The following is a 115343-nucleotide window of genomic DNA, read 5'->3' as shown; positions in this document are numbered from 1 at the left end:
CGACCGTCGTGCTCGTCGACGACGTGCTCTACTCCGGCCGCACCGTCCGCGCGGCGCTCGACGCGCTGACCGCGTTCGGGCGGCCCGCCGTCGTGCGCCTCGCCGTCCTGGTGGACCGCGGGCACCGCGAGCTGCCGATCCGCCCCGACGCCGTCGGCCGCAACCTGCCGTCCGCGAAGACCGAGCGGGTGCGCGTCACGCTCACCGAGGTCGACGGCGCCGACGCCGTCACGATCGAGGGGGAGCCCCGTTGAGCGACCACCTGCTGTCCACCCGCGGCTTCACCCGCGACCGCGCCGTCACGCTGCTCGACGTCGCCGAGGACATGGCCGACACGCAGCGTCGCCAGGTGAAGAAGCTGCCGACCCTGCGCGGGACCACGATCGTCAACCTGTTCTTCGAGGACTCGACGCGCACGCGCATCTCCTTCGAGGCCGCCGCGCAGCGCCTGTCCGCCGACGTCATCACCTTCAGCGCCAAGGGCTCCTCGGTGTCGAAGGGCGAGAGCCTCCAGGACACCGCCCAGACGCTGCAGGCGATGGGCGCGGACGGCATCGTCATCCGGCACCCCTCCTCCGGCGCCGCGCACACGCTCGCGACGAGCGGCTGGACCCGGGCGGGCGTCGTGAACGCCGGAGACGGCACGCACGAGCACCCCACGCAGGCCCTGCTCGACGCGTTCACGATCCGCAAGCGCCGCCACGGCGACGACTCCCGCGGCCGCGACCTCGCGGGGCTGCGCGTCGTGATCGTCGGCGACATCCTGCACAGCCGGGTGGCGCGCTCGAACATCTGGCTGCTCACCGCGCTCGGCGCCTCCGTGCACCTGGTGGCGCCGCCGACGCTGCTGCCGACGCACACCGAGGGGTGGCCCGTCACGACCGGCATCGACCTCGACGCGGCGATCGACGACGGCCCCGACGCGGTCATGATGCTGCGCGTGCAGCGCGAGCGGATGACGGAGGCGTTCTTCCCCACCGCGAAGGAGTACGCCTCCCTGTACGGGCTGTCGGTCGCCCGAGCCGACCGGTTGCCCGGGTCGAGCCTCGTGATGCACCCGGGGCCGATGAACCGCGGGCTGGAGATCGCCGGAGCGGTCGCGGACTCGCCGCGCTCCACGGTGCTCGAGCAGGTGCAGAACGGGATCGGGGTGCGCATGGCGGTCCTGTACGACGTGATGACGGGGGAGCGCGCGGCATGAGCACGGTCATCACGGGAGCGCAGCTCGCCGACGGCACCCGCTCCGACGTCCGCATCGACGGCGGCGTGATCACGGAGATCGGCTCGCTGCCGGCCGCGGCGGGCGAGCGCACGGTCGACGCGGACGGCCTGCTGCTGCTGCCCGGCTTCGTGGACCTGCACACCCACCTCCGCCAGCCCGGCGGCGAGGGCGCGGAGACGGTGCTCACCGGCTCCCGCGCCGCCGCGGCCGGCGGGTACACGACGATCCACGCGATGCCGAACACGACCCCGGTGGCCGACACCCCGGGCGTCGTCGAGCAGGTCGCCGCCCTCGGCGAGGAGGCCGGCTACGTCGACGTGCGCCCGATCGGCGCCGTGTCGAAGGGCCGGAAGGGCGAGGAGCTCGCCGAGCTCGTCGCCATGGCCCGGTCCCGCGCTCGCGTGCGCCTCTTCAGCGACGACGGCTCGTGCGTCGCGGACCCGCTGCTCATGCGGCGTGCGCTCGAGTACGCCCGCATCGTCGACGGCGTGGTGGCGCAGCATGCGGAGGAGCCGCGGCTCACCGCGGGCGCGCAGCTGCACGACGGCGCGGTCGCCGCGGACCTCGGCCTGAAGGGCTGGCCGGCGGTGGCGGAGGAGGCGATCATCGCCCGCGACGCCCTGCTCGCGGAGTCCACCGACTCCCGCCTCCACGTCTGCCACGTGTCGACCGCCGGCAGCGTCGAGGTGCTGCGCTGGGCGAAGCGCCGCGGCATCCGCATCACCGCGGAGGTCACGCCGCACCACCTGTGGCTCACCGACGAGTCCGCCCGCGACTACGACGCCCGCTTCAAGGTGAACCCGCCGCTGCGCACGGGCGAGGACGTGGAGGCGCTCCGGGCCGCGCTCGCCGACGGTACGATCGACGCGGTCGCCACCGACCACGCCCCGCACCCGGCGGAGGCGAAGCGCAGCGAGTGGTCCGCCGCCGCCATGGGCATGGTCGGGCTCGAGACCGCGGTGCTCGTGGTGCAGGCGGCCGTCGTCGAGACCGGTCTGCTCGGCTGGCCGGAGGTGGAGCGCGCGATGTCGAGGCGGCCTGCGGAGATCGCCGGCCTCGCCGACGCCGCGCGGCCGATCGCGGTCGGCCGCCCCGCCGACCTCGTGCTGCTCGATCCCTCGGCCCGCCGTCGGCTGAGCGTCGACGACCTCGCGGGGAAGAGCACGAACTCGCCCTACCTGGGGCAGGACCTGCCGGGCCGCGTCGTCGCCACGTTCTTCCGCGGTGCCGCCACCGTGCTCGACGGGCGTGTCCGCGACCAGGCGGAGGTCGCCGCGTGGTGAACCCGGTCTCCGTCGCGATCGTGATCGCGCTGCTCGTGCTGGCCCTCGTGGGCATGGCCGTCAGCTGGCGCCGACGCGGCCGCCGGCAGCGGGCGCTCGCCGTGCCGCCGGTGCCCGCCGACCTCGGCCCCGCGGACCTCACGGTCTCCGGGCTGCTCGTGGCGACGACCTTCGCCGGCCGCCCGCTGGACCGCGTCGTCACCGACGGGCTCGGCTTCCGCGCGCAGGCGACGCTCGCCGTCACCCCGGCCGGCGTGCTCGTCGAGCGCGACGGCGGCGCCCCGTTCCTCGTGCCCGCCGACGGCCTGCCCGGCTCGGGCACCGCCAGCTGGGCCCTCGACAAGGGCGTCGAGCGCGATGGCCTCACCGTGCTGCCGTGGGCGCTCACCGGCGCCGACGGCGAGCCCGTGCCCGTCGAGTCCGCGTTCCGCCTGCCGCCGCAGGCGCAGAGCGCGCTCCTCACCAAGATCCGCCCCGCCGACCAGGAGGTGCCCCGTGCCGACAGCGCGTGACCAGACCATCGAGCCGGCCGTGCTCGTGCTCGAGGACGGCCGCCGGTTCCCCGGCCGTGCCTGGGGCGCCCGCGGGCGCACCTTCGGCGAGGCCGTCTTCACCACCGGCATGACCGGGTACCAGGAGACGCTGACCGACCCGTCCTACGCGGGCCAGATCGTCGTGATGACCGCACCGCACGTCGGCAACACGGGCATGAACGACGAGGACCCGGAGTCGTCGCGGATCTGGGTCGCCGGCTACGCCGCGCACAGCCCCTCCCGCGTCGCGTCGAACCAGCGCTCGCAGCGCACGCTCGACAGCGACCTCGAGCGCGACGGCATCGTGTCGATCTCCGGCATCGACACCCGCGCCGTCACGCGCCACCTGCGCGACAAGGGCGCGATGCGCTCCGGCATCTTCTCCGGCGAGGACGCGCGCCTCGACGCGGAGGAGCAGCTGACGCTGGTGCGCGAGTCGCCCGAGATGAGCGGCCGCAACCTGTCCGCCGAGGTCTCCACCGCGGAGACGTACACGGTGCCCGCCCGCGGGGAGCGGATCGGCTCCGTCGCGATCGTCGACCTCGGCATCAAGGCCGCGACGATCAACAAGCTCGCCGACCGCGGCTTCGACGTGCACGTCGTGCCCGAGTCGGTGACGATCGACGCGCTCTACGCCCTCGACCCGTCCGCGGTCTTCTACTCGAACGGCCCCGGCGACCCGGAGGCGAACGGGCACCACATCGAGCTGCTGCGGGAGGTGCTCACGCGCCGCACGCCGTTCTTCGGCATCTGCTTCGGCAACCAGCTGCTCGGCCGCGCACTCGGCTTCGGCACCTACAAGCTCCCGTTCGGCCACCGCGGCATCAACCAGCCGGTCGTCGACCTGCGCTCGGGCCGCATCGGGATCACCGCGCACAACCACGGCTTCGCCGTCGACGCCCCGCGCGGCGGCCCCGTCGAGACGCCCGCCGGCTTCGGGCGCGCGGAGGTCACCCACGTCGACCTGAACGACGACGTCGTCGAGGGCATCGCCTGCCTCGACATCCCCGCCTTCTCGGTGCAGTACCACCCCGAGGCCGCCGCCGGTCCCCACGACGCCGACGCCCTCTTCGACCGCTTCCGCGACATGGTGCTCGCGGAGCAGCGCGGCGGCGACGCCGCGGCCATCGCGGTCGAGACCACCCCGACGGACGGAGCCTCCTGATGCCGAAGCGCGACGACATCCGCAGCGTCCTGGTGATCGGGTCCGGCCCGATCGTGATCGGCCAGGCCGCCGAGTTCGACTACTCCGGCACCCAGGCGTGCCGGGTGCTCCGCGAGGAGGGCGTCCGCGTCGTCCTCGTGAACTCGAACCCCGCGACGATCATGACCGACCCCGACTTCGCCGACGCGACCTACATCGAGCCGATCACGACGCCGGTGCTCGAGGCGATCATCGCGAAGGAGCGCCCCGACGCGGTGCTGCCGACGCTCGGCGGCCAGACCGCGCTGAACGCGGCGATCGCGCTGGACGAGGCGGGCATCCTCGCGAAGTACGGCGTCGAGCTGATCGGCGCGAAGGTCGACGCGATCCGCCGCGGCGAGGACCGCCAGATCTTCAAGGACCTCGTGATCGAGGCCGGCGCGGAGGTGGCGCGCAGCGCCATCGCGCGCAGCGTCGAGGAGGCCCTCGAGTACGCGGAGGACCTCGGCTACCCGATGGTCGTGCGGCCCTCCTTCACGATGGGCGGCCTCGGCTCCGGCTTCGCGCACACCCCCGAGGAGCTCGCGCGCTTCGTCGGCCAGGGCGTCGCCGCCTCCACGGTCGGCGAGGTGCTGCTGGAGGAGTCGATCCTCGGCTGGAAGGAGTACGAGCTCGAGCTGATGCGCGACACCGCCGACAACACGGTGGTCGTCTGCTCGATCGAGAACGTCGACCCCGTCGGCGTGCACACGGGCGACTCGATCACCGTCGCCCCGGCGATGACGCTGACCGACCGCGAGTACCAGCACCTGCGCGACATCGGCATCGACATCATCCGGCTGGTCGGCGTCGACACCGGCGGCTGCAACATCCAGTTCGCCGTCGAGCCGACCACGGGCCGCGTCATCGTCATCGAGATGAACCCGCGCGTCTCCCGCTCGAGCGCGCTCGCGTCGAAGGCGACCGGCTTCCCGATCGCGAAGATCGCCGCGAAGCTCGCGATCGGCTACCGCCTCGACGAGATCCCGAACGACATCACGAAGGTCACCCCGGCGAGCTTCGAGCCCACGCTCGACTACGTCGTCGTGAAGGTGCCGCGCTTCGCGTTCGAGAAGTTCCCGGCCGCCGACCCCGAGCTGACGACGACCATGAAGTCGGTCGGCGAGGCGATGGCGATCGGCCGCACCTACGGCGCCGCCCTGCAGAAGGCGCTGCGCTCCCTCGAGAAGCGCGGCAGCTCGTTCCACTGGGCGGGGGAGCCGGGCGTCAAGGCGGCGCTGCTCGAGGAGATCCGCATCCCCACCGACGGCCGCATCGTGCAGGTGCAGCAGGCGTTCCGCGCCGGCGCGACGGTGGAGGAGGTGTTCGCCTCCACCGCGATCGACCCGTGGTTCCTCGACGCGATCGTCGAGATCAACGAGCTGGCCGAGCAGATCCGCACGGCTGACGAGCTGGATCCGTCCCTCCTCCGCCTCGCCAAGGAGGAGGGCTTCTCCGACGCCCAGCTCGCGCAGCTGCGCGGCGTCGACGAGGTCGCGCTGCGCGAGGTCCGGCACGCCGCCGGCATCCGCCCGGTCTACAAGACGGTCGACACGTGCGCGGGGGAGTTCCCCGCGGTCACGCCGTACCACTACTCGACCTACGACAGCGAGACGGAGGTGGCGCCCTCCGACGCGAGGAAGGTGATCATCCTCGGCAGCGGCCCCAACCGCATCGGGCAGGGCATCGAGTTCGACTACTCCTGCGTGCACGCCGCGTTCGCGCTGAAGGACGCCGGGTTCGAGACCGTCATGGTCAACTGCAACCCGGAGACCGTGTCGACGGACTACGACACCTCCGACCGTCTGTACTTCGAGCCGCTGACGCTCGAGGACGTGCTGGAGGTCGTGCACGCCGAGTCCGCGACCGGCGAGATCGTCGGCGTCGTCGTGCAGCTCGGCGGCCAGACCGCGCTCGGCCTCGCGAAGGGGCTCGAGGCGGCGGGCGTGCCGATCCTCGGCACCTCGCCGGCCGCGATCGACCTCGCGGAGGAGCGGGGCCTGTTCGCCTCGATCCTCGAGGACGCCGGCCTCGTCGCGCCGAAGAACGGCACCGCGTTCGACGCGGACAGCGCGATCGCGGTCGCCCGCGGCATCGGCTTCCCCGTCCTCGTCCGCCCGTCCTTCGTGCTCGGCGGCCGCGGCATGGAGATCGTCTACGACGAGCCCAGCCTGGTGTCGTACTTCGACCGCATCGCCGGCCAGGCGATCGTCGGGCCGGACCACCCGCTGCTCGTCGACCGCTTCCTCGACGACGCGATCGAGATCGACGTCGACGCGATCTTCGACGGCGAGCGGATGTGGGTCGGCGGCGTGATGGAGCACATCGAGGAGGCCGGCATCCACTCCGGCGACTCCTCCTGCACCCTCCCGCCGGTGACCCTCGGCCGCCAGGTCGTGGACGAGGTGCGCGACGCGACGCTGGCGATCGCCCGGGGCATCGGCGTGCGCGGCCTGCTCAACGTGCAGTTCGCGGTCGCCGCGGGCGTGCTCTACGTGCTCGAGGCCAACCCCCGCGCCTCCCGCACCGTGCCGTTCGTCTCGAAGGCGCTCGGGGTGCAGGTGGCGAAGGCGGCGGCCCGCGTGATGGCGGGCGCCTCCGTGGCGCAGCTGATCGAGGAGGGCATGCTGCCCGAGCGCGACGGCAGCGACGTGCCCGCCGACGCCCCGGTGGCCGTCAAGGAGGCGGTGCTGCCGTTCAAGCGGTTCCGCACGAAGGACGGCCAGGTCGTCGACAGCCTCCTCGGGCCCGAGATGCGCTCGACCGGCGAGGTGATGGGGATCGACCGCGACTTCCCCCGCGCGTTCGCGAAGAGCCAGGACGCCGCGTACGGCGGGATGCCGCTCGGCGGCACCGCGTTCGTGTCCGTCGCGGACCGCGACAAGCGCTCGGTGGTCCTCTCGGCGCTGCGACTCAGCCAGCTCGGCTTCCACCTGGTGGCGACCGAGGGCACCGCCGAGATGCTGCGCCGCAACGGCATCCCGGCCGACGTGGTGCGCAAGGTGAGCGACGCGGAGCAGGTCGGCGACGACGTCGTCGAGCTGATCCGGCGCGGTGAGATCGACGTCGTGGTCAACACGCCGAGCGGCCGCAGCGCCCGCGCGGACGGCTACGAGATCCGCGCCGCGGCGGTCGCGGCCGACAAACCCCTGTTCACGACGGTGGCTCAGCTCTCCGCCGCGGTGGCGAGCGTCGACGCGATTCGGGCAGGATTCGATGTGACTCCGCTCCAGGAGTACGAACGACGCCGCAGCGGGGCTGCCGGCAGGAAGGCGGTGCGCTGATGGTCGACGGCTTCGGCGACCGGCTCGGGACCGCGTTCGCGGAGCACGGGCACCTCTGCGTCGGCATCGACCCGCACGAGTACCTGCTCGCCGAGTGGGGCCTCCCGGTCTCCGCCGTCGGCGCACACGAGTTCGGGCTCCGCGTCGTGGAGGCGTGCGCGGGCAAGGTCGGCATCGTGAAGCCGCAGGTCGCGTTCTACGAGCGCTTCGGCTCCATCGGGTACAAGGTGCTCGAGGACGTGCTGAAGGAGGCGCGCGACGCGGGCCTGATCGTGATCGGCGACGTGAAGCGCGGCGACCTCGGCTCGACCCTCGAGGCCTACGGCCAGGCCTGGCTCACGCCCGGCTCGCCCCTCGAGGTCGACGCGATGACCATCAGCGCCTACCAGGGCTTCGGCGCCCTGCGCAGCCCGCTGGACCTCGCCGCCCGGTACGGCAAGGGCCTGTTCGTGCTGTCCGCCACCTCGAACCCCGAGGCCCTCGCGGTGCAGACCGCGGAGATCAAGCGGGAGGCGCAGAGCGGCAAGACGCTCGCCGGCGCACTCGCCAGCCGGGCCGTGAACTGGAACCGGACGCACTCGGAGGGGAAGGCGATCGGCTCGATCGGCGTCGTGCTCGGCGCGACCGTGGACTTCCTCGACTACGGCATCGACCTCGCGGCGCTCGCCGAGGGGCCCGCGGTGCCGATCCTCGCGCCCGGCTTCGGCTACCAGGGCGCGCAGTTCGCGGACGTGAAGCGGCTGTTCGGCGTCGCGGCCGGGACGACCATCGTGACGGCGTCGCGCAGCATCCTCGCCACCGGCCCCGCGGGGCTCGGCGAGCAGATCGCGCGGCAGTCCGCCCTGCTCGGAGAGGCGATCGCGTGAGACGGAGGCAGGCGTGGTGAACCCGCCCGAGGTCGACCGGCTCGCGGGCTCGCGCGCGGCGGTCGCCGCGCGTCGCGCGCGCGCCGAGGTGAAGCGCCAGGTGTCGGAGGGGGAGCGCAGCGCCAGCGAGGTGCTCTCCTCCGCCGCCCGCGACGGCGCCCAGCCGGAGTCGACCCTGCGGGTGAGCGAGCTGATCGGGTCGATCCCGTGGCTCGGCCCGACCCGGACGGCGAAGATCATGCAGGAGCTGCGGATCTCGCCGTCGAAGCGGCTCGGCGGCCTGGGGGTGCACCAGTACCAGCGGCTGCACGAGTTCCTGGTCCGCCGGCAGGCGCCGCGCCGCGGCACCGAGCCCGAGCAGTCCGGCAGCCGCCTCGTCGTGCTCGCGGGCCCGACCGCCGTCGGCAAGGGCACCGTCGCGGGCTACATCCGCGAGCACTACCCCGATGTGCAGCTCTCCGTCAGCGCGACGACGCGCGCCCCGCGACCCGGCGAGATCGACGGCGTCACCTACTTCTTCCTCACGGACGACCAGTTCGACCGGATGGTCGAGGCCGGCCAGTTCCTCGAGTGGGCGACCGTGCACAACGCCTACCGCTACGGCACGCCGCGCGCGCCGATCGAGGACGCGCTCGCCTCCGGCCGGAACGTGCTGCTCGAGATCGACATCCAGGGCGCGAGGCAGGTGCGCCAGGCGTTCCCGGAGGCGCGGCTGGTCTTCCTCCTGCCCCCGACCTGGGACGAGCTCGTGCGCCGGCTGACCGGCCGCGGCACCGAGGGCGCCGAGGAGCAGGCCCGCCGCCTGGAGACCGCGAAGGTCGAGCTGGCGGCCCAGGAGGAGTTCGACGCGACGGTCGTGAACACCGAGGTCCCCGAAGCGGCGCGCGAGGTCGTAGACTTGATGACTGCTTGAACGGCGCCCGCCCGCCTGTTCGCATCCGATCTGCAGACCGACATCGTCTTCCGACCACGAGGAGCACCCATGGCTGACAACAAGGGCATCATCGACCCGCCCATCGACGAGCTGCTCACGAAGGTCGACTCCAAGTACGGCCTGGTCATCTTCGCGTCCAAGCGCGCCCGGCAGATCAACGACTACTACGCCGACCTGCACGAGGGGAGCCTGTTCGACAACGTCGGCCCGCTCGTCGAGTCGTCGATCGACGACAAGCCGCTCTCGGTCGCGCTGCGCGAGATCAACGAGGACAAGCTCCGCATCACCGCCGTGGACGAGCTCCCGGCCGCCGAGGACGCGGACGCCGAGTCCTCCGCCGACCTCGACGCCGCCGCAGCCGAGTAGCCCCCGCCGCATGAAGGTCGTCGTCGGGATCACCGGCGGCATCGCGGCCTACAAGGCCGTCGGGGTCGTGCGCGCCCTCGTGCTCGCGGGGCACGACGTCCACGTCGTGCCGACCGAGGCCGCCCTGCGCTTCGTCGGCACGCCGACGCTCGAGGCGATCAGCCGCAACCCGGTCACGTCCGACCTCTACGACGGCGTGGCCGAGGTGCGGCACGTCGCCCTCGGGCAGAGCGCCGACCTGATCGTCATCGCGCCGGCGACGGCCCACACGCTCGCGAAGCTCGCGGCAGGGCTGTCGGACGACCTGCTCGGCACGACCGTGCTGGCGTCGAAGGCGCCGCTGGTCGTCGCGCCCGCGATGCACACGGGCATGTGGGCGAACGCGGCGACGCAGGCGAACGTCCGCACGCTCGAGGACCGCGGCGTCGTGCTCGTCGGCCCGGAGAGCGGGCAGCTGACCGGCGCCGACTCCGGCCCCGGCCGCATGTCGGAGCCCGCGGACATCGTGGCGGCGGCGCTGGCCGCCGCCCTCGCGGCGAACCCCGACCTCGACCGCAGCGAGCCGCCCGTGGTGGACGACCGGCTGGCCGGCCGGAAGGTCGTCGTCTCCGCCGGAGGCACCCGGGAGCCGCTCGATCCGGTGCGGTTCCTCGGCAACGCCTCCACCGGCAGCCAGGGCGTCGCGCTCGCCGAGGCGGCCCGGGACCGCGGCGCCGACGTCGTGCTGCTCGCGGCGAACCTCGAGGTGCCGGTGCCCGTCGGCGTCCGCGTCGTGGCCGCCCCCACCGCGGAGGCGATGCTCGCCGCCGCGGTCGCGGAGGCCGCCGACGCGGACCTCGTGATCATGGCCGCAGCGGTCGCCGACTACCGCCCGGCCGAGGTCGCGCAGGCGAAGCTGAAGAAGGACGACCTCGGCGACGTGCTGACGGTCGAGCTCGTGCGGAACCCCGACGTGCTCGCGCGCCTCGCCGCCGACCGGCCCCGCCACGGCCAGGTCGTCGTCGGCTTCGCGGCGGAGACCGAGCCCGACCCCGACCGGCGCCTCGCGCTCGGCCGGCAGAAGATCGCCCGCAAGGGCGCCGACTACCTGGTGCTGAACGAGGTCGGGTTCGACCGCGGCTTCGGCCCCGGGGAGACCGCCGTCACCGTGATCGACCGCGACGGCCGGGTCGTCGGCGAGGCGAGCGGCGGGAAGCCGTCGGTGGCCGCTGCGATCCTCGACGTCGTCGCCCCCGCCTGACCCAGAACCGCCCGCCGACCGGCACCGTCCGGTCGAACTCCGAGGAGCCCCCATGCCGCTGCGCCTGTTTACGTCCGAGTCGGTGACGCCCGGGCACCCGGACAAGATCTGCGACCAGGTCTCCGACAGCATCCTCGACGCGCTCCTCGCGCAGGACCCGCACGCCCACGTCGCGGTGGAGACCCTGGTCACGACCGGGCTGGTGCAGGTCGCCGGCGAGGTGTCCACCACGGGCTACGTCGACATCCCCGGCATCGTGCGCGACCGCATCCGCCGCATCGGCTACGACTCCTCCGAGCAGAGCTTCGACGGCTCGACGTGCGGCGTCAGCGTCAGCGTGGGGGAGCAGTCGCGCGAGATCGCGGAGGGCGTGGGCGTCGCCGTCGAGGCGCGCGCCGGCTCCGTCGACCCGTACGACCTGCAGGGCGCGGGCGACCAGGGGATCATGTTCGGCTACGCGGTGCGCGAGACGCCCGAGCTGATGCCGATCCCGATCGCGCTGGCCCACCGCCTCGCCGAGCGGCTCACCCGCCTCCGTCAGGACGGCTCGCTGCCCTACCTCCGGCCCGACGGGAAGACGCAGGTCACCATCGGCTACGACGGGCAGAAGCCCGTCAGCGTGGAGGCGGTCGTCGTGTCGACCCAGCACGCGCCGTGGGTCGAGAGCGGCACGATCCGCGAGGACGTCCAGCGCTTCGTGATCGACCCGATCCTGCAGGAGTCGGGCCTCGAGGTGCGGAACCCGCGGGTGTACATCAACCCGTCCGGGCGCTTCGAGGTCGGCGGCCCGAAGGCCGACGCGGGGCTCACGGGCCGCAAGATCATCGTCGACACCTACGGCGGCGCGAGCCGGCACGGCGGCGGCGCGTTCAGCGGCAAGGACCCGTCGAAGGTCGACCGTTCGGCCGCGTACGCGATGCGCTGGGTCGCGAAGAACGCCGTCGCGGCGGGCCTCGCGGACCGGCTCGAGCTGCAGGTCGCCTACGCGATCGGCGCCGCCGAGCCCGTCGGCCTGTACGCCGAGACGTTCGGCACCGCGCACGTGCCGGAGGAGAGGATCGTCGCGGCGATCCGCGACGTGTTCGACCTGCGCCCCGCCGCGGTCATCGATGCGCTCGACCTGCGCCGCCCGATCTACGCCGACACGGCGGCGTTCGGCCACTTCGGTCGCGAGCTGCCGGCGTTCACGTGGGAGCGCACCGACCGCGCCGCCGACCTGGCCGCCGCCGCCGGGCTGTAGGCCGGCGATGACGCCGGGCGACGGCGCCGAGGAGCGCCCGTCGCCGGCGCCGGAGCGGGTGGCGAAGGTCGTGCTCGACTCGCCGCTGCCGCGCCTCGACCACCTGTTCGACTACCGCGTGCCCGCGCGGATGGCGGAGGAGTCGGTGCCCGGCGCGCGCGTGAAGGTGCCGCTGCGCGTCGCCGGCCGCGTCGCGGACGGCTGGATCGTCGGGCTCGCCGACACCAGCGAGGCGCCGGGGGAGCTGTCCGCGCTCGACCGCGTCGTGTCGCCCGCGGCCGTGCTCGCACCGGAGGTGTGGCGCCTGGCCAGGGCGGTGGCGGACCGCAGCGCCGGGGTCGCGAGCGACGTGCTCCGCATCGCGGTGCCGAAGCGGCAGGCGAAGGTGGAGCAGCGCTGGCTCGCCGCCGAGCGGATCCCGCCCGAGCCGGTGGCGGCGGAGCCCGACGAGATCGCCGAGGCGCTCGTCGCGGGCCGGCGCATCGCCACGCTGCCGACCTCGCACCTCGTCGAGGTCGGCGGGCAGTGGGTCGGCGGCTGGGCGGCCGACGTCGCGAGGACCGCCGCAGCCGTGGCCGCCGCGGGTCGCAGCGTCATCGTCGCCGTGCCCGACCGGCGGGACCTCGACCAGCTCGAGGCCGCGCTCTGCGCCGGACCGGCCGCAGGGCTCGTGCTGCGGGTCGACGCCTCCCGGCCCCCCTCCGCCCGGTACCGCGCCCACCTGACCGCGCTCGAGCCGGGGCCGCACGTGATCATCGGCAACCGCTCCGCCGTGTACGCCCCGGCCGCGGAGCTCGGCGCGATCGTGGTGTGGGAGGAGGCGGACGCGTTCCACCAGGAGCCGCTCGCGCCCTACGCGGAGACCCGGGACGTCGCCCTGATCCGCCAGGAGCAGTCCGGGGCCGGCCTGCTGCTGCTCTCGTCCACCCGCTCCTCGACGGTCCAGCGGCTCGTCGAGCTCGGCTGGTGCGAGGCGTGGACGGCGCCGCGCGGCCGGCCCGACGTGGTGCTCACGCCCGACGACGGCCGCGGCGGGCGCATCCCGTCCGCCGCGTACCAGGCGGTGCAGCGCGCGCTGCTCGCGGGGCCCGTGCTCGTGCAGGTCTCGCGTCCCGGCGACGCGGCGCTGCGGGCCCTCCGCGACGGCGAGGCGCCGATCCCGATCGACGCGGGCCGAACCGCCTACGAGCTCGGGCGCGCCTTCCCCGGCGTGCCCGTCGTGGTCGCGGACGGCGACCACGTGCACGACACCGTGGAGGCGGGACCCCGGCTCGTGGTGTCGACCCGCGGCGCCGAGCCGCGCGCGCCCGGCGGGTACCGGGCGGTCCTGCTGCTCGACGGCGCCCGCATGCTGCTGCGCGAGTCGCTCTGGGTGGCCGAGGACTGCCTCCGCTGGTGGGCGTCCGCCGCGATGCTCGCGGCGCCGGACGCGCCCGTGCACCTGGTCGGCGTGAGCGGCGACGTCGCGACCGCGCTCGCGACCTGGCGCTCCGAGGAGTTCGCCGCCCGGCAGCTCGTCGACCGCCGCGAGCTGCGCTTCCCGCCGACCGTGCGCCTCGCGTCGGCGACCGGCCCGGTGCGGGCCGTCGAGGAGCTGCTGCAGGCGTGGGCCGGCGCGGGCGCCGACCTGCTCACCCGGGCGCCGGAGGAGCGCGGCGAGCGCGCCGTCGTCCGGTTCCCCGCGCGTGCCGGCAAGGAGGTGGCGGCCGTCGCGAAGGCGGCGCTGCTGCGCCACGGCAGCGCCCGCCGGCCGAAGCCGCCCGCGCCGCCCCCTCCGGTGCTCCGCGTGCGCTTCGACCCGCACGACCCCCTGTGACCCGGCGTGGGAGACTCGGCGGGATGCGCCTGATCTTCGCGGGGACCCCCGATGCGGCGGTCCCGTCGCTCGACGCGCTCGCCGCCTCCGACCACGAGATCGTCCGCGTGGTGACCCGACCGCCCGCGCCGCTGGGCCGCAAGCGCGTGCTCACGCCGTCGCCGGTCGACGCCCGCGCGCAGGAGCTCGGGCTGCCGGTGCTGCGCGCGAACCGGCTCCGCGCGGACGAGACCGCGGAGCTCGCCGCCCTCGACGCGGACCTCGCGGTGATCGTCGCCTACGGCGCGCTCGTCGCCGAGCCGCTGCTGTCCGCGCCCCGGCTCGGCTGGATCAACCTCCACTTCTCCCTGCTGCCGCGCTGGCGCGGCGCCGCCCCCGTGCAGCGGGCGCTGATCGCGGGGGAGACGACGACGGGCGTCGACGTGTTCCAGCTGGAGGCGGGCCTCGACACGGGCCCGGTCCTCGCCAGCGAGGCGGTGCCGGTCGGCGCGTTCGAAACGGCGGGGAACCTGCTGGCCCGCCTCGCGACGCTCGGCGCCGGGGTGCTCGCCGGCACGGTCGACCGGCTCGCGGACGGCACGGCCGTCGCGGTGCCGCAGGAGGGGGAGCCGACCCTCGCGCCGAAGCTGACGCTCGCGGACGGGCGCCTCGACTGGACCGAGCCCGCCGACCGCGTCTTCGCGCGCCTCCGCGGCTGCACCCCCGAGCCGGGTGCGTGGACGACGACGGGGGAGAAGCGGCTCAAGGTGCTCGAGGCCGCCCCTGCTCGGGAGGCGCCGGCGCTCGACCCCGGCGCGGTCGTGCTCGCCGGCGGCCGGGTGCTCGCCGGGTGCGCCGGCGGCGCGCTCGAGCTGGTGCGGTGCAGCCGGAGGGGCGCGGCGCGATGCCCGCGGACGCCTGGCTGCGCGGCGCCGGCCCCGCGGTGGTGCTCGCGTGAGCGCGTCGAAGGGCGGTGCGCCCAAGGGCGGGGCCAGGACGGTCGCGATCAGCCCGGCGCGGGCGATCGCGCTCGAGGTGCTGACCGGGGTGCGGGAGCGGGACGCGTACGCGAACCTGCTGCTGCCCGTCCTGCTCGAGCGCCGCCGGCCGAGCCGCGAGGACGCGGCGTTCGCCACCGAGCTCGCCTACGGCACGCTGCGGATGGCCGGGCGCTACGACGCGATCGTCTCCCGCGCCTCCGGCCGGGCGATCGCGGACATCGACCCGCCCGTGCTCGACGTGCTGCGGCTCGGTGCCCACCAGCTGCTCGCGCTGCGCACCGCACGGCACGCGGCCGTGCACCAGGCCGTCGACCAGGCGCGGGCCGCCCGCGGCCGCGGCGCCGCGGGCTTCGTGAACGCGGTGCTGCGCCGGGTCGGCGAGCACGACGCGGACGGGTGGACGCGGCTGCTCACCGAGGGCGTGGAGGACCGCTTCGCGCGGGCCGCCCTCGCGACCGGGCATCCGGAGTGGGTGGTGCGGGAGCTCGACGCGGCCCTGGACGCGATGGGGGCCGGCGGCGGCGACCTCGACCCGCTGCTGGAGGTGGACGACGCGGCCCCGCCGGTCGGGCTCGCGGCGCTGCCCGGGCTCGCGGACCGGGACGCGCTCGTCGACGCGGAGGGGCTGCCGCTGCGGCCCCACCGGCTCTCGCCGATCGGCGTGGAGCTCGACGGCGGCGACCCGGGCCGCATCCCGACCGTGGCGGCCGGCGCCGCGCGCGTGCAGGACCCGGGCTCGCAGCTCGCGGCGCTGGCGCTCACGCGCGCCCGACCGGTGCGCGCCGGCGAGCGCTGGCTCGACCTCTGCGCGGGTCCCGGCGGCAAGGCGGCGGTCCTGGCGGCGGAGGCGCACCTCGGCGGCGCGGGCCTCGTCGCGAACGAGATCACGCCCGCGCGCGCCCGCCTCGTCGAGCGCGCGCTCGCCGCGGTGCCGGGCGAGCACCCCGTCGAGACCGGCGACGGCCGGCGGTTCCGCGACGGCGAGCGTCGCTTCGACCGCGTGCTGCTGGACGCGCCCTGCTCCGGGCTCGGCGCCCTGCGGCGACGGCCGGAGGCGCGCTGGCGCAAGCGGCCGGAGGACGTGCCGCCGCTCGCCGTGCTGCAGGGCGAGCTGCTCGACGCGGCGGTCGCGGCGCTCGCACCGGGCGGCCTGCTCGCGTACGTGACGTGCTCCCCGGTCACCGCGGAGACGACGGAGGTGGTCGCCGCAGCGCTCGATCGGCACCCGGACCTGACCGCCGTGCCGACCGCGCCGGTGCTCGACGCGATCAGCGGCCGCCGGCTGCAGGACGCCGAGCGCGGCACCGCCGCGCAGCTGTGGCCCCACCGCCACGGCACCGACGCGATGTTCGTGCAGCTGCTCACCCGCTCCTGACCCTGCTTCGCCGATCCGCACTTCGTGCGCGGATCCGCAGTTCCCGGGCGACACGCCGCCGGGGGAGGCGTGCAGCACGGCGCGTCGTCGGAGAACTGCGGATCCGCGGATGGACGCCGTTCGGAGCGCCGGGGCGCCGTTTGGGATGCTGAGGCCGTGCAGCAGCCCTTCGACTTCTTCGCGGCGGGCGAGCTGCCCGCGCCCGAGCTGCCCGTCGCCGAGGCGGCCGAGCTCGCCGCCCGGCTCGGCGTGCCCGGCGAGCTCAAGTCCCTCGGCAGCCAGCAGGACCAGAACCTGCTGATCCGGCGGCACGGCGAGCCCGTCGCGGTGCTGAAGATCGCGAACGCGGCCTTCCCTGCGCAGGAGACCGCGGCGCAGGACGCCGCCGCGGCCCTGGTGCAGACCGCCGAGCCGGACCTGCGCATCGGCACGGTCCTCGAGGTCGACGGACGCCCCGCCTCCGGTCGCTTCGCGACGAGCGCGGGTGAGCTGTGCGTGCGCGCGCTCCGCTTCCTGCCGGGCGGCACCCTCGTCGACCGCGGCTACCTCGCGCCCGCCGTCGTCGCGCGCATGGGTGCGGTGTCCGGCCGGGTCTCCGCGGCGCTCGCGGACTTCGCGCACCCGGGGCTCGACCGGGTGCTGCAGTGGGACCTGCGGGAGGCGGCGCGCGTCGTCGACCTGCTCGCCCCCGCCCACCCCGACCCCGCCGCGCGCGACGCCGTGCGGCGGATGACGGACGCGGCGCACGCGACCGTCGCGGGCCTCGCGGCCGCGCTGCCGGTGCAGGCGGGGCACTTCGACCTGACGGACGACAACCTCGTCTCGGCCGTCGGCGGCCGGCTGCCCGACGGCGTCATCGACTTCGGCGACGTCTCCCGCGGCTGGCGGGTCGCCGAGCTCGCCGTCACCCTCTCCTGCCTGCTGCACCACCCGGGCGGCGAGCCGTGGACCGTGCTGCCGGCGGTGCGGGCGTTCGACGCGGTGCGGCGGCTCCAGGAGGAGGAGCTCGACGCCCTCTGGCCGCTCGTCCAGCTGCGCGGCGCCGTGCTCGTCGTCAGCGGGGCGCAGCAGGTCGCGATCGACGCGGCGAACGACTACGCCTCCTCCGCCCTCGACCGCGAGTGGCGCATGTTCGCGGAGGCGGCCGCCGTGCCGTCCGCGGTGATGACCGGCCTGGTCCGCGACGCGCTCGGCCGCGACCGGTCGGTCCGGGTGCCCGTCGGCGCCGCGCCCCTGGCCGATGGGCTCTCCGTGCTGGACCTCGGCATCACGGCGCCCGCGGCGGACGACGGCGCCTGGCTGGCGCCGGGCCTGGAGGAGCGCGCCGCGGCGGCCGCAGGCGGACCGACCGCCGCGCCCTTCGGCGTCGCGCGCATCGCCGCCGCCCGGGTGCTGCAGGCGGCCTCGGCGCCGAGCGTGCCGACCGCCGCGACGCTCTTCGCGGGCGCGCACGAGCTCGCGCTCCGCGCGCCCTGGACCGGGGAGGCGGCGGTGGGGGAGGCGCTGGAGCTGCCGGGCGAGGGCGTCCGCCTCCGCCTGCTGGGCGTGCAGGGGCGCGGCGGTGCCGTGACGGCGGGGGACCCGCTCGCCGTGGTCCCGCCGGGCGGCCGCGCGGAGGTGCAGGTGCTCGCCGCCGACGCGCCCGACGTGCCCGTGCTCGTCCGGCCGGAGTACGCGCCCGGCTGGCTCGCGCTCGCCGCCGATCCCGCACCGCTGCTCGGCCTGCCGCCCGCGCCCGTGGACGACGCGCTGCTCGCCCGCCGCGACGCCGCCCTCGCCGGGGTGCAGGAGCACTACTACGGCGACCCGCCGCGCATCGAGCGCGGCTGGCGGGTGCACCTCGTCGACGCGGGCGGCCGCGCGCTGCTCGACATGGTGAACAACGTGACGGCGATCGGGCACGCGCACCCCGCGCTCACGGCCGCCGCGTCGCGGCAGCTCGCGCTGCTGAACACGAACTCGCGCTTCCACTACGCGGCGATCGCCGACTTCGCGGCCCGGCTGACGGCGCTGCTGCCGGCGCCGCTCGAGAAGGTGCTGCTCGTGAACTCCGGGTCGGAGGCCGTCGACCTCGCGATCCGCGTCGCGCAGGCCGCGACCGGTCGGCGCGGCGTCGTGGCGGTGGGGGAGGCGTACCACGGCTGGACGCTGGCGAGCGATGCCGTGTCCACCTCCATCGCCGACAACCCGAACGCCGTCGGCACGAGGCCGGACTGGGTGCACGTCGTCGACGCCCCGAACGCCTACCGGGGTCGCCACCGCGGCGAGGACGCGCGGCGCTACGGCCCCGAGGCCGCAGCCGCGATCCGCGCGCTCGCCGCCGACGGGCGCCCGCCCGCGGCGTTCCTCGCGGAGCCGTTCTTCGGCAACGCCGGCGGCGTCGCCCTGCCCGACGGCTACCTCGCCGAGGTCTACGCCGCGGTGCGCGAGTCGGGCGGCCTCGCGATCGCGGACGAGGTGCAGGTCGGGCTCGGCCGGCTCGGCCGCTGGTTCTGGGGCTTCGAGCAGCAGGGCGTGGTGCCCGACGTGGTCACCGTCGCGAAGTCGCTCGGCAACGGCTTCCCGCTCGGCGCCGTGATCACGACGGCTGAGGTGGCCGCCGGGTTCGAGGCGGAGGGCTCGTTCTTCTCCTCCTCCGGCGGCAGCCCCGTCTCGTCCGTCGTCGGCTCGACGGTGCTCGAGGTGATCGCCTCGGAGGGGCTGCAGGAGCGCGCCCGCGTCGTCGGCGACCGGCTGAAGGCGGGCCTGCTCGCCCTCGCGGAGCGGCACGCGATCATCGGCGCGGTGCACGGCGAGGGCCTGTACCTCGGGCTCGAGCTGGTGCGCGACCGGGCGACGCGGGAGCCCGCCACGGCGGAGACGGCGGCGATCTGCGACCGCCTCCTGCTGCTCGGGGTCGTCATGCAGCCGACCGGCGACCACAAGAACGTGCTGAAGATCAAGCCGCCGCTCGTGCTGCCCGAGGACGCCGCCGACGTCTTCGTCGCCCGCCTGGACGAGGTCCTCACCACCGGCTGGTGACCTCGCCGATCCGGAGCACCGTCGCGGGTGGGGACGGGTGAGGTGACACGCGGCCCGGTCTTCCGGATCCGCGAGATGTCAGCGGAGGAGGCGGGCGGCGACCGAGCGCGCGGTGGACGCGTGCCCCGACGCCGCCTCGCCCGCCCACGTGAGCGACAGCCCGCACCACGCCGCGACCCAGGAGGCGAGCAGCCCGCGGTCGAGCCGCGCGAGGTCGGCGACCAGGTCGAGCCGCGCGTCGAGCCGGGGCACCGCGACCTCCGGCACCGGGTTGCAGAACAGGTTGGCGAGGTCAAACGCCGGGTGCCCGAGCAGGCCCTTCGGGTCGATCGCGGCCCACCGGTCGCCGGCGTCGAGCACGTTGCCGTGGTGCACGTCGCCGTGCAGCACGACGGCGGGCCTGGGATCCGTGAGCAGGTCGCGCGCCAGCGACGCCGCCCGGTCGACAAGCGGGTCCGGCTGCGGCGCGTCGACGAGGTCGAGGAACCAGGTCCGCAGCGGCACGAGCCCGACCGAGGCGGGCGGCGCGGGCATCGCGCGCAGCGCGAGCACGGCGTCGACGAGCACGCGGGTCGCCTCGTCGTCGCGGCCCGTCGTCGCCCACGTCGCGAGGTCCCGTCCGCCCGTCGCACGGCGCAGCAGCACCGCGTCCCCGTCGTGCTCGAGCACGGGCAGCCCGCCGTGGCGGCTCCACCACGCCATCAGGCGTCCGCCGCGGCGCTCCTCCTCGACGCGGGCGACCTTCGCGATCACCGGCTCGCCGTCGCGCGCCCCCGCCGCCAGCGTCGACGACGGCGTGTCCCACGTCTCGAGCGTCGGCACGGCGGCCCAGGCGCGCAGCCGGGCCGTCGCGGCGGACCCCGGGATCGGCATCCGGGCAGTGTCGCACCGCTCGGGGGCCGGGAGGAGGTCCGGCGGGGACCGATCGGGCATGCTGGGGCCATGCCCGTCGAGACCCGCACCGTCCCCTTCCGCGACCTCGAGACGTGGGTGCAGGTGACGACGCCGGAGACGCCCGTCGACGGCGCGCTGCCGCTCGTCGTGGTGCACGGCGGGCCCGGCATGGCGCACGACTACCTGCGCAACCTCGCGGCGCTGGCGGACGAGACCGGGCGCACGGTGATCCACTACGACCAGGTCGGGTGCGGCCGCAGCAGCCACCGCCCCGACGCTCCGGTCGACTTCTGGACGCCGGAGCTGTTCGTCGACGAGTTCCGGAACCTCGTCGCCGCGCTCGGCCTCGAGCGGTACCACCTGCTCGGCCAGTCCTGGGGCGGCATGCTCGGCGCCGAGATCGCGGTGACGCGGCCGGAGGGCCTCGCCTCCCTCGCGATCTGCAACTCGCCCGCCTCCATGCGGCTCTGGGTCGAGGGCGCGAACGCGCTGCGCGCGCAGCTGCCGGAGGACGTGCAGGCGGCGCTCGACCGGCACGAGGCCGACGGCACGATCGACGACCCCGAGTACCTCGCGGCGACGCAGGCGTTCTACGAGCGCCACGTCTGCCGGCTGGTGCCCGTGCCGCAGGACTTCGTCGACAGCGAGGCGCAGATGGAGGCGGAGCCCACCGTCTACCACACGATGAACGGGGTCAACGAGTTCTTCATGACCGGCACCCTCCGCGACTGGACCGTGATCGACCGCCTCCCGCAGGTGACCGCGCCGACGCTCGTGGTCGCTGGGGAGTTCGACGAGGCCACGCCGGCGACCTGGGCGCCGTTCGTCGAGGGCATCCCCGGCGCGGCCTCCCACGTGTTCCCCGGCGCGAGCCACTGCAGCCACCTCGAGCAGCCGGAGGCCTTCCGCGCGGTCGTCGGGGTCTTCCTCCGGGAGCACGACCGGGACGGCGTCGAGGCGGACCCGGACGTGGCGGTGCCCAGCCCCTCCTGAGCGCGGTCGGGCCGCCGCCGCTCGGCGACGGCCTCCTGTTTCGCCCGCGTGAAATCTGCGGCCGGGCCTGCATCCGGAGGCGCTCCTGCGCCATGCTCGGGAACCGCCGCGCTCCTGCCCGAGCGCGGCGCCTCCTCCCGCGCACCACGTCCTGAAAGCGAGCCCGATGTCCGCGACCGCGGAGAACCAGCGCACCCTCGAGTCCTTCGGCTACAAGCAGGAGCTGAAGCGGTCGGTGTCGACCGTGGACCTGCTGATCTACGGCCTGATCTTCATGGTGCCGATCGCGCCCTGGGCGATCTTCGGCACCGTCTACAACAGCGCGGCGGGCATGGTCCCGCTCGTCTACCTGATCGGGCTCGTGGCGATGATCTTCACCGCCCTCGCCTACGCGCAGATGGCGAAGTCGTTCCCGCTCGCCGGCTCCGTGTTCTCCTACGTGGGCCGCGGGATCCACCCCACCCTCGGCTTCTTCGCCGGCTGGGCGATCCTGCTCGACTACCTGCTCATCCCGACGCTGCTCTACGTCTTCGCGGCCGAGTCGATGGTCGGCATCTTCCCCGGGTCCGCCCGCTGGGTGTGGGCGCTCGTGTTCGTCGCGATCAACACGGCGGTGAACCTGCTCGGCATCAGCTCGATCAAGCTCGCGAACCGCGTCTTCCTGGTCATCGAGCTGGTGTTCGTCGTGGTGTTCGTCGTCATCGCGGCGATCGCGATCAACGGCGGCACGATCCCGGGCGCGGAGTGGAGCACCGACCCGATCTGGACGCCCGGCGAGGTGAACGGGCCGCTGATCGCCTCCGCGCTGTCGATCGCGGTGCTGTCCTTCCTCGGCTTCGACGGCATCTCCACGCTCGCCGAGGAGTCGACGGGCCGCAAGAACGCCGCCGGCCGGGCGATGATCATCGCCCTGTTCATCGTCGCCGCGCTCTTCATCACGCAGACCTGGCTCGCGAGCCTGCTCGCCGGCGGTCGCGACGCCTTCAGCGCCGACCAGGTCGGCAACGCCTTCTTCACGCTGGTCCAGGCCGCGGCGGGCACCGGGTGGGAGAACGCGTTCTTCGTGGTGAACGTGCTCGCGGTCGGGATCGCCAACGCGATGGCCGCGCAGGCCGCCACGAGCCGCCTGCTCTACTCGATGAGCCGGGACCGCCAGCTGCCGAGGATCCTGTCCCGCATCAGCTCGCGGCAGGTCCCGCTGTACGCGGTGCTGCTCGTCACGGTGCTGACCGTCGTGCTCGTGCTGTTCTTCGTCGGGCAGCTGGCGCTGATCTCGTCGCTCGTGAACTTCGGCGCGCTGTTCGGGTTCTGCCTGCTGCACATCGCCGTCTTCTGGCACCACATCGTCAAGCAGCGGTCGCGGAACTGGCTGCTGCACGGCGTCGTGCCGGTCCTCGGCCTGCTGATCATCGGCTACGTGCTGATCAACGCGGATCTGCCGGCGAAGATCGGCGGGCTGATCTGGCTGGCGATCGGCGCGATCGTCTTCGGCATCAACGTCGCCCGCGGCAACCGGCCGACGCTCACGATCCGCGAGGACGTCCCGGTCGAGGGCGAGGGCGCCGTCCGCTGACTCCGTCCGCGGATCCGGAGATCCTTCGCCGATCCGGAGATCTGGGCCGACACGCCGCGCCGCGCACCCTGCGGCACGGCGTGTCGACCGGTTTCTCCGGATCCGCGAACCTCCACCGGGGCGAATAGGGTCGGATCCGTGGTCGTCCGCATCGAGCCGAGCATCCTGTCCGCCGACTTCACCGCGTTCGCCGCGGAGATCCGGCGGATCCCCTCCGCCGACCTCGTCCACTGCGACGTGATGGACAACCATTTCGTGCCGAACCTGACCTTCGGGCTGCCGATGGTCCAGCGCCTCGCGGAGGTCAGCGCGCTGCCGCTCGACGTGCACCTGATGATCGACGACCCCGACCGGTGGGCGCCGGGCTACGCGGAGGCGGGCGCGCACACGGTGACCTTCCACGCGGAGGCGGCGCACGACCCGATCGCGACGGCGCGGGCGATCCGGAAGGCGGGCGCCCGTGCGGGCATCGGCCTCAAGCCGGGCACCGACGCGCAGCCCTACCTCGACGCGATCGACGAGTTCGACCAGGTGCTCGTGATGACCGTCGAGCCCGGGTTCGGCGGCCAGTCGTTCATGACCGACCTGATGGCGAAGGTGCGGGAGGTGCGCGCCGCGATCGGCGACCGCGACGTCTGGCTGCAGGTCGACGGCGGCATCGCCGGCGACACGATCGCCACGGCGGCGGAGGCGGGCGCCGACACCTTCGTCGCCGGCTCGGCGGTCTTCGGCCAGCTCGACCCCGACGCCGCCGTCGAGCATCTCCGGCGGCTCGCCGAGGCCTGATCGCAGGTCGCCGCTCGCAGCTCGCCGCTCGCAGCTCGCCCTTCGATCGTGCTCGGATCCGTGCCGCTCCCCGGTACGGGAAGCGGCACGGATCCGGAGCAGGCCGGGGGAGGGCCACGACGCCTGGGTGGGCGCGACGCGGGGGACCGATAGCCTGGGCGGGTGAAGACGTTCGAGGGGCTGTTCGCCGAGCTGTCGGCGAAGGCGGTCGAGCGTCCGGCCGGCTCGCGCACGGTCGCGGAGCTGGACTCCGGCCCGCACGGCATCGGCAAGAAGATCGTCGAGGAGGCCGCCGAGGTGTGGATGGCCGCCGAGTACGAGACCGCCGACCGCCTCGCGGAGGAGACCTCGCAGCTGCTGTACCACCTGCAGGTCATGCTCATCGCGAAGGGCCTGACGCTCGAGGACGTCCAGCGACATCTCTGACGAGACCTCGCCCGACCCCTCGACCTCAGGAACGCACATGCTCAGGATCGCCGTGCCCAACAAGGGCGCGCTCGCCGAGACCGCCGCGCAGATGCTCGGCGAGGCCGGCTACCGGCTTCGCCGCGACCCCAAGGAGCTCACGGTCTCCGACCCGCGCAACGACGCGGAGTTCTTCTACCTCCGGCCGCGCGACATCGCGACCTACGTCGGCTCGGGCGCGCTCGACGTCGGCATCACCGGCCGCGACCTGCTGCTCGACTCCGGCTCGAGCGCCGTGGAGATCGCCGCGCTCGACTTCGCGTCCTCCACGTTCCGCTTCGCCGGTCCGGCGGGCCGCTTCACGGGCCTCGAGGACCTGCGCGGCCTGCGCGTCGCCACCAGCTACACCGGCCTCGTCGGCGCGTTCCTCGAGCGCCAGGGCGTCGAGGTCGGGCTCGTGCACCTCGACGGCGCGGTGGAGACCGCGGTGCGCCTCGGCGTCGCCGACGCGGTCGCCGACGTCGTCGAGACGGGCACCACGCTCCGCGCGCAGGGGCTCGAGATCTTCGGCCCGGTGATCCTGCAGTCGACCGCGGTGCTGATCTCGGGCGCCGCCCGCGCGGAGGGCCTCGACGTGCTCGAGCGCCGGCTGAACGGCGTGCTCGTCGCCCGGCGCTACGTGATGGTCGACTACGACCTGCCGCGCCGGCTGCTCGACGAGGCCGCCGCGGTCGCACCCGGCATCGAGTCGCCGACCGTCTCGCCCCTCCACGACCCGGAGTGGGCCGCGGTGCGCGTGATGGTGCCGCGCTCCGAGATGAACCTCGTGATGGACCGGCTGTACGCCCTCGGCGCCCGGGCCATCTTCGTGACGCCGATCCACGCCGCCCGGCTCTGATGCTCGCCACCCGGGTCATCCCGTGCCTCGACGTGGCCGCCGGCCGCGTCGTGAAGGGCGTGCGCTTCCAGGGCCTCGAGGACGCGGGCGACCCCGTCGAGCTGGCCGCGCGGTACGCCGACGGCGGCGCGGACGAGGTCACGTTCCTCGATGTGACGGCGACCGTGGAGGCGCGGGGCACGCTGCTCGACACCGTGCGCCGCACCGCGGAGCAGGTGTTCGTGCCGCTCACGGTCGGCGGCGGCGTGCGGAGCGTCGAGGACGTCGACCGCCTCCTGCAGTCCGGCGCCGACAAGATCGGCGTGAACTCCGCGGCGATCGCCCGGCCCGAGCTGATCGCGGAGATCGCGGAGCGGTTCGGCTCGCAGGTCTGCGTGCTGTCGCTCGACGTGCTGCACGACCCGCGCAGCCCCTCCGGCTGGTCGGTGACGACGCACGGCGGCCGCACGAACACGGGCATCGACGCGCTCGACTGGACGCGGCGGGCGATCGGGCTGGGCGCCGGCGAGCTGCTGCTGAACTCGATCGACGCGGACGGCACGAAGGCCGGGTACGACCTGCGGCTGATCGAAGCGGTGCGCGCGGTGAGCCCCGTGCCGCTGATCGCCTCCGGCGGCGCGGGCTCGCTCGAGCACTTCGCGCCTGCGGTGCAGGCCGGCGCCGACGCCGTGCTCGCTGCGAGCGTGTTCCACCGCGGCGTGCTGACGATCGGGCAGGTGAAGGCCGCGCTCGCGGACGCCGGCGTGACGGTGCGGCAGGCGGCGGCCCGGTGACCGAGGGAGGAACGGCGATGCTCGATGCCCAGGAGGCCCTCGCGCTGGCCCGCTTCGCGGAGGACGGGCTGCTGCCCGCGGTGATCCAGGAGCAGTCGACGCAGCAGGTGCTGATGGTCGGCTACATGGACCGGGAGGCGCTGCACCGCACGCTGACGGAGGGCCGCGTCGTCTTCTGGTCCCGCTCCCGCAAGGAGTACTGGCGCAAGGGCGACACCTCGGGCCACGTGCAGCACGTGCGCGGCGCCGCGCTCGACTGCGACGCCGACGCGCTGCTCGTCACGGTCGAGCAGGTCGGACCCGCCTGCCACACGGGCGCCCACGCGTGCTTCGACACGCACCCCGTCGACGCCGAGGTCGGAGCGAGCGCATGAGCGGGATGCCCGGCACCACGACCCGCGACGAGTTCGCGCAGCTGCTGCCCGACCGCCGGGTCGTCCCCGTCGCGCGGGTGCTCTTCGCCGACAGCGAGACGCCGCTCGGCATCTTCCGCAAGCTCGCGATGCGCGCCGGCGGCCGCATGCGCCCGGGGTCGTTCCTGCTCGAGTCCGCGGAGCAGGGCGGCATCTGGTCGCGCTACTCGTTCATCGGCGTCGCGGCGTTCGGGGCCCTCACCGAGCAGCGCGGCCACCCGGTCTGGCAGGACTGGGGCCTGCCCGCCTCCCGCGCCTTCGGCAGCGGCGGCATCACGGGCGACTACCTCGAGGCGCTCGACGACCTGCACTCGCACTGGGCCTCGCCCCGCGTGCCCGGTCTGCCGCCCCTGACCGGCGGCCTCGTCGGCTACATCGGCTGGGACGCCGTGCGCCTGCTCGAGCACCTGCCCGAGGCGCCGCCGTCCGACTACGCGGTGCCCGAGATCGGCATGGTGTTCGCCTCCGAGGTCGTCGCGATCGACCACCTCAAGGGCACGGTCTCGCTGATCGCCACCGTCCTGCACGACGACGACACCGACGAGGAGGCGGCGTGGGCCGACGCCCAGCGCCGCCTCGACGCGCTGGAGCGCCGGCTGGGGGCCCCGACCGAGGCGTCGCTCGCCGAGGTCGACTTCGACGTCGTGCCGCAGCCGACCTCCCGCACGGTCCGCGACGACTACCTCGCCTCCGTCGTCACCGCCAAGGAGCACATCCGCGAGGGCGACGTGTTCCAGGTCGTCATCGCGCAGCGCTTCGACCTGCCGACCGCGGCCAGCCCGCTCGACGTCTACCGGGTGCTGCGCCAGCTGAACCCGTCGCCGTACATGTACCTGATCGCGCACGAGCGCCCGGACGGGACGCCGGTCGCGGTCGTCGGCTCGTCGCCCGAGGCGCTGGTCAAGGTCGAGGACGGGCGCGTGTTCAGCCACCCGATCGCCGGCTCCCGCCCCCGCGGCGCGACGCCGGAGGCGGACGAGGCGTTCGCGGCCGAGCTGCGCGTCGACGAGAAGGAGCGCGCCGAGCACCTGATGCTCGTCGACCTCGCCCGGAACGACCTCGCCAAGGTCTGCCTGCCGGGCAGCGTCGAGGTCACCGAGTTCATGCGCATCGAGCGCTTCAGCCACATCATGCACATCACCTCCAGCGTGGAGGGGGAGGCGGGTCCCGGCGTCGGACCGGTCGACGTGCTGCGGGCGACGTTCCCGGCCGGCACGCTGTCCGGCGCGCCGAAGCCGCGCGCGCTGCAGATCATCGACGCCCTCGAGCCCGCTCGTCGCGGGGTCTACGGCGGCGTGGTCGGCTACTTCGACTTCGCGGGCGACCTCGACCTCGCCATCGCGATCCGCACGGCGGTCATCACCGAGGGCGTCGCGCGGGTGCAGGCGGGCGGCGGGCTCGTCGCCGACTCGGTGCCCGAGCTGGAGTGGGCGGAGAGCTGGAACAAGGCCACCGCGCCGCTGAAGGCCGTGGCCGTCGCGAACGCGATGCGGCAGGTCGGGTCGGCGTGACGCCCGCGCGCGAGCGGTCCCTCGTGGTGCTCGGCGTGCTCCTCGCCGGCGCCGCCGCGGTGCTCGCCTCCACCCAGCCGTTCGCCTCCGCGGTGATCACCGGCACGCGGGCGCCGGTCGTCGTCGCGGGTCAGGCCGCCGCGCCGTCGCTCGCCCCGCTCGGCATCGTGGCGCTCGCCCTCGGCATCGCGCTCACCATCGCGGGCCGCGTCGCGCGGGTCGTGCTCGGCGTGCTGCTCGTGCTGCTCGGCGCGGGCATCGTCGCCGCGGCCTTCCCGAACGTCGTCGACGACTCCGTCGGCACGCGCGGCGCCATCACGGCCGTCACCGGCGTGACCGACGTCGCCGGGCTCGTCGTCTCACGCTCCGGCACCGCCTGGCCGGTCGTCGCCGTCGCCGCGGGCGTGCTCGCGGTGCTGCTCGGTCTCGCGGTCCTCGTGCGCAGCCGACGGTGGACGACCGGCGGCCGCCGGTTCCGCGCAGAGACGCCGGCCGTGCAGCGCACGGACCCCATCTCCGAGTGGGACGCCCTGAGCCGCGGGTCCGACCCGACCGACGCCCCCGAGGGGCGCGACCGGTAGGATTCCGGGCATGTCGAACATCAGTGATGAGCCCGGCCACGGATCCTCGCCGGCGGCGTGGACGGCCGTCGTCATCATGCTGGTCGGTCTCGCGATCGCGACCGCGGCGCTCTTCCTCGACGCCTACGCCCTCTGCTACGCGGGAGGCGCGCTCGTCGTCGTCGGCCTCATCGTGGGCGGGGTCCTGAAGGCGCTCGGGTTCGGGGTCGGCGGCAGCCGGGTCCGGGGCTCGCACTGAGCGGCACCGCCGGCGGCACCACGCTCCGCGGGCTGCTCACCGAGCTCACCGCGGGCTCCGCGGAGGACGCCCGCGCCCGTGAGGCCGAGCGGCCCCTGATCGACGTCGAGCGCGCAGCGCTGTCCGCGCCGCCGCCCCTCGACGCCCTCGCTGCGCTCGCGCCCGACCCCGCGGTCGTCAAGGTGATCGCGGAGGTGAAGCGCGCCAGCCCGTCGCGCGGGAACCTCGCCGCCATCCCCGACCCCGCCGCGCTCGCGCGCTCCTACGCGGACTCCGGCGCGAGCGCGATCAGCGTCCTCACCGAGCAGCGCCGCTTCCTCGGGTCGCTCGCCGACCTCGAGGCCGTGCGCGCCGCGGTCGAGGTGCCGGTGCTGCGCAAGGACTTCGTGTCCAGCGCCTACCAGGTGCTCGAAGCGCGCGCCGCGGGCGCCGACCTCGTCCTGCTGATCGTCGCCGCGCTGCCGGACGCCGCGCTGCGCGAGCTGCTCGCCCTCATCCACGACCTGCGCATGACCGCGCTCGTCGAGGCGCACGACGAGGGGGAGGTCGACCGCGCGCTCGCCGCCGGCGCCCGCCTGCTCGGCGTGAACGCCCGCGACCTCGACACGTTCGAGCTCGACCGCGACCTCTTCGGCCGCGTCGCCCACCGCATCCCCGACGGGGTCGTCAAGGTGGCCGAGTCCGCGGTGCGCACCGCGGACGACGTCGCCGCCTACCGCGCCGCGGGCGCCGACGTGGTCCTCGTCGGCGAGGCGCTCGTCACGGGCGACCCCGCGGCACTGCTCCGAGCCTTCCGGGAGGCCACCGCATGACCGACACGACCATCGCGGCCCAGGCCTCCGGCCCCGGCCCGTACTTCGGCGCCTACGGCGGGCGCTGGGTGCCCGAGCCCCTCGTCGCCGCGCTCGACGAGCTCTCGCAGGCGTGGGACGACCTCCGCGTCGACCCCTCTTTCCAGCAGGAGCTCGCCGCGCTGCACCGCGACTCGACGGGCCGCCCGTCGCCGCTGACGGAGGTGCCGCGGTTCGCCGCGCATGCCGGCGGCGCCCGCATCTTCCTCAAGCGCGAGGACCTGAACCACACCGGCTCGCACAAGATCAACAACGTGCTCGGCCAGGCCCTGCTGACCCGCAAGATCGGCAAGCAGCGGGTGATCGCGGAGACGGGCGCCGGCCAGCACGGCGTCGCGACCGCGACCGCCGCGGCCCTGTTCGGCCTCGACTGCACCATCTACATGGGCGAGGTCGACACCGAGCGGCAGGCGCTGAACGTGGCGCGCATGCGCCTCCTCGGCGCGGAGGTGGTCCCGGTCGTGTCGGGCTCCCGCACGCTGAAGGACGCGATCAACGAGGCGATGCGCGACTGGGTGACCAACGTCGCGACCACGACCTACATCTTCGGCACCGCCGCGGGCCCGCACCCGTTCCCGGCGATGGTGCGCGACCTGCAGCGGATCATCGGCGACGAGGCCCGCGCGCAGCTGCTCGAGCGCACGGGCGCGCTGCCCGACGCCGTGCTCGCGTGCGTCGGCGGCGGCTCGAACGCGATCGGCATCTTCACCGCGTTCATCGAGGACCCGACCGTGCAGCTCTGGGGCTTCGAGGCCGGAGGCGACGGCGCGGACACGCCCCGCACCGCGGCCACGATCTCCGTCGGCAGCCCCGGCGTGCTCCACGGCGCCCGCACCTACGTCCTGCAGGACGAGGACGGGCAGACCGTCGAGTCGCACTCCGTCTCCGCCGGGCTCGACTACCCGGGCGTCGGGCCGGAGCACGCCTTCCTCGCCGACTCGGGCCGCGCGACGTACCGCGCGGTGACCGACGCCGCCGCGATGGACGCGCTGCGCCTCCTGAGCCGCACGGAGGGGATCATCCCCGCCATCGAGTCCGCCCACGCCCTGGCCGGCGCGCTCGAGGTCGGCCGCGAGCTCGGTCCCGACGCGACGCTGCTGATCAACCTCTCCGGTCGCGGCGACAAGGACACCACCACGGTGGCGCGCTGGTTCGACCTCGTCGACCGCGGCGCGGTGCAGGAGTGACCGGGTCGCGCGTCGAGGCGCGCATCCGCTCGGAGAACGAGACCGGCGCCGGCGCGCTCGTCGGCTACCTGCCCGTCGGCTACCCGGACCTCGCCGGCAGCATCGAGGCGGCGATCACGCTGACGCAGCACGGCGTCGACGTGCTCGAGCTGGGCCTGCCGTACTCCGACCCGGTGATGGACGGCCCGACCATCCAGGCCGCGACGACGAAGGCGCTGGAGAACGGCTTCCGCCTGCGGCACGCCTTCGAGGCGGTGCGGGAGATCTCGCGCGCCTCCGACGTGCCCGTGCTCTGCATGACCTACTACAACCCGGTCGTCGCCTACGGGGTCGAGCGGTTCGCCGCGGACCTCGCGGAGGCGGGCGGCGCCGGCCTCATCACCCCGGACCTCGTGCCCGAGGAGGCGGGGGAGTGGCTCGCCGCGAGCGAGGCGAACGGCCTCGACCGCGTCTTCCTGGCCGCGCCCACCTCCTCCGACCTGCGCCTCGTGCGCGCCGCGGAGCAGTCGCGAGGCTTCACGTACGTCGTCTCGACGATGGGCATCACCGGCGCCCGCACCGACGTCGACGACGCGGCCCGCACGCTCGTCGACCGCCTGCGCGGCGTCACCGACCGGCCGCTCGCGGTCGGGCTCGGCATCTCGACCGGCGACCAGGTGGCGGAGGTGCTGACCTACGCGGACGGCGCCATCGTCGGCAGCCGGCTCGTGTCGGCGCTGGGCGAGGGCCTCGAGGCGCTCGCCGACGCGTCCGACGGCCTCGCGGCGGGCACCCGCCGCCCCTAGGGCACCGCTTCCCGCTCTGCTCCGTGCGCCGCGGCGCACGGAGCAGAGCGGCCGGAGTCTGCGGCGCCCGGTATCTTCGACGCCGTGATCCCGGCGTCCATCCCGAGCCCTCCCGCGTCGTGGGCGTCGTTCTCGATCGGCATCTTCACGATCCACAGCTACGCGCTGTGCATCCTGGCGGGCATCATCGTCGCCGTCGCGATCACCTCGCGCCGGCTCACGAAGCGGGGCGGGCAGCCGGGCGTCGTGGTCGACTTCGCGATCGTCATCGTGCCGCTGGCGCTCATCGGCGCCCGCGCCTGGCACGTGCTGACCCACGTCGGCGACTACTTCGGGCCCGAGCACCCGCTCACGGACCCGGCGACCTGGCTGAACGCCGTCGCCATCTGGAACGGCGGCAACGCGATCTTCGGCTCGATCGTCGGCGGGGCCCTGGGCGTCTGGCTCGCGAGCCGCTGGACCGGGGTGCGCTTCCTCTCCTTCGCCGACGCGCTCGCGCCGGCGATGCTGATCGCCCAGGCGATCGGGCGCATCGGCAACTGGTTCAACACCGAGCTCTACGGCATGCCGACGACGCTGCCCTGGGGCCTCGAGGTGCCGAGCTCGAACGCCGCCTTCCCGGCCGGTCTCGCGCCGGGCACCCTCTTCCACCCCACGTTCCTGTACGAGCTCGTCTGGAACACGGCGGGCGCCGTGCTGATCCTGCTCATCGAGCGCCGGGTGGCGCTGCGCTGGGGCCGCGCGCTCGGGATCTACCTGATCTGGTACGGCATCGGCCGCAGCGTCTTCGAGTCGATCCGCGTCGACCCGACGACGGTCTACGCCGGTCTCCGCGTCAACGTCTGGGCCGCGTTCCTCTCGATCCTGCTCGGCATCGCGATCATCGCCTGGTCGCGCCGCCGCCACCCCGGCGTCGAGGTGAGCGTGTACCGCCCGGGGCGCCAGTGGGTGTCCGATGCGCCGGTAGTATCCCGATACACCGCAGCGGATCTCGAGGGCGACACCGATGCGGAACCGGTCGCGGTGGCCGCCACAAGCGGAGCCAGAACCCCCCGATGACTCGAGCGGCGAGCGCCTGCTCGCCGGATCGACAGTCGCACCCACGCACCAGGGCCGAAGGCGTCCCGCTCGGAACCCGTCTCCGTTTGCACCCGGGCCCCCTGGAGGACGCCATGGTCGACACCGCACCCCGCTCCGGCACCGCCGCGCTGCCCTTCAGCACCGTGCCCGCCGCCACCGGTCTCTACGACCCCGCCCATGAGAAGGACGCCTGCGGGCTCGCGATGGTCGCGACCCTCCGCGGCACGCCCGGGCACGACATCATCGACCACGCGCTCGACGCGCTGCGGCACCTCGAGCACCGCGGCGCCGTCGGCTCCGACGCCGGCACGGGCGACGGCGCGGGCATCGTCACGCAGGTGCCGCACGAGTTCCTCGCCGCGGTCGCGCCCTTCGCGCTGCCGGAGGAGGGGGAGTACGCGGTCGGCCTCGGCTTCCTGCCGACCGACGCGCGCGAGCGCATCGCGCTGAAGGCCGCCGTCGCTGACATCGCTGCGGAGGAGGGCCTCGAGGTCCTCGGCTGGCGGCAGGTGCCGACGCGCCCCGACACCATCGGCTCCCTCGCCCGGGCCGCGATGCCGGTCATCGAGCAGCTCTTCGTGGGCTCGACGCGCCGCATCGACGGCGCCCGCCCCGCGGGCATCGTGCTCGACCGCCAGGCCATGCGCCTCCGCAAGCGCGCCGAGCGCGAGCAGAACGCCTACTTCGCGTCGCTGTCGAGCCGGACCGTGGTCTACAAGGGCATGGTCACGACGCTGCAGCTCGAGCCGTTCTACCCGGACCTGTCCGACGAGCGCTTCACCTCGACGCTCGCGCTCGTGCACTCCCGGTACTCCACGAACACGTTCCCGTCGTGGCCGCTCGCTCAGCCGTTCCGGATGATCGCCCACAACGGCGAGATCAACACGGTGCAGGGCAACCGCAACTGGATGCGGGCCCGCCAGTCGCAGCTCTCCAGCGACCTGATCGGCGACGTCACGCCGCTGCTGCCGATCTGCACGCCCGGCGTCAGCGACTCCGCCTCGTTCGACGAGGTGGTCGAGCTGCTCAGCCTCGGCGGCCGCAGCCTGCCGCACGCGGTGATGATGATGGTGCCGGAGGCGTGGGAGAACCAGCCCGACCTCGACCCCGACCTGCGCGCGTTCTACGAGTACCACTCGGGCCTCATGGAGCCGTGGGACGGCCCCGCCGCGATCGTGTTCAGCGACGGCGCGCTCGTCGGCGCGACGCTCGACCGCAACGGCCTCCGCCCGGGCCGCTGGCTGGAGACGACGGACGGCCTGATCGTGCTCGCCTCGGAGACCGGCGTGCTCGACATCGCGCCCGGCCGGGTCGCCCGCCGCGGCCGCCTCAGCCCCGGCAAGATGTTCCTCGTCGACACGGTCGCCGGCCGGATCATCGCCGACGAGGAGATCAAGTCGCAGCTCGCGACGAGCAAGCCGTGGGCCGAGTACATCGAGCAGGGCCGCATCCGCCTGGCGGACCTGCCCGAGCGCGAGCACATCGTGCACACGCCCGCCTCCGTGCAGCGCCGTCAGCGCACCTTCGGCTACACCGACGAGGAGGTGCGGATCCTGCTCGCCCCGATGGGGGAGAAGGGCGCCGAGCCCCTCGGCGCGATGGGCTCCGACACCCCGATCGCGATCCTGTCGAAGCGGCCCCGCCTGCTGTTCGACTACTTCGTGCAGCAGTTCGCGCAGGTCACGAACCCGCCGCTCGACTCGATCCGGGAGGAGGTCGTCACCTCCCTGAAGCTCGGCCTCGGCCCGGAGCGCAACCTGCTCTCCTCCACGCCGGAGCACGCCCGCCAGGTCGTCCTCGACTTCCCGGTGATCGACAACGACGAGCTCGCGAAGCTGCAGCACATCGACGCGGCGCCGGGCTCCGCGATGACGACCGTCGTGCGCGGCCTGTACCGGGTCGAGGACGGCGAGCGGGCCCTCGAGGACCGCATCGCCGCCATGCGCGCGGAGGTCGACGCCGCGATCGAGCACGGCGCGGAGTTCATCGTGCTGTCCGACCGCGACTCGAGCCGCGAGCTCGCGCCGGTGCCGAGCCTCCTGATGATCTCGGCGATCCACCACCACCTCATCCGCAAGCAGAACCGGATGAAGGTCGGCCTGATCGTCGAGGCCGGCGACGTGCGCGAGGTCCACCACGTCGCGCTGCTCATCGGCTACGGCGCCTCCGCGGTGAACCCGTACCTGGCGATGGAGTCGGTCGAGCAGCTCGTCCGCTCCGGCGAGCTGACGGGCATCACGCCGGAGAAGGCCGTCCGCAACCTGATCAAGGCGCTCGGCAAGGGCGTGCTGAAGATCATGTCGAAGATGGGCATCTCGACCGTCTCGTCCTACGCGGCGGCGCAGGCGTTCGAGGCCGTCGGCCTGTCCGCCGAGTTCGTGCAGGAGTACTTCACCGGCACCACCACGAAGCTCGGCGGCATCGGCATGCCCGAGATCGCGGCGGAGTCCGCCGCTCGGCACGCGGCGGCGTTCCCCGAGGAGGACGCGGCGCTGGCCCACGTCGGTCTGGCGACCGGCGGCGAGTACCAGTGGCGCCGCGGCGGCCCGAAGCACCTGTTCAACCCGGACACCGTCTTCCGGCTGCAGCACTCGACCCGGTCGCGCCGCTACGACATCTTCAAGGAGTACACGAAGCTCGTCGACGACCAGTCGACGGACCTCATGACCCTCCGCGGCCTGTTCCGCTTCGCGTCGGCGCACCGGGAGCCGGTGCCGCTCGACGAGGTCGAGTCGATCGAGTCGATCGTCACCCGCTTCCAGACGGGCGCGATGTCGTACGGCTCCATCTCCAAGGAGGCGCACGAGACCCTCGCGATCGCGATGAACCGCCTCGGCGGCCGCTCGAACACGGGCGAGGGCGGCGAGGACGTGGAGCGCCTGCTCGACCCCGAGCGCCGGTCGAAGATCAAGCAGGTCGCCTCCGGCCGCTTCGGCGTCACGAGCATGTACCTGACGCACGCCGACGACATCCAGATCAAGATGGCGCAGGGCGCGAAGCCCGGCGAGGGCGGGCAGCTGCCCCCGGCGAAGATGTACCCCTGGATCGCGCGGACGCGGCACTCGACCGCGGGCGTCGGCCTCATCTCGCCGCCGCCGCACCACGACATCTACTCGATCGAGGACCTGAAGCAGCTGATCTTCGACCTCAAGCGGGCGAACCCCGTGGCGCGGATCCACGTCAAGCTCGTCAGCCAGTCGGGCATCGGCGCGGTGGCAGCGGGCGTGACGAAGGCGAAGGCCGACGTCGTGCTCGTCTCCGGCCACGACGGCGGCACGGGCGCCTCGCCCCTCAACTCGCTGAAGCACGCGGGCACCCCGTGGGAGCTCGGCCTCGCGGAGGCGCAGCAGACGCTGATGCTGAACGGGCTGCGCGACCGGGTGACCGTGCAGGTGGACGGGCAGATGAAGACCGGCCGCGACGTGCTCGTCGCCGCCCTGCTGGGCGCCGAGGAGTTCGGCTTCGCGACGGCCCCGCTCATCGTCGAGGGCTGCGTCATGATGCGCGTCTGCCACCTCGACACCTGCCCGGTCGGCGTCGCGACGCAGAACCCCGAGCTGCGGGCGCGCTTCAACGGCAAGCCCGAGTTCGTCGTGAACTTCTTCGAGTTCATCGCGCAGGAGGTGCGCGAGCTGCTCGCCGAGCTCGGGTACCGCACCCTCGAGGAGGTCATCGGCCGCAAGGAGCTGCTCGACGTCAACGGGGCGATCGAGCACTGGAAGGCCGACGGCCTCGACCTCGAGCCGATCCTCGTCGGCCCGACGTTCTCCGACGACGAGCCGCGGACCAAGCGCACGGGCCAGGACCACGAGCTGGAGGCGCACTTCGACAACGTGCTGATCCAGCGCGCGGCGGACGTGCTCGCCTCCGGCGGCACGACCCGCATCGAGCTGCCGATCCGCAACACCGAGCGCGCCGTCGGCACGATGCTCGGCCACGAGCTGACGAAGCGGCACGGCGAGCACGGGCTGCCGTCCGGCTCCATCGACGTGACCCTCACCGGCTCGGCCGGTCAGTCGTTCGGCGCCTTCCTGCCGGCGGGCATCACCCTCCGGCTCGTCGGCGACAGCAACGACTACGTCGGCAAGGGATTGTCCGGCGGCGAGATCGTGCTGCGCCCGCACCCCGACGCGTCCTTCGCGGCGGAGGAGAACGTCATCGCCGGCAACGTCATCGGCTACGGCGCGACCCAGGGCACCATGTTCATCTCCGGCACGGTCGGCGAGCGCTTCCTGGTGCGCAACTCGGGCGCCACGGCGGTCGTGGAGGGCGTCGGCGACCACGCCCTCGAGTACATGACCGGCGGGCTCGCGGTGATCCTCGGGCGCACCGGACGCAACCTCGGCGCGGGCATGTCGGGCGGCACCGCCTACGTGCACGGCCTCACCGAGGAGCAGGTGAACACCGAGGCCCGCAGCGGCGAGCTGGACCTGCTGCCGATGGACAGCGCGGACGCGGAGATCCTCCGCGACCTGCTGCAGCAGCACGTCGGGACGACCGGCTCCGCGCTCGCTGAGCGGATGCTCGCCGACTTCGACACCGTGGTGGAGGAGTTCGTGAAGGTGCTGCCGCACAACTACGCCGCCGTGCTCGCGACGCGGGCGCAGGCGGAGGACGAGGGGCTGGACCCGGACGGCGACGTCGTCTGGAAGCGCATCCTGGAGGCGACGAATGGCTGACCCGAAGGGCTTTCTGAAGACGCGGGAGCGCGAGCTGCCGCCCCGCCGCCCGGTGTCCCTCCGGCTCATGGACTGGAAGGAGGTCTACGAGCAGCAGGAGTCCGGCGAGCTGCGCCGTCAGGCCGGCCGCTGCATGCAGTGCGGCATCCCCTTCTGCCACCAGGGCTGCCCGCTCGGCAACCTCATCCCCGAGTGGAACGACCTGATGCACCGCGGCGAGGGCCGCGCCGCCATCGAGCGCCTCCACGCCACGAACAACTTCCCGGAGTTCACGGGCACGCTGTGCCCGGCGCCGTGCGAGTCGTCCTGCGTGCTGGGGATCAACCAGCCCGCGGTCACGATCAAGCAGGTCGAGGTCTCGATCATCGACCAGGCCTTCGAGAACGGCTGGGTGCAGCCGCACCCGCCGCAGCGCCTCACCGGCAAGACCGTGGCGGTCGTCGGCTCCGGTCCCGCAGGCCTCGCCGCCGCGCAGCAGCTGACCCGCGCCGGCCACACCGTCGCCGTGTACGAGCGGGACGACCGCATCGGCGGCCTGATCCGCTACGGCATCCCCGAGTTCAAGATGGAGAAGTCGCGGCTCGACCAGCGGCTGAACCAGATGATCGCCGAGGGCACCCGGTTCCGCGCGGGCGTCGAGATCGGCAAGGACATCGCCTGGGACGAGCTGCGGCGCCGCTACGACGCCGTCGTCATCGCGACCGGTGCGCTCGTGCCCCGCGACCTGCCGATCCCCGGTCGCGACCTCGACGGCATCCACCACGCCATGGAGTACCTGACGCAGGCGAACAAGGCCGTCGCGGGCGACGACGTGCCCGGCCAGATCACCGCGGAGGACCGCCACGTCGTGGTGCTCGGCGGCGGCGACACCGGCGCGGACTGCGTCGGCACCGCGCACCGCCAGGGCGCGGCGAGCGTCACGAACCTCGCGATCGGCCGCCAGCCGGGCGCGACCCGCAGCGACTCGCAGCCGTGGCCCATGTCCCCGACGGTGTTCGAGGTCTCCACGTCCCACGAGGAGGGCGGCAAGCGCGAGTTCCTCGCCTCCACCGTCGAGTTCGTCGACGACGGCAGCGGCCGCGTGCAGGCGCTGCGCGTCGCCGAGACCGAGTACCTCGACGGCAAGCGGGTGCCGAAGGCCGGCACCGAGCGCCTGATCCCCGCGGACCTCGTGCTGCTGGCCCTGGGCTTCACCGGTCCGGAGCAGGAGCAGCTCGACGAGCAGCTGTCGCTGCCGTTCGACCAGCGCGGCAACGTGGCGCGCGACGGGCGCTTCCAGACGGCGGAGCCCGGCGTCTTCGTCGCCGGCGACGCGGGCCGGGGCCAGTCGCTGATCGTGTGGGCGATCGCCGAGGGGCGCAGCGTCGCCGCCGAGGTGGACGCCTATCTCGAGGGCCGCACGGAGCTGCCCGCGCCGGTGCGCCCCACCGACCGCGCCATCTCCCTCTGACGACCGCCGTTTCGTGGCGGCGCGCCCCGAACGGCTAGCCTCGACCCGCACCGACCGCTGATACGCGAAAGCTGGAACCGCACCGCATGAGACGCGCCAAGATCGTCGCCACGTTGGGTCCCGCCACGTCGAGCCTGGAGAACATCCGGGCGATCATCGACGCCGGCGTGGACGTCTGCCGGATGAACCTGAGCCACGGCAGCTACGAGGTGCACGAGGGCGTCTACCGCAACGTGCGGGAGGCGTCCGACGCCTCCGGCCGCGCGGTCGGCGTGCTCGTCGACCTGCAGGGCCCGAAGATCCGCCTCGGCCGCTTCGCCGACGGCCCCCACGAGCTCGCCGAGGGCGACGTCTTCACGATCACGACCGAGGACGTGCTCGGCACCAAGGAGCTCGTCGGCACGACCTTCAAGGGCCTGCCGCAGGACGTGAAGGTCGGCGACTTCCTGCTGATCGACGACGGCAAGGTCCGGGTCCAGGTCATCGAGGTCGACGGCGTGCAGGTCAAGACGCGCGTCGTGGTGGCCGGCATGGTCTCCAACAACAAGGGCATCAACCTGCCCGGCGTCGCGGTGAACGTGCCCGCGCTGTCCGAGAAGGACGAGGCCGACCTGCGCTGGGGCCTCGAGCTCGGTGCCGACCTGATCGCGCTGTCCTTCGTGCGCAGCCCCGACGACCTCGTCCGGGTGCACGAGATCATGGACGAGGTCGGCCGCCGCGTGCCGGTCATCGCGAAGATCGAGAAGCCGCAGGCCGTCGAGCACCTCGAGGCCATCATCGACAGCTTCGACGGCGTCATGGTCGCCCGCGGCGACCTCGGCGTCGAGCTGCCGCTCGAGCAGGTGCCGATCGTGCAGAAGCAGGCGTGCGAGATCGCCCGCCGCCTCGCGAAGCCGGTCATCGTCGCGACGCAGATGCTCGAGTCGATGATCTCCTCCCCGGTGCCCACCCGCGCCGAGACGTCCGACGTCGCCAACGCCGTGCTCGACGGCGCCGACGCGGTCATGCTGTCCGGCGAGACGAGCGTGGGGGAGTACCCCGTGATCACCGTCTCGACGATGGCCCGCATCGTGTCCTCCACCGAGGAGCACGGCCTCGAGCGCATCCTGCCGCTCGGCACGAAGCCCCGCACCCAGGGCGGCGCCATCACCCTGGCCGCGGCCGAGGTCGCCGACTTCGTCGACGCGAAGTTCCTCTGCGTGTTCACCGAGTCGGGCGACTCGGTGCGCCGCATGGTCCGCCTCCGCTCGAAGATCCCCGTGCTGGCCTTCACGCCCGAGCCGGGCATCCGCTCGCGCCTCGCGCTGAGCTGGGGCGTCGAGACCTTCCTCGTGCCGCGCGTGACCACGACCGACGAGCTGATGCACCAGGTCGACGACGTGCTGCTCGGCATCGACCGCTGCTCGCGCGGCGAGAAGGTCGTCGTGATCGCCGGGAGCCCTCCCGGGATCACCGGCTCGACCAACGACATGCGCGTCCACGTCATGGGCGACGCGATCGGCGGAGCGGCCCCCGCGTACGCGCAGCTGGCCTGACCGCCTGACGCGATCGAACGGCCCGGGGACCTCGGTCCCCGGGCCGTTCGGCGTCCCCGGGGCGGGCCGGCGCCCGGCCGCGCCCGTCGACGCAGGCACTGGGTACCGGTGGTGGGACTCGAACCCACATGCCCTCTCGGACAGCGCATTTTGAGTGCGCCGCGTCTGCCGTTCCGCCACACCGGCCGGTGCGTCTCCATACCCTAGGCTCCAGGGGTGGCCGAGATCGCAACCAACGCTCCTCGCCGCGTCGTCGTCGCGGAAGACGAATCCCTGATCCGTCTCGACATCGTCGAGATCCTGCGTGACAACGGGTTCGACGTCGTGGGCGAGGCCGGCGACGGTGAGACCGCTGTCCAGCTGGCGACCGAGCTCCGTCCGGACCTCGTCGTCATGGACGTCCGCATGCCCCAGCTCGACGGCATCAAGGCGGCCGAGCGCCTGACGAAGAACCACGTCGCCCCGGTCGTGCTCCTCACGGCGTTCAGCCAGAAGGAGCTCGTCGAGCAGGCGAGCGAGGCCGGCGCCCTGGCCTACGTCGTGAAGCCCTTCACCCCGGCGGACCTGCTGCCCGCGATCGAGATCGCGCTGGCGCGCTACGCCCAGATCGTGGCCCTCGAGACCGAGGTCGCCGACATGGTCGAGCGCTTCGAGACCCGCAAGCTCGTCGACCGGGCCAAGGGCCTGCTCAACGAGAAGATGGGCCTGTCGGAGCCCGAGGCGTTCCGCTGGATCCAGAAGGCCTCGATGGACCGCCGCCTGACGATGCACGACGTCGCCGCGGCCGTCATCGAGCAGCTGAGCGCCCCCAAGAAGTAGCGCGGTCGGGGTCTCCCGCCGCGGACCGGACGGTGCGCACCGCCGGGTCGGCGGCGGGGCGCCCCGCCAGGCGTCAGCGGCAGTCGCGGAGCAGGTTCGTCATGCGGACCGTCGAGCAGCGGTTCCCCGCCTCGTCGCGGACGACGGTCTCGTGCGTGCAGAGCGTGCGGCCCAGCACGAGCGCCTCGCACGTCGCGGTGACGAAGCCCTCGGTGACCGAGCGGCTGTGCGTCGCGTTGATCTCGATGCCGACGGCGTAGCGGCCCGGGCCGGCGTGGATCGCGGACGAGACGCTGCCGAGGCTCTCGCCGAGCACGACGTGCGCGCCGCCGTGCAGCAGCCCGACGACCTGCCGGTTGCCCGCGACGGGCATGCGCGCGACCGAGCGGGAGGCGGAGAGCTCCAGGAACTCGATGCCCATCTTCACGGCCAGCTCGCCCCCGCCGCTGCTGACGAGCCGCTCCAGGAGCTCCGGATCGAGACCGTCGGGTACCTGCACTGCGCCTCCAAGGGCTCCGCTGGAGCGTCGGCGGCGCTCACTACGCTGGCATCATGCCCGACGAGTCGAAGCCGACGCTCCTCGTGGTCGACGGGCACTCGCTCGCCTTCCGCGCCTTCTACGCCCTGCCCGTCGACAGCTTCAGCACGTCGGACGGGCAGCACACGAACGCGATCCACGGCTTCCTGTCGATGCTCCTCCTGCTGCTGCAGAACGAGCGCCCGAGCCACCTCGCCGTCGCCTTCGACATCTCCCGGTTCTCCTTCCGCAGCCGCGAGTACCCGGAGTACAAGGGCACGCGCAACGAGACGCCGCCCGAGTTCAAGGGGCAGATCCCGCTCCTGCAGGAGGCGCTGAAGGCGATGAACGTGCCGACCGTCACGAAGGAGGACTTCGAGGCGGACGACATCCTCGCCACCCTCGCGACGCAGGGGCGCGAGCAGGGCTACCAGGTGCTCGTGGTCTCCGGCGACCGCGACGCGATCCAGATGGTCAACGAGGACGTCACGCTGCTCTACCCGTCGGTGCGCGGCGTCAGCGAGCTCACCCGGTACGACGTGGCGAAGGTGAACGAGCGCTACGGCGTCGAGCCCCACCAGTACCCCGAGATCGCCGCCTTGGTGGGGGAGACGAGCGACAACCTGCCGGGCATCGACAAGGTCGGCGAGAAGACCGCCGTCAAGTGGATCAAGCAGTACGGCTCGCTCGAGAACCTGCTCGAGCACGTCGACGAGGTCAAGGGCGTCGTCGGCAACAACCTGCGCGAGCAGCGCGGCAACGCCGAGCGCAACCGCCGGCTGAACCGGCTGCTCACCGACGTCGAGCTGCCGGTGGCCCCGGCCGACCTCGTCCGCCGACCGATCGACGAGGACGCGGTCCGCTCCGTCTTCAAGCGCCTGGAGTTCCGCACTCTGCTCGACCGCGTCCTGAAGCTCGAGGGCGGCGGGGTGTCCGGCTCCGCGCCCGAGGCGGAGGACGACGCCGACGCGGCGCCGCCCGCACCGACCCCGCAGCAGCTGCTCGACGAGGAGCTGCAGACCTGGCTCGACCGGATGCGCGCGGCGAACCCCGACGGGCTCGGCGTGCAGATCGAGGTGCAGGGCGGCCGGGTCGTGTCGATCGGCGTCGCCGGTCCGGAGGAGACCGTCGACCTGCCGTGGCAGCAGGGCCGCGCGGACTACGCGCCGCTCGAGCGCTGGCTCGCGGACGCGTCGGCGCCGAAGCTGCTGCACGACGCGAAGACGCAGCTGAAGGCGCTGAAGGGCAGCGGGCTCGTGCTGCGCGGCGTCGCCTTCGACACCCTGCTCGCGTCCTGGCTGCTGCGGCCGAGCGGGCAGGAGAAGACGCTCGCCCAGGTCGTGGACCGCTACCTGCAGGAGCGCCTGCCCGAGGCGGACCCCAACCAGCTCGTCCCCGACGTCGGCGGCGGCAGCCCGGCGCCGACGCACGCCTGGTACGTGCTGCGCGCGGCCCACGTGCTGAAGGAGGGGCTCGACGACAGGACCCTGCAGGTGCTGGTCGAGATCGAGCTGCCCACCCTCGCGGTGCTCGCGGACATGGAGACGTCGGGCGTCGCGGTCGACGCGCTCGCGCTCGACGCGCTGAACACCGAGCTGTCCACCCGCATCGCGGAGCTGGCGGACGAGGCGTACGAGATCGTCGGCCACGAGCTGAACCTCGGGTCGCCGAAGCAGCTGCAGGAGGTGCTGTTCGGCGAGCTCGGCATGCCGGGTACCCGCAAGACGAAGACCGGGTTCTCGACGGACGCCGACTCGCTCGCGGATCTGCAGGCCTCGCACCCGCACCCGTTCCTCGACGTGCTGCTGCAGCACCGCGACGCGTCGAAGCTGCGCCAGATCATCGAGACGCTGCAGCGCGGCATCGCCGAGGACGGCCGCATCCACACGACGTACGTGCAGACCGGCACGACCACGGGGCGCATCTCGTCGAACGACCCCAACCTGCAGAACATCCCGATCCGGGCCGAGGAGGGCAAGCGGATCCGCGGCGCCTTCATCGCCGGCGAGGGCTACCCGACGCTGCTCACGGCCGACTACTCGCAGATCGAGATGCGGATCATGGCGCACCTCTCCGAGGACGAGGGCCTGATCGAGGCGTTCCAGTCGGGGGAGGACCTGCACCGGTTCGTCGGCTCGCGCGTGTTCGGCGTCGACCCCGGCGACGTCACCTCGTTCATGCGCACGAAGGTGAAGGCCATGTCGTACGGCCTCGCCTACGGCCTGTCGGCGTTCGGGCTCTCGCAGCAGCTGCGCATCGACCGCCGCGAGGCGGAGGACCTCATGCAGGGCTACTTCGAGCGCTTCGGCGGGGTGCGCGACTACCTCCGGAACGTGGTCGAGGAGGCGCGGGTCGCCGGCTACACCGAGACGATCTTCGGCCGCCGCCGCCCGTTCCCCGACCTGAACAGCCCGAACCGCGTGCTGCGCAGCAACGCCGAGCGCGCCGCGCTGAACGCCCCGATCCAGGGCACGGCCGCCGACATCATGAAGATCGCGATGATCGGCGTCGGCGCGGACATGGCCGAGCGCGAGCTGCGGTCGCGGCTGCTGCTGCAGGTGCACGACGAGCTCGTGCTCGAGGTCGCCGAGGGGGAGGCCGACGACCTCGGGGAGATCGTCGAGCGGCGCATGCGCGAGGCCGCGCAGCTGCGCGTGCCCCTCGAGGTGCAGGTCGGCACAGGTCACGATTGGGACGCGGCCGCGCACTGATCCGCGCGCTCGCGCGTCCCCCCGGATCCCCGGGTGCGCGCCCTGGTTGACACGGTCAACGTTTCCGACTTGGATGCAGTCGGCTCGGGACGTCCGGGTCCTCGACGAACTCGCAGTATCCGACCTTCGGACTCGCTACAAAGGGGTAACAAGGACAATGTCCGCATACTCGCCGACCGTCACGGGCACAGGCCCGCGAGCGGCGGTCCAGCGCTTCGGCGCCTTCCTCGCCGGCATGATCATGCCGAACCTCGGCGCGTTCATCGCCTGGGGTCTGCTGACGGCCGTCACCATCCAGAACGGTTGGATCAACCTCATCGCCCGCGCCGTCGGCGCGGTGCCGAAGGACGGCACGGTCGCGTTCGCGGACCAGGTCAGCGTCATCGTCGGCCCGATCATCGTCTTCCTGCTGCCGATCCTGATCGGCTACACGGGCGGTCGCCTCGTCCACGGCCAGCGCGGCGCGGTCGTCGGCGCAATCGGCACCATGGGCGCCGTCGTGGCGCCGGTCGCCCTGCACCTCGCCCCCGCCGGCCTCGCGGCGCCGAAGGACATCACGGGCCTCGGCCCCAACTTCCTCGCCGGCTTCATCATGGGCCCGCTGACGGCGCTCATCCTGAAGCTCTGGGACCGCCTGGTCGACGGCAAGCTCGCCTCCGGCTTCGAGATGCTGGTGGACAACTTCTCCGCGGGCATCATCGGTGCGGCCATGGCGATCGTGGGCATCTACGTGCTCGGCCCGGTCATCATCTTCATCAACACGGTGCTCGGCAACGTCGTCGACTTCCTCGTGGAGACGGGTCTGCTGCCCCTCGCATCGATCATCGTCGAGCCGGCGAAGGTGCTGTTCCTGAACAACGCGATCGGCAACGGCGTGCTCGTGCCGCTCGGCACCCAGCAGGCGCAGGGCGGCGGCACGTCGATCCTGTTCATGATCGAGTCGAACCCCGGCCCCGGCCTCGGCATCCTGACCGCGATGCTGCTCTTCGGCCCCCGCGCCGTGCGTCCGACGGTGCCCTCCGCGATGATCGTCCACTTCCTGGGCGGCATCCACGAGATCTACTTCCCGTACGTGCTGATGAAGCCGATCCTCGTCATCGCGGCGATCGTCGGCGGCGCCGCGGGCGTGCTCTCGTTCGTCCTGCTCGGCGGCGGCCTCATCGCCCCCGCCTCGCCGGGGTCGATCATCGCCTACATCCTCGTGTCGGCCCCCGGCACGATCCTCGCGAACCTCGTCGGCGTGATCATCGCGGCGATCGTCGCGGCCCTGGTCGGCTCCCTCCTGCTCGGCTTCGGCCGCAGCGAGAAGGTCGCCATGGACCTCGACGAGGCGAACGCCCGCAACGCGCAGAACAAGGGCCGCAAGACGGCCGTCGCCGGCGCGTAACCGGTCGCAGCACACGGTCAGGGCGGGGGCATTGCTCCCGCCCTGATCGCGTTGCAGGACAGTGCGGATGCTGGAGCAGGACGGGTCCTGTTCCAGGACAGTGCAGATAAGGTCGGCGACGACCGGAGCGAAGGAGCAGAACCGATGACCACCGTCGATGGGTCCAGCATCAAGAAGCTGATCGTGGCGTGCGACGCCGGCATGGGCAGCAGCGTCATGCTGGCCGGTCAGCTGAAGAAGCAGTTGAAGAAGAGCGGCGTCGTGGTCGAGCACTCGCCCGTCGCGCACATCCCGCAGGACGCGGACATCGTCGTCACGCAGGCCGGACTCGCGGACCGCGCGCAGGGCGTCGTCCCGAACGTCCCTGTCGTCCCGTTCCAGCTCTTCCTGGGCGACCCCAAGGTCGCCAAGATCGTCAAGGCGATCCAGGACGGCACGACGGTCGAGGTCTGACCATGGCCGACACCGCACTCACCTCCCTCCTCGCGGAGGAGTCCATCCAGCTCGACCGCACGGCGGTCGACCGCTTCGACGCGGTCCGCCAGTGCGGCGCCGCGCTCGTCGCCGCCGGCGCGGTCGACGAGTCCTACGTCGACGCGATGATCCAGCGCGAGAACACCGTGTCGACGTTCGTCGGCGAGGGCGTCGCGATCCCGCACGGCACGCTCGCGGGCAAGGAGTCGGTGAAGCGCGACGCGCTCGTCGTCCTCCGCTTCCCCGAGGGCGTCGACTGGGAGGGCAACGCCGTCTCGGTCTGCGTCGGCATCGCCGCGGCCGGCGGCGGGCACATCGCCCTGCTGTCGCAGCTCGCGGAGATCCTGCTCGACCCGGCGAAGGCCGAGCAGCTGCGCACGGCGACGAGCTCCGAGCAGGTCTACGCCCTGCTCACGCCCTCCGACGACGACGACGACTGACCCCTACGAACCGGGCGTCCGCCCGTCCCTGATGAAGGAGCACCATGCCTGAACGCACCGTATCCATCGCGTCGAGCGTCGGCCTCCACGCCCGGCCCGCGTCCCTGTTCAGCCAGGCGGCGGCGAAGGCCGGCGTGCCGGTGACGCTGACGACCAAGGCCGGCAAGAGCGTCAATGCCGCCAGCATCCTCGGCATCCTGTCGCTGGGGATCGGTCACGGCGAGGAGGTCGTCCTCAAGGCCGAGGGCGACGGCGCCGACGCCGCGCTCGACTCGCTGGTCGAGCTGCTGTCGACGGACCTCGACAAGGAGTAGCCGCACCGCGCGGCCGGACCGCCGAGCAGGGCCCCGACGACCGACCGGTCGCCGGGGCCCTGCTCGTCCACCGGGCGGTCGCGCTCGGGATCAGGCGACCAGGGCGCGCGGCGCGGCCGCGTCGAGCGGCACGGTCTCCAGCGCGAGCGTCGCCAGGTCGACCCGGGTGACCGTCTCCGCGGGCAGCGGGTCCCAGCCGGTGATGTCGAGGCCGCTGGAGGCGAAGAGGATCGAGCCGTCCTCGCCGCGGCGGGTGCGCATCAGGTAGTAGGCGTCCACGTGGTGGCGGGGCAGGCGCTCGACGGGGATCCCGCTCGCGGCGAAGACGCCGTGGGGGATCGGCACGTCCTGGCTCGCGTGCACCGCGAACAGCTCGGTGCCGCTGAGCAGCAGGGCGTTCAGGCTCCGGTGCGGGTAGGCCCGCCGCAGCGCGGCGACGGTGTCGACGAGCGCGTCGAACACGCTCGCACCGCGGGCGACCAGCGTGCGCACGGCCGCGAAGTACCGCTCGCTGTCGGTGGTGCCCTCGAGGGAGGCGAGCTGCTCCTGGCCGATCAGCCGCTCGATGGGGCCGGCGGGCTCGAGCGAGCCGTTGTGCGCGAAGGCCATGCCGTCGGCGACGAACGGGTGGGTGTTCTCCGTCGAGCAGGCGAGCCCCATGGTCGCGAGCCGGAGGTGGACGATGCGGGCGGTCGACGCCTCCTCGGCGAGCGTGTGCTCGAGCCGGGCGTCGCCCGTGGCCGTCGTGGCGCGCACGTGGCGCTGCACGCGGCCGGCGCCGTCGCGCCAGGCGGTGCCCCAGCCGTCGCGGTGCAGCTGCGCCATGTCGGTGAACACCTGGCGCTGGCCGCTGCCGAGCACGGTCTCGAGCGTGGCGGGGGCGGGTGAGGCCGAACCGAGCAGACGGCACATGTCGAGCCTCCGGAGCGCGTCGGGGTGGACCAGCGACCCCCTTGACGCCGGCGAGCTTGTCCCGCCCACGGTACGCCGCGCCCCGTGACGGGCGTGTAACGGCGCGCAATACGCGAGCGGCCGTGCACGGGCGGCCTGCGGCGCTGCACGCGATGCGCCTCCCGAACGGGGGCTCGGCGACCTGGTGGTGCGCCCGGGGTCCGGGAAGCGGGGCGGTGACCGCGGGGACGTTTGCGGCTAGACTGGGGGATCGCGCCCGCGGCATCCGTCGCCGGTCGTGAACAGGTCGCGGGACGGGTTCCGTCGTGCCGCTCCTGACGGGCGAGGACTCGTCCGCCACAACTCCATCCGCATGCCCGCGGCGAGGCTCCGGCACGTCGTGGCCAGACACGAAACCACCACACCATCTCTATGACTCTCACACCGACCGCATCGGCCCCCAAGCAGGTCGCGATCAACGACATCGGCTCTGCAGAGGACTTCCTGGCCGCGGTCGAGAAGACCCTGAAGTTCTTCAACGACGGAGACCTCATCGAGGGCACCGTCGTGAAGATCGACCGCGACGAGGTCCTCCTCGACGTCGGCTACAAGACCGAGGGCGTCATCCCCTCGCGCGAGCTCTCGATCAAGCACGACGTCGACCCCAACGAGGTCGTCGCCGTCGGCGACAACGTCGAGGCCCTGGTCCTCCAGAAGGAGGACAAGGAGGGTCGCCTGATCCTCTCCAAGAAGCGCGCGCAGTACGAGCGCGCCTGGGGCGACGTGGAGCGCATCAAGGAGGAGGACGGCGTCGTCACCGGCACCGTCATCGAGGTCGTCAAGGGCGGCCTCATCGTCGACATCGGCCTCCGCGGCTTCCTGCCGGCCTCGCTCATCGAGCTGCGCCGCGTCCGCGACCTCACGCCGTACCTCGGTCAGAGCATCGAGGCGAAGATCCTCGAGCTCGACAAGAACCGCAACAACGTGGTCCTCTCCCGCCGCGCCCTGCTCGAGCAGACGCAGTCCGAGTCGCGCACCACGTTCCTCAACAACCTCAACAAGGGCCAGGTCCGCAAGGGCACGGTGTCCTCGATCGTCAACTTCGGCGCGTTCGTCGACCTGGGCGGCGTGGACGGGCTCGTGCACGTCTCCGAGCTCTCGTGGAAGCACATCGAGCACGCGAGCGAGGTCGTCGAGGTGGGCCAGGAGGTCACCGTCGAGGTGCTCGAGGTCGACCTCGAGCGCGAGCGCGTCTCCCTGTCGCTGAAGGCGACGCAGGAGGACCCGTGGCAGGTCTTCGCCCGCACCCACGCGATCGGTCAGGTCGCGCCGGGCAAGGTCACGAAGCTCGTGCCGTTCGGTGCGTTCGTCCGCGTCGCGGACGGCATCGAGGGTCTCGTCCACATCTCCGAGCTGTCGGCCCGCCACGTCGAGCTCGCCGAGCAGGTCGTGTCGGTCAACGAGGAGGTCTTCGTCAAGATCATCGACATCGACCTCGAGCGTCGCCGCATCTCCCTCTCGCTGAAGCAGGCGAACGAGGACGTGGACCCCGAGGGCACCGAGTTCGACCCGGCGCTCTACGGCATGCTCACCGAGTACGACGAGCAGGGGAACTACAAGTACCCCGAGGGCTTCGACCCGGAGACCAACGAGTGGCGCGAGGGCTTCGAGGAGCAGCGCGACAAGTGGGAGCAGGAGTACGCCGCGGCCCAGGCCCGCTGGGAGGCGCACAAGGCGCAGATCCAGAAGCAGCTCGCCGACGAGGCGACCGCTGCTGCGGAGAACACCTTCTCCAGCGACTCCACGTCGGGCGGCGCGCTGGCCGACGACGAGGCGCTGGCCGCGCTGCGCGAGCGGCTCGCCAGCCGCTGAGCCGGCATTGATCGGCCCGAAGGGCGGTTCCTCCTCACGGAGGAGCCGCCCTTCGGCGTTCCCGGCCCCGCCGCTCGTCCGCGATCGACCACCTGTCCCTGATCCGACGTCGCGCAGCGTGGGGTCAGGGACGGGGCGTCGATCGCGGGGCGGGTCAGCCGGCGAGGGCGGGGAGCGCGAGCAGCACCGGCGGGACCACGACCAGGGCCACCGATGCGACCGGGACGAGGACCCGCACGGCGGAGGGCGCCGGCGCGGGGTGCACCAGCCGGCGCACGCGGCGCTCCACCGAGGCGGAGTCGGCAGCGGGCGCGTCGTCGAGGGCCTCGGCGTCGCCGCCTCCGGTGCCCGTGGCGACCGCGGTGATGGCGCGGGCGAGCACCGGGTCGGGCACGTGCCGGCGGGCGTGGTCGTCGGCGAGCATCTCGGTGAGCAGGCCGACCGCGCGCTGCGCACGGCTCGCCACCGGGAACCACGGGAGCGCGATCCGCCAGGCCCGGAAGGCGACCAGCACCAGCGCGTGGTGCTGCTGGAGGTGGGCGCGCTCGTGCTCGACGACGCCCTCCACCTCCTGCGGGCTCAGCAGGTCGAGCAGCCCGGCCGACAGGACGGTGAGGCTGCGCGCGGTGCCGGGCAGGCAGTAGGCGAGGGGGGCCGCCGCGTCGAGCAGCCGGGTGCGGGGCGCCTCCGGCATCGGCGCGCTGAGCAGCAGCAGGAGGCTGCGGTGCCGCGCGCGCTGGCGCTGCGTGCGCACGATCGTGAACACGAGGTTGACGATCAGGTGCGCGCCGAGCAGCACGCCCGCGGCCAGCGCGAGCGTCGAGGCGTAGGTGGTCCCGGGCGGCAGCACGCCCCGGGCGACGTCGTCGCCCAGCACCCGGAGGGCGGCGACGACGTGGTCGCCGTACGGGGCGAGCCCCGCGACGAGCAGCGAGCCGAGCAGGGACAGCACGCCGCCCAGCGCGATCGCCTGCCAGAGCAGCAGGGCGGTGCCGGGTGCGCGGTCGGGCCATGCGCTGCGGGCGACCGCGAGCGGCACCGGCCAGGCGAGCAGGACCGCGAGGAGGGCGAGCAGCGCCGCCGCGAGGATCATCCGCGGGGGTTCAGAGTCCGAGCAGGCGCTTCAGGGCGGCCGTCTCGTCCGCCGAGGCCCGGCCGACGAAGCGGGCCAGCGCCTCCGTGCGGTCGCCCGCGGCGCCGAGCGCGTCGTGCATGACCTCCGCGACGTAGTCCTCGCGGGCGTGGACCGGCGCGTATGTGGCCGGCCGGAGGGAGCGGTCGCGGGCGACGAAGCCCTTCTTCTCCAGCCGGCTGAGCACGGTCATCACCGTCGTGAGGGCCAGGCCGCGCTCACCGCCGGTCGCGAGGAGCTCGCGGAGCGCGGCGGGCGTGAGCGGCTCCGCGGCGTCCCAGAGCTGCTCCAGGGCGCTGCGTTCGAGCTCGCCGAGCGACTGCATGCGGACCTCCGGGACTACGCGGTGTAGAAATCATCCCACGGCGGACCTCGTCCGCGCGCCTGTCGCGTGCTCCCGCCGCGCCCGGTGACCGGCGCGGGTCAGGCCGGGGCCCGCACCTCCCGCACGAGGAGGCAGGCGAGCAGCGCGGCACCGCCCACCGCACCGGCGACGATCATCGAGGGGCGCACGCCGATCGCCCCCGCGAGGGGTGCGGCGAGCAGCTGGCCGAGCGGGATCGCGACGAAGGAGCCGAGCAGGTCGTAGGAGGACACGCGGGCCAGCAGCTCGGCCGGCACCCGCTGCTGCATCGTCGTCTGCCAGAGGACCTCGAACACCTCCGCCCCGATGCCGGCGACGAGGAACACGACCACCAGCACCGCGGTCACCGGTGCGACGCCGAGGGCGAGCGCGAGCAGCGGGAACGGCACCGTGCAGAGCATCCCGACCAGCAGCGGGCGCCGGGGGTGCAGGCGCAGCGCGACGAGGCCGCCGAGCACGAGCCCGGCGGGCAGCGCCGCCTGCACCAGGCCCCAGGCGGGACGCCCGATCGTCGAGTCGGCGTGGACCGGGCCGAGCACCAGCACCGCGCAGGCGTAGCAGCAGTTCGAGAGCGTGAAGGCGGCGACGACCGTCCACAGCCAGCGTCGCGTGCGGAACGCGGTCCACCCCTCCGCGAGGTCCTGCACGAACGAGGAGGCCTGCTCGCGGTCCGGTGCCGGCGCACGGAGTCCCGCCCAGGCCGCCGCGGCGAGCAGGAAGGTGACGCCGTCGACCGCCACCGCGGCCGCCGAGCCCGCGAACGCGACCACCAGGCCCGCGACCGCGGTGCCGAGCAGGCTCGTCAGGTTGCCGCTGATGCGGGCGAGCGCGTTCCCCGGCTGCAGCAGGGGCGCGGGCAGCGTCTGCGGCACCAGCGCGGTCGCGAGGGGCTGCGACACGGCGCTCGCCGCACCGTTCAGAGCGGCGAGCAGCGCGAGCAGCCAGACCAGGTCGAGCCGCGCCGCCACGATCGCCGCGGCGCCGAGCTGAGCGGCACCGCTCAGCACCGAGCTGCCGCTCAGCAGCAGCCCGCGCGGCAGGCGGTCCGCGAGCACCCCGCCGACGAGCAGCAGCGCCACGTTGGTGATCGAGCGGGCGGCGACGACGACGCCGAGCTGGGCGATCGACCCCGTCAGGTCCAGCACCGCGAACGCGAGCGCCACCCCGGCGAGGCCGTTGCCGAAGCGGCTGATGGCGGTCCCGGTGACCAGCCGCCGGAAGCCCGGCTCCCGCAGCGGTGCGAGGGAGGAGGGCAGGACCGTCACGGGGCACCATCCTGGCGGTCGCGGCGGACGGGGGCCGCGTCCTACGCTCGGCGCATGCCCCTGATCGCCCTGACCGGCGGGATCGCCTCCGGCAAGTCCACGATCGCCGCACGGCTCGGCGAGCTCGGCGCCGTCGTGGTCGACGCCGACGCCCTCGCCCGCGCGGTCGTCGAACCGGGGGAGCCCGCCCTCGAGGCGGTGCGCGGCGCTTTCGGAGACGACGTGATCCGCGCCGACGGGTCGCTCGACCGGCCGGCCCTCGGCCGCATCGTGTTCGCCGACCCCCGGCGGCGGCAGGTGTTGAACGGCATCGTGCACCCTGCCGTGCTGCACCGCTCCCACGCGGCGTTCCGCGCCGCGTTCGAGCGGGACCCCGCCGCGGTCGTCGTCTACGACGTGCCGCTGATCGACGCCCGGGGCGTCGGCGAGTTCGACCGCATCGTCGTCGCGGACGCGCCCGCGGACGTGCGGATCGACCGGCTCGTCCGCCTCCGCGGCATGTCGGAGGAGGACGCCCGCGCCCGCGTCGACGCGCAGCTGTCCGACGAGGAGCGCCGCGCGCTCGCCTCCGACCTGATCGACTCGAGCGGCACGCTCGACGCCACGCTCGCGCAGGTCGACGCGCTCTGGGCCCGCCTGCGCGGCTGAGCCCGGTTCAGCGCCGGCGCCGCGTCGCGAGCACGGCGAGCACGTTCGCCGCGCAGACCGCCGCGACGCCCGCGACCTGCACCGCGCCGAGCACCTGGCCGAGCACGAGCAGGCCGAAGACGGCCGCGGCCACGGGGTGCAGGCTCTGCAGCATCCCGAACAGCGACCTCGGCATGCGGCGCAGCACGAGCAGGTCGACGGAGTAGGGGAGCGCGCTCGACAGCACCCCGGTCACGACGCCGAGCAGCAGCACGTGCGGCAGCGCCTCCCGCGGCACCGCGAGCAGCAGCACGACGAGCACCGGCAGGGTGAGCACCGTGCCGGTCAGCCCGGCGACGGCCGTGCCGGTGACGCCGGGGAGCGCCCCGGCGCGCTGGTTGAGCAGGATGTACGCCGCCCAGAGCACCGCGGCGGCCCCGCCGAAGGCCAGCCCGACGGCATCGGTCCGGGCGCCCGTGAGCGGGTCCGTGATCAGCACGACGCCGGCGAGGGCGAGCGCCGCGCAGCCGATCCGCGCAGCCGTCGCCCGCCCCGATGTCCGGCCGGCGCCGAGCAGGGCGATCGCGAGCGGGCCGAGGAACTCGACCGTCACCCCGAGCCCCAGGCCGATGCGCTGCACCGCGGAGTAGAGCGAGAAGTTCATGCCGACGAGCACGACCCCGAGCAGGACGGCGGGTGTCAGGCGCCGCGCGCCGAGGCGCAGCAGAGGCGGCCGGGCGATCGCGAGCAGGGTGATCGCGGACACGACCTGCCGCATGCCGGTGACGCCGAAGGGGCCGATCAGCGGGAAGAGCGTCGCCCCGAAGGCGGCGCCGGCCTGCACGGAGGAGGCGCTCAGCGCGACGGCGGCGATCGGGCCGACCTCGTCACCGCGGTGCGCGCCCGCGGTCCCCTCCGCAGCACGCACGCCAGCAGCGTACGGGCGCAGCGGTGTCGGACCCCGGACGTACCGTTGTGCCATGCGACCCACGCGTGCAGTCCGCCCGTTCCAGGTGGTCAGCGAGTACACGCCGAGCGGTGACCAGCCGACGGCCATCGCCGAGCTCGCCCAGCGGGTGAAGGCCGGCGAGCCCGACATCGTCCTGCTCGGCGCCACCGGCACCGGCAAGTCCGCCACGACGGCCTGGCTCATCGAGCAGGTCCAGCGTCCCACCCTGGTCCTGGCCCACAACAAGACCCTCGCGGCCCAGCTGGCGAACGAGTTCCGCGAGCTGATGCCGAACAACGCGGTCGAGTACTTCGTGTCGTACTACGACTACTACCAGCCCGAGGCCTACGTGCCGCAGACGGACACCTTCATCGAGAAGGACTCGTCCATCAACGCGGAGGTCGAGCGGCTGCGGCACTCCACCACGAACTCGCTGCTCAGCCGGCGCGACGTCATCGTGGTCTCCACGGTGTCGTGCATCTACGGCCTCGGCGCTGCGGAGGAGTACCTGGAGGCGATGGTCGCGCTGCAGGTGGGGCAGCGGATCAGCCGTGACGCCCTCGTGCGCGGCTTCATCGCGATGCAGTACCAGCGGAATGACATCGACTTCTCACGCGGGCGCTTCCGCGTGCGCGGCGACACGATCGAGATCATCCCGGTGTACGAGGAGCACGCGGTCCGCATCGAGATGTTCGGCGACGAGGTGGAGGCGCTGTACTCCCTCCACCCGCTCACCGGTGAGGTGCTGTCGAAGCTCGACGCCGTCTCGATCTTCCCCGCGACGCACTACGCCGCCAGCCCGGCGACGATGCAGCGCGCGATGGGCACGATCCGGAACGAGCTCGACGACCGCCTCGGCGTGCTGAAGCGCGAGAGCAAGCTCCTCGAGGAGCAGCGTCTGCGCATGCGCACCGGCTTCGACCTCGAGATGATGGAGCAGATCGGCTTCTGCAACGGCATCGAGAACTACTCGCGCCACATCGACGGCCGCATGCCGGGCGAGGCGCCGCACTGCCTGCTCGACTACTTCCCCGACGACTTCCTCACCGTCATCGACGAGTCCCACGTGACCGTGCCGCAGATCGGCGCGATGTACGAGGGCGACGCGTCCCGCAAGCGCGTGCTCGTCGAGCACGGCTTCCGCCTGCCGTCGGCGATGGACAACCGCCCGCTGACGTGGGAGGAGTTCTCCGACCGCGTCGGGCAGACCGTCTACCTCTCCGCCACCCCCGGTCGCTACGAGCTCGGCATGGCCGACGGCGTCGTCGAGCAGATCATCCGCCCGACCGGCCTGATCGACCCCGAGATAGTCATCAAGCCCTCGAAGGGCCGGGTCGACGACCTGCTCGAGGAGATCCGCGTCCGCGCGGAGAGGAACGAGCGCGTGCTCGTCACGACGCTGACGAAGAAGAGCGCCGAGGACCTCACCGACTTCCTCGGCGAGGCCGGCGTCCGCGTGCGCTACCTGCACGCCGACGTCGACACCCTGCGCCGCGTCGAGCTGCTCACCGAGCTGCGGCAGGGCGTCTACGACGTCCTCATCGGCATCAACCTGCTGCGGGAGGGCCTCGACCTGCCCGAGGTGTCGCTCGTCGCGATCCTCGACGCCGACAAGGAGGGCTTCCTCCGCTCGTCGACGTCGCTGATCCAGACGATCGGCCGCGCCGCCCGCAACGTGTCCGGTCAGGTGCACATGTACGCGGACACCATCACCGACTCGATGGCGCGCGCGATCGACGAGACGAACCGGCGTCGCGAGAAGCAGGTCGCCTACAACACCGAGCACGGCATCGACCCGCAGCCGCTGCGGAAGAAGATCGCCGACATCACGGACCAGCTCGTCCGCGAGGCGGCGGACACCGCCAAGATGCTGTCGAAGGACGGGGGCGGGAAGAAGGCCCCGGTGCCGAACCTCCGCCGCGAGGGCCTGGCCGCCAACGGCGCCGCCGAGCTGGAGAGCATCATCGCGGACCTCAACACCCAGATGCTGCAGGCGGCGAACGAGCTGAAGTTCGAGCTCGCCGGACGCCTCCGCGACGAGCTCTCCGAGTTGAAGGGCGAGCTCCGCCAGATGTCGAAGGCCGGGCACATCGTCTGACGGCTCTCGATCCGCGAGCGGATCGAGAGCCGAGCCGCGGTGCGCGACGGCCGCCTGTGACATGACCGCGCCGCGCGGCGGCCGGGCACGGAGCGGGTCGCGTCCCGCGGCTGCGCCCGTCCGCCGCGCCTAGTCCGCGCGGCTGAAGCGGCGCCGCCAGGCGCTCGGGCTCACCAGGTCCTGCGCGGCCGCCTCGTAGCGGGCGGCGGTGCGGCGCCAGCGCACGACCAGGCGGAGGTGCAGCAGCAGCGCCTCCCGCAGGCCCCGCAGCAGCGCGCGCCGGTCGGTGGCGAACAGGAACAGCGCCTCGCCGTCCGCGGTCGGCGCGAAGATCCGGCCGTGACGCGCCAGCACCCACCAGTCGGCGCGGGCGGCGCGCGTCGCGGTGCGGCCAGGACCCGTCAGCAGCTGCCGCACGGTCATGACGACCGCCCACACCGGCAGCAGCCCGCCCGACGGCGCGGTCGACGGGGACCGGACGACGCGGGCCGAGCCCGCGGCGTCGGCGGGGAGGCGGGTGAGGGCGGGCTCCGCGGCCGCGATCGCACGGGCGCGCTGCAGGTCGTCCCGCCGCTCGAGCGCTCGCGGACCGGCCAGCGCGGCGCGGATGCCGGCGTGCCGCAGCCGGGCCGCCGGGTACTGCTTCGCGAGCAGCTGCTTCACGTCGAGCGCGAGGCTGTGGCCCGCCACGCGCACGGGGTCCCCGCCGTGCAGCATCGCGACGACGATGCGGTTGCGGGCGTGGAAGAACGCCTGCCACTCCACGGAGTCGTCCTTCGTCCGGAACGCGACGTGCCAGACCGCCGCGCTCGGCAGGCTCACCGTGGGCACCCCCGCCTGCTTCGCGCGCAGGCTGTACTCGGCGTCGTCCCACTTGAGGAACAGCGGCAGCACGAGCCCGATCCGCCGCACCGCCTCCAGCGGGAACTGGCACATCCACCAGCCGTTGTAGTCGGCCTCGCGACGCTCGTGCAGCCACGGCGCGTCCGGCACGGCGACCGCGGCGTGGTCGTGGGTCGAGGTGCGCTCGTCGGCGGGACCCCACCAGAAGACGCCGGGGACGACGCGCTCCGCGGCGGCCTGCACGACGCCCGGGTCGCCGAGGTCGAGCATCTGGCCGCCGACGATCGTCGGCCGCGTCGTGAGCCGGCCGAACGCAAGGGAGCGCAGCAGCGACGCCGGCTCGACCTCGATGTCGTCGTCGAGGAACACGACGACCTGCGCGCCCTCCTCCTCGGTCGCCTCCTGGAGGATGCGCGAGTAGCCGCCGGACCCGCCGAGGTTCGCCTGCCGCAGCAGCCGCAGGACGCCCTCCAGCGCCGTGGCGGCCTCGCCGACGGCGGGGTCCTCGGCGACGGGGGAGCGGCCCTGGTCGACGACGACGATCCGCAGCACCTGCCGCAGCAGGTCGGGGGCGGAGGCGAAGCGCCGCAGGTTCGCGGCGACGAACGGGCCGCGGTCCACGGTGGGCATGCCGAGCACGGCCCGGCCGCCGCGGACCGGCGCGACGTCGACCGACCAGGTGCCGGAGCGGACCTCGACCTCCGCTGCGGCGGCGGCGACCTCGAACCAGAGCACCCCGCCCGACGGCTCGCCGAGGGCGAGCTCCAGGTCGAAGGCCCCGTCGTCCCCGACGGCGTGCCGCTGCTCGTCGACCCGGGCACCGCGGGCGTCGGACCGCACCACGCTCACGACGGCCGGACCGCTGAGGCGCAGGGAGAGCAGCGCGCGGGTCGCGGTGGTGGCGTGGCGCCAGACCGCGGCGGGGAACGCGTTGAAGTAGGCGCCGAACGACGCCGAGGCTCCCGCGGGCACGTGGAGGCGGGCGCGGACGCCGGAGGGGGTGGGGGCCGCGTCGCCGAAGCGGGCGCCGCGGGCGTACAGCGCATCGGCCGACACCCCGCCGTCCAGCGGCCCGATCACGTCCTGCACGGGGGTCCAGACGATTCCGGTCGGGTCCTCGTGCTGGTGGTGAGCGGCCATCCCGCCAAGCTTAGGCAGGGCGCCCGCCCGAGCGACCGACCGCTGGATACACTCGGCCGGATGCCTCGGACCCTGCACGGCCTGCGCCGCCGTGCGCAGAGCGCCGGGATCCGCGCGCTGCGCCGCTCGCGCTTCTTCCCCCGCTCGATGGTCGACCGGCTCGGCGAGGAGGCCGGGTACGCCGACCGCGGGCTCGACGCCCGGATCATGCTGTTCTTCCCCGGCCCGCCCGACCAGCTCTACCAGCTGCTGCCGTGGCTGCCGACGCTCGAGGCGGTCGACGCCGCGCACGGCGTCGTGGTGGTCTGCCAGGACTCCCGGGTCGCGGAGGCGCTGCGCGCGCGGACCTCCGTCCGCGCGATCACGTTCTCGCGGTACGGGGCGCTCGACGGGGTGCTCGCCCGCTCCGACGTCGCCCTCGCGCTGTACGTCGGGCACGCCTCCGCGAATTTCGAGTGCCTGCGCTTCGCCTCCCTCCTGCACGCCTACATCGGGCACGGCGACAGCGACAAGGGCGTGTCCGCGTCGAACCAGCTCAAGGCCTACGACGCGGTGTTCGCGCCCGGCCAGGCGGCGGTCGACCGGATCCACGCCCGGCTGATGCGGTTCGACGCCGAGCGGCGGTGCGTCGTCGTCGGGCAGCCGACCACGCTGTCCGCGCCGCCGGCCGAGGGACCGGCCCCGGGAGAGCGGACGACCGTGCTCTACGCCCCGACGTGGGAGGGCGCGCAGCCCTCCGTCGCCTACAGCTCGGTGCTCACCCACGGTCTGCCGCTCGTGGAGTCCCTGCTGGCGGACGCGCGGTACCGGGTGATCTACCGGCCGCACCCGCTGATCGGCGTGACCTCCGGCGACTACGCCGGCGCGAACGCGGCGGTGCTGAACGCCGTGCGGCAGGCCGGCGCGGACCACCGCGTGATCGCGGCGGACGACGAGCCCCTCGAGGCGACCTTCGCCCGCGCGGACGTGCTCGTCTGCGACGTGTCCGCGGTCGCGACCGCCTGGCTGCCGGCGCTGCGTCCCCTGGTCGTGACGAAGCCCGCCGGCCCGGCGGCGGTCAGCGCGGACTCCGGCATGCTCGCCCGGGTGCGGCGGCTCGCGCCGGAGGAGGCGGGTCGGGCGCCCGCGCTGCTCGCCGAGGAGCTCGCCGCCGAGGGCGGCCGTACGGTGCTCGAGGAGCTCGTCGCCTACTACCTGTCGCCGTACTGGCCAGACCGCTCGATCGAGCGGTTCGTCGCGATCTGCGGCGAGTTCGTGGCGGAGCGCGACCGCCTCCGGTCCGCGCTCGTCGCCGCCGGAGCGACCGGCACCTGACCCCGCGCGGCGTGTCGCCGGGTCGCTCTCCGCGAACCCGCGCAGGGCTGTCGGCGGGGCTCTCTATCCTTTCCCGGTGCCGATCTCGAGGGTGGCGGGCAACGCCAAGCTGAGTGTCAAGGGAGCCCGGGTCCACAACCTGAGGGACGTGGACGTCGAGATCCCCCGGGACTCGCTCGTCGTGTTCACGGGCCTGTCGGGCAGCGGCAAGTCCTCGCTCGCGTTCGACACGATCTTCGCGGAGGGGCAGCGCCGCTACGTGGAGTCGCTGTCCGCCTACGCGCGCCAGTTCCTGGGCCAGGTCGACCGACCCGACGTCGACTTCATCGAGGGGCTCTCGCCCGCGGTGTCGATCGACCAGAAGTCGACGAACCGCAACCCGCGCTCGACCGTCGGCACGATCACCGAGGTCTGGGACTACATGCGCCTGCTCTGGGCGCGCATCGGCGTGCCCCACTGCCCGATCTGCCACGAGCGGATCGCGAGCCAGACGGTGCAGCAGATCGCCGACCAGCTCATGGAGCTGACGGAGGGCACGCGGTTCCAGGTCGTCAGCCCCGTCGTGCAGCAGAAGAAGGGCGAGTTCGTCGACCTCTTCAAGGAGCTGCAGGCCAAGGGCTACAGCCGCGCCGTCGTCGACGGCGACACGGTGCAGCTCGCCGACGCGAAGCCGTTGAAGAAGTCGTTCAAGCACGACATCGCCGTGGTCGTCGACCGCCTCGTCGCCAGCCCCGACGGGCTCACGCGCCTCACCGACTCGCTCGAGACGGCGCTCAGCCTCACCGACGGGCTCGTGCAGGTGAACTACGTCGACCTCGAGGGCGACGCCGCCTGGCAGACCTTCTCCGAGAAGCTCTCCTGCCCGAACCACCACCCGATCCAGCTCACCGAGATCGAGCCGCGGACGTTCTCGTTCAACGCCCCGTTCGGCGCGTGCCCCGAGTGCTCGGGCCTCGGCACGCGCATGGCGGTCGACGCGGACCTGCTGCTCGGCGACCCCGCGCTGTCGATCCGCGAGGGCGTCATCATCCCGTGGAGCAACCAGGGCAAGCAGCTCTACAACTACTACGAGCGCATGCTCGGCGGCCTCGCCCGCGACCTCGGCTTCTCGCTGGAGAGCCCGTGGGAGGCGCTGCCCGACGACGTGCGCGACGCCGTCCTGCACGGCAACAACTTCGAGGTCCGCGTCAAGTGGAAGAACCGCTACGGCCGCGAGATGTCGTACACGCAGGGCTTCGAGGGCGTGATCCCGTACCTCGAGCGCAACTGGCTGCAGGCCGAGACCGACGTGCAGCGCGCCCGCTGGGCCGAGTACCTGCGCGAGGTGCCGTGCGCGGTCTGCAACGGCAAGCGGCTGAAGCCCGAGGTGCTCGCCGTCCTCGTCGACGGCCACAGCATCGCGGACGTCGCCGAGCTGTCGATCGCCGACGCGGCGGCCTTCATGGAGACGGTCCGCCTGAGCGACCGCCAGGCGCACATCGCCGCGCAGGTGCTGCGCGAGATCCGCGCGCGCCTCGAGTTCCTGCTCGAGGTCGGCCTCACCTACCTCAGCCTGTCCCGCGGCGCGGGCACGCTCTCCGGCGGGGAGGCGCAGCGCATCCGCCTCGCCACCCAGATCGGCTCGGGCCTCACCGGAGTGCTCTACGTGCTCGACGAGCCCTCGATCGGCCTGCACCAGCGCGACAACCGCCGGCTCATCGACACCCTGGTGAAGCTGCGCGACCTCGGCAACACGCTGATCGTCGTCGAGCACGACGAGGACACGATCCGCACGGCGGACTGGATCGTCGACATCGGCCCCGGGGCCGGCGTGAACGGCGGCGCGGTCGTGCACTCGGGCGACTACCGGACGCTGCTCGAGGAGCCCGACTCGATGACGGGCGACTACCTCTCCGGCCGCCGATCGATCGAGGTGCCGCGGGAGCGCCGTCCCATCGACCGCCGCCGTCGCATCGAGGTCGTGGGCGCCGCCTCGAACAACCTCAAGAACGTCACCGTGCAGTTCCCGCTCGGCGTGCTGACCGCGGTCACCGGCGTCAGCGGCTCGGGCAAGAGCTCGCTGGTGAACGACATCCTGTACCGCGTCCTCGCCAACCGGTTGAACGGCGCCCGCAAGGTGCCGGGCAAGCACAAGCGCGTGACCGGCACCGAGGACCTGGACAAGGTCGTGCACGTGGACCAGGCGCCGATCGGCCGCACCCCGCGATCGAACCCGGCCACCTACACGGGCGTCTTCGACAAGATCCGCAACCTGTTCAGCGAGACGGTGGAGGCGAAGGCGCGCGGCTACCTGCCCGGCCGGTTCAGCTTCAACGTCAAGGGCGGCCGCTGCGAGCACTGCCAGGGCGACGGCACGATCAAGATCGAGATGAACTTCCTGCCCGACGTGTACGTGCAGTGCGAGGTCTGCCACGGCGCCCGGTACAACCGCGACACCCTGCAGGTGCACTACAAGGGCAAGAACATCGCCGAGGTGCTCGACATGCCGATCGCGGAGGCGGCGGACTTCTTCGAGCCCATCAGCTCGATCCACCGCTTCCTGAAGACCCTGGTCGAGGTCGGCCTCGGGTACGTGCGGCTCGGGCAGAGCGCCACCACCCTGTCCGGCGGCGAGGCGCAGCGCGTCAAGCTCGCGACCGAGCTGCAGCGCCGCACCAACGGGCGCAGCGTGTACGTGCTCGACGAGCCGACCACCGGTCTGCACTTCGAGGACGTCAACAAGCTGCTGCAGGTGCTGAACGGCCTGGTCGACAAGGGCAACACCGTGGTCGTGATCGAGCACAACCTCGACGTGATCAAGTCGGCCGACTGGATCGTGGACATGGGGCCGGAGGGCGGCGCCGGCGGCGGCACCGTCATCGCCGAGGGCACGCCCGAGCACGTCGCCGAGGTGCCCGCGAGCCACACCGGCCGCTTCCTGGCCGAGGTCCTGCCGCAGCCCGCGCTGGCCGTCAGCGCGTGACGGAGGGACGCGCCTGATGGCGGAGACGGTCAGCTGGCGGCCGAAGACGGGGGAGATCCCGACGTCGCCGGGCGTCTACCGCTTCCGCGACCCCCGCGGCCGCGTGCTCTACGTCGGCAAGGCGAAGAACCTCCGCGCCCGCCTCAGCAACTACTTCCAGCCGCTGCGCGCCCTCCACGAGCGCACCCGTCGCATGGTGCTCACCGCGGCGAGCGTCGAGTGGACCGTCGTCGGCACCGAGTTCGAGGCGCTGCAGCTGGAGTACAGCTGGATCAAGGAGTTCTCGCCGCCGTTCAACGTGCAGTTCCGGGACGACAAGTCGTACCCGTACCTGGCGATCACGCTCGGTGACGAGGTGCCGCGCGTGCTCATCACGCGCAACCGCAAGCTCAAGGGCGCGAAGTACTTTGGCCCGTACACGAAGGTGTGGGCGATCCGGGAGACGCTCGACCTGATGCTCAAGGTCTTCCCCGCGCGCAGCTGCTCGGACGCGACCTACCGCCGCGCGGAGCTCACGGGCCGGCCGTGCCTGCTCGGCGACATCGGCAAGTGCGCGGCGCCGTGCGTGAACCGCATCCCGAAGGAGGCGCACCACGCGATCGCCGAGGACCTCGCCACCTTCATGGGCGGTGGCGACCAGCGGTTCCGGGGCGACCTGACGAAGCGGATGCAGGAGGCGTCGGCCGCCCTGAACTTCGAGGAGGCCGCCCGCCTCCGCGACGCGATCGGCGCGATGGACGCCGCGCTGTCGAAGACCGCGGTCGTGCTGCGCGAGGACGTCGACACGGACGTGTTCGGCATCGCCGACGACGAGCTCGCGGCGAGCGTGCAGCAGTTCATCGTGCGCGGCGGCCGCATCCGCGGCACGCGCAGCTGGGTCGTCGACAAGGAGCTCGACGTCGGCCGCGGCGAACTCGTCGAGACGGTGCTGCGCAACGCGTACGACGACGACGTGTACCCGCCGCGCGAGGTGCTCGTGCCCGAGCTGCCCGACGACGCCGACGAGCTCGCGACCTGGCTCTCGCAGCGCCGGGCCGAGGGGCGCGAGTCCGAGGGGCTGCGCGGCAGCGGCCGCACGCGCCTCCACGTCGCCGAGCGCGGCGAGAAGGCCGCCCTCGCGGAGACCGCGGCCCGGAACGCCGCGCACGCGCTGATGCTCTACAAGACGCGCCGCAGCGCCGACTTCACCGCTCGGTCGCAGGCCATCGCCGACCTGCAGGACGCGCTCGGCCTCGACGAGGCGCCGCTGCGCATCGAGTGCTTCGACGTCTCCCACCTGTCGGGCACCAACGTGGTCGCGTCGATGGTCGTGTTCGAGGACGGGCTGCCCCGGAAGGACCAGTACCGACGCTTCAACGTCGCCTCGACCACCGACGACACCGACTCGATCTACCAGGTGCTGTCGCGGCGGGTGGCCCACCTGGACGACGAGGAGGCGGGGCCGGCGCAGCAGGGCACCCGCTTCGCCTACCGGCCGAACCTGCTGCTCGTCGACGGCGGGCAGCCGCAGGTCGCGGCGGCGAAGCGCGCGCTCGAGGACGCGGGCGTGACCGGCGTCGCGCTCGCCGGCATCGCGAAGCGCCTCGAGGAGCTGTGGCAGCCGGACAGCGACTTCCCGGTGATCCTGCCGCGCAACAGCGACGCGTTGTTCCTCGTGCAGCGCCTCCGCGACGAGGCCCACCGCTTCGCGATCACCCACCAGCGCACCCGGCGCAAGCGGGACATCGGGTCGCAGCTGGCCGACGTGCCGGGGCTCGGCGAGGCGCGGGTGAAGCAGCTGCTGAAGCACTTCGGCTCCGTCGCGCAGCTGCGCCGGGCGACCGCGGAGGACGTCGCGGACGTGCCCGGCTTCGGTCCCGTGCTCGCCGCAGCGGTGGTCGACCGGCTGCACCAGGGCGAGGGCGGCGAGGGCACCGCGACCCCGGAGGTCGGGGAGGTCCTGGACGCGGCGATCCCGGGCTGAGCGCCCCGATAGGCTGAGCACACCTTTCCTCGACCCTCCGGAGGGTTCTCCCGTCATGACGGACGCCACGTCCGCGGCCGCGGCTCCTTCCGCCGGTCCGTCCTCCCGTTCCGTGCTCGTCGTCACCGGCATGGCCGGTGCCGGGCGATCCACGGTCTCCAACGCCCTCGAGGACCTCGGCTGGTACGTGGTCGACAACCTGCCGCCGCAGATGCTGCGGCCGCTGCTCGACCTCGCCGGCCACTCCGACCAGCGCCTCGCGCGCATCGCCGTGGTCGTCGACGTCCGCGGCGGGCAGCTGCTCACCGAGCTGAAGGACGCCGCGGAGGCCGCCGGCGACGGCGACGGCCCGCAGCTGCGCCTGCTCTTCCTCGAGGCGAACGACGCGGCCCTGGTGCGGCGCTTCGAGGCCGTGCGCCGCCCGCACCCGCTGCAGGGCACGGGCACGATCCTCGACGGCATCACCGCCGAGCGCACGATGACCGCGGCGGTCCGCGAGCAGAGCGACATCATCATCGACACGTCGGAGCTGAACATCCATCAGCTCGCGACCGCGATCAACGAGCTGTTCGCCGACGACGAGACCCCCGGGGTCCGCGTGACGATCACGAGCTTCGGCTTCAAGTACGGCGTGCCCACCGACGCGGACCTCGTCGCCGACGCGCGGTTCCTGCCGAACCCGTTCTGGGTGCCCGAGCTGCGCCCGCACACGGGCAAGGACCCGGACGTGCGCGACTACGTGCTCGGTCAGCCCGGCGCGCTCGAGTTCATCGAGCGGTACGCCGACGCGCTGCGGCCCGTGCTGTCGGGCTACCAGCGGGAGAACAAGAGCCACGCGACGATCGCGATCGGCTGCACGGGCGGCAAGCACCGGTCCGTGGCGGTCGTCGAGCGCATCGCGGATCTGATCGCGGCGCAGCCCGGCGTGGCCGTCAACGTGAAGCACCGCGACCTCGGCCGGGAGTGACGGGCGGGCGCGCAAGCAGCAGTCGCTGAACGGGGGCTGATGTGCGACGACGTGCCGCGGATGCGACACTGGTCCGCACGTCGTCACCCACCCGGCGGGAATCGGGCCTCGGGTGACGCCGGGGGAGAGACGGGGAGTCGCGGGCATTGGCACTGACTGCTGAGGTGAAGGACGAGCTGACCCAGGTGGACGTCGGGAAGACGTCGGTCCGGGCGGCGGAGCTGGCGACGATCCTGCGGTTCTCGGGCGGGCTCCACCTCATCTCGGGTCGCATCGCGGTCGAGTCGGAGCTGGACACCCCGCAGCTCGCGCGCCGCGTGCGCCGCGATCTGAGCGAGCTGTACGGCGTGCGCAGCGAGATGACCGTGCTGTCCGCCTCCGGCGTGCGGCGCAACAGCCACTACCTGGTGCGGGTCGTCGACGGCGGGGAGACCCTCGCCCGGCAGACGGGCCTGCTCGACGCCCGGCGCCGACCGATCCGCGGCCTGCCGAACCGGCTGACGACCGGTGCGCCCGACGAGATCGAGGCCGTGTGGCGCGGCGCCTTCCTCGCGCACGGTTCGCTGACCGACCCGGGCCGTTCCGCGGCGCTCGAGGTCACCTGCCCCGGCAACGAGACCGCGATGGCGCTCGTCGGCGCCGCCGGTCGCCTGCAGGTGCAGGCGAAGGCCCGCGAGGTGCGCGGCGTGCACCGCGTCGTCATCCGCGACGGCGAGGCGATCAGCGACATGCTCGGCCACATGGGGGCGCGCCGCAGCGTCCGCAACTGGGAGGAACTGCGCCAGCGCCGCGAGGTGCGGGCCAACACGAACCGTCTCGTCAACTTCGACGACGCGAACCTGCGCCGCAGCGCGCAGGCCGCGGTCGCCGCCTGCGCCCGCGTCGAGCGCGCGCTCGAGATCCTCGGCCCGGGCATGCCGGAGCACCTCCGCTACGCCGGCCAGCTGCGCCTCGACCACCGCGACGCCAGCCTCGACGAGCTCGGCCACTTCGCCGACCCGCCCATGACGAAGGACGCGGTCGCCGGCCGCATCCGCCGCCTCCTCGCCCTCGCCGACAAGCGGGCGATGGAGGAGGGCATCCCCAACACCGAGGCCGCCGTCCCCGCCGAGATCGACCAGTAGCCCACGGCTGCGCCGGCCCGCACGTGCGCGCCCCGGTCCCAGTTGCGGGCGAGCGAGCCGGCGCAACTGCGACTGAAGCGCGCAACTGTGCACGGCGGCGGATGCGAGCCGTTCAGGGGCCGCAGCCTCCCGGCCGCGGGTGTTCTCGGTGCCCGTCCCGCCCGCACCGTGCACGCGCAGGCGGGGCTCGACGCCCGGCCGTGCGGCGCCCGGGAATGCTCGGGCGAGCGCTCGGTCGCCCCTGCGAGAAGTCCCAGCGGGCCCGCGACCGGCGGTCATAGGCTCGCGGGCGAACGTCAAGGAGGAGGCTTCCATGCCCGTGTACACCCTGCCCGACCTGCCCTACGACTACTCCGCGCTCGAACCGCACGTGAGCGGCCGCATCATGCAGCTCCACCACGACAAGCACCACCAGACGTACGTGACCGGCGCCAATACGGCGCTCGAGCAGCTGCAGGAGGCCCGCGACGGCGGCAACCTGGCCTACGTCAACAAGCTCACGAAGGACCTGGCGTTCAACCTCGCCGGCCACGTGAACCACTCCGTCTTCTGGACGAACATGTCCCCGGACGGCGGAGACAGGCCGGTCGGCGAGATCGCCGCGGCGATCGACGACTTCTTCGGCTCGTTCGAGAAGTTCCAGGCGCACTTCACCGCCGCCGCGCTCGGCGTGCAGGGCTCCGGCTGGGCCGCGCTCGTCTACGACTCCATCGGCCAGCGCCCGATCGTCGTGCAGTTCCACGACCAGCAGCAGGACTTCCCGATCGGGACCGTGCCGCTGCTGCTGCTCGACGTGTGGGAGCACGCCTACTACCTCGACTACCAGAACGTCCGTGCGGACTACATCAAGGCCTTCTGGAACATCGCGAACTGGGCGGACGTGGAGCGGCGCTTCGCGGCCGCCCGGAAGCAGACCACGGGCCTGCTGGTACCGTGATCGCGGCGCCCGCCGCCTGCCGTTCAACGGGTGGCGAGCGGGCGCCCACGACCCACAGTCGCGCGCTCTCGGCGCGCTCGATCACGGAGGAACAGTGACGACTCGCGTCGGCATCAACGGCTTCGGCCGCATCGGCCGGAACTACTTCAGGGCGGCTCTCGCCAAGGGCAGCGACATCGAGATCGTGGCGGTCAACGACCTCACGGACAACAAGGCGCTGGCGCACCTGCTGAAGTACGACTCGACCGCCGGCATCCTCAAGCAGTCGGTCGAGCTCGACGGCGACAGCATCGTCGTCGACGGCAAGCCCGTCCAGGTGCTCGAGCAGCGCGACCCCGCCCAGCTCGGCTGGGGCGACCTCGGCGTCGACATCGTGATCGAGTCCACCGGCCGCTTCACGAAGGCCGACGACGCGCGCAAGCACATCGAGGCCGGCGCCAAGAAGGTCATCATCTCCGCGCCCGCCTCGGGCGAGGACGGCACGTTCGTCATGGGCGTCAACGAGGGCACCTACGACCCCGAGACGATGCACATCCTCTCGAACGCGTCCTGCACGACGAACTGCCTCGCGCCGCTCGCCAAGGTCTTCAACGACGCCTTCGGCATCGAGCACGGCCTCATGACGACGGTCCACGCCTACACGGCGGACCAGAACCTGCAGGACGGCCCGCACAGCGACCTCCGCCGCGCCCGCGCCGCTGCGCTGTCGATCATCCCGACCTCCACCGGTGCAGCGAAGGCCATCGGCCTGGTCCTGCCCGAGCTGAAGGGCAAGCTCGACGGCTTCGCGCTCCGCGTGCCGGTGCCCGTCGGCTCCATCACGGACCTGACCGTCACCGCCTCCCGCGCCGTGAGCGTCGACGAGGTGAAGGCCGCCTACAAGGAGGCCGCCGAGGGCCCCATGAAGGGCATCCTCAAGTACGTCACCGACCCGATCGTGTCCGCCGACATCGTCGGCGACCCGCACTCGTCGCTGTTCGACGCCGAGCTCACGCGCGTCATCGGCAACCAGGTGAAGCTGTCGAGCTGGTACGACAACGAGTGGGGCTACTCCAGCCGCCTCGTCGACCTGACCGACTACGTGGCCGCCCGCCTCTAGCCCTCATGACGCTGCGAACCCTCGAGTCCCTCGGGGATCTCGCCGGCACGCGGGTCGTCGTCCGCTGCGATCTCAACGTCCCCCTCCGGGACGGGGAGATCGCGGACGACGGCCGCGTGCGCGCGAGCGTCCCCACGCTCACCCGCCTGCTCGACGCCGGCGCATCGGTGACCGTCATCTCGCACCTCGGCCGCCCCGACGGCGCGCCGAACCCGAAGTACAGCCTCGCGCCCGTCGCGGAGCGGCTCGGGGAGCTGCTCGGCCGCGAGGTCGAGTTCGTGCCGGGCACCGCCGCCGACGCGCAGCCGGGCACCGGCGCCGTCACCGTGCTGGAGAACCTGCGGTTCGACCCGCGGGAGACGAGCAAGGACGCGGGGGAGCGGCGCGAGTACGCCGAGGCGATCGCGAAGCACGGCACCGCCTTCGTCTCCGACGGCTTCGGCGTCGTGCACCGCGCGCAGGCGAGCGTCTTCGAGCTCGCGCAGGTGCTGCCGAGCGCGGCGGGCCTGCTCATCGCGGACGAGCTGTCCGTGCTCGAGCGCCTCACCGAGCGGCCCGAGAAGCCGTACGCGGTCGTGCTCGGCGGGTCGAAGGTCAGCGACAAGCTCGGCGTCATCGACCACCTGCTGCCGCGCGTCGACGCGCTGCTGATCGGTGGCGGCATGCTCTTCACCTTCCTCGCGGCGCAGGGCCACGCGGTCGGCAAGAGCCTGCTCGAGCAGGACCAGATCCCGGTCGTGCAGGAGTACCTGCGTCGAGCCGACGAGCTCGGCGTGACCCTGCTGGTCCCGACCGACGTCGTGGTCGCCTCCGCGTTCTCGGCCGACGCCGACCACGAGACCGTGCCCGCGGACGCGATCGAGTCGTCCTCCTTCGGCGCGGACGGCATCGGCCTCGACATCGGGCCCGACACCGCGGAGGCGTTCGCGAAGACGATCGCCGGCTCGCGGACGGTCTTCTGGAACGGCCCGATGGGCGTCTTCGAGTTCCCCGCCTTCGCGGCGGGGACGCAGCGCGTCGCGGAGGCGCTGACGCAGGTCGACGGGCTGTCCGTCGTCGGCGGCGGCGACTCGGCCGCAGCCGTGCGCGCGCTCGGCTTCTCCGACGACCGCTTCGGGCACATCTCCACCGGTGGCGGTGCCAGCCTCGAGTTCCTCGAGGGCAAGCGCCTGCCGGGCCTCGAGGTCCTCGGCTGGGAGCCGGGCGCATGAGCGACGCGAGCACGCGCCGGCCGTTCATCGCCGGCAACTGGAAGATGAACCTGGACCACCTCCAGGGCATCGCGCTCGTGCAGAAGCTCGCGTGGACGCTGAAGGACGCCTCGTTCGACCCGAAGGCGGTCGAGGTCGCGGTCTTCCCGCCGTTCACCGACCTCCGCAGCGTGCAGACGCTCGTCGACGCGGAGCGGTTCGGGCTCGCCTTCGGCGCCCAGGACCTATCGCCGCACGACGCCGGCGCCTACACCGGCGACGTGTCGGGCGCGTTCCTCAAGGCGCTCAGCTGCACCTACGTGCTCATCGGCCACTCCGAGCGCCGGCAGGGGCACGGGGAGACCGACGAGGTGGTGCACGCGAAGGTGCAGGCCGCGGTCCGCCACGGCCTCGTCCCCGTGATCTGCGTGGGGGAGACCGAGGAGGAGCTCGAGCAGCACGGTACGAGCGCCGTCCCGGTCGCCCAGACGAAGGCGGCCCTCGCGGGCCTGCCCGCCGGCACGCCCGTCGTGGTGGCCTACGAGCCGGTGTGGGCGATCGGCACCGGCAAGGTCGCGACGCCCGAGACGGCGCAGGAGGTCTGCGGTGCGATCCGCGCAGCGGTCGCCGAGACCCTCGGGCCGGACGACGCGGCGGCGACGAGGATCCTCTACGGCGGCTCGGTGAAGAGCGGCAACATCGCCGGCTTCCTCCGCAAGGGCGACGTCGACGGCGCGCTCGTCGGCGGCGCGAGCCTCGACCCGACGGAGTTCGCGGCGATCGCGCGCTTCCAGGACCACGTGGGCGCCTAGGCTTCCCCGTCGGCGCGACACCGCGCCCGACCGACTGCCGGCCCGCGCGGGCCGGCGGTTATACTTTCCGCGGCTGAGAGACGGCTGCGCGCAACAGGAGGAGACCCGGATGCAGATCCTGCAGGCCGTCCTGCTCGTGGTCCTGGCGATCACGAGCGTCCTGCTCACGCTGCTGATCCTGCTGCACAAGGGTCGCGGAGGCGGGCTGTCCGACATGTTCGGCGGCGGCGTCACCTCGAGCCTCGGTGCATCGGGCGTGGCGGAACGCAACCTCAACCGGATCACCGTGGTACTCGGCCTCGTGTGGTTCGCGTGCATCGTGGTGCTCGGCCTCCTCACCCGCTTCGGCTTGACCGGCGCTTGACGACAAGGAACTGAGAACACATGGCTTCTGGCGGAAGTGCGATCCGGGGCTCCCGCGTCGGCGCGGGCCCGATGGGCGAGCAGGACCACGGTCACCACGCCGACCGCGTCGCGGTCTCATACTGGGACGCCCTCGGCAACGAGACCATCCGGTACTTCGCGGCGAACCTGCCCGACGAGGAGATCCCCTCGACCATCGACTCCCCGTCGAGCGGCCTGCCTGCCGGCCGGGACAAGGCCAACCCGCCCTCGGTGCAGAAGAACGAGCCCTACAAGACGCACCTCGCGTACGTGAAGGAGCGCCGCACCGACGAGGAGGCCGCCTCCCTCCTCGAGGACGCGCTGAAGCAGCTGCGCATCCGTCGCGGGAAGATCTCCGCGGACAGCTGATCCGCTGCACGACGACGAAGGGCCGGTCCGTCAGGACTGGCCCTTCGTCGTCGTCGGGTGCAGGGGTCAGAGGATCCGGCTCGCCCGCCCCCTGACCCGTGCACCGGAGGGCGATCAGTAGCTGCTGGCGATGAGGTTCTGCGGCACCTGCTCGGCGGCCTCGCCGTCGACGAAGAACACGGTGCGGCGGCGGCCCTGCGCTCCGGCGGCGGGCACCTCGATCGGCGACGCGCCCGCGAGGGCCAGACCGAGGGCCGACGCCTTCTCGGCGCCGGACAGCACCATCCAGATGCGCTGCGAGCTGTTGATCACGGGCAGCGTGAGGCTGAGGCGCTCGGGCGGCGGTTTCGGGGCGTTGCGGTCGGCGATCACGAGCCGCTCGTCGTCCGCGCGCACGTCGTGCTCCGGGAAGAGGGAGGCGATGTGCCCGTCGGGGCCCACGCCGAGGAACGTGATGTCGAAGCGCGGCACCGTCAGGCGCAGCGCCGGGTCGGCGTGCGCGCGCAGCTCGTCCGCATAGGCCGAGGCGGCCTGCTCGATGTCCGGGATCTCGTCCGACGCCGGGAACGGGTGGATGTTCTCGGCCGGCACCGGGATGCGATCGAGCAGCGCCTCGTGCGCCTGGGTCTCGTTGCGGTCCGGGTCGCCCTTGGGCAGGAAGCGCTCGTCGCCCCACCAGAAGTGGACGCGGGTCCAGTCGATCGCACCGCGCATCGGCGACTCCGCGACTGCCTGCTGCACGCCCGTCCCGCCGGCGGTCCCGCCCGTCAGGGCGATGTTGACCTCCTGGTACTCGTCGAGCAGGTCGGTCAGCTTCGTCAGGAACCGTGCCGCCACGGCGGCGATGAGCGAGTCCATGTCGGGGTGCACGAGCACCCGGCGTTCGTTGGTCACGGTCCTCCAGTTCGCGGCGGTTGCGGAGTCGTCGCGGTCGGCACCCGGCAGCCTCCGATCAGCACCTGGCCGTCGAGGTCGTCCGGGCCGCGGCGCCGCAGCTCGTCCTCCAGGCAGTCTCGCAGACCGCGGCTGGGCGGGTCGACGCCCTGGGGGCCAGGGCCTGCCGGCACGCGCTGACCGGCGTTCGCCGGGCTCGCGGCCGGTGAGCCGCTGCGCGCGCCCCCTGCTGGGACATGAGGAACGCGGCCGGCGCCGAAGCGCCGACCGCGTTCCCGGGAAGAGCTCAGGCGGACTCGAGCGCCTTCGAGACGGTGTCCGTCAGCTCGTGCCACGAGGCGATGAACTTGTCGACGGCCTCTCGCTCGAGCAGGTCGGTGACCTCGTCGAGGTCGACGCCGACCGAGGAGAGCTTCGCGAGGTCCTCGCGGGCCTCGTCGTACTTGCCGACGATCGTGTCGCCCTTGACGTCGCCGTGGTCGGCGACCGCGTCGAGGGTCTTCTCCGGCATCGTGTTCACGACGCCGTGGGTGACCAGGTCGACGACGTAGAACGTGTCGGGCAGGCTCGGGTCCTTCACGCCGGTGGAGGCCCACAGCGGGCGCTGGCGGTTCGCGCCCTGCTCCTGCAGCTCGATCGCCCGCTCGGTGCCGAACGCCTCGACGAACAGCTCGTAGGCGAGCCGCGCGTTCGCGACGGCCGACTTGCCCTTGAGAGACTTCGCCTCGTCGGTGCCGATCGCGTCGAGGCGCTTGTCGATCTCGGTGTCCACGCGGGACACGAAGAACGAGGCGACCGAGTGGATCGTCGACAGGTCGATGCCGGCCGCAGCGGCCTGCGTGAGGCCCTCGAGGTAGGCCTCGATGACCGCCTTGTAGCGCTCGAGCGAGAAGATCAGCGTCACGTTCACGCTGATGCCCGCCGCGATCGCCGCCGTGATCGCGGGCAGGCCCTCGACCGTCGCCGGGATCTTGATCATGACGTTCGGCTTCTCGATCGTGCTCCAGAGGCGCTTCGCCTCCGAGATCGTGGCATCGGTGTCGTGGGCGAGCTCGGGGGAGACCTCGATGGAGACGCGGCCGTCGTAGCCCTTCGACTCGACGAAGACGTCGTGGAAGATGTCCGCCGCGTCCGAGACGTCCTTGGTCGTGATCTGGAAGATCGCGTCGGAGACGTCGCCGCCGTTCGACTTCAGCTCCTTGACCTGCTCGTCGTAGGCCTCGCCCTTGGAGAGCGCGCTCGCGAAGATCGTCGGATTGGTCGTCACGCCGACGACGTTCTTCTCGGCGATGAGGGCCTGCAGGCCCTTCGAGACGATCCGCTCGCGCGACAGGTCGTCGAGCCAGATGCTCACGCCCGCCTTCGAGAGCGCCTCGGTGTTCGACTCCGTCGTGCCCGATTCCCGGGCGTCCTGGGTGATGCTCATGTCAACTCCTTGGGTTGATGGCTGGAACCGCGTCAGCGGCCCAGGGATTCCTTCGCGGCGGCCACGACGTGCTCCGTGGTGATGCCGAACTCCTGCAGCAGGAAGTCGCCGTCGGCGCTGGCGCCGAAGTGGTCGATGCCGACCGCCCGACCCTGGTCGCCGAGGTACTTGTGCCAGCCGAGCGTCGCTCCGGCCTCGACCGACACGCGCGCCTTCACGGCGGAGGGGATCACCGACTCGCGGTACTCCGGGCTCTGCTCGTCGAACCACTCGAGGCACGGCGCCGACACGACCTGCGCGTCGATGCCCTGCTCGGCGAGCTTCAGGCGCGCCTCCACGGCGACCTGGACCTCGGTGCCGGTGGCGATCAGCACGACGTCGGGCGTGCCGCTCTTCGCGGCCGCGAGCACGTACGCGCCCTTGGCGACGCCGTCGACCGACGCGTAGACGTCGCCCGAGGCCTCGCCCTCGCCGCGCTCGAACACGGGCAGGTTCTGCCGGCTGAGCGCGAGGCCCGCCGGGCCCATGCGGCGCGACATGATCTGCTTCCACGCCGCCGCCGTCTCGTTGGCGTCCGCGGGACGGATCACGTCGAGCTGCGGGATGAGGCGCAGCGCCCACAGGGTCTCGACCGGCTGGTGGGTCGGGCCGTCGGCGCCGAGCGCGACCGAGTCGTGCGTCCAGACGTAGATCGTCGGCGCCTTCATCAGGGCGGCCAGGCGCACGGCCGGCCGCATGTAGTCGCTGAAGATCAGGAACGTCGCGCCGAAGACGCGGGTGTTCCCGTGCAGCACGATGCCGTTGAGGATGTTGCCCATCGCGTGCTCGCGGATGCCGAAGTGCAGCACCCGGCCATAGGGGTTCGCCTTCCACATCGCGGTCGCGCGCTCGGGCGGCAGGAAGCTGCCGACGCCCTCGATGGTCGTGTTGTTCGACTCGGCGAGGTCCGCGGAGCCGCCCCAGAACTCGGGGACGTGCTTCGCGATGCCGTTGATGACCTTGCCGGAGGCGACGCGGGTCGAGACGGCCTTGCCGGCCGGGAAGACCGGCACGTCGGCGAAGGCGTCCTCGGGCAGGTCGCCGGCGAGCACGCGGTCGAGCAGCGTCTTGCGCTCGGGGTTCGCGGACGCCCAGGCGTCGAACTGCTCGTTCCACTCGGCGTGGGCGGCCTTGCCGCGGTCCACGGCCTTGCGGGCGTGGGCGAGGACCTCGGGGTCCACGTTGAAGGACTTCTCGGGGTCGAGGCCCAGGGCCTCCTTCATGCCGCTGATCTCGGCGTCGCCCATGGCCGCGCCGTGGATCTTGCCGGTGTTCTTCAGCGTCGGGGCGGGCCAGCCGATGATCGTCTTGAGCACGATGATCGACGGCTTGTCGGTGACCTGCTGCGCCTCGAGCGTCGCGGCGTAGAGCGCCTGGACGTCCTCGTGGTAGTCCGCGCCGGCCTTCCAGTCGACCGTCTGCACGTGCCAGCCGAGGGCCTCGTAGCGCAGGGCCACGTCCTCGGAGAGGGCGATGTTCGTGTCGTCCTCGATGGAGATCTGGTTGTCGTCGTAGAAGACGATCAGGTTGCCGAGCTGCTGCGTGCCGGCGAGGGACGAGGCCTCGTTGGTCACGCCCTCCTCGATGTCGCCGTCGCCCGCCACCGCGTAGATGAAGTGGTCGAAGGGGCTCTCGCCGTGCTTCGCGTCCGGGTCGAACAGGCCGCGCTCGAAGCGGGAGGCGTAGGCGAAGCCGACGGAGGCGGCGAGACCGGAGCCGAGGGGACCCGTCGTGATCTCGATGCCGTCGGTGTGGCCGTACTCCGGGTGGCCCGGCGTCTTGGAGCCGTACTGGCGCAGCTGCTCCAGGTCCTCGAGCTCGAGGCCGTAGCCGCCGAGGAAGAACTGGATGTACTGCGTCAGCGACGAGTGGCCGTTCGACAGGATGAAGCGGTCGCGGCCGATCCAGGTGGAGTCGGAGGGATCGCGGCGCATCACCTTCTGGAACAGCAGGTAGGCCAGCGGCGCGAGGCTGATGGCGGTGCCGGGGTGACCGTTGCCGGTCTTCTGCACGGCGTCTGCGGCGAGGGCGCGAGTCGTGTCGACCGCCTTCTGGTCGAGCTCCGTCCATTCGAGCTCGGTGCCGGTGCGGGTCTTGACGTCGGTCACGACGATCCTTCCGTCGGTGCGGTTCATAAGCGGTGGCTGTACGAAGGCCGTCGGAGAGTCTATTGACGGCAGGACGACCGCCGCATGCCGTGGTAATGCTGCCCTGGTTCGTTGGGTGCCCGCTCCGAGGCCGGGGAGGATCGCCTAGAATCGTGGCAGTGAGCACCACGGTCAGGGCATCAGGCGGGCAGGCCCCGACCGCCGGGTCCGGACGCGTCCCGTTCGGGCGGCAGGCGCGCGGCTACGTCGCGCTGATGAAGCTGCGCGTCGTCGAGCTGCTGCTCGTGACGACCGTCCCGGTGATGATCCTCGCGGTGCACGGCGTGCCCGACCTGCTGGTCGTCGCCGCCACGCTCGTCGGCGGCACGCTCTCCGCGGGCGCGGCCAACGCGTTCAACATGGTCATCGACCGCGACATCGACCGGGTGATGCACCGCACGCGGCACCGCCCCCTGGTGACCGGCGACCTGTCGGCCCGGCAGGCGCTGGTCTTCGCCTGGGCGCTGACCGTCGTCTCGACCCTCGTGCTCGGCCTGCTGACGACGTGGCTCGCCGCGGCGCTGTCCCTCGCCGCGATCGGCTTCTACGTCTTCATCTACACGATGTGGCTCAAGCGCCGGACGAGCCAGAACATCATCTGGGGCGGCCTCGCGGGCTGCTTCCCGGTCCTGATCGGCTGGGCCGCGGTGACCGGCTCGCTCGCCCCCGCCGCGTGGGTCCTGTTCGCCGTGATCTTCCTCTGGACCCCGCCGCACTACTGGCCGCTGTCGATGCGGTACCGCGACGACTACTCGTCCGTCGGCGTGCCGATGCTCGGGGCGATCCGCTCGCCGACGCAGGTCGGCCTGCAGACCGTGCTCTACGCGTGGGCGACGCTCGCGTGCACGCTGCTGCTGATCCCGGTCGCCGGCATGGGCCCGATCTACGCCGTCGTCGCGCTGCTCGCCGGCGGCTGGTTCGTGCTCGAGACGCACCGCCTCTACGCCCGCTCCCTGGCCGGCGAGGAGATCGCGCCGATGCGCGTCTTCCACGCCTCCATCGGCTCCCTGTCGCTCGTCTTCCTCGGCATCGCGGTCGACGCGCTCGTCTTCCGCTGAGCCAGCGCGCGCTGCGGATCCGCAGGACGCGCGCGCGCCGGAAATCGACGCTCCGTAGAATCGCGGGGTGAGCGGCTCGACACGGCAGGGGTTCCGGGTGCAGACGCCCTTCGGCTGGCTGGCGGACCGGGTCGTGCTCGGCGACCGCGCGCTGCGCTGGGGGACCACCGCGGCACTCGTCGTGAGCATCCTCATCGTCGTGACCGGCGGCGTCGTGCGCGTCACGGGCTCGGGCCTCGGCTGCCCGACCTGGCCGGTGTGCGAGGCGGGCTCGCTGACGACCACGCCGGCGCTCGGCATCCACGGCGCCATCGAGTTCGGCAACCGCGCGCTCACCAGCGTCCTGGTCGCCGCGGTCGCCTGGGCCATCGTCGCCGCCCGCCTCCAGCCGATCCGGCAGCGGCCCCTCACCCGGCTCGCGTGGTCGCAGTTCTGGCTCGTCGTCGTGAACGCCGTCGCGGGCGGCCTCACCGTCCTGGCCGGGCTGAACCCGTACTTCGTCGCCGTGCACTTCGTGCTCGCCTTCGCGCTGCTCACCACGACGACCCTCACCTGGCACCGCGCGCGCCAGTCCGCCGCCGCGAGCCCCGTCGAGGGCCCCGCCGGCGCGACCTCCTGGCTGCTGACCGCCGTCGCGGCGGTGCTCGTGGTGCTCGGCACGGTCGTCACCGGCGCGGGACCGCACTCCGGCGACTCGGCCGACGTGCCGCGCATGGGCGTGAACTGGACCCTGATCACGACCGTGCACGGCGTCGCGGCCGTGGGCGTCCTGGTCCTCGCGGTCGTGCTGCTCCTGCAGCTGCGGGCCGGGGGAGCCGCGACCGCGCTCGCCCGCCGCCGCACGCAGGTGCTGCTGGGCGTCGTGGTCGCGCAGGCCCTCGTCGGGATCGTGCAGGCGCTCACCGGGCTGCCCGCGGTGTTCGTCGTCGTGCACCTGCTCGGCGCCGCGCTCGTCTGGGTCGGCGTGCTGCGCGTGCTGCTCGACACCCACCCCGCGCTGTTCGGCCGGGTCATCCCGGTGCGCGACGTCGAGGCGCCCGCGCGCACCGGCGTCGCGGCCCCGGTCCGCTGACCACCGCACGCGCGCGGCGGGGTCGTCGGCGGTAGGATCATCGCTCGGCCGGGGCCGCGTGCTGCGGGCTCCGGCGGGTCCACGGGACCGCGTGATGCGGGCCCGGAGGTGCGATCGGTCGCCGGATGGCGCCGAGACCCCGGCGAGCAATCGCCGAACCGACGGAATGCGGCGTCCTGCCGCCCTGTTCGGTACCGGTAAGGAGAGGAGCACTCATGACCGACGTGCTGATCGACCGCCCCGAGCTCGAGGGGCTCGGTGTCTACGAGTTCGGCTGGGCCGACTCCGACGCTGCGGGGGCCTCCGCGAAACGCGGCATCAACGCCGACGTGGTGCGCGACATCTCCGGCCGCAAGGGCGAGCCCGAGTGGATGCTGCGCAACCGCCTCAAGGGCCTGTCCATGTTCGAGCGCAAGCCGATGCCCATGTGGGGCGCGGACCTGTCGGGCATCGACTTCGACAACATCAAGTACTTCGTGAAGTCCACCGAGCGCCAGGCGCAGACGTGGGAGGACCTGCCCGAGGACATCCGGGCCACGTACGAGAAGCTCGGCATCCCCGAGGCGGAGCGCCAGCGCCTCGTCGGCGGCGTCGCGGCCCAGTACGAGTCCGAGGTCGTCTACCACCAGATCCAGGAGGAGCTGGAGGAGCAGGGCGTCATCTTCATGGACACGGACACGGCGCTCAAGGAGCACCCGGAGCTGTTCGAGGAGTACTTCGGCACCGTGATCCCCGCCGGCGACAACAAGTTCGCCGCGCTGAACACCTCCGTCTGGTCGGGCGGCTCCTTCGTCTACGTGCCGAAGGGCGTGCACGTCGAGATCCCGCTGCAGGCCTACTTCCGGATCAACACCGAGAACATGGGCCAGTTCGAGCGGACGCTGATCATCGCCGACGAGGGCTCCTACGTGCACTACATCGAGGGCTGCACGGCGCCGATCTACAAGAGCGACTCGCTGCACTCCGCGGTCGTCGAGATCGTCGTGAAGAAGAACGCCCGCGTGCGGTACACGACCATCCAGAACTGGTCGAACAACGTCTACAACCTCGTCACCAAGCGGGCCATCGCCCACGAGGGCGCGACGATGGAGTGGATCGACGGCAACATCGGCTCGAAGGTGACGATGAAGTACCCGTCGATCTACCTCGTGGGGGAGCACGCGAAGGGCGAGACGCTCTCCGTCGCCTTCGCCGGTCCCGGCCAGCACCAGGACGCCGGCGCCAAGATGATCCACATGGCGCCGTACACGCAGTCGTCGATCGTCTCGAAGTCGATCGCCCGCGGCGGCGGCCGCGCCGGCTACCGCGGCGAGGTCCGGGTCGACCCGAACGCGCACCACTCGGCGAACACCGTCCGCTGCGACGCGCTGCTCGTCGACACGATCAGCCGCTCCGACACGTACCCGGCGATCGACATCCGCGTCGACGACGTGCAGCTCGGCCACGAGGCGACCGTCTCGAAGGTCAGCGAGGAGCAGCTCTTCTACCTGATGAGCCGCGGCATGCCCGAGGACGAGGCCATGGCCATGATCGTGCGCGGCTTCATCGAGCCGATCGCTCGCGAGCTGCCCATGGAGTACGCCCTCGAGCTGAACAAGCTGATCGAGATGGGCATGGAAGGGAGCGTCGGCTAGATGGCGCGGACCGCATCGGACGACGCGGCGTCGACCGACGTCGTCGACTCGCTGTCGACCGACCCGGTGAACCCCGCGGTCGGCGACGACATCGAGGACGTGACCGGCACGGGCGGCCGCCCGGCGATCATCGCCGACGCGACCACCGGGCACGGGACCGTGCCCGTGCAGACCCGCAACGAGCGCTTCGCGTCGACCGACGTCAGCGCGTTCCCGCCCGTCACGGGCCGGGAGGCGGGCTGGAAGCTCACGCCCGTGGACGCGCTGCAGGACCTGATCGCCGGCGAGCTCGACGGCGGCCGGTACGAGTTCGGGGCCGAGACGACGGACGGCGCCGAGCTGTCCTGGGTCGGCCGCGACGACGCCCGCATCGGCACCGCCGGCATCCCGGAGGACCGGGCCGCCGCGAACGCCTGGTCGTCGTTCCAGGAGGCCCTGCTCGTCCGCCTGACCGGCGAGGAGCCCTCGGCCACCACGCTGATCCGCAGCGCCTTCGGCGGGGCCGCCCGCGGCGCGCACACGATCATCGACGCGAAGCCGTTCTCCCGCGGCGTGGTCGTGCTCGACAACCGCGGCCCGGCGCAGCTCGCCGAGAACGTCGAGATCCTCGTCGGCGACGGAGCGGACGTCACCGTCGTGACCGTCCAGGACTGGGCCGACGGCGCGAAGCACGTCGCGAACCACTTCGCGCAGGTCGGGCGCGACGCGCACCTGAAGCACGTCGTCGTCTCCTTCGGCGGCGGCGTCGTGCGGGTCAACCCCTCCGTCACCCTCGCGGGCTCCGGTGCCGACGGCGACCTGCTCGGCGTCTACTTCGCCGATGCGGCGCAGCACCTGGAGAGCCAGGTCTTCCTGTTCCACGAGGCCGACCACACGAAGGGCCGGGTCGAGTACCGCGGCGCGCTGCAGGGCGAGGGCGCGCACACGGTCTGGATCGGCGACGTGCTGATCGGCCCGGACGCGACCGGCACCGACTCCTACGAGCAGAACCGCAACCTGGTGCTCACCGACGGCACCCGTGCGGACTCGATCCCGAACCTCGAGATCGAGACCGGCGACATCGCCGGGGCCGGCCACGCCTCGGCGACCGGCCGCTTCGACGACGAGCAGCTGTTCTACCTGCAGGCCCGGGGCATCCCGGAGGAGGTCGCGCGACGCCTCGTCGTGCGCGGCTTCCTCGCCTCCATCGTCCAGAAGATCGGCGTGCCCGCGCTCGAGGTGCGGCTGCAGGACGCGATCGAGGCCGAGCTCGAGGAGCGCGACCGATGACCGCCGGCGAGCGGGTCTGCGGCGTTGACGACCTCGAGCAGGACAGCGCGCTCCGCGTGCTGGTCGGCGGCACGCCCGTGGCGGTCGTGAAGGACGCGAACGGCGACATCTTCGCGATCGGCGACACCTGCACCCACGGCGACATCTCGCTCGCCGAGGGCTTCGTCGAGGACGACACCCTCGAGTGCTGGGCCCACGGCTCCAAGTTCTCGCTCGCCAGCGGTCGCCCGCTGACCCTGCCGGCCTACCAGCCGGTCCCCGTCTTCCGGGTCACGGTGCAGGCCGGCGACGTGCTCGTCGACCCCACCCCGATCCCGGCATCAGAGCTCCCCGCCTGACGGCGGCCATCAGAAGGAAACGCATGTCCACCCTCGCGATCCGCGACCTCCACGTCTCCATCGAGACCGAGCAGGGCACCAAGCCGATCCTGCGCGGCGTCGACCTCGTCATCAACGAGGGCGAGACGCACGCCGTCATGGGCCCCAACGGCTCCGGCAAGTCGACCCTGGCGTACACGATCGCCGGGCACCCGCGCTACAACGTCGACTCCGGCTCGATCACGCTCGACGGCGAGGACGTCCTCGCGATGAGCGTCGACGAGCGCGCCCGCGCCGGCCTGTTCCTCGCCATGCAGTACCCGGTCGAGATCCCCGGCGTCACCGTCTCGAACTTCCTCCGCACCGCGAAGACCGCGATCGACGGCAAGGCCCCCGCGATCCGCGGCTGGGTGAAGGACGTCCGCGGGTCGATGGACGCGCTGCGCATGGACGGCGCCTTCGCCGAGCGCAACGTCAACGAGGGCTTCTCCGGCGGCGAGAAGAAGCGCCACGAGATCCTGCAGCTCGAGCTGCTGAAGCCCCGCTTCGCGGTGCTCGACGAGACCGACTCCGGCCTCGACGTCGACGCGCTGAAGATCGTGTCCGAGGGCGTCAACCGCGCCAAGGACGCCACCGGCCTCGGCGTGCTGCTCATCACGCACTACACGCGGATCCTGCGCTACATCAAGCCGGACTTCGTGCACGTGTTCGTCGCCGGCCGCGTCGCGGAGGAGGGCGGCCCCGAGCTCGCCGACCGGCTCGAGGACGAGGGCTACGACCGCTTCCTCACCGCGGAGGCGACCGCCTGATGGCGACCCAGCTCGCTCCCGAGCGCTTCGACGAGATCTCCGAGGCGCTGAAGGACGTCGTCGACCCCGAGCTGGGCGTGAACGTCGTCGATCTCGGCCTGATCTACGACCTCGGCTGGGACGACGAGAACGACGCGCTCGTCATCAACATGACGCTCACCTCCGCCGGCTGCCCGCTGACCGACGTGATCGAGGACGAGACCGCGCAGGCCCTGGACGGCCACGTCGAGCGCTTCCGGATCAACTGGGTGTGGATGCCGCCCTGGGGTCCCGAGAAGATGACCGACGACGGCAAGGACATGATGCGCGCCATCGGCTTCCAGATCTGAGTCCATGGCCGCCGCCGCTGCTGCGGCGCGGCTGTGACGCTTCGCGGGCCTGAACGGGCCGCGGTACGCGTCGCGGCCGAACGCGTCACCGGAGCCGCCCGACCTCGTGTCGGGCGGCTCCTGTCGTTTCAGGGGCGGTGGAGCTGGGCGGGTGCCAGGAGGCGGATCGTCAGGCCGCAGAGCGGGCCGATGCCGGCCGCGAACACCACGGTGCCGACGCCGACGTTCCCGCCGAGGAGCCAGCCCGCCAGCAGCGCCGAGCCCTCGACCGCGGCGCGGGCCAGCCACACCGGCCATCCGAGGCGCCGGTGCAGGCCCAGCATCAGGCCGTCGCGCGGCCCCGCGCCGAGCCCGGCGCCGACGTAGACCCCGGTCGCGATGGCGAGCAGCACCATGCCGGCCGCCAGCAGCGCGACGCGCGGCACCAGGCCCTCCGCCGGAGCGAGGACGTCGAGCACGGCCTGCGCGGCCGTGCCGACGAGCAGCACGTTCAGCAGCGTCCCGATGCCCGGACGCTGGCGGAGCGGCCACCACGCGAGCAGCAGCAGCGCGCCGATGCCGTTCGTGACGACGCCGAACGGCAGGCGGGTGAGCGCCGCGAGCCCCTGTGCGAGCACGTCCCACGGGCCCACGCCGAGGTGCGCCCGCACGATCAGCGCGATCGCCGCGCCGTAGAGCAGCAGCCCGGCGACGAGGCGCCCGCCCCGCAGCGCTGCCCGCCGATCGGGCAGCGCGAGCCCCGCACCGGCCTCGTCGGCAGCGAGCCCGAGGTGGGAGCGGGGGCCCGGGCGCACGCCGTAGCCGTCCCGGGCCACCTCGCGGACGAGGCCGGCGCCGAGCAGGACCAGCCCGACGGGGACGAGCAGCGTGGTCAGCAGAGCGGCATCGGCGGTCATGGGGCCACTTCAGCGGATGTGGCCTTGCTCGCTGCGGTCCAATCCGAGGAAGGTGGACCGCATGGCTGCTGCACCCGCCGTCTCCGCGTCCGCGGTCGCCCGCCTGCTGCCGGACTGGCGCGCCTCCGGCGCCTCCTACCGGTCGCTCGCCGACCGCATCGGGCTGCTGCTCGAGGACGGTCGGCTCGTCGCGGGGCGGCGCCTGCCCGCCGAGCGGGTGCTCGCCGCGGAGCTCGGCATCAGCCGCACGACGGTGAGCGCCGCGTACGCGCTGCTGCGCGAGCGGGGGCGGCTCGTCACCGTCCACGGCTCGGGCAGCGTCCTCGCGCTCGGCGTGCCCCGGGCGCAGGAGCCCGCCGGGCGTCCGGACGTGACCTCTCGAACGCCGTGCCGCCGGCGTGGCCCGAGCTGCCCGAGTACGTCGAGCGCGCGGCCGCCCGCCTCCCGCCGCTGCTCACCGCCGGCGGGCTCGACTACATCGGTCTCGTCGAGCTGCGCGAGCGCATCGCCGACCGGTACGTGCAGCGCGGCCTGCCCACGACGCCGGGGCAGATCATGGTGACGACCGGGGCGCAGCACGCGATCGGCCTGGTGGTGCGCGCACGCCTCCGCCGCGCCGATCGACTGCTGCTCGACGTGCCGAGCTACCCGCACGCGATCGACGCGTTCCGGGAGGCGGGCGCGCGGCTCGTGCCGGTCGGCATGCCGGACGCGCGCGCGGACGTCGACGCGTGGGAGCGCCTGCTGCGCGAGCTGCGGCCCGAGCTCGCCTACCTGATGCCCGACTTCCACAACCCGACTGGGTCGTCGCTGACGGAGGGGGAGCGGCGCCGGCTGCTCGCGGCCGCCGCGGCGTCCGGCACCGTCCTGCTCGTCGACGAGACGACGGCCGAGCTCGCGATCGACGACGTCGTGCGGCAGCCGCCGCTCGCGGGGCTGGCGACGGGCAGCGGCGCGGAGGTGATCACGGTCGGCTCGGTCGGCAAGACGGTGTGGCACGGCCTCCGCATCGGCTGGATCCTCGCGGACAGCAGGACCATCGCGGAGATCGCGGCGGCTCGGCCGGTGCGGGACCTCGGCACGCCCGTGCTCGACCAGCTGGTGGTGGCCGAGCTGCTGCCGGACGTCGATCGGGTGCTCGACGATCGGACCGCGCTGCTGCGGGCCACCCGGGATGCGGTGGTGGACCGGATCGCCGTGGAGCTGCCCGACTGGCGGGTGCCGGTGCCGCCTGGCGGGCTCTGCATCTGGGCGACGCTGCCCGACGCGCGCAGCTCGCTGCTCGTGCCGGCCGCCGCCGCGGTCGGCCTCCGCATCACCGCCGGGCCCCGGTTCGGGCTCGACGGCGCCTTCGAGCGCCAGCTGCGCATCCCGATCACCCGTCCTGCCGCCGAGTCCGCCGACGCGATCGGCCGGCTCGCGGCGGCCTGGCGGACGAGCGCCTCTGCGGTGCGGCGCGAGGAGGCGTACACCCCGGTCCTCTGAACGCTCGGGTCCGGGACGACGAACGGGTCGGCGCCCCGCGGCGCCGACCCGTGTCGAGGAGGAGGAGCGGGTGTCAGCCCTGCTTCGTCGCGTCCGCGCGGCCGACGAGCGCCCAGGCGCCGCGGAGCACGAGCGCCGCGATGACCGCCTTGACCACGCCGCCCACGATGAACGGCGTGAGGCCGGCCGCGAGCGTCTGCGGCCAGGTCAGCCCGAGCGACACCTGGAGCCAGGGCAGGCCGACGAGGAAGACGACGGCGGAGCCGGCGACGAAGGCGAGCATGCCGCGGACGAGGCCGCGCTCCCAGCGGCGCTGCGCCAGCCAGCCGGTGAACGCCGCGGCGAGCACGAAGCCGACGATGTAGCCGCCGGTGGCGCCGAACAGCACGCCCGTGCCGCTGGACGCCTCGGAGAAGATCGGTGCGCCCAGGGCGCCGACCAGTGCGTACAGGACCATCGACAGCGCGCCGCGCGCCGCCCCGAGCGAGGAGCCGACGAGCAGCACGGCCAGCGTCTGGCCCGTGATCGGCACCGGCCAGAGCGGGATCGCGACCTGCGCGAGGGCCGCGGTGAGCGCGGCGCCGCCGACGACGAGGGCGAGGTCGACGGTGAGCGAGCGGGGGAGCACGCGGTCCGCGAGCACGGACCTGCGCGGGGCGAGCGAGAGCGAGGACACGGGCGGCTCCTTCCGAGGCCGAAGACGCTCCGACCGCGAACTAGACTAGAGCGCTGCCTGGATCGTGGTTCTGTGCCATCCGCACAACCGACAGGCCGATCCATCGTCGACATCGTTCAAGTCGACCTCGACGCAAGGAGCCCGTCATGCTCGCCGTGCACGGCCTCGAGATCACCGTCGGCGCCCGCCGACTGATGGCGGACGTCGAGTTCCGCGTCTCCGACGGCGACAAGGTCGGCCTCGTCGGCCGGAACGGCGCCGGGAAGACCACCCTCACCAAGGTGCTCGCCGGCGACGTGCAGCCCGCCGACGGCCGCGTCGAGCGGTCGGGGGAGATCGGCTACCTGCCCCAGGACCCGCGCGCCGGCGACCCCGAGCAGCTGGCCCGCACCCGCATCCTCGACGCCCGCGGGCTCGGCACCCTCCAGCTCCAGATGGCGGAGGCGACCGAGCGCATGGGCTCCAGCGACCCGAAGGTCGCCGAGAAGGCCATCAACCGCTACGCCCGGCTCGAGGAGGAGTTCACGGCGAAGGGCGGGTACGCGGCCGAGGCCGAGGCCGCGTCGATCTCCTCCAACCTCGCCCTGCCCGACCGCATCCTCGACCAGCCGCTGAGCACGCTCTCCGGCGGCCAGCGGCGCCGCATCGAGCTCGCGCGAATCCTGTTCTCCGACGCGGACACCCTGATCCTCGACGAGCCGACGAACCACCTCGACGCGGACTCGGTCATCTGGCTGCGCGACTTCCTGAAGACCTACAAGGGCGGCGCGATCGTGATCAGCCACGACGTCGACCTGGTCGGCGACGTCGTGAACCGCGTGTTCTACCTCGACGCCAACCGGCAGGTGCTCGACGTCTACAACATGGGCTGGAAGCAGTACCTGAAGCAGCGCGAGACCGACGAGCAGCGCCGCAAGCGCGAGCGCCAGAACGCCGAGAAGAAGGCCGGCGCCCTGCAGCTGCAGGCCGCGAAGATGGGCGCGAAGGCGACGAAGGCGGTCGCCGCGCAGAACATGGTCCGCCGCGCCGAGCGCCTGCTGTCGGGGCTGGAGGAGGTCCGCCAGGTCGAGCGCGTCGCGAAGCTGCGCTTCCCGGACCCCGCCCCCTCCGGCAAGACCCCGCTCATGGCGTCCGACCTGTCGAAGTCCTACGGCTCGCTCGAGATCTTCTCCGCGGTCGACCTGGCGATCGACCGCGGCTCGAAGGTCGTGATCCTCGGCCTGAACGGCGCGGGCAAGACGACGCTGCTGCGCATCCTCGCGGGCGTGGACGAGCCGGACACCGGGCAGCTCGAGCCCGGGTACGGCCTGCGGGTCGGCTACTACGCGCAGGAGCACGAGACGATCGACGTCAAGCGCTCCGTGCTGGAGAACATGGTGTCGGCGGCGCCGAACCTCACCTCCACCGAGGCCCGCCGCGTGCTCGGCTCGTTCCTCTTCACCGGCGACGACGGCGACAAGCCGGCGGGGGTCCTGTCGGGCGGGGAGAAGACGCGGCTCGCGCTCGCGATGCTCGTGGTCTCCGCGGCGAACGTGCTGCTGCTCGACGAGCCGACGAACAACCTCGACCCGGCCAGCCGGGAGGAGATCCTCGGGGCGCTCGCGAACTACACCGGCGCGGTCGTGCTGGTCAGCCACGACGAGGGCGCCGTGGAGGCGCTGAACCCCGAGCGCGTGCTGATCATGCCGGACGGCACCGAGGACCTCTGGACCCCGGAGTACGCGGAGCTCATCAGCGTCAGCTGACCCTCGTCCTGCAGGGACCCGGTGCTGCAGGACGAGGGGTCAGCGGTCGACGAGTTCGTCCTCGACGGCCTCGTCGCTCGGCGCGCGCCTCGCCCGGCGCACCTGCGCACGCTCCTCCGCCGCGGCGACCACCTCGTCGCCCTTGTCGAGCAGGTCGCGGCGGATCGACCAGCCGAGCGCGCCGAAGCCGAGCAGCGCGAACAGGATCCACTGGATGCCGTAGGAGAGGTGCGTGCCCTCGTCCGTGCCGATGTCCGCCGGCTGCGGCTGCAGCCGCTGGGGCGTCGCCGCCGCCGCGGGGGACTCGGACGCCACCTGGCCGTAGGCTCCGGTGTAGGTCGGCAGACCGACCTGCTGGGCGACCTCGTGCAGGTCGACGGAAGGGATCTCCCCGGTCGGCGCCGAGCGCCCGGCGAGCGGGCCCTCGTCCTTCTGCAGCCGCGCCTCCACCGTCACCGTGCCGCTCGGTGCGGCCGGCACCGAGTTCGGCCGGTCGTGCTGGTCGCCGATGGACACCCAGCCGCGGTCGAGCACGAAGACGCTGCCGTCCACCAGGCGCAGCGGGGTGAGGACCTCGAAGCCGGGGTCCCCGTCGGGATCCACGCGGTTGCGCACGAGCAGCTCGTGCTGCGGCAGGTAGGTGCCGCGCACCTCCACGGTCCGCCACTGCAGGCCGGGCCGGTAGGCGGTGCGCGAGCGCAGCAGGTCGTCGAGCGGCACCGGGGCGGCCGCCGCGTTCGACGTGATCAGGGCGTTGGCGGCAGCGGTCTCCGCGCGGCGCGAGAACTGCCACCAGGACAGCAGGCCGCAGCCGATCGCGAAGGCGACGGCGAGCGCCAGCGAGCGGCGCCACCGGCCGTCGGAGACCAGCGCGCGCAGGATCCGACCGAACTGCTCCACGGGGCGGTCAGCGTACTCCGTGCGCGGATGGATCGAGCGGCTTCACCTCGAGCGGGAAGGCGCGCGCGGCCAGGAAGTCGCGCAGGACCGGCACGTGCTCGTCGCACGCCAGCCACACCTTGAACCGGTCGCCGGTGTGGATGCGCGGGTTCCGCCACTCGATCGCGGTCGTCGCCGGGTTGCGGCAGCCCGCTCGCGAGCAGGTGCGGCGCCCGGTGTCGGGCGCGGTGCTCACTCGGGCCGCGAGCGCTGCTCGAGCGCGAGCTGCGGGACGACGCCGGGGTTGATCACGCTGCTGCCGCCCTTCGCGCCGACGTTGGCCAGCACGACCGCCACGTAGGGCAGCACGACCGCGCCGAGGCCGAACACCAGCTTCCACCAGCCCGGCACGAAGAACACCAGGATGAAGCACGCCATGCGGATGGACATCGCCGTGGAGTAGGCCCGCATCCGGCGCTTGCGGTCGTCGACCGGTGCGGCGGGGAGGGCAGTCGCGGACTGCACGTCGTCATGAGTCACAGTGATGTCAACGTACGCGGCCCATCAGGTCTTCCACACCCGATCACTAGGCTCTCGGGAGCCTTACGGAAGGAGACGCCCCCTTGACCCCTCGCACCGTCCTCGTGACCGGCGGCAACCGCGGCATCGGCCGCGCGATCGCCCTGGAGCTCGCCGCCGCCGGGCACCGCGTCGCGATCACCTCCCGCAACGGGTCGGGTCCGGAGGGGGTCCTCGCGGTGCAGGCGGACGTCACCGACGCGGCCTCCCTCGACGCCGCCTTCACGGTCGTCGAGACCGAGCTCGGCCCGGTCGAGGTCGTCGTCGCGAACGCGGGCATCACCAAGGACACGCTGCTGCTGCGCATGACCGAGGCGGACTTCGACGACGTCGTCGCCACGAACCTCGGCGGCTCGTTCCGCGTCGTGAAGCGGGCGTCGAAGGGCATGCTCAAGGCGCGCTTCGGCCGGGTGATCCTCATCTCGAGCGTCGTCGGCATGCTCGGCTCCGCCGGCCAGGTGAACTACGCCTCCTCCAAATCGGCGCTCATCGGCTTCGCGCGGTCGCTGACGCGGGAGCTCGGCGGCCGCGGCATCACCGCGAACGTCGTCGCGCCGGGCTTCATCGAGTCGGACATGACGGCCGAGCTGCCCGAGGCGCAGCAGAAGGACTACCTCGGCCGCATCCCGGTCGGCCGCTTCGGCTCCGGCGACGACGTCGCCAAGACCGTGCTCTGGCTCGCCTCCGACGACGCCGCCTACATCTCGGGCGCGGTCATCCCGGTCGACGGCGGCCTCGGCATGGGCCACTAGTGCTTCCGGCCGCGCCGCCGCTGCTGCGGCGCGGCTGCGCCGCACCGGCGCTGGACGCGCGCTCGGCTGACGGCGTCGGTCGCCCTTGAGGGCGCACCGGAACCGCGCGCTCCCCGTGCCGTGACGGCTCCTGCCGCGGTGACCGCGGGTGCGCCCCGCTAGAGGAGCGCGAGCAGGGGGCGGAGGGACGGGCCCGGCAGCACCACGTCCGCCGCGGCGCGCACCGCCGGCTTCGCGTCGAAGGCCACCGACAGCGTCGCCGCGGACAGCATCCGGAGGTCGTTGGCGCCGTCGCCGACGGCGATCGTGCGCGTCGCCCCGAGCTCGGCCGCCCACTCCAGCAGGCGCTCGCGCTTGACGTCGGCGTCGACGATGCGGCCGAGCACCCGTCCGGTGAGGCGGCCGTCGACGACCTCGAGGTCGTTCGCCTCGCGGTGGTCGAGCCCGATCTCGGCGGCGAGCGGGTCCAGCACCTGGCGGAAGCCGCCGGACACCGCGGCGATCGCGCCGCCGGCGCCGTGCACCGCGGCCACCAGCTCCGGGACCCCGTCCGTCAGGGTGATGCGCGAGCGCACCTCGCCGAGCACCGCCTCCGGCAGGCCCTCGAGCAGCGCGACGCGGCGCGTGAGGCTGCCGGCGAAGTCGAGCTCGCCGCGCATCGCGGCCGCGGTCACGGCCGACACCTCCGCGCCGACGCCCGCGGCGTCCGCCAGGAGGTCGACGACCTCCTGGGCGATCAGCGTCGAGTCGACGTCGAGGACGACCAGGAGGCGCGGCACCCCGCAAGCGTGGCAGAGGTCAGGGTCCGACGCAGGTCAGGGCTCGACCCGGACGCCCTTTCCCACGACGACGATGCCGCTCTCGGTGACGGTCAGCCCGCGCTCGAGGTCGCGCTCGTGCTCGACGCCGACGCGGGCGCCCTCCGCGATCTCCACGTTCTTGTCGAGGATCGCGCGCTGCACGACCGCGCCGGGGCCGATGCGCACGCGGTCGAAGAGCACGGAGTCGCTCACCGAGGCGCCCGGGCCGACCATCGCCCACGGGCCGAGCACGCTGTTCTGGATCCGGGAGCCCGAGAACAGCGAGCCGGGGGACACGATCGAGTCGTGCACGACGGTGTTGTTGCCGTACCCGTCGCGGTTGAACTTGGCGGGCGGCGAGTTCAGCGTCTGCGTGTAGATCGGCCAGCGGCGGTTGTAGAGGTTGAACACCGGCACCGGCGACACGAGGTCCATGTGGGCGTCGTAGAAGGACTCGATGGTCCCCACGTCGCGCCAGTAGTAGCGGTCGCGGTCGGTCGACCCCGGCACCTCGTTGCGGTTCAGGTCGTAGACGCCGGCGTCGCCCTGCTCCACGAAGGCCGGCACGATGTCGCCGCCCATGTCGTGGTCGGAGCCCTCGCGCTCGGCGTCGACGTGCAGCATCTCGACGAGCGCGTCGGTGTCGAAGACGTAGTTGCCCATGGAGGCGAGCACCTCGCCGGGGGAGTCGGGAAGGCCGGACGGGTTCTTCGGCTTCTCGAGGAACTCGCGGATGCGGGTCGGGTCCTTCGGGTCGACGTCGATGACGCCGAAGGAGCTCGCGAGCTCGATCGGCTGCCGGATCGCGGCGACGGTGGCCTTGCGGCCGGAGGCGATGTGCGCCTCGATCATCTGGCTGAAGTCCATGCGGTACACGTGGTCGGCGCCGACCACCACGACGATGTCCGGCCGCTCGTCGCCGATGAGGTTCAGGCTCTGGAAGATCGCGTCGGCGCTGCCGAGGTACCAGCGCTTGCCGAGCCGCTGCTGCGCGGGCACGGACGCGACGTACGAGTTGAGCAGGCCGGACAGGCGCCAGGTCTCCGCGACGTGGCGGTCGAGGCTGTGCGACTTGTACTGCGTCAGCACGACGATCTGCGTCAGCCCCGAGTTCAGCAGGTTCGACAGCGCGAAGTCGATGAGGCGGTAGACGCCGCCGAACGGCACCGCCGGCTTGGCGCGGTCCTCGGTGAGCGGCATGAGTCGCTTGCCCTCGCCGCCGGCGAGCACGATGCCGAATATCTTCTTCGATGGCATGCGCTCACCGTACTCCCAAGGGACATGCGGCTGACCTGGAAATTCATGGTCAGCGGCCGAATTGGGGGTGATGGTCCGGCCGCGGCGGGCCGGGCTACAGTGACGCGCGTGCGCGTCGATCTGCTGACCAAGGAGTACCCGCCGGCCATCTACGGAGGGGCGGGGGTGCACGTCGCGGAGCTGACGAAGGCGCTGCGATCGCGCATCGAGGTGCAGGTGCGCTGCTTCGGGGAGCCGCGCGACGAGGCCGGAGTCACCGCCTACCGCACGCCGGCGGAGCTCGCCGGCGCGAACGGCTCCCTCGAGACCCTCGGCGTCGACCTGCAGATGGCGCAGGGAGCGGCCGGCGCCGACCTGGTGCACTCGCACACCTGGTACGCGAACGCCGGCGGCCACCTGGCGAAGCTGCTGCACGGGGTGCCGCACGTCGTGACGGCGCACAGCCTCGAGCCGCTGCGCCCCTGGAAGGCCGAGCAGCTCGGCGGCGGCTACCGGATCTCGAGCGAGATCGAGCGCACCGCCTACGAGGCGGCCGACGCCGTCATCGCGGTGAGCCGGGGGATGGGCGACGACATCCTGCGCTCGTACCCGCGGGTCGACCCCGCACGTCTCCACGTCGTCTACAACGGCATCGACCTCGAGCAGTGGAAGCCGAACCACGACCCCGACCTCGTGCGCTCGCTCGGCGTCGACCCGGACCGGCCGACCGTCATCTTCGTCGGCCGCATCACGCGCCAGAAGGGGCTGCCCTACCTGCTCCGCGCCGCGGCCGCGCTGCCGCCGGAGGTCCAGCTCGTGCTGTGCGCCGGGGCGCCGGACACGAAGGAGATCATGGCCGAGGTCACCGGCCTGGTGCACGACCTCGCGGAGCAGCGCAGCGGGGTCGTCTGGATCGAGCGGATCCTGCCCCGGGCGGAGCTGACCGCCCTGCTGACGGCGGCCGACGTGTTCGTCTGCCCCTCCGTCTACGAGCCCCTCGGCATCGTGAACCTCGAGGCGATGGCGTGCGGCACCGCGGTGGTCGGCACGGCGACCGGCGGCATCCCCGAGGTCGTCGTCGACGGCGAGACCGGCCGGCTCGTGCCGATCGACCAGGTGCAGGACGGCACGGGCACGCCGACCGACCCGGAGCGCTTCGTCGCGGACCTCGGCCGCATCCTGTCCGAGACGGTGACCGACCGCGCGACGGCCGCGCGCTACGGGGCCGCCGGCCGCCAGCGGGCTGCCGCCGTCTTCGACTGGGACGCCATCGGCGCGCAGACCGTCGACATCTACAGGAGCCTGGTCTGACGGGACGCGCTCCGCACTCGGATCGAAGCCCGTGCCGCCCGCTCAGGGGTGGCCCGGCTCCGGGTGCGCAGCGCTGCTCCTGATGCCGTGACACCGGGCGTCCCACGCCGCCCGAGGTGTCGCCCGCGACCCAGCCACCAGCCCTAGGGTTGGACCCATGTCGCTGGTGCTGGAGCTGTCGGACGTCGCACTCACCCGAGGCACCACCACGATCCTCGACGGGGTCTCCTGGAGCGTCGACAGCAGCGAGCGCTGGGTCGTGCTCGGCCCGAACGGCGCGGGCAAGACCACGCTGCTGCAGCTCGCCGCCGCGCTGCTCCACCCGACCCGCGGCACGGTGACCGTGCTCGACGCGCAGCTCGGCAAGGCGGATCTCTTCGAGGTGCGGCCGCGCATCGGCTTCGCGTCCAGCGCGATGGCGAAGCGCATCCCGCCGGCCGAGACCGTGCTCGACGTCGTGCTCACCGCCGCGTACTCCGTGACGGGGCGCTGGAACGAGCAGTACGAGGAGATCGACGTGCGCCGCGCGAACCGCGTGCTCGCCGAGTGGCGCCTCGACCACCTCACGGACCGGCGCTTCGGCGACCTGTCCGACGGCGAGCAGAAGCGCGTCCAGATCGCCCGCGCGGTCATGACGGACCCGGAGCTGCTGCTGCTCGACGAGCCCGCCGCGAGCCTCGACCTCGGCGCCCGCGAGGAGCTGCTGCAGCTGCTCGGCGGCTACGCCAGCGCGCCGAGCGCGCCCGGCATGGTGATGGTCACGCACCACGTGGAGGAGATCCCCGTCGGCTTCACCCACGCGCTGCTGCTGCGGCAGGGCTCCGTCGTGGCGGCGGGCCCGATCCCCGAGACGATCACCTCGGAGCGGATCGGCGAGACGTTCGGGCTGCCGGTGGAGATCACCGAGCGCGACGGGCGCTACGCCGCCCGCGCGGTCGTCGGCGGCTGAGCGCCGCCGCTGCCGCTCTGGTACCATCGACGGTCGGCCGGTCTCCGGCCCCGCCGCTGCACGGATCCAGGTCCGCGCAGCAAGGCCACACGACTCGCTCTCGATCCGAAGAGGTCCGCCATGAAGTCCGCCATCCACCCCGAGTACCGCGCGATCGTCTTCCGCGACCTCGCCTCCGGCGAGACGTTCCTCACGCGGTCCACCGCGACGAGCGACAAGACGATCGAGCTGGACGGCACGACCTACCCGGTCATCGACGTCGAGATCTCCTCCGCCTCGCACCCCTTCTACACGGGCAAGCAGCGGATCATGGACTCCGCCGGTCGCGTCGAGAAGTTCAACCAGCGCTTCAAGAACTTCGGTCGCTGAGCCTCAGCCGTTGATCGCGAAGGGCCGATTCCCCAGGTGGGGAACGGCCCTTCCGCACGTCCGGGAGGATGGGCGAGCCGCATGACCACCCAGAAGGACGTCGCCGCCGGCGCGGCCCGCCTCGCCGCGTCGCGGCTGCGGTCCGTCCGGGCCGAGAAGCCGTCGGTCGCCGCGCTGCTGCCGCCCGCGGTCGTGCTCCTCGTGCTGCTGCTGGCGCTCGCCGGCCAGTACGGGTTCCACCGCGACGAGCTGTACTTCCGGCTGCTGCCGCCCGCGTGGGGCTACACCGACCAGCCGCCCTTCACCCCGCTCGTCGCGCACCTGATGCGCTTCGTCGCCGACGAGCCCTGGGCGCTGCGGATCCCCGCCGCGGTCGTCGCCGCGCTGTCCGCGGTCGTCGTCGGGCTGCTGGCCGCGGAGGTCGGCGGCGGCCCTCGCGCGCAGGCGCTCGCCGCCTGGGGCGCCGGCTTCGGGTACTACCCGCTGCTGCTCGGCCACGTGCTCTTCACGGCCACCTTCGACCTGCTCGTCTGGCCGCTGATCCTGCTCTGCATCCTGCGGGCGGTGCTGCGCCACCGCGGCGCCTGGTTCCTCGTCGCGGGCCTGGTCGCGGGCGTCAGCCTGTACAACAAGCTGCTCGTGCTCGCGCTGCTGCTGTCGGTCGCGGTGGGGCTCGCGGTCGCCGGGCCGCGCCGCGCCTCCGTCTGGGGCTGGGCGACGGCGGGCAGCCTGCTGGTCGTCGTGATCGGTGCGCCGAACCTCGTCTACCAGCTCGTGCACGGCCTGCCGCAGCTGCAGGTCGGCGCCGCGCTCACGGCGCAGAACGCGACGGACGTGCGCCCCTTCGTGCTGCCGTTCCTGCTCGTGCTGCTCGGTCCCTTCCTCGTGCCGATCTGGGTCGCGGGGCTCGTCGCGCCGTTCCGCCGACACGGGTGGCGGGACGTGCGGTGGCTGCCCGTCGCCTTCGTGGTCATCGTCGGGATCGTGCTCGTGATGGGGGCGCAGCTCTACTACGACCTCGGCGTGCTCACCGCGGTGTACGCGATCGGGTGCGTGCCGGCGACCGAGTGGGCGGCGACCGTCGGCCGGCGGCGGCTGCTCGCCGCGGGGATCGCGATCAACGCCGTCGCCGCCTCCGTGGTCGCGCTGCCCCTGCTGCCGCGGGACGCGCTGCCCGGCAGCGTGCTGCCGTCGTGGAACCAGTCGACGCGCGACCAGCTGGGCTGGCCGGCGCTCGCCGCGCAGATCGCCGCCGTCCCGGCGGCCGACGACCCCGACGCCGTGGTGCTCACCCGCAACTACGGGGAGGCGGGCGCCCTCGAGCGCTACGCGCCGGCCCTCGGGGGCCGCGTGTACAGCGGCCACAACGCGATGCACGACCTCGCCGCGCCTCCGGCCGACACCCGCACGATCGTCGCCGTCGGCTACAACATGGCCTGGCTGCGGCCCATGTTCGCGCAGTGCCGCACCGTCGGCCGCCTCCACGACCCGGCCGGCATCGCCAGCCAGGAGGAGGGCGCGCCCCTGATGGTCTGCACCGGCCGCCGGGTGCCGATGACGACGATCTGGGCCCGCTCCGCCTGGGTCGGCTGACCCCCTCCTCCCGCCGTCCGAGATGCGCGCCTCCTTCCCAGATGCGCGCGAGCGCTCGCGCGCATCTGCGACCACGGCGCGCATCTGCGCGCCGCGGACTAGGGCGCGGTGCCGAGGAGCAGGGCGCGCGCGGCATCCGGCAGGGTGACGCGCGCCGTCCACGGCGGGCGCACGAAGGCGTCACGGGAGAGGCGCAGCTGCTGCTTGTCGACCACCTCGCCGGGTCGCACGCGCATGCGGGTGACGCCGTTGCGCGCGTAGCCGAGCTTCTCGGACACCCGCAGCGAGGCGGCGTTCCAGGACGAGGCGGCCGACTCCGCCCACTCCGCGCCGAGGTGGTCGAAGGCGAGCTGCAGCATGCCCGCGCGCATCTCGGTGCCGAACCCGCGGCCCTGCGCGCCGCGGGTCAGCCACGAGCCGCTGTCGACGGTGCGCAGGTCCGCGAACCGGACGCCGCGGACGTCCTGGGACCTGATCAGCCGCCCGTCGTGCTCGACGGCGAGGGCCACCCACCAGTCGTCCGGGCCGGTCTGCGCCCGCAGCCGCCAGTGGAACCGCGCGAGCGAGACGCGCAGGTCGTCGGGCGCCGCGTCCGTCCACGGGAACGCGAACGGCATCCGGTCCGGCTCGTGCACGCCGGCGATCGCCGCCTCGGCGAGACCCGGCAGGTCGTCGTCCGTCGCCGTGCGCAGCACGAGCCGCGGCGTCTCGATGCGGAGACCGAAGAGCGGCCAGACCTGCTCGATGCCCATCCGTCGACCCTAGGCAGTCGGCAGGGCCCGCGGTCGGATGTGACGACCGGTCAGCGCTGCGGCCAGGATCCCGAGGTGGTGAAGTCGGGGTCGCGCTTCTCGCGCATGTACGCCTGGAAGCTCGCGGCCTGGTCCGCGCACCAGCCGACCTGCGCGTCGTGGAGCGCCTGCGCCTCGAACGCGAGCTCATCCGGGTAGCGCCGGGCCATCGCCTGCGCGACCCGGCCGGCGGCGATCGCGTCGGCGCCGGCGTCGTGCGCGTCGGTGAGGTCGACGCCGTACACGCCCGCCGCGGCGGTGAGCGTGCGCTTGCCCTTGCGGAACCGGTCGAGCTGCTTGTCGAGCACGAAGGGGTCGACGATCGGCGCGGTCGTCTCGAGCGGCCACAGGCGGTGCCGGTCGGCCTCGGCGGCGAGCAGCGTGAGGTCGTACGGCGCGTTGTAGACGACGAGCGGGAACCCGCGGAGGAAGACGCTGCGGATGGCGCCGAGGATCTCGGCCACGACCTCGCCGGGCGGGCGTCCGAAGCGGCGCGCCCGGTCGTCGGTGATGCCGTGGACCGCGGCCGCCCCCTCCGGGATCGGCACGCCCGGGTTCACGATCCAGTCCTTGCGCTCGACGACGGCGCCGTGCTCGTCGATCACGCCGACGTGCGCCGTGACGATGCGGGCGGTCGCCGTGTCGATGCCGGTGGTCTCCAGGTCGAAGACGCCGAGGGCGCCCGCCCAGCGCGGCAGCGGGCGGTCGTCGGGCACCGGGGGAGCGGGGGCGCGGTCCGCGACCAGCAGCGTCGTCCGCTGCGCCACGACGACCTCGTCGGGCGCCGCGAGCACGTCGGTCTCCTCGAGGAGGAGCAGCGGCACGGGCTCCGCGATCGGCTCCGGGGCGGGCGGCGTCCAGGTCGACACGACGTCGACGGCCGCCTCGCGCGGTTCGGGCGGCGCCTCGAACTCGAAGAGCAGCGTCGGGGTGTCCTGGGGCACGGCGTCGACGCTACGTGCCCGCTCCGACACCGCACGTGCGGCGCGCAGCGCGACGGCCGGCCCGGGCCGGCGAGGGCGCTGCTCGGCGCCCGGGCCGAGCGGCGTCAGCACGTCGCGAGGCCCGGGCACCGGTCACGGCGCTAGATCTGCGGGTCCGGGAGGATGATCGGGATCGCGGTCGTGTTCACCGGGACCTCCTCCGCGACCGGCTGGGCGACCCGCAGCCAGTAGAAGCTCTGCGTGCCGAGCGTGATCGTGACCCTGCCCTCCGCGTCGAAGGACGGGAAGCGGCTGCCGCCGAACAGGTCGGTGAGGCTGTGGTTCGCGAGCTCGGGGGCGGTGATCGTGAACGACACCGGGTTGTGCAGGAACGAGAAGACGCAGAGCACGGCCTCGCCGCGGTCGCCGATGGAGCCGGCGGATCCGCTGTAGTTCCGCAGGAACGCGAGCGCCGACTCGTGGTCGGTCTCGAGCACCGTCAGGTCGCCCAGGCCGAACACCGGGTGCGCCTTCCGCGTGTGGATCACGTTGCGGACCCAGTGCAGCATGGAGCGCGACTGGGCGAGCTGCGACTCCACGTTGACGAGCGAGTAGTGGTAGACGAGCGACTGCACCACGGGCAGGAAGAGCTTGCCGGGGTCGGAGGTGGAGAAGCCCGCGTTGCGGTCGGGCGTCCACTGCATCGGCGTGCGCGACGCGTCGCGGTCGTTCAGCCAGATGTTGTCGCCCATGCCGATCTCGTCCCCGTAGTAGAGGAACGGGCTGCCGGGCAGCGAGAACAGCAGGGCGTGGGCGAGCTCGAGCTCGGCCCGCGAGTTGTCGAGCAGCGGGGCCAGCCGGCGCCGGATGCCGATGTTCGAGCGCATGCGCGGGTCGTACGCGTACCAGCCGTACATCGCCTGGCGGTACTCCTCGTCGACCATCTCGAGCGTCAGCTCGTCGTGGTTGCGGAGGAAGACGCCCCAGGCCGCGGAGTCGGGGATGTTCGTCTGCTCGGAGAGGATCTTCACGAGCTCCGTCGCGGTCTGCGCGCGCAGCGAGTAGTAGATGCGCGGCATGACGGGGAAGTCGAAGGCCATGTGGCACTCCGGCTCCTCCTCGGTGCCGAAGAACGCGGCGACCTCGCGGGGCCACTGGTTCGCCTCGGCGAGCAGGATGCGGCCCGGGTACTCGCGGTCGACGTACTCGCGGAGGCGGCGGATGAACTCGTGCGTCTTCGGCTCGCCCTCGCCGTTGCCCTCCTCGCTCTCGAAGAGGTACGGGATCGCGTCGAGGCGCAGCCCGTCGACGCCGAGGTCGAGCCAGAACTTCACGATGTCGAAGATCGCCTCCTGCACCTTCGGGTTCTCGAAGTTCAGGTCCGGCTGGTGGCTGAAGAAGCGGTGGAAGAAGAACTGGCGGCGCACGGGGTCGAACGTCCAGTTCGACTCCTCCGTGTCGACGAAGATCACGCGGATGTTCTTGTACTTCTCGTCGGTGTCGCTCCAGACGTAGAAGTCGCCGTACGGCCCCTCCGGGTCGCTGCGGGACTGCTGGAACCACTCGTGCGCGTCCGAGGTGTGGTTCAGCGGGAAGTCCATGACGATGCGCATGTTGCGCTCGTGCGCGCGCCGCACCAGGTCGCGGAACTCGTCGATCGTGCCGAACTCCGGCAGCACGGCCTTGAAGTCCGAGATGTCGTAGCCGCCGTCGCGGAGGGGCGACTGGTAGAAGGGCGGCAGCCACAGGGAGTCGATGCCGAGCCACTGCAGGTAGTCGAGCCGCGAGGCCAGACCGGCGATGTCGCCCGTGCCGTCGCCGTTGCTGTCGACGAAGCTGCGGACCATGACCTCGTAGAACACCGCGCGCTTGTACCAGGTGGGATCGCGGGTCAGACCGGGCAGCTGGATCGGCGCGGTGAAGCTCACGGATCATCCTCTCGGCACGCGGGACGGCGCGTGCGGCGATCCTAATGAAGCGGAACTGGGGCCCTCCCGTCGGGCGCTGCGCGGCGGCGCGTGCGACCGGAGGGGAGCGGCGTTCCTAGACTCGGGCACCGATGCGCATCGTCCCGTCCCCGTACGCCGCCGGCCTCGCCCGCACCTCCGTCGCCCGCCACGACACCGTCGTGGACGGCGTCCCCGCCGCCTGGTGGGAGTACGGGGAGGCGGGCGACGGCCCGACCCTGCTGCTCGTGCACGGCTTCCGCGGCGACCACCACGGGCTCGAGCCGGTCGTCTCCTTCCTGCCCGGCGTGCACGTGGTCGCCCCCGACCTGCCCGGGTTCGGCGCCTCCGCGCCGCTGCCCGGCCCGCACTCGATCGACGGGTACTCGCGGTGGCTGCGCGCGTTCGCGGCGCAGCTCGGGCTCGACGACCGCATCGTCGTGGTCGGGCACTCGTTCGGCACGATCGTCTCCGCGAAGGCGCTCGCCGACGGCCTGCCCGCAGCCTGCGCGGTGCTGCTGAACCCGATCGCGGCGCCGGCGCTCGCCGGGCCCAACGCGCTCGGCACCCGCCTCTCCTCCTTCTACTTCCGGGTCGGCGCCCTGCTGCCGGAGCGCGTGGGGAACGCGCTGCTGCAGAACCGCCTGATCACCCGCGGCGCCGGGGCCTTCCTGGCGAAGACGAAGGACCCCGCGCTGCGGCGGTGGATCCACGACCAGCACGACCGCTACTTCTCCGGCTACGCGAGCCGGCGGGTGGTGCTGGAGGCGTTCCGCGCCTCGGTCGACCACGACATCACGGAGTGGGCGGACCGGCTGACGCTGCCCGTGCACCTGGTCGCCGCCGAGCACGACGACATCACGACCGTCGACGCCGTGCGGAGGCTGCAGGGGATGCTGGCGCAGGGCACGATGGCGGTGCTGCCCGGCGTCGGGCACCTGGTGCACTACGAGAAGCCGCGCGAGGCGGCCGAGCAGGTCGCCGCGGTCGCCGGCGTGCAGGTCGCATGAGGCTCGTCGTCGACTGCCGGTACGTGCGGCGCGACGGCCGGCACGACGGCATCAGCCGCTACGCCGCCGGCATCACCGGCGGGCTCGGCCGGCTCGTGCCGCTGACGATGCTGATCGACGACGAGCGGCAGCTCGAGCTGCTGCCGGACCTGCCGTGGGCGCGGACGCGCCCGCCCACGTCGCTGCTCGAGCCGCTGATCCCGCGGGTCGTGAACCGCCTGCGGCCCGACGTCGTGTTCTGCCCCCTCCAGACCTCCGGGTCGCTGGGGCGCCGGTACGGGCTCGTGCTGACCCTGCACGACCTCATCTACTACCGGCACCGCACGCCGCCGGCGGAGTTCGCGTGGTGGGTGCGCCTCGGCTGGCGGCTGCTCTACGCGAGCTACGCGCCGCAGCGGCTGCTGCTGAACCGGGCGGACGAGGTGGTCACCGTGTCGGAGACCGTCGCCGGCGAGATCGCCGAGCACCGGCTCACGCGCAGACGGGTGACCGTCGTGCCGAACGCGCCCGACGCGGCGCCGCTCGCCGCCGCCGCGCCCGGCCCCCGCTCGCGCTCGATCGTCTACATGGGCGCCTTCATCGGGTACAAGGACGTGCCGACGCTCGTGCGCGCGGCCGCGCTGCTGCCCGGCTGGACGCTGCACCTGGCGAGCCGCATCGGGGCGGCGGAGCGCGGCCGCCTCGAGCGGGTCGCGGCGGAGGCGGGCGGTGCGGACCTCGTGTTCCACGACGGCGTCGACGAGGCCGAGTACGCGGCGCTGCTCGACGGGGCGACCGCGCTCGTGACCGCCTCCCTCGACGAGGGCTTCGGCCTCCCTGTCGTCGAGGCGATGCAGCGCGGCGTGCCCGTGGTGCTGACCGACGTCCCGATCTTCCGCGAGGTCGGGGGCGACGCCGCCCTCTACGCAGCGCCCGGGGACGCGGCGGCGTTCGCCGCCGCGGTCCGTCGGCTCGAGGAGCCGGGGGAGTGGCGGCGCCGCTCCACCGCCTCGCTCGAGCAGGTCGCGCGGTACAGCTGGGACGCCTCCGCGGCCCGCCTCCTGCCCGTCCTCGAGCGCGTGGCCGCCTCCCGCCGCTGAGCGGGCCGGGGCAGCAGGCCGTCAGTCGCCGGCGACGACCGCGTCCTCGGGCGGCAGCAGGTCGGCGGACCAGGGGCGGCCCGCGAACTCGATCAGCTCGAGCCGGCCGTCGACGACGCGGAACACGTGGTCGGAGCCGTTCTCGATGCGCTCGCCGCGCTGCGGCCACGCCCACCGGGTCGCGTCCCGCACGAGCGAGCCGATCACGCCGCCGTGCGACACGACGAGCACCCGCTGACCGGGGTGCCGCTCCGCGAGCGCGAAGAGGGCCGGCTTGACCCGCTCCACGGTCGCCTGGCGCGACTCCTGCGCGCCGAGGTCCCCGCCGAAGCGCGCGTCGAGCTCGACGTCCGTCATGCCCTCGGCCTCGCCGTAGTTCCGCTCGACCAGGTCGTCGACGAGCTCGACGTCGCCGAGGCCGAGGCCCTCCGCGATGATCCGCGCGGTCTCCGCGGCGCGGGACAGCGGGCTCGCGGCGACGGCGTCGAAGGCGGTGCCGGTGAGGCGGTCGGCCGTCGCACGGGCCTGCTCGCGGCCCGTCTCGTTCAGCGGGATGTCCGTGCGGCCCTGGACGCGGCCCGCCCGGTTCCAGTCGGTCTCACCGTGGCGCACGAGGACGAGGTCGGTCATGGTCTCCATCCGGGCCGGGGAACAGGCGCCGAGAGCCTACCGGCAGCGGTCAGGGGGCGAGCCCGAGCGCCCGGTCGACGAGCAGCCGGGCGTCCTCCGGCGCGACGCCGAGCGCTCGCGCCCTCGCGGCGAACGCCGCGGCGGCCTGCTCGAGCTCGCGGGTGCCGGAGTCGGGGGACCAGCTGACGACCGTGCCGTTGCGCCCGCGCGTCTCCACGAGCCCCTCCGCCTCCAGCTCCTTGACCGCCCGGGCCACCGTGTTCGCGGCCAGGCCGAGCGACTCGGCGAGGCCGCGCACCGTGGGCAGGCGCTCGCCGGGGGCGATGCCGCCGCCGCGGATCGCGTCCGCCAGCTGTGCGCGCAGCTGCTCGAAGGGCGGGGCGGCCGCGGCCGGGTCGACCCGGAGCTCGGGCAGTGGCATGCGACGAGTCTCGCGGATCCGCAGAAACGGCGCGACACGCCGCGCAGGCCGCCTCCCGCACCGGCGTGTCGTCCCGGAAGTGCGGATCCGCAAAGGTTCTGCGGATCCACGGCGGTTCTCCGGATCCGCGAGGACCGGGTCAGGCGAGGAGGCGGTCCCGGAGCGCGGTGAGGGTCTCGGTGGTGCCCGCGTCGATCTTCAGCGCGGCGATGCGGTCGCCCTTCGTCGCGCCGCGGTTCAGGACCACGATCGGCACGCGGGCGCGGCGCGCCTGCTCCAGGAGCCGGATGCCGCTGTTCACGACGAGCGAGGAGCCCGCGACGAGCAGCGCGTCCGCGCGGCGGACGATCGCGGCGGCCTCGGCGAAGCGCTCGCGGGGGACGAACTCGCCGAAGAACACGACCTCCGGCTTCAACGTGCCGCCGCAGACGGTGCAGTCCGGCACGACGAAGTCCGAGACGTCGCCGACGTCCGCGTCGCCGTCGGGGTTCAGCGTCGTCGTCGCCCCGCCCACGAACCAGGCGTTCGCGGCCTCGATGCGCTCCGCGACCGCGCCGCGGGCGAAGAGCTGGCCGCAGCGGAGGCAGACGACGCGGTCGACGGAGCCGTGCACCTCCACGACGTGGCGGGAGCCCGCCTTGCCGTGCAGGCCGTCGACGTTCTGCGTCGTCACGCCCTGCACCCGGCCCGCGGCCTCGAGCTCGGCCAGCGCGACGTGCCCCGCGTTCGGCTGCGCGGCCACGAACCGCGCCCAGCCGAGGTAGCTGCCGGCCCAGTACCGCTTGCGGAACGACTCGCCCGCGAGGAACTGCTGGATGGTCATCGGGGAGCGCTTCGGAGCGCCCTCGCCGCGGTAGTCGGGGATGCCCGAGTCGGTGCTGATGCCCGCCCCAGTGAGCACCGCGATGCGGCCCGAGAGCAGCTCCGCCGCCCGGTCCAGGCGGTCGTCGACGGGCTCGTCCGCGATCCCGGCGGCGCTCGTCCCCATAGCCTGGAAGCGTAATCGGGGGAGGGAGGCCGGCGATGCGGATCCGTGCGCTGTCCGCGGACGGCCTGGCCGACCCCGAGCTGGCGGACTTCACCCGGCTCACCGACGTCGCGCTCCGGCGCAAGCTCGAGCCGGAGGGCGGGCTGTACCTCGCCGAGTCGACCAAGGTGATCGAGCGCGCGATCCGCGCGGGGCACCGCCCCCGGGCGGTGCTGACCCGCGCCGAGTGGGTGCCGCAGCTCAAGCCGCTGCTCGCACCGTTCCCCGACGTGCCGGTGCACGTGGGCGACGACGGGGTGCTCGAGCGCCTGACCGGCTTCCACCTGCACCGCGGCGCCCTCGCCTCCATGCACCGCCCCGAGCTGCCCGACCCCGCCGACCTGCTGCAGGACGCGCGCCGGATCGTCGTGATCGAGGACGTGGTCGACCACACCAACGTCGGCGCGATCTTCCGCAGCGCCGCCGGGCTCGGCGTCGACGCGGTGCTCGTGACGCCGCGCTGCGCCGACCCGCTCTACCGCCGCAGCGTGCGGGTGAGCATGGGCACGGTGCTGCAGGTGCCGTGGACGCGGCTGCCCGAGTGGCGGGAGGCGGGTCCGCTGCTGCACGACGCCGGCTTCGCCATCGCGGCGCTCGCGCTGACGGACCGGGCGGAGGACCTCGACGTGCTCGCGGCCGATCCGCCGCCGCGCCTCGCCCTCGTGCTCGGCACGGAGGGGGACGGGCTCAGCCGCGCGGCGCTCGCGGTCGCCGACCGGCACGTCCGCATCCCCATGGCCCACGGCGTGGACTCGCTGAACGTCGCGGCCGCGGCCGCGCTCGCGGTGTGGGCCGTCCGCCCGCGCTGAGGCCTCCGCCGCCGATCCGCGACACTCGGCCCCTCGGACGGGGGTCGGCGGCGCCTCCTCCCTATGCTCGACCGGTGCCTCGAGAGGAGACGCCCCGCTACGGGCTGCGCCGCCTCGTGGCCGCGATCTCGGTCGGCCTGATCCTGCTGATCGGCGTCGGCGTGCCGGTGTCGATCGTCGCGCCGGTGCCCCGCGCGACCGCCGAGGTGGTGACCGCCTCCCAGTCCGCGACCGAGGCCGCGGCGCCGGCGTTCCCCTCCTTCGGCTCGTCCGCGGTGGGCGCGGTCGGCATCGACGGGGTGCTCGCGAAGCACGGACCCCAGTCGCCGCGCACCATCGCGAGCATCACGAAGGTGATCACCGCGCTGGTCGTGCTGGAGGCGAAGCCGCTGCAGGCGGGGGAGCAGGGCCCCACGATCACCTTCACGCAGCGCGACGTGGCGATCCTCGGCGAGGTGCAGGCCATGAACGGCTCGTCCGAGCCCGTGGAGGCCGGCTGGCGCACGAGCGAGCGCGCCGCGATCGAGACGATGCTGATCCCGTCGGCGAACAACTACGCCGCGTCGCTCGCCATCTGGGCCTACGGGTCGACGCCGAGGTTCCTGGCGGCGGCCCGCGCCTACCTGAAGGCGCACGGGCTCGACGACACCGTGCTGCAGGACGCGAACGGGCTGTCGGAGGACAACCGCAGCACGCCGACGGACCTCGTGGACCTCGGGCGGCTCGCGCTCGCGGATCCGGTCGTCGCCGCCGCGGTGAAGCGGTCCACGGCCGTGGAGCCGAACGTCGGCGAGCTCGACAACACGAACAAGCTGCTCGGCCGCTACGGCGTGAACGGCATCAAGACCGGCACCTACACGACGGGCGCGAACCTGCTCTTCAGCGCGGAGGTGCGGGTCGGCGCGCGCACCGTGCAGGTCGTGGGCGTCGTGCTCGGCGCCCGGACGCACGACGAGCTCGACGCCCGGGTGCCCGCGCTGCTGAGGAGCGTGAAGCGGGGCCTGCACGACCTGCCGCTGGCGACGAAGGGCGAGGCGTTCGCCACCTACAGGACGAAGTGGGGCGGGATCGGCAGGGCCGTGGCCGCCCGCGACGTCACGCGACTGGTGTGGGGCCAGGCGGACCTGCAGCAGGAGGCGCACGTGCAGCCGATCACGGGCGGCCGCAAGGGCGAGCGGGTCGGCAGCGTGGACGTCGAGGTGGACGGGCGCACCGTGACCGTGCCGCTCGTGCTCGACCGCGACGTGCTGGCCGCACCCGTGTGGTGGCGGCTGACCCACCCGCTCCGCTGAGCGCCTAGAAGCCCGGGCGCTTCGGCAGCACCGCGTCGCCGGAGGAGACGCCGCGGATGCGGCGGCCGATCCACGGGATCAGGTGCTCGCGGGTCCACTGCAGGTCCTCGACGCGCGCCTCGCGCCAGGACCGCTCGGGCAGCGGGGCCGGGCTGCTGGGCGCGAGGTCGTTCGGCACGTCCAGCACGTCGAGCACCATCCGCGCGACCTCGTGGTGGCCGTACGCGTTCAGGTGCAGCCGGTCGACGCTCCAGAAGTCGGCGCGCTGGATCGACTTCAGCGACCACTGGTCCGCCACGAGGGCGCCGTGCTTCGCGGCGAGGCCGTGCAGCAGCTCGTTGAAGATCGCGACCTTGCCGCGGATCCTCCGGAACACGGGGGAGAAGCCGACGTCGACCCCGGTGAACAGCACGAGGGTCGCGCCCGTCGCCGCGAGCTCCTCGAGCGCCGGGTCGAGGCGCGCCGCGATCGCGTCCGGGTCCGTGCCGGGCCGGATGACGTCGTTGCCGCCGGCGGAGATCGTGATCAGGTCGGGGCGCAGCGCGACCGCGGGCGCGATCTGCTCGTCCACGATGCGGCCGAGCAGCCGGCCCCGGATCGCGAGGTTCGCGTAGGCGAAGTCGTCGGTCCGCGTCGCGAGCACCTCCGCGGTGCGGTCGGCCCAGCCGCGCAGACCGCCGGGGCTGCCCGGCTCCGCGTCGCCGTACCCCTCGGTGAACGAGTCGCCGATGGCGACGAACCGGTGGAACTCCATGTCCCCGATCCTCCCTCCTCGCGCCGACGGCCCGATCCGGATGAGTACCCGCCGGTCGGAGGCGGGCGGCGCGCCCGGGTCGCGGGCGGTGTCGGCGAGTCGCCGCGACCGCGATTAGCGTGGACGACCCGATGAGCACACCCGCCACCCGAGACGACGCGACCCACCTGTTCGACGCCGCTCCCGGCGCCCACCAGGCGGCCTCGCTCCCTCCGGCGTTCCCGGACCGCACCCCGTGGGGCGCGGGGCCCCGGCTGCGCCGGTGGCAGGAGGAGGCGCTGTCGGCCTACTTCGAGCGGGAGCCGCAGGACTTCCTCGTCGCCGCGACCCCGGGCGCCGGCAAGACGACGTTCGCCCTGCGCCTGGCGAAGGAGCTGCTCGCCCGCGGCACCGTCGACCACGTCACGGTCGTCGCGCCGACCGACCACCTGAAGCGCCAGTGGGCGGAGGCGGCGGAGCGCGTCGCGATCCACCTGAACCCGGCGTTCAAGAACGCCGACGGCTGGCTCGGCAAGCACTGGCACGGCGCGGCGCTGTCGTATGCGCAGATCGGCATGGAGCCGGCGCTGCACAAGCGGCTCACCGAGCAGGCGCGCACGCTCGTGATCCTCGACGAGGTGCACCACGGCGGCGACGCGCTGTCCTGGGGCGACGGGATGCGGGAGGCGTTCGCGGGCGCGACCCGGCGCCTGTCTCTCTCGGGCACCCCGTTCCGCAGCGACACCGCGCAGATCCCGTTCGTCGAGTACGCGCCCGACGAGCACGGCATCCGCACCTCGATCACCGACTACGCCTACGGCTACAGGCGGGCGCTCGAGGACGGCGTCGTGCGGCCCGTGCTCTTCATGGTCTACTCCGGCGCGATGCACTGGCGCACCAGCGCCGGCGAGGAGATGAGCGCCCGCCTCGGCGAGGCGACCACGAAGGACATCACCGCGCAGGCGTGGCGCACCGCGCTGGCGCCGGACGGCGACTGGATCCCCGCGGTGCTGCGCGCCGCCGACCAGCGCCTCACCGAGGTGCGGCGGCACGTGCCCGACGCCGGCGGACTGGTGATCGCCACGAACAAGACGGTCGCCCGCGCCTACGCGGCGCAGCTCAAGGCCCTGACCGGCGAGAACGTCACCATCGTGCTGTCCGACGAGAAGGAGGCGAGCGACCGGATCGCCGCCTTCTCCGCGAGCACCGACCGCTGGCTCGTCGCGGTCCGCATGGTGTCGGAGGGCGTGGACGTGCCCCGCCTGTCGGTCGGCGTCTACGCCACGAACGCCTCCACCCCGCTGTTCTTCGCGCAGGCGATCGGCCGCTTCGTGCGCGCTCGGAAGCGCGGCGAGAGCGCCTCCGTCTTCCTCCCGAACGTGCCGATCCTGATGAAGCTCGCGGAGCAGCTCGAGATCGAGCGGGACCACGCGCTCGACCGCACGTCGGACGACGACGCGGCCGGCGGCGAGGGCTTCGACGAGGGTGCGCTCGCCGACGCGAACCGGTCCGAGAAGGCGTCCGAGAGCCTCGCGATGGACGGCTCGTTCCAGGCGCTCGGCAGCGACGCGACGTTCGACCGCGTGCTCTACGACGGCGGCGAGTTCGGCTTCGAGGCCGAGGTCGGCAGCGAGGAGGAGCTCGACTTCCTCGGGCTGCCCGGCCTGCTCGAGCCGGACCAGGTGCGCGACCTGCTGCGCCACCGCCAGGCGTCGCAGCAGCGCCGCGGCAAGAAGCCGCCGGCGCCCGCCGCTCCCGCGCCGATCCCGCTCGCGGACATCCCGATGCACCGGCGGCTGAAGGAGCAGCGGCAGCAGCTGCAGGACCTCGTGGGCCTGTGGTCGCACCGCACGAACACGCCGCACGGCGCCATCCACTCCGAGCTGCGGCGGTCGTGCGGCGGCCCCGCGGTCGCGCAGGCGACGGAGGAGCAGCTGCAGGCCCGGATCGCGCTGCTGCGGAAGCGGATCAACGGCTGAGTTCGTCCCACGCGGGGCCACTGCGGGCGGTGAGTAAGGCTAGCCTTCCCTCATGACGCAGCTCGAGGCGCCGCCGGTCCGGACCGAGGCCCAGTCGACCGACGCCCCCTTCCTGCTGCACCGCGTGCGCGTCGCCCGCAGGCGTCGGCTGTCCGACGGCTTCGTGCGCATCACCTTCACCGGACCCACGCTCGACCGCTTCGCGGACCCGGGGCTGGACCAGCGCATCAAGCTGATCCTGCCCGCGGCCGACGGCTCCATCGACGACGGCGTGTTCGTCGACGACTGGTACGGCGCGTGGCGCACGCTGCCCGAGGAGCGGCGGCCCGTCATCCGCACCTACACGACGCGGGCGGTGCGCGCCGCCGCGCGCGAGGTCGACGTCGACCTCGTCGTGCACGAGCCCTGCGGCCCCGCCGGCCGCTTCGCCACGGACTGCCGCGAGGGCGACGAGATCGCGCTGTGCGGCCCGAACGCCGGCTGCGCGCGCTCCGGCGGCGGCATCGACTTCCGCCTCCCCGCCTCGAGCGACCGTGTGCTCATCGCCGGCGACGAGACGGCGCTGCCCGCGATCACGCGCATCCTCGAGGACCTGCCCGAGCACGTGCGCGGCACGGTGCTCGTCGAGCTGCCGCGGGCCGCCGACGGCGCCGCCCTGCCCGCCCGGCCCGGCATCGACGTCCGGGTGCTCGCCCGCGACGGCGCCGAGTGCGGCACCCTGCTCGCCCCCGCCGTGCGGGTCGCCGCGCAGCGCCTGATCGACGCGCACCGGGGCGCCGAGCCGGAGGACGTCGACGTCGACGCCGGGATGCTGTGGGAGGTGCCGGGCGACGGCGCGATCCCGCAGACCGACGGCCCCTTCTACGCCTGGCTGGCCGGGGAGGCGGGCGTCATCAAGGCGCTGCGCCGCATGCTCGTCGCGGAGCTCGGCGTCGACCGCCGGTCCGTCGCGTTCATGGGCTACTGGCGCCGGGGCCGCGCCGAGGGCGCCTGACCCGCCTCCCTCCGGAGCACGACGGCAGGACGATCCGCCGTCGGCAGGACGATCCGAGCGGTTCCGTCCCGCTGACGTCGTCCCGTCCTGCTGACGTGCTCCGCGATCCGACGAGGTGCCCTCCCGAGCGGCCGCTCGGGCTGCGCCCGTAGGGTCGAGCCGATGCAGACCTTCCTGCCGTTCCCGTCGTTCGACGAGAGCGCCCGGGTGCTCGACAGCCCGCGCCTCGGCAAGCAGCGCGTCGAGACGCTGCAGATCCTGCGGGCCCTCGTCGTACCCACCTACGGCTGGCAGCGGCACCCCGCCGTCGGCATGTGGCGGAACCACGTGCCCGCGCTCACGGCGTACGGCCTCGCGATGACGCGGGCGTGGACGGAGCGCGGCTTCGCGGACTCCGTCGCGGACCAGATGCTCGAGTTCGCCCCGGAGGTCGAGGGGCGCCCGCAGTCCTGGCTGGCCGAGCAGGGCCTGCTGCCGTCGTGGGTCGGCGACGAGCGGGTGCACGAGAGCCACCGCTCGAAGCTCGTCGCGAAGGAGCCGGAGTTCTACCGCTCGCTGTTCCCCGGCACCGAGGAGGGGCTCGAGTACTTCTGGCCCGAGCCGGAGGCGGTGCCCGAGCCGACGTCCGAGCACGGGCTCTGGGTGCTGCGGCAGGACGAGCTCGAGCCCTGGCGCACCTACGAGCTGATCGGGCTGCCCATGGTCGACCCGCGCGGCAAGGTCACCCCCGCGTGGCGGCAGCAGCTGCGCGCGTTCGAGGACGAGCTCGTGCCCGGGGCCGTGCTCGGCGTGCTGACGGACGAGCAGCCGGAGCTGCTGCACCTCGCCCGCGTCACGGGGCAGGCCGCGCCCGCTACTGTCGACGACCGGGACTACACCGCCGTGAGCGCCCGGTTCGAGGGCAACCTCGAGCGGCGGTCGCTGCCGGTGCCCGCGGTGCTGCAGAACCCGCGCCGCTTCTTCCACGTCCGGCTGGTCTCGCCGCTGTCCGCGCTCATCGGCACGGACGAGGAGGACTGATGGCCGCCGACCGCGAGCAGGTGCGCCGCTGGCGCGGCTACCTGGCCGACGAGCGCGCGGAGGCCGCGGTCTACCGCGACCTCGCCTCCCGCCGCACCGGGCCCGACCGCGACATCCTGCTCGAGCTCGCGGAGGCGGAGGGCCGGCACGAGCAGCACTGGCTCGACCTGCTCGGCGAGGCGGGGGAGCGGCCGACGCCCGTCAGCCTCCGCACCCGCTTCTTCGGCCTGCTGGCGCGCCGCTTCGGCTCGGTGTTCGTGCTCGCGCTGCTGCAGCGGGCCGAGGCGCGCTCGCCGTACGAGGCCGACGCCGACGCGACGCCGCAGATGGCCGCGGACGAGCGGATCCACGAGGAGGTCGTGCGCTCCCTCGCGATGCGCGGCCGCTCCCGCATCTCCGGCACCTTCCGCGCCGCGGTCTTCGGCGCGAACGACGGCCTCGTGAGCAACCTCGCGCTCGTGCTCGGCGTCGGCGCGGCCGGCGCGGACCGGGGCCTCGTGCTCGTCACGGGCGTCGCGGGGCTGCTCGCGGGCGCGCTGTCGATGGGCGCCGGGGAGTACGTGTCGGTGTCGTCGCAGCGCGAGCTGCTCGCCGCCTCCACCCCCTCCGCCCAGTCGGCCGACGCCCTGACGCGCATCGACTTCGACGAGAACGAGGTCGCGCTCGTGTTCCGCGCCCGCGGGATGACGCCGGATGAGGCGGACCGGGCCGCGACGGAGGTGCTGCGCGAGCGGGTCGCGCCGCGCCTGCCCGCGAACGACGTGGACGTCGAGACGGTCGGGACCCCGATGGGCGTGGCGCTGTCGAGCTTCGCCTTCTTCGCCTCCGGTGCGCTCGTGCCGATCCTGCCGTACCTCTTCGGCGCCTCCGGGGCGCTCGCGGTCGTGCTCGCCGCGGGGCTCGTCGGGCTCGCGCTGCTCGCCTCCGGCGCGGTCGTCGGGCTGCTGTCCGGTGCGCCGATGCTGCTTCGCGCCCTGCGGCAGCTGCTGATCGGCTTCGGCGCCGCGGCCGTGACCTACGTGCTGGGGCTGCTCTTCAACGCCGCCGGCATCTGATCCCGGACCGCCAGGGAGCCGAGCAGCGCGAGCCGCTCGGCCGTCCGCGTGCCGGGATCGGAGTGGTAGATCACGAGCACCTGGCCGTCGGTGCCGCCGACGCCGAGCTTCTCCCGGCGCAGGTCGAGCCGGCCGACGACGGGGTGCTCCATGGTGAAGCCGCCGCCCTCGAGCGGCTGCACGTCGTGCCGCGACCAGTGCGCGCGGAAGACCTCGCTCCCGGCCGACAGCTCGTCGATGAGGCGCGCGGTCCCGGGATCCGGACGCGCGGGGCCGACGGAGGTGCGGAACGACGCGATCATGCCGCCGACCGCCCATTCCCAGTCCGGGAGCAGCGCCCGCTCAGCCGGGTCGAGCAGCACCGACCGGAGGCGGTTCGCGCCCGCGACGATGGACGGCGACAGGGCCGTGGCGAGGGGGTTCGCCGCCAGCACGTCGAAGCGCCTGCTCTCCACGAAGGCGGGCAGGTCGAGCGCGGCGAGCAGCTGCGCGGTGCCGGTCGGCACCGCGTCCCTGGTCGGCCGCGGACGGGACGGGGCGCCGGCTGCGAGCCCGTGGAGGTAGTCGACGGCGGAGGCATCGAGGCGCAGCACCCGGGCGAGGGCGTCGAGCACCTGCGTGCTCGGATTGCGGTCGCGGCCCTGCTCGAGCCGCAGGTAGTAGTCCGCGCTGATGCCCGCGAGCGTCGCGACCTCCTCCCGCCGCAGCCCCGGGGTGCGTCGCACGCCGGTGACGACGACGCCGACGTCCTCCGGGCGCACCAGCGCGCGACGGGCCCGCAGGTACTCGCCCAGGGCGGTGTCGACCGGCATGCCGCCACCGTACGGTCCGCGACGGGGCCGCGTCCTGGTCCCGCGAGTCCCAGGCTCGACGGGGCGCTCCCTGTCCCAGGCGGGGAAGCGCATGGTGGTCGCATGACCACGACAGGACTTCCCGGCGGCACCTACCGGCTCGGCGACCTCGAGGTGCCGCGCGTCGGCTTCGGTGCGATGCAGCTGCCCGGCAGGGGCGTCTTCGGCCCGCCGAAGGACCGCGACGCGGCGCTCGAGGTGCTGCGCACGGCCGTCGAGCTCGGCATCCGGCACATCGACACCGCCGACTTCTACGGCCCGCACGTCTCGAACGAGCTGATCCGCGAGGCGCTCTCGCCCTATCCCGACGACCTCGTGATCGTCACGAAGGTCGGGTCCCGCCGCGGCGCGAAGGGCGAGTGGATCCCGAGGCGGGAGCCCGACGACCTGCAGGCGCAGGTGCACGACAACCTCCGCACCCTCGGCGTCGACGTGCTCGACGTCGTGAACGTCCGGGTCGGCGGCGGCGACGACGCGCACTCCGCGGTGCCCGGCTCGATCGCGCCGGAGGTGGAGGCGGTCGCCGAGCTGCAGCAGCAGGGCCTCGTCCGCCACGTGGGCGTCAGCACGGTGGACGCCCAGCAGGTCGCGGAGGCGCGGTCGATCACGCAGATCGTCACGGTCCAGAACTTCTACAACGTCGCGAACCGCGAGGACGACGACCTGATCCGGCGGCTCGCGGAGGCGGACATCGCGTACGTGCCGTACTTCCCCCTCGGCGGCTTCAGCCCCCTCCAGTCCGGCGCCCTCGACGCGGTCGCCGAGCGACTCGGCGCCACCCCGATGCAGGTCGCGCAGGCGTGGCTGCTGCAGCGCTCGCCGAACCTGCTGCTGATCTCGGGCACGTCCTCGGTCGCGCACCTGCGGGAGAACGTGGCGGGCGCCGCCCTCGAGCTGCCGGCCGACGCGGTCGCCGAGCTCGACGCGGTCGCCGGTTGACCTCCTCGTCCCGCAGGCGTCCTGCGCCTGCGGGACGAAGGGTCTAGCGGACCAGGCGGACCTCCGCCTGGTCGCCCCACTCGGGGCCGAAGACGTGGCGGGCGCCGTCCGGGGCGAACCCGTGCTTCGCGTAGAAGGCGCGAGCGCGCGGGTTCGCCTCGAACACCCAGAGCTCGGCGGGCACGTCGTCCGGCAGCACCGCGGCGAGCAGCTCGTGCGCCAGCCCGGTGCCGTACTCGCTCGCGCGCACGTAGAGGGCCCAGAGCTCGCGGTCCCGCACGGGCGGGCCCGCGGTCTCGTTCGGCCGGCCGGGGCCGGCGGTGGCGAAGCCGACGACCGCGCCGTCGCGCACGGCGATCCGCAGCGTCGAGTCCGCGGAGGGGGTCGCGAGGATCCGCCGCCACTGCTCGACGCGGCGCGCCTCGCCCTCCGCCGAGAAGAACCCGTCCGGCAGCAGCGGCCCGTACGCCTCCCGCCAGGAGGCGTAGTGCATCCGCCCCAGCGCCTCCGCGTCGTCGGCCGTCGCCCCTCGGATCATGCTCACACTTGATTCTCCCGCCGCCGCCGCCCGCCCGGCCACCTGTCGCCGTGAGGCGCAGCGCGGTCAGCGCTGTGCTGCGGCACAGACTTCGATCCGCTCGCGGATCGAAGGCCATGAACTCAGCGGAAGTCGCGGCTCGCGTGCTTCGCGCCGATGTGGAGCTGCTCGAAACGGTCGGCGACGATGTTGATGACGCCCTCGGGGGAGCGCTCGAGGATGCCGCGCACGATCATCGCCGGCGCCTCCCGGGCCACGCGGCGGTAGCGCTGCCAGACGCCGACCGAGGCGATCACGTTCATCATCCCGGTCTCGTCCTCGATGTTCAGGAACGTGATCCCGGAGGCGGTCGCCGGCCGCTGCCGGTGGGTGACGACCCCGCGGATCTCGACGCGCCGGCCCGACTCCGCCTGCCGCAGCGCCGCGCCCGTCAGCACCCCGCGCTTCGTGAGGTCGACCCGCACGTGCGCCATGGGGTGGTCGTCGGGCGAGATGCCCGTCGCCCACAGGTCCGCGGCGACCCGGTCCATGCCCGTCGTCTCGGGCAGCAGCGGCGGCTGCACGACGATGGAGGTGTGCGGCAGGGTGTCCGGCCGCTCCTCCGCGGCGGCGCCCGCGGCCCACAGCGCCTCTCGCACGCTCAGCCCGAAGCCCTCGAAGGCGCCCGCGGTCGACAGCGCCTCGAGCTGCGCGGTCGCCAGCCCGACGCGGCGGGCGAGGTCGCGCTGGTCGCGGTAGTCGCCGTGCGCGAGGCGCTCCGCGACGATGCGCTGCGCGAGCCGCGCCCCGATGCCCGAGATCCCGGCGAGCCCGAGCCGCACCGCGAGCGCCCCGTCGCGCCGGTGCTCCGCGTCGTGCACGGTCGGGTCGGACTCCATGGGCACGGGCGGCTGCTCGGGGTCGAGGCACGCGTCCCGGCCGCCCGCGACGGCGCCCTCGATCGCCTCCATCCCCGCGTCGGCGAGGGAGCGGTTGATGTCCGGCCGCCGCACGACGACGCCGTGCCGCCGCGCGTCGGCGGTGAGGGAGGCGGGGGAGTAGAACCCCATCGGCTGCGCCCGCAGCAGGGAGGCGAGGAAGACGCCGGGGTAGTGCAGCCGCATCCACGTGGAGGCGTAGACGAGCAGCGCGAACGACAGGGAGTGGCTCTCCGCGAAGCCGAAGCTCGCGAACGCCTGGATCTTCGTGTAGATCTCGTCGGCCGTGTCCCCGGTGATGCCGTTGCCGGCCATGCCGGCGTAGAGCTTCCCCTTCAGCGACTCGATCTTCTCGATGCCGCGCTTGCTGCCCATCGCGCGGCGCAGCAGGTCCGCGTCCTCGCCCGAGCAGCCGCCGACCGCCATCGCGATCTGCATCAGCTGCTCCTGGAAGATCGGCACCCCGAGCGTGCGGGCGAGCACCGGCTCGAGCAGCGGGTGGAGGTAGCTGACCGGCTCGTCGCCGTTCCGCCGCCGCACGATCGGGTGCACGGCGCCGCCCTGGATGGGGCCGGGCCGGATCAGCGCGACCTCGATGGCGAGGTCGTAGAACCGTCGCGGCCGGAACCGGGGCAGCAGCCCCATCTGCGCCCGCGACTCCACCTGGAACACCCCGATCGAGTCCGCGCGGCAGAGCTGGTCGTAGACGCCCTGCTCCTCCTTCGGGATCGTCTCGAGCGTCCACCGCTCGCCGGTGTGCTCGGCGGCGAGGTCGAAGGCGTACTGCAGCGCCGCGAGCATGCCGAGGCCGAGCAGGTCGAACTTCACGAGCCCCATGTAGGCGCAGTCGTCCTTGTCCCACTGCAGCACGGTCCGCTTCTCCATGCGGGCGTGCTCGATCGGCACCACCTCGCCGACGGGCCGGTCGGTGAGCACCATGCCGCCGGAGTGGATGCCGAGGTGCCGCGGCGCCTTCAGCAGCTGCTCCGCCAGGTCGACGACGGCGCCGGGGATGTCGTGGTCCTGGGAGGAGGTGACCGCGCCCCACCGCTCCACCTGGCGGCTCCACGCGTCCTGCTGGCCCGGGGAGGCGCCGAGCGCCTTCGCCATGTCGCGCACCGCGTTCTTCGGGCGGTAGGTGATCACGTTCGCGACCTGGGCCGCGTTCCGCCGCCCGTAGACCTCG

102 protein-coding genes, 1 tRNA gene and 2 pseudogenes (2 of these 105 running past the window's edge) are annotated in these 115343 nt (G+C 73.3%); 76 read left to right on the top strand and 29 right to left on the bottom strand.

The features are described 5' to 3' along the window. The 15 genes and pseudogenes from pyrR to ABEA53_RS06835 all read left to right on the top strand — a co-directional run. A protein-coding gene (pyrR, locus tag ABEA53_RS06905) for a bifunctional pyr operon transcriptional regulator/uracil phosphoribosyltransferase PyrR (protein ID WP_425550602.1) crosses the window boundary here: on the top strand, positions 1-254 show its 3' portion. It extends 127 nt beyond the left edge of the window; 254 of the gene's 381 nt are visible here — the last part of the coding sequence; the start codon falls outside the window, past its left edge; its stop codon occupies positions 252-254. Continuing rightward, positions 251-1201: an aspartate carbamoyltransferase catalytic subunit gene (locus ABEA53_RS06900; protein ID WP_345480315.1), complete on the top strand. Its 951-nt coding sequence runs from the start codon at positions 251-253 to the stop codon at positions 1199-1201. Before pyrR ends, ABEA53_RS06900 begins: the two co-directional genes overlap by 4 nt. Further along, complete coding sequence (locus ABEA53_RS06895; protein ID WP_345480314.1) at positions 1198-2505, top strand: dihydroorotase; 1308 nt, start codon at positions 1198-1200, stop codon at positions 2503-2505. Before ABEA53_RS06900 ends, ABEA53_RS06895 begins: the two co-directional genes overlap by 4 nt. Continuing rightward, entirely contained in the window at positions 2499-3017 is a 519-nt protein-coding gene (locus tag ABEA53_RS06890) for a PH-like domain-containing protein (RefSeq protein ID WP_345480313.1), read from the top strand. Before ABEA53_RS06895 ends, ABEA53_RS06890 begins: the two co-directional genes overlap by 7 nt. Next, entirely contained in the window at positions 3001-4203 is a 1203-nt protein-coding gene (gene carA, locus ABEA53_RS06885) for a glutamine-hydrolyzing carbamoyl-phosphate synthase small subunit (protein ID WP_345480312.1), read from the top strand. The genes ABEA53_RS06890 and carA overlap by 17 nt, the downstream gene beginning before the upstream one ends. Next, positions 4203-7505, top strand: a complete 3303-nt coding sequence (gene carB, locus ABEA53_RS06880; RefSeq protein WP_345480311.1) for a carbamoyl-phosphate synthase large subunit — start codon at positions 4203-4205, stop codon at positions 7503-7505. The genes carA and carB overlap by 1 nt, the downstream gene beginning before the upstream one ends. Then, the gene (pyrF, locus tag ABEA53_RS06875; protein WP_345480310.1) at positions 7505-8371 is read left to right on the top strand and encodes an orotidine-5'-phosphate decarboxylase; all 867 of its coding nucleotides are present in this window, start codon (positions 7505-7507) and stop codon (positions 8369-8371) included. Before carB ends, pyrF begins: the two co-directional genes overlap by 1 nt. A 13-nt stretch (positions 8372-8384) precedes the next feature. Continuing rightward, a complete protein-coding gene (gene gmk / locus ABEA53_RS06870) occupies positions 8385-9284 on the top strand; it encodes a guanylate kinase (protein WP_345480309.1) in 900 nt (299 codons plus the stop codon). Positions 9285-9353: 69 nt separating this feature from the next. After that, positions 9354-9671, top strand: a complete 318-nt coding sequence (rpoZ, locus tag ABEA53_RS06865; protein ID WP_345480308.1) for a DNA-directed RNA polymerase subunit omega — start codon at positions 9354-9356, stop codon at positions 9669-9671. Between the two features lie 10 nt (positions 9672-9681). After that, positions 9682-10911, top strand: a complete 1230-nt coding sequence (gene coaBC, locus ABEA53_RS06860; RefSeq protein ID WP_345480307.1) for a bifunctional phosphopantothenoylcysteine decarboxylase/phosphopantothenate--cysteine ligase CoaBC — start codon at positions 9682-9684, stop codon at positions 10909-10911. 52 nt (positions 10912-10963) lie between these two features. Further along, positions 10964-12151 carry a methionine adenosyltransferase gene (gene metK / locus ABEA53_RS06855; RefSeq protein WP_345480306.1) on the top strand — a complete coding sequence of 396 codons (1188 nt, stop codon included), beginning with the start codon at positions 10964-10966 and terminating at the stop codon, positions 12149-12151. 7 nt (positions 12152-12158) lie between these two features. Next, the gene (locus tag ABEA53_RS06850; protein ID WP_345480305.1) at positions 12159-13967 is read left to right on the top strand and encodes a primosomal protein N' family DNA-binding protein; all 1809 of its coding nucleotides are present in this window, start codon (positions 12159-12161) and stop codon (positions 13965-13967) included. A gap of 23 nt (positions 13968-13990) precedes the next feature. After that, a pseudogene (fmt, locus tag ABEA53_RS06845) lies at positions 13991-14904 on the top strand (methionyl-tRNA formyltransferase). Then, positions 14901-16322, top strand: coding sequence for an RsmB/NOP family class I SAM-dependent RNA methyltransferase (locus tag ABEA53_RS06840; protein ID WP_345480304.1), 1422 nt, complete (start codon positions 14901-14903; stop codon positions 16320-16322). Before fmt ends, ABEA53_RS06840 begins: the two are co-directional and overlap by 4 nt. A gap of 156 nt (positions 16323-16478) precedes the next feature. After that, positions 16479-19343: an aminotransferase gene (locus tag ABEA53_RS06835; protein ID WP_345480302.1), complete on the top strand. Its 2865-nt coding sequence runs from the start codon at positions 16479-16481 to the stop codon at positions 19341-19343. A gap of 78 nt (positions 19344-19421) precedes the next feature. Here ABEA53_RS06835 and ABEA53_RS06830 read toward each other — a convergent pair whose 3' ends face one another. Continuing rightward, the gene (locus tag ABEA53_RS06830) at positions 19422-20216 is read right to left on the bottom strand and encodes an aminoglycoside phosphotransferase family protein (protein WP_345480300.1); all 795 of its coding nucleotides are present in this window, start codon (positions 20214-20216) and stop codon (positions 19422-19424) included. Between the two features lie 69 nt (positions 20217-20285). On the opposite strand from ABEA53_RS06830, the gene ABEA53_RS06825 reads away from it, so the two are divergent. From ABEA53_RS06825 to pyk, 17 genes are all read left to right on the top strand, one after another. Further along, complete coding sequence (locus tag ABEA53_RS06825) at positions 20286-21230, top strand: proline iminopeptidase-family hydrolase (RefSeq protein WP_345480299.1); 945 nt, start codon at positions 20286-20288, stop codon at positions 21228-21230. Between the two features lie 166 nt (positions 21231-21396). Continuing rightward, complete coding sequence (locus ABEA53_RS06820) at positions 21397-22803, top strand: APC family permease (RefSeq protein ID WP_345480298.1); 1407 nt, start codon at positions 21397-21399, stop codon at positions 22801-22803. A 138-nt stretch (positions 22804-22941) separates the two neighbouring features. Beyond that, positions 22942-23589, top strand: a complete 648-nt coding sequence (gene rpe / locus ABEA53_RS06815; RefSeq protein WP_345480297.1) for a ribulose-phosphate 3-epimerase — start codon at positions 22942-22944, stop codon at positions 23587-23589. A 162-nt stretch (positions 23590-23751) separates the two neighbouring features. Continuing rightward, a complete protein-coding gene (locus ABEA53_RS06810) occupies positions 23752-24015 on the top strand; it encodes a phosphoribosyl-ATP diphosphatase (protein ID WP_345480296.1) in 264 nt (87 codons plus the stop codon). 37 nt (positions 24016-24052) lie between these two features. Continuing rightward, the gene (gene hisG / locus ABEA53_RS06805) at positions 24053-24892 is read left to right on the top strand and encodes an ATP phosphoribosyltransferase (protein WP_345480294.1); all 840 of its coding nucleotides are present in this window, start codon (positions 24053-24055) and stop codon (positions 24890-24892) included. Next, positions 24889-25665, top strand: a complete 777-nt coding sequence (gene hisF / locus ABEA53_RS06800; protein ID WP_345480585.1) for an imidazole glycerol phosphate synthase subunit HisF — start codon at positions 24889-24891, stop codon at positions 25663-25665. Before hisG ends, hisF begins: the two co-directional genes overlap by 4 nt. A 17-nt stretch (positions 25666-25682) precedes the next feature. Continuing rightward, positions 25683-26039 (top strand): phosphoribosyl-AMP cyclohydrolase, encoded by a 357-nt coding sequence (gene hisI, locus ABEA53_RS06795; protein ID WP_345480293.1) that lies wholly within the window; start codon positions 25683-25685, stop codon positions 26037-26039. A gap of 5 nt (positions 26040-26044) precedes the next feature. Then, complete coding sequence (locus ABEA53_RS06790) at positions 26045-27589, top strand: anthranilate synthase component I (RefSeq protein ID WP_345480583.1); 1545 nt, start codon at positions 26045-26047, stop codon at positions 27587-27589. Then, positions 27586-28170, top strand: coding sequence for a Trp biosynthesis-associated membrane protein (locus tag ABEA53_RS06785; protein ID WP_345480291.1), 585 nt, complete (start codon positions 27586-27588; stop codon positions 28168-28170). The genes ABEA53_RS06790 and ABEA53_RS06785 overlap by 4 nt, the downstream gene beginning before the upstream one ends. Positions 28171-28180: 10 nt before the next feature. Continuing rightward, positions 28181-28408: an HGxxPAAW family protein gene (locus ABEA53_RS06780; protein ID WP_345480290.1), complete on the top strand. Its 228-nt coding sequence runs from the start codon at positions 28181-28183 to the stop codon at positions 28406-28408. Between the two features lie 32 nt (positions 28409-28440). Further along, positions 28441-29220 carry an indole-3-glycerol phosphate synthase TrpC gene (gene trpC, locus ABEA53_RS06775; protein ID WP_345480582.1) on the top strand — a complete coding sequence of 260 codons (780 nt, stop codon included), beginning with the start codon at positions 28441-28443 and terminating at the stop codon, positions 29218-29220. Next, a complete protein-coding gene (trpB, locus tag ABEA53_RS06770; RefSeq protein WP_345480289.1) occupies positions 29217-30446 on the top strand; it encodes a tryptophan synthase subunit beta in 1230 nt (409 codons plus the stop codon). Before trpC ends, trpB begins: the two co-directional genes overlap by 4 nt. Then, positions 30443-31231 carry a tryptophan synthase subunit alpha gene (gene trpA / locus ABEA53_RS06765; RefSeq protein WP_345480288.1) on the top strand — a complete coding sequence of 263 codons (789 nt, stop codon included), beginning with the start codon at positions 30443-30445 and terminating at the stop codon, positions 31229-31231. Before trpB ends, trpA begins: the two co-directional genes overlap by 4 nt. An 84-nt stretch (positions 31232-31315) precedes the next feature. Continuing rightward, positions 31316-32290: a prolipoprotein diacylglyceryl transferase gene (lgt, locus tag ABEA53_RS06760; protein WP_345480287.1), complete on the top strand. Its 975-nt coding sequence runs from the start codon at positions 31316-31318 to the stop codon at positions 32288-32290. Positions 32291-32403: 113 nt separating this feature from the next. Beyond that, entirely contained in the window at positions 32404-36990 is a 4587-nt protein-coding gene (gene gltB, locus ABEA53_RS06755; protein WP_345480286.1) for a glutamate synthase large subunit, read from the top strand. After that, positions 36983-38440 (top strand): glutamate synthase subunit beta, encoded by a 1458-nt coding sequence (locus tag ABEA53_RS06750; RefSeq protein ID WP_345480284.1) that lies wholly within the window; start codon positions 36983-36985, stop codon positions 38438-38440. Before gltB ends, ABEA53_RS06750 begins: the two co-directional genes overlap by 8 nt. Positions 38441-38526: 86 nt before the next feature. Then, positions 38527-39975 carry a pyruvate kinase gene (gene pyk, locus ABEA53_RS06745; RefSeq protein ID WP_345480283.1) on the top strand — a complete coding sequence of 483 codons (1449 nt, stop codon included), beginning with the start codon at positions 38527-38529 and terminating at the stop codon, positions 39973-39975. A gap of 103 nt (positions 39976-40078) precedes the next feature. On the opposite strand, the gene ABEA53_RS06740 is transcribed toward pyk, so the two are convergent. Further along, a tRNA-Leu gene (locus tag ABEA53_RS06740) sits at positions 40079-40161 on the bottom strand. Positions 40162-40191: 30 nt separating this feature from the next. Here ABEA53_RS06740 and ABEA53_RS06735 point away from each other — a divergent pair. Next, a complete protein-coding gene (locus ABEA53_RS06735; RefSeq protein ID WP_345480282.1) occupies positions 40192-40794 on the top strand; it encodes an ANTAR domain-containing response regulator in 603 nt (200 codons plus the stop codon). Between the two features lie 73 nt (positions 40795-40867). Here the strand turns inward: ABEA53_RS06735 and ABEA53_RS06730 are convergent, their stop codons facing one another. Beyond that, positions 40868-41293, bottom strand: a complete 426-nt coding sequence (locus tag ABEA53_RS06730) for a hotdog fold thioesterase (RefSeq protein WP_345480281.1) — start codon at positions 41291-41293, stop codon at positions 40868-40870. 53 nt (positions 41294-41346) lie between these two features. Here ABEA53_RS06730 and polA point away from each other — a divergent pair, with 53 nt between their 5' ends. From polA to ABEA53_RS06705, 5 genes are all read left to right on the top strand, one after another. Next, on the top strand, positions 41347-44022 hold the full coding sequence (gene polA / locus ABEA53_RS06725; RefSeq protein ID WP_345480280.1) for a DNA polymerase I: 2676 nt from the start codon (positions 41347-41349) through the stop codon (positions 44020-44022). A gap of 157 nt (positions 44023-44179) precedes the next feature. Further along, entirely contained in the window at positions 44180-45409 is a 1230-nt protein-coding gene (locus ABEA53_RS06720) for a PTS transporter subunit EIIC (protein ID WP_345480279.1), read from the top strand. Between the two features lie 144 nt (positions 45410-45553). Further along, positions 45554-45862, top strand: a complete 309-nt coding sequence (locus tag ABEA53_RS06715; protein WP_345480277.1) for a PTS lactose transporter subunit IIB — start codon at positions 45554-45556, stop codon at positions 45860-45862. Between the two features lie 2 nt (positions 45863-45864). Continuing rightward, positions 45865-46323, top strand: coding sequence for a PTS mannitol transporter subunit IIA (locus ABEA53_RS06710; RefSeq protein ID WP_345480276.1), 459 nt, complete (start codon positions 45865-45867; stop codon positions 46321-46323). Positions 46324-46367: 44 nt separating this feature from the next. Continuing rightward, positions 46368-46637, top strand: a complete 270-nt coding sequence (locus ABEA53_RS06705) for an HPr family phosphocarrier protein (protein ID WP_345480275.1) — start codon at positions 46368-46370, stop codon at positions 46635-46637. A gap of 90 nt (positions 46638-46727) precedes the next feature. Here the strand turns inward: ABEA53_RS06705 and ABEA53_RS06700 are convergent, their stop codons facing one another. Then, positions 46728-47549 carry a class II glutamine amidotransferase gene (locus ABEA53_RS06700; RefSeq protein ID WP_345480274.1) on the bottom strand — a complete coding sequence of 274 codons (822 nt, stop codon included), beginning with the start codon at positions 47547-47549 and terminating at the stop codon, positions 46728-46730. 411 nt (positions 47550-47960) lie between these two features. On the opposite strand from ABEA53_RS06700, the gene rpsA reads away from it, so the two are divergent. Further along, positions 47961-49400, top strand: coding sequence for a 30S ribosomal protein S1 (rpsA, locus tag ABEA53_RS06695; RefSeq protein WP_345480273.1), 1440 nt, complete (start codon positions 47961-47963; stop codon positions 49398-49400). 154 nt (positions 49401-49554) lie between these two features. Here rpsA and ABEA53_RS06690 read toward each other — a convergent pair whose 3' ends face one another. The 3 genes from ABEA53_RS06690 to ABEA53_RS06680 form a co-directional block, all read right to left on the bottom strand. Then, on the bottom strand, positions 49555-50493 hold the full coding sequence (locus ABEA53_RS06690) for a M56 family metallopeptidase (RefSeq protein ID WP_345480272.1): 939 nt from the start codon (positions 50491-50493) through the stop codon (positions 49555-49557). A gap of 10 nt (positions 50494-50503) precedes the next feature. Beyond that, complete coding sequence (locus ABEA53_RS06685; protein ID WP_345480271.1) at positions 50504-50857, bottom strand: BlaI/MecI/CopY family transcriptional regulator; 354 nt, start codon at positions 50855-50857, stop codon at positions 50504-50506. Positions 50858-50955: 98 nt separating this feature from the next. Then, positions 50956-52161 carry an MFS transporter gene (locus tag ABEA53_RS06680; RefSeq protein ID WP_345480270.1) on the bottom strand — a complete coding sequence of 402 codons (1206 nt, stop codon included), beginning with the start codon at positions 52159-52161 and terminating at the stop codon, positions 50956-50958. Positions 52162-52215: 54 nt separating this feature from the next. Between ABEA53_RS06680 and coaE the strand changes: the two genes are divergently transcribed. After that, positions 52216-52809 (top strand): dephospho-CoA kinase, encoded by a 594-nt coding sequence (coaE, locus tag ABEA53_RS06675; RefSeq protein WP_345480268.1) that lies wholly within the window; start codon positions 52216-52218, stop codon positions 52807-52809. 7 nt (positions 52810-52816) lie between these two features. Here coaE and ABEA53_RS06670 read toward each other — a convergent pair whose 3' ends face one another. Continuing rightward, positions 52817-53716: an EamA family transporter gene (locus ABEA53_RS06670; RefSeq protein WP_345480267.1), complete on the bottom strand. Its 900-nt coding sequence runs from the start codon at positions 53714-53716 to the stop codon at positions 52817-52819. Between the two features lie 52 nt (positions 53717-53768). Here ABEA53_RS06670 and uvrB point away from each other — a divergent pair, with 52 nt between their 5' ends. Beyond that, on the top strand, positions 53769-55835 hold the full coding sequence (gene uvrB, locus ABEA53_RS06665) for an excinuclease ABC subunit UvrB (RefSeq protein ID WP_345480266.1): 2067 nt from the start codon (positions 53769-53771) through the stop codon (positions 55833-55835). A gap of 129 nt (positions 55836-55964) precedes the next feature. Here uvrB and ABEA53_RS06660 read toward each other — a convergent pair whose 3' ends face one another. Next, entirely contained in the window at positions 55965-57818 is a 1854-nt protein-coding gene (locus ABEA53_RS06660; protein ID WP_345480265.1) for a glycosyltransferase, read from the bottom strand. A 60-nt stretch (positions 57819-57878) separates the two neighbouring features. Here ABEA53_RS06660 and ABEA53_RS06655 point away from each other — a divergent pair, with 60 nt between their 5' ends. The 11 genes from ABEA53_RS06655 to ABEA53_RS06605 all read left to right on the top strand — a co-directional run bounded on the left by ABEA53_RS06655 (position 57879) and on the right by ABEA53_RS06605 (position 70939). Beyond that, a complete protein-coding gene (locus ABEA53_RS06655; protein WP_345480264.1) occupies positions 57879-59132 on the top strand; it encodes a CDP-glycerol glycerophosphotransferase family protein in 1254 nt (417 codons plus the stop codon). Positions 59133-59208: 76 nt separating this feature from the next. Further along, the gene (gene uvrA / locus ABEA53_RS06650) at positions 59209-62094 is read left to right on the top strand and encodes an excinuclease ABC subunit UvrA (RefSeq protein WP_345480263.1); all 2886 of its coding nucleotides are present in this window, start codon (positions 59209-59211) and stop codon (positions 62092-62094) included. 16 nt (positions 62095-62110) lie between these two features. Next, positions 62111-64057, top strand: coding sequence for an excinuclease ABC subunit UvrC (gene uvrC / locus ABEA53_RS06645; RefSeq protein WP_345480262.1), 1947 nt, complete (start codon positions 62111-62113; stop codon positions 64055-64057). Between the two features lie 55 nt (positions 64058-64112). Further along, on the top strand, positions 64113-65024 hold the full coding sequence (gene rapZ / locus ABEA53_RS06640) for an RNase adapter RapZ (RefSeq protein WP_345480261.1): 912 nt from the start codon (positions 64113-64115) through the stop codon (positions 65022-65024). A gap of 146 nt (positions 65025-65170) precedes the next feature. Further along, positions 65171-66148 (top strand): DNA-binding protein WhiA, encoded by a 978-nt coding sequence (whiA, locus tag ABEA53_RS06635; protein WP_345480260.1) that lies wholly within the window; start codon positions 65171-65173, stop codon positions 66146-66148. A 313-nt stretch (positions 66149-66461) separates the two neighbouring features. Beyond that, positions 66462-67085 carry a superoxide dismutase gene (locus ABEA53_RS06630; RefSeq protein ID WP_345480259.1) on the top strand — a complete coding sequence of 208 codons (624 nt, stop codon included), beginning with the start codon at positions 66462-66464 and terminating at the stop codon, positions 67083-67085. 94 nt (positions 67086-67179) lie between these two features. Continuing rightward, complete coding sequence (gap, locus tag ABEA53_RS06625) at positions 67180-68184, top strand: type I glyceraldehyde-3-phosphate dehydrogenase (protein ID WP_345480258.1); 1005 nt, start codon at positions 67180-67182, stop codon at positions 68182-68184. A gap of 5 nt (positions 68185-68189) precedes the next feature. Beyond that, positions 68190-69395 carry a phosphoglycerate kinase gene (locus tag ABEA53_RS06620; RefSeq protein WP_345480257.1) on the top strand — a complete coding sequence of 402 codons (1206 nt, stop codon included), beginning with the start codon at positions 68190-68192 and terminating at the stop codon, positions 69393-69395. Beyond that, a complete protein-coding gene (tpiA, locus tag ABEA53_RS06615) occupies positions 69392-70186 on the top strand; it encodes a triose-phosphate isomerase (protein WP_345480256.1) in 795 nt (264 codons plus the stop codon). Before ABEA53_RS06620 ends, tpiA begins: the two co-directional genes overlap by 4 nt. A gap of 109 nt (positions 70187-70295) precedes the next feature. Beyond that, entirely contained in the window at positions 70296-70550 is a 255-nt protein-coding gene (gene secG, locus ABEA53_RS06610) for a preprotein translocase subunit SecG (protein ID WP_345480255.1), read from the top strand. A 20-nt stretch (positions 70551-70570) separates the two neighbouring features. Further along, positions 70571-70939, top strand: a complete 369-nt coding sequence (locus ABEA53_RS06605; RefSeq protein WP_345480254.1) for an RNA polymerase-binding protein RbpA — start codon at positions 70571-70573, stop codon at positions 70937-70939. Positions 70940-71053: 114 nt separating this feature from the next. Here ABEA53_RS06605 and pgl read toward each other — a convergent pair whose 3' ends face one another. From pgl to tkt, 3 genes are all read right to left on the bottom strand, one after another. Further along, positions 71054-71833, bottom strand: a complete 780-nt coding sequence (gene pgl, locus ABEA53_RS06600) for a 6-phosphogluconolactonase (protein WP_345480253.1) — start codon at positions 71831-71833, stop codon at positions 71054-71056. A 286-nt stretch (positions 71834-72119) separates the two neighbouring features. Continuing rightward, positions 72120-73259, bottom strand: a complete 1140-nt coding sequence (gene tal, locus ABEA53_RS06595; RefSeq protein WP_345480252.1) for a transaldolase — start codon at positions 73257-73259, stop codon at positions 72120-72122. 32 nt (positions 73260-73291) lie between these two features. Next, a complete protein-coding gene (tkt, locus tag ABEA53_RS06590) occupies positions 73292-75433 on the bottom strand; it encodes a transketolase (protein ID WP_345480251.1) in 2142 nt (713 codons plus the stop codon). A gap of 131 nt (positions 75434-75564) precedes the next feature. On the opposite strand from tkt, the gene ABEA53_RS06585 reads away from it, so the two are divergent. From ABEA53_RS06585 to ABEA53_RS06555, 7 genes are all read left to right on the top strand, one after another. Continuing rightward, positions 75565-76503, top strand: coding sequence for a heme o synthase (locus tag ABEA53_RS06585; protein WP_345480250.1), 939 nt, complete (start codon positions 75565-75567; stop codon positions 76501-76503). Between the two features lie 67 nt (positions 76504-76570). Further along, entirely contained in the window at positions 76571-77575 is a 1005-nt protein-coding gene (locus tag ABEA53_RS06580) for a COX15/CtaA family protein (protein WP_345480249.1), read from the top strand. Positions 77576-77790: 215 nt separating this feature from the next. Further along, positions 77791-79209 carry a Fe-S cluster assembly protein SufB gene (sufB, locus tag ABEA53_RS06575; RefSeq protein ID WP_345480248.1) on the top strand — a complete coding sequence of 473 codons (1419 nt, stop codon included), beginning with the start codon at positions 77791-77793 and terminating at the stop codon, positions 79207-79209. After that, entirely contained in the window at positions 79210-80478 is a 1269-nt protein-coding gene (locus ABEA53_RS06570; protein ID WP_345480247.1) for a SufB/SufD family protein, read from the top strand. Then, positions 80475-80816 carry a non-heme iron oxygenase ferredoxin subunit gene (locus tag ABEA53_RS06565; RefSeq protein ID WP_345480246.1) on the top strand — a complete coding sequence of 114 codons (342 nt, stop codon included), beginning with the start codon at positions 80475-80477 and terminating at the stop codon, positions 80814-80816. Before ABEA53_RS06570 ends, ABEA53_RS06565 begins: the two co-directional genes overlap by 4 nt. A 23-nt stretch (positions 80817-80839) precedes the next feature. Then, complete coding sequence (gene sufC / locus ABEA53_RS06560) at positions 80840-81604, top strand: Fe-S cluster assembly ATPase SufC (RefSeq protein ID WP_345480245.1); 765 nt, start codon at positions 80840-80842, stop codon at positions 81602-81604. Next, positions 81604-81933, top strand: coding sequence for a metal-sulfur cluster assembly factor (locus tag ABEA53_RS06555; RefSeq protein ID WP_345480244.1), 330 nt, complete (start codon positions 81604-81606; stop codon positions 81931-81933). The genes sufC and ABEA53_RS06555 overlap by 1 nt, the downstream gene beginning before the upstream one ends. Positions 81934-82061: 128 nt before the next feature. Here the strand turns inward: ABEA53_RS06555 and yczE are convergent, their stop codons facing one another. Then, the gene (gene yczE, locus ABEA53_RS06550) at positions 82062-82829 is read right to left on the bottom strand and encodes a membrane protein YczE (protein ID WP_345480243.1); all 768 of its coding nucleotides are present in this window, start codon (positions 82827-82829) and stop codon (positions 82062-82064) included. On the opposite strand from yczE, the pseudogene ABEA53_RS16915 reads away from it, so the two are divergent. Further along, positions 82828-83088 (top strand): annotated as a pseudogene (locus tag ABEA53_RS16915) (GntR family transcriptional regulator); the annotation flags it as partial. The gene yczE and the pseudogene ABEA53_RS16915 overlap by 2 nt on opposite strands. Before the next feature lie 128 nt (positions 83089-83216). Then, complete coding sequence (locus ABEA53_RS06545; RefSeq protein ID WP_345480242.1) at positions 83217-84314, top strand: aminotransferase-like domain-containing protein; 1098 nt, start codon at positions 83217-83219, stop codon at positions 84312-84314. Positions 84315-84387: 73 nt separating this feature from the next. On the opposite strand, the gene ABEA53_RS06540 is transcribed toward ABEA53_RS06545, so the two are convergent. Then, complete coding sequence (locus tag ABEA53_RS06540; protein WP_345480240.1) at positions 84388-84990, bottom strand: biotin transporter BioY; 603 nt, start codon at positions 84988-84990, stop codon at positions 84388-84390. Between the two features lie 146 nt (positions 84991-85136). On the opposite strand from ABEA53_RS06540, the gene abc-f reads away from it, so the two are divergent. Further along, positions 85137-86735 (top strand): ribosomal protection-like ABC-F family protein, encoded by a 1599-nt coding sequence (abc-f, locus tag ABEA53_RS06535; protein ID WP_345480239.1) that lies wholly within the window; start codon positions 85137-85139, stop codon positions 86733-86735. Positions 86736-86774: 39 nt separating this feature from the next. Here abc-f and ABEA53_RS06530 read toward each other — a convergent pair whose 3' ends face one another. The 3 genes from ABEA53_RS06530 to ABEA53_RS06520 are packed head-to-tail and all read right to left on the bottom strand — an operon-like array spanning position 86775 to position 88139. After that, positions 86775-87635, bottom strand: coding sequence for an SURF1 family cytochrome oxidase biogenesis protein (locus ABEA53_RS06530; RefSeq protein ID WP_345480238.1), 861 nt, complete (start codon positions 87633-87635; stop codon positions 86775-86777). Between the two features lie 7 nt (positions 87636-87642). Further along, positions 87643-87870: a hypothetical protein gene (locus ABEA53_RS06525; protein WP_345480237.1), complete on the bottom strand. Its 228-nt coding sequence runs from the start codon at positions 87868-87870 to the stop codon at positions 87643-87645. Then, the gene (locus ABEA53_RS06520; RefSeq protein WP_345480236.1) at positions 87867-88139 is read right to left on the bottom strand and encodes a DUF3099 domain-containing protein; all 273 of its coding nucleotides are present in this window, start codon (positions 88137-88139) and stop codon (positions 87867-87869) included. The genes ABEA53_RS06525 and ABEA53_RS06520 overlap by 4 nt, the downstream gene beginning before the upstream one ends. A gap of 98 nt (positions 88140-88237) precedes the next feature. On the opposite strand from ABEA53_RS06520, the gene fabG reads away from it, so the two are divergent. Beyond that, positions 88238-88945 carry a 3-oxoacyl-ACP reductase FabG gene (gene fabG, locus ABEA53_RS06515; RefSeq protein ID WP_345480235.1) on the top strand — a complete coding sequence of 236 codons (708 nt, stop codon included), beginning with the start codon at positions 88238-88240 and terminating at the stop codon, positions 88943-88945. A gap of 158 nt (positions 88946-89103) precedes the next feature. On the opposite strand, the gene serB is transcribed toward fabG, so the two are convergent. Both serB and glgC read right to left on the bottom strand, forming a co-directional pair. Beyond that, positions 89104-89724: a phosphoserine phosphatase SerB gene (gene serB, locus ABEA53_RS06510; protein WP_345480234.1), complete on the bottom strand. Its 621-nt coding sequence runs from the start codon at positions 89722-89724 to the stop codon at positions 89104-89106. Positions 89725-89760: 36 nt separating this feature from the next. Then, positions 89761-91002: a glucose-1-phosphate adenylyltransferase gene (glgC, locus tag ABEA53_RS06505; RefSeq protein WP_345480233.1), complete on the bottom strand. Its 1242-nt coding sequence runs from the start codon at positions 91000-91002 to the stop codon at positions 89761-89763. A 108-nt stretch (positions 91003-91110) separates the two neighbouring features. Between glgC and glgA the strand changes: the two genes are divergently transcribed. The 4 genes from glgA to ABEA53_RS06485 all read left to right on the top strand — a co-directional run bounded on the left by glgA (position 91111) and on the right by ABEA53_RS06485 (position 95203). After that, positions 91111-92292, top strand: coding sequence for a glycogen synthase (gene glgA / locus ABEA53_RS06500; protein ID WP_345480231.1), 1182 nt, complete (start codon positions 91111-91113; stop codon positions 92290-92292). A 157-nt stretch (positions 92293-92449) separates the two neighbouring features. After that, positions 92450-93241 carry an ABC transporter ATP-binding protein gene (locus tag ABEA53_RS06495; RefSeq protein ID WP_345480230.1) on the top strand — a complete coding sequence of 264 codons (792 nt, stop codon included), beginning with the start codon at positions 92450-92452 and terminating at the stop codon, positions 93239-93241. A 120-nt stretch (positions 93242-93361) separates the two neighbouring features. After that, positions 93362-93610: a type B 50S ribosomal protein L31 gene (locus ABEA53_RS06490; protein WP_345480229.1), complete on the top strand. Its 249-nt coding sequence runs from the start codon at positions 93362-93364 to the stop codon at positions 93608-93610. An 81-nt stretch (positions 93611-93691) separates the two neighbouring features. Then, positions 93692-95203 (top strand): glycosyltransferase family 39 protein, encoded by a 1512-nt coding sequence (locus tag ABEA53_RS06485; RefSeq protein ID WP_345480228.1) that lies wholly within the window; start codon positions 93692-93694, stop codon positions 95201-95203. Positions 95204-95301: 98 nt separating this feature from the next. Here ABEA53_RS06485 and ABEA53_RS06480 read toward each other — a convergent pair whose 3' ends face one another. From ABEA53_RS06480 to treS, 3 genes are read right to left on the bottom strand one after another with little or no spacing between them, the layout of a single operon-like run. Continuing rightward, positions 95302-95955 carry a GNAT family N-acetyltransferase gene (locus ABEA53_RS06480; protein WP_345480227.1) on the bottom strand — a complete coding sequence of 218 codons (654 nt, stop codon included), beginning with the start codon at positions 95953-95955 and terminating at the stop codon, positions 95302-95304. 50 nt (positions 95956-96005) lie between these two features. Then, positions 96006-97067: an exonuclease domain-containing protein gene (locus ABEA53_RS06475; RefSeq protein WP_345480226.1), complete on the bottom strand. Its 1062-nt coding sequence runs from the start codon at positions 97065-97067 to the stop codon at positions 96006-96008. Positions 97068-97078: 11 nt separating this feature from the next. Beyond that, on the bottom strand, positions 97079-98845 hold the full coding sequence (treS, locus tag ABEA53_RS06470) for a maltose alpha-D-glucosyltransferase (protein ID WP_345480225.1): 1767 nt from the start codon (positions 98843-98845) through the stop codon (positions 97079-97081). A gap of 131 nt (positions 98846-98976) precedes the next feature. Between treS and ABEA53_RS06465 the strand changes: the two genes are divergently transcribed. After that, positions 98977-99873 carry an alpha/beta fold hydrolase gene (locus ABEA53_RS06465; RefSeq protein WP_345480224.1) on the top strand — a complete coding sequence of 299 codons (897 nt, stop codon included), beginning with the start codon at positions 98977-98979 and terminating at the stop codon, positions 99871-99873. Continuing rightward, on the top strand, positions 99870-100952 hold the full coding sequence (locus ABEA53_RS06460; RefSeq protein WP_345480223.1) for a glycosyltransferase family 4 protein: 1083 nt from the start codon (positions 99870-99872) through the stop codon (positions 100950-100952). Before ABEA53_RS06465 ends, ABEA53_RS06460 begins: the two co-directional genes overlap by 4 nt. 21 nt (positions 100953-100973) lie before the next feature. On the opposite strand, the gene ABEA53_RS06455 is transcribed toward ABEA53_RS06460, so the two are convergent. The 3 genes from ABEA53_RS06455 to ABEA53_RS06445 form a co-directional block, all read right to left on the bottom strand. Beyond that, on the bottom strand, positions 100974-101582 hold the full coding sequence (locus ABEA53_RS06455; RefSeq protein WP_345480222.1) for a histidine phosphatase family protein: 609 nt from the start codon (positions 101580-101582) through the stop codon (positions 100974-100976). A 49-nt stretch (positions 101583-101631) separates the two neighbouring features. Further along, positions 101632-102003, bottom strand: a complete 372-nt coding sequence (locus tag ABEA53_RS06450) for a GntR family transcriptional regulator (RefSeq protein ID WP_345480221.1) — start codon at positions 102001-102003, stop codon at positions 101632-101634. Between the two features lie 139 nt (positions 102004-102142). Continuing rightward, positions 102143-102991 carry an NAD-dependent protein deacetylase gene (locus ABEA53_RS06445; RefSeq protein WP_345480220.1) on the bottom strand — a complete coding sequence of 283 codons (849 nt, stop codon included), beginning with the start codon at positions 102989-102991 and terminating at the stop codon, positions 102143-102145. Between the two features lie 35 nt (positions 102992-103026). Here ABEA53_RS06445 and ABEA53_RS06440 point away from each other — a divergent pair, with 35 nt between their 5' ends. Both ABEA53_RS06440 and ABEA53_RS06435 read left to right on the top strand, forming a co-directional pair. After that, on the top strand, positions 103027-103839 hold the full coding sequence (locus tag ABEA53_RS06440) for a TrmH family RNA methyltransferase (protein WP_345480219.1): 813 nt from the start codon (positions 103027-103029) through the stop codon (positions 103837-103839). Between the two features lie 74 nt (positions 103840-103913). Then, a complete protein-coding gene (locus ABEA53_RS06435) occupies positions 103914-105131 on the top strand; it encodes a D-alanyl-D-alanine carboxypeptidase family protein (protein WP_345480218.1) in 1218 nt (405 codons plus the stop codon). A gap of 4 nt (positions 105132-105135) precedes the next feature. Here ABEA53_RS06435 and ABEA53_RS06430 read toward each other — a convergent pair whose 3' ends face one another. Next, positions 105136-105885, bottom strand: a complete 750-nt coding sequence (locus ABEA53_RS06430; RefSeq protein WP_345480216.1) for an SGNH/GDSL hydrolase family protein — start codon at positions 105883-105885, stop codon at positions 105136-105138. A 131-nt stretch (positions 105886-106016) separates the two neighbouring features. Here ABEA53_RS06430 and ABEA53_RS06425 point away from each other — a divergent pair, with 131 nt between their 5' ends. The 4 genes from ABEA53_RS06425 (at position 106017) to ABEA53_RS06410 (ending at position 110912) form a co-directional block, all read left to right on the top strand. Beyond that, positions 106017-107843 (top strand): DEAD/DEAH box helicase, encoded by a 1827-nt coding sequence (locus tag ABEA53_RS06425; protein WP_345480215.1) that lies wholly within the window; start codon positions 106017-106019, stop codon positions 107841-107843. A gap of 52 nt (positions 107844-107895) precedes the next feature. After that, the gene (locus ABEA53_RS06420; protein ID WP_345480214.1) at positions 107896-108837 is read left to right on the top strand and encodes a siderophore-interacting protein; all 942 of its coding nucleotides are present in this window, start codon (positions 107896-107898) and stop codon (positions 108835-108837) included. Positions 108838-108999: 162 nt separating this feature from the next. Then, on the top strand, positions 109000-109857 hold the full coding sequence (locus ABEA53_RS06415; protein ID WP_345480213.1) for an MSMEG_6728 family protein: 858 nt from the start codon (positions 109000-109002) through the stop codon (positions 109855-109857). After that, entirely contained in the window at positions 109857-110912 is a 1056-nt protein-coding gene (locus ABEA53_RS06410) for a VIT1/CCC1 transporter family protein (RefSeq protein ID WP_345480212.1), read from the top strand. The genes ABEA53_RS06415 and ABEA53_RS06410 overlap by 1 nt, the downstream gene beginning before the upstream one ends. On the opposite strand, the gene ABEA53_RS06405 is transcribed toward ABEA53_RS06410, so the two are convergent. Beyond that, entirely contained in the window at positions 110873-111724 is an 852-nt protein-coding gene (locus ABEA53_RS06405) for a helix-turn-helix domain-containing protein (protein ID WP_345480211.1), read from the bottom strand. The genes ABEA53_RS06410 and ABEA53_RS06405 overlap by 40 nt on opposite strands. Positions 111725-111826: 102 nt before the next feature. Between ABEA53_RS06405 and ABEA53_RS06400 the strand changes: the two genes are divergently transcribed. After that, positions 111827-112702, top strand: a complete 876-nt coding sequence (locus ABEA53_RS06400; RefSeq protein WP_345480210.1) for an oxidoreductase — start codon at positions 111827-111829, stop codon at positions 112700-112702. Between the two features lie 43 nt (positions 112703-112745). Here the strand turns inward: ABEA53_RS06400 and ABEA53_RS06395 are convergent, their stop codons facing one another. Both ABEA53_RS06395 and ABEA53_RS06390 read right to left on the bottom strand, forming a co-directional pair. Further along, entirely contained in the window at positions 112746-113240 is a 495-nt protein-coding gene (locus ABEA53_RS06395; protein WP_345480581.1) for a GNAT family N-acetyltransferase, read from the bottom strand. A gap of 122 nt (positions 113241-113362) precedes the next feature. Next, on the bottom strand, positions 113363-115343 hold the 3' portion of the coding sequence (locus tag ABEA53_RS06390; RefSeq protein WP_345480209.1) for an error-prone DNA polymerase. Its footprint extends 1421 nt past the window's final position; 1981 of the gene's 3402 nt are visible here — the last part of the coding sequence; its start codon lies beyond the right edge, outside the window; it ends in the stop codon at positions 113363-113365.

Origin of the sequence: Amnibacterium soli (assembly GCF_039544415.1) — a bacterium.
In the GTDB taxonomy this organism is placed as follows: Bacteria; Actinomycetota; Actinomycetes; order Actinomycetales; family Microbacteriaceae; genus Amnibacterium; species Amnibacterium soli.
Note: the sequence above shows the minus strand (reverse complement) of the source record. Positions and strands in the feature narration are given on the sequence as shown.

Bases quoted from the DNA above. Each gene is read 5' to 3' on its own strand.
- ABEA53_RS06895 (WP_345480314.1), top strand. From the start codon at position 1,198: ATGAGCACGGTCATCACGGGAGCGCAGCTCGCCGACGGCACCCGCTCC.
- carB (WP_345480311.1), top strand. From the start codon at position 4,203: ATGCCGAAGCGCGACGACATCCGCAGCGTCCTGGTGATCGGGTCCGGC.
- pyrF (WP_345480310.1), top strand. From the start codon at position 7,505: ATGGTCGACGGCTTCGGCGACCGGCTCGGGACCGCGTTCGCGGAGCAC.
- rpoZ (WP_345480308.1), top strand. From the start codon at position 9,354: ATGGCTGACAACAAGGGCATCATCGACCCGCCCATCGACGAGCTGCTC.
- coaBC (WP_345480307.1), top strand. From the start codon at position 9,682: ATGAAGGTCGTCGTCGGGATCACCGGCGGCATCGCGGCCTACAAGGCC.
- metK (WP_345480306.1), top strand. From the start codon at position 10,964: ATGCCGCTGCGCCTGTTTACGTCCGAGTCGGTGACGCCCGGGCACCCG.
- ABEA53_RS06850 (WP_345480305.1), top strand. From the start codon at position 12,159: ATGACGCCGGGCGACGGCGCCGAGGAGCGCCCGTCGCCGGCGCCGGAG.
- ABEA53_RS06830 (WP_345480300.1), bottom strand. From the start codon at position 20,216: ATGCCGATCCCGGGGTCCGCCGCGACGGCCCGGCTGCGCGCCTGGGCC.
- ABEA53_RS06825 (WP_345480299.1), top strand. From the start codon at position 20,286: ATGCCCGTCGAGACCCGCACCGTCCCCTTCCGCGACCTCGAGACGTGG.
- ABEA53_RS06820 (WP_345480298.1), top strand. From the start codon at position 21,397: ATGTCCGCGACCGCGGAGAACCAGCGCACCCTCGAGTCCTTCGGCTAC.
- hisG (WP_345480294.1), top strand. From the start codon at position 24,053: ATGCTCAGGATCGCCGTGCCCAACAAGGGCGCGCTCGCCGAGACCGCC.
- hisI (WP_345480293.1), top strand. From the start codon at position 25,683: ATGCTCGATGCCCAGGAGGCCCTCGCGCTGGCCCGCTTCGCGGAGGAC.
- ABEA53_RS06790 (WP_345480583.1), top strand. From the start codon at position 26,045: ATGCCCGGCACCACGACCCGCGACGAGTTCGCGCAGCTGCTGCCCGAC.
- ABEA53_RS06780 (WP_345480290.1), top strand. From the start codon at position 28,181: ATGTCGAACATCAGTGATGAGCCCGGCCACGGATCCTCGCCGGCGGCG.
- trpB (WP_345480289.1), top strand. From the start codon at position 29,217: ATGACCGACACGACCATCGCGGCCCAGGCCTCCGGCCCCGGCCCGTAC.
- gltB (WP_345480286.1), top strand. From the start codon at position 32,404: ATGGTCGACACCGCACCCCGCTCCGGCACCGCCGCGCTGCCCTTCAGC.
- ABEA53_RS06750 (WP_345480284.1), top strand. From the start codon at position 36,983: ATGGCTGACCCGAAGGGCTTTCTGAAGACGCGGGAGCGCGAGCTGCCG.
- pyk (WP_345480283.1), top strand. From the start codon at position 38,527: ATGAGACGCGCCAAGATCGTCGCCACGTTGGGTCCCGCCACGTCGAGC.
- polA (WP_345480280.1), top strand. From the start codon at position 41,347: ATGCCCGACGAGTCGAAGCCGACGCTCCTCGTGGTCGACGGGCACTCG.
- ABEA53_RS06720 (WP_345480279.1), top strand. From the start codon at position 44,180: ATGTCCGCATACTCGCCGACCGTCACGGGCACAGGCCCGCGAGCGGCG.
- ABEA53_RS06715 (WP_345480277.1), top strand. From the start codon at position 45,554: ATGACCACCGTCGATGGGTCCAGCATCAAGAAGCTGATCGTGGCGTGC.
- ABEA53_RS06710 (WP_345480276.1), top strand. From the start codon at position 45,865: ATGGCCGACACCGCACTCACCTCCCTCCTCGCGGAGGAGTCCATCCAG.
- ABEA53_RS06705 (WP_345480275.1), top strand. From the start codon at position 46,368: ATGCCTGAACGCACCGTATCCATCGCGTCGAGCGTCGGCCTCCACGCC.
- ABEA53_RS06700 (WP_345480274.1), bottom strand. From the start codon at position 47,549: ATGTGCCGTCTGCTCGGTTCGGCCTCACCCGCCCCCGCCACGCTCGAG.
- rpsA (WP_345480273.1), top strand. From the start codon at position 47,961: ATGACTCTCACACCGACCGCATCGGCCCCCAAGCAGGTCGCGATCAAC.
- ABEA53_RS06690 (WP_345480272.1), bottom strand. From the start codon at position 50,493: ATGATCCTCGCGGCGGCGCTGCTCGCCCTCCTCGCGGTCCTGCTCGCC.
- ABEA53_RS06685 (WP_345480271.1), bottom strand. From the start codon at position 50,857: ATGCAGTCGCTCGGCGAGCTCGAACGCAGCGCCCTGGAGCAGCTCTGG.
- coaE (WP_345480268.1), top strand. From the start codon at position 52,216: ATGCCCCTGATCGCCCTGACCGGCGGGATCGCCTCCGGCAAGTCCACG.
- uvrB (WP_345480266.1), top strand. From the start codon at position 53,769: ATGCGACCCACGCGTGCAGTCCGCCCGTTCCAGGTGGTCAGCGAGTAC.
- ABEA53_RS06660 (WP_345480265.1), bottom strand. From the start codon at position 57,818: ATGGCCGCTCACCACCAGCACGAGGACCCGACCGGAATCGTCTGGACC.
- ABEA53_RS06655 (WP_345480264.1), top strand. From the start codon at position 57,879: ATGCCTCGGACCCTGCACGGCCTGCGCCGCCGTGCGCAGAGCGCCGGG.
- uvrC (WP_345480262.1), top strand. From the start codon at position 62,111: ATGGCGGAGACGGTCAGCTGGCGGCCGAAGACGGGGGAGATCCCGACG.
- rapZ (WP_345480261.1), top strand. From the start codon at position 64,113: ATGACGGACGCCACGTCCGCGGCCGCGGCTCCTTCCGCCGGTCCGTCC.
- ABEA53_RS06630 (WP_345480259.1), top strand. From the start codon at position 66,462: ATGCCCGTGTACACCCTGCCCGACCTGCCCTACGACTACTCCGCGCTC.
- ABEA53_RS06620 (WP_345480257.1), top strand. From the start codon at position 68,190: ATGACGCTGCGAACCCTCGAGTCCCTCGGGGATCTCGCCGGCACGCGG.
- tpiA (WP_345480256.1), top strand. From the start codon at position 69,392: ATGAGCGACGCGAGCACGCGCCGGCCGTTCATCGCCGGCAACTGGAAG.
- secG (WP_345480255.1), top strand. From the start codon at position 70,296: ATGCAGATCCTGCAGGCCGTCCTGCTCGTGGTCCTGGCGATCACGAGC.
- ABEA53_RS06605 (WP_345480254.1), top strand. From the start codon at position 70,571: ATGGCTTCTGGCGGAAGTGCGATCCGGGGCTCCCGCGTCGGCGCGGGC.
- tal (WP_345480252.1), bottom strand. From the start codon at position 73,259: ATGAGCATCACCCAGGACGCCCGGGAATCGGGCACGACGGAGTCGAAC.
- tkt (WP_345480251.1), bottom strand. From the start codon at position 75,433: ATGAACCGCACCGACGGAAGGATCGTCGTGACCGACGTCAAGACCCGC.
- sufB (WP_345480248.1), top strand. From the start codon at position 77,791: ATGACCGACGTGCTGATCGACCGCCCCGAGCTCGAGGGGCTCGGTGTC.
- ABEA53_RS06570 (WP_345480247.1), top strand. From the start codon at position 79,210: ATGGCGCGGACCGCATCGGACGACGCGGCGTCGACCGACGTCGTCGAC.
- ABEA53_RS06565 (WP_345480246.1), top strand. From the start codon at position 80,475: ATGACCGCCGGCGAGCGGGTCTGCGGCGTTGACGACCTCGAGCAGGAC.
- sufC (WP_345480245.1), top strand. From the start codon at position 80,840: ATGTCCACCCTCGCGATCCGCGACCTCCACGTCTCCATCGAGACCGAG.
- ABEA53_RS06555 (WP_345480244.1), top strand. From the start codon at position 81,604: ATGGCGACCCAGCTCGCTCCCGAGCGCTTCGACGAGATCTCCGAGGCG.
- yczE (WP_345480243.1), bottom strand. From the start codon at position 82,829: ATGACCGCCGATGCCGCTCTGCTGACCACGCTGCTCGTCCCCGTCGGG.
- abc-f (WP_345480239.1), top strand. From the start codon at position 85,137: ATGCTCGCCGTGCACGGCCTCGAGATCACCGTCGGCGCCCGCCGACTG.
- glgC (WP_345480233.1), bottom strand. From the start codon at position 91,002: ATGCCATCGAAGAAGATATTCGGCATCGTGCTCGCCGGCGGCGAGGGC.
- ABEA53_RS06495 (WP_345480230.1), top strand. From the start codon at position 92,450: ATGTCGCTGGTGCTGGAGCTGTCGGACGTCGCACTCACCCGAGGCACC.
- ABEA53_RS06490 (WP_345480229.1), top strand. From the start codon at position 93,362: ATGAAGTCCGCCATCCACCCCGAGTACCGCGCGATCGTCTTCCGCGAC.
- ABEA53_RS06485 (WP_345480228.1), top strand. From the start codon at position 93,692: ATGACCACCCAGAAGGACGTCGCCGCCGGCGCGGCCCGCCTCGCCGCG.
- ABEA53_RS06480 (WP_345480227.1), bottom strand. From the start codon at position 95,955: ATGGGCATCGAGCAGGTCTGGCCGCTCTTCGGTCTCCGCATCGAGACG.
- ABEA53_RS06465 (WP_345480224.1), top strand. From the start codon at position 98,977: ATGCGCATCGTCCCGTCCCCGTACGCCGCCGGCCTCGCCCGCACCTCC.
- ABEA53_RS06460 (WP_345480223.1), top strand. From the start codon at position 99,870: ATGAGGCTCGTCGTCGACTGCCGGTACGTGCGGCGCGACGGCCGGCAC.
- ABEA53_RS06455 (WP_345480222.1), bottom strand. From the start codon at position 101,582: ATGACCGACCTCGTCCTCGTGCGCCACGGTGAGACCGACTGGAACCGG.
- ABEA53_RS06450 (WP_345480221.1), bottom strand. From the start codon at position 102,003: ATGCCACTGCCCGAGCTCCGGGTCGACCCGGCCGCGGCCGCCCCGCCC.
- ABEA53_RS06445 (WP_345480220.1), bottom strand. From the start codon at position 102,991: ATGGGGACGAGCGCCGCCGGGATCGCGGACGAGCCCGTCGACGACCGC.
- ABEA53_RS06440 (WP_345480219.1), top strand. From the start codon at position 103,027: ATGCGGATCCGTGCGCTGTCCGCGGACGGCCTGGCCGACCCCGAGCTG.
- ABEA53_RS06430 (WP_345480216.1), bottom strand. From the start codon at position 105,885: ATGGAGTTCCACCGGTTCGTCGCCATCGGCGACTCGTTCACCGAGGGG.
- ABEA53_RS06425 (WP_345480215.1), top strand. From the start codon at position 106,017: ATGAGCACACCCGCCACCCGAGACGACGCGACCCACCTGTTCGACGCC.
- ABEA53_RS06420 (WP_345480214.1), top strand. From the start codon at position 107,896: ATGACGCAGCTCGAGGCGCCGCCGGTCCGGACCGAGGCCCAGTCGACC.
- ABEA53_RS06415 (WP_345480213.1), top strand. From the start codon at position 109,000: ATGCAGACCTTCCTGCCGTTCCCGTCGTTCGACGAGAGCGCCCGGGTG.
- ABEA53_RS06410 (WP_345480212.1), top strand. From the start codon at position 109,857: ATGGCCGCCGACCGCGAGCAGGTGCGCCGCTGGCGCGGCTACCTGGCC.
- ABEA53_RS06405 (WP_345480211.1), bottom strand. From the start codon at position 111,724: ATGCCGGTCGACACCGCCCTGGGCGAGTACCTGCGGGCCCGTCGCGCG.
- ABEA53_RS06400 (WP_345480210.1), top strand. From the start codon at position 111,827: ATGACCACGACAGGACTTCCCGGCGGCACCTACCGGCTCGGCGACCTC.
- ABEA53_RS06395 (WP_345480581.1), bottom strand. From the start codon at position 113,240: ATGATCCGAGGGGCGACGGCCGACGACGCGGAGGCGCTGGGGCGGATG.